The sequence below is a fragment of the bacterium genome, assembly GCA_016699995.1.
Taxonomy (GTDB): Bacteria; Patescibacteriota; Doudnabacteria; order UBA920; family UBA920; genus UBA920.
In genome coordinates, this window is the sequence record CP064996.1 from 861,914 (window position 1) to 943,189 (window position 81,276).

General features: G+C 42.1%; 79 protein-coding genes, 9 tRNA genes and 3 pseudogenes (1 of these 91 running past the window's edge). 49 read left to right on the forward strand and 42 right to left on the reverse strand.

The features are described from left to right. The 4 genes in view from IPM19_04575 to IPM19_04590 are tightly spaced (at most 10 nt apart) and all read right to left on the reverse strand, a layout consistent with a single transcriptional unit that may run on beyond the window. Positions 1-1,458 carry the 5' portion of an AAA family ATPase gene (locus IPM19_04575; protein QQS22870.1) on the reverse strand. Its footprint begins 1,239 nt before the window's first position, so 1,458 of the gene's 2,697 nt are visible here — the first part of the coding sequence; its start codon is at positions 1,456-1,458; its stop codon lies beyond the left edge, outside the window. Between the two features lie 2 nt (positions 1,459-1,460). Further along, entirely contained in the window at positions 1,461-3,296 is a 1,836-nt protein-coding gene (locus IPM19_04580; protein ID QQS22871.1) for an N-6 DNA methylase, read from the reverse strand. A gap of 10 nt (positions 3,297-3,306) precedes the next feature. After that, the gene (locus IPM19_04585; GenBank protein ID QQS22872.1) at positions 3,307-5,823 is read right to left on the reverse strand and encodes a DEAD/DEAH box helicase family protein; all 2,517 of its coding nucleotides are present in this window, start codon (positions 5,821-5,823) and stop codon (positions 3,307-3,309) included. 4 nt (positions 5,824-5,827) lie between these two features. Next, the gene (locus IPM19_04590) at positions 5,828-6,037 is read right to left on the reverse strand and encodes a helix-turn-helix transcriptional regulator (protein ID QQS22873.1); all 210 of its coding nucleotides are present in this window, start codon (positions 6,035-6,037) and stop codon (positions 5,828-5,830) included. 64 nt (positions 6,038-6,101) lie between these two features. Between IPM19_04590 and IPM19_04595 the strand changes: the two genes are divergently transcribed. The 3 genes and pseudogenes from IPM19_04595 to IPM19_04605 all read left to right on the forward strand — a co-directional run bounded on the left by IPM19_04595 (position 6,102) and on the right by IPM19_04605 (position 7,846). Beyond that, the gene (locus tag IPM19_04595; GenBank protein QQS22874.1) at positions 6,102-6,863 is read left to right on the forward strand and encodes a hypothetical protein; all 762 of its coding nucleotides are present in this window, start codon (positions 6,102-6,104) and stop codon (positions 6,861-6,863) included. Beyond that, positions 6,851-7,318 (forward strand): annotated as a pseudogene (locus IPM19_04600) (recombinase family protein). The gene IPM19_04595 and the pseudogene IPM19_04600 overlap by 13 nt, the downstream one beginning before the upstream one ends. A 210-nt stretch (positions 7,319-7,528) precedes the next feature. Then, positions 7,529-7,846, forward strand: a pseudogene (locus tag IPM19_04605) (recombinase zinc beta ribbon domain-containing protein). Here the strand turns inward: IPM19_04605 and IPM19_04610 are convergent. The 6 genes from IPM19_04610 to IPM19_04635 form a co-directional block, all read right to left on the reverse strand. After that, positions 7,825-8,139: a hypothetical protein gene (locus tag IPM19_04610; GenBank protein QQS22875.1), complete on the reverse strand. Its 315-nt coding sequence runs from the start codon at positions 8,137-8,139 to the stop codon at positions 7,825-7,827. The pseudogene IPM19_04605 and the gene IPM19_04610 overlap by 22 nt on opposite strands. A gap of 208 nt (positions 8,140-8,347) precedes the next feature. Continuing rightward, positions 8,348-8,437 (reverse strand) — tRNA-Ser (locus tag IPM19_04615). Positions 8,438-8,501: 64 nt separating this feature from the next. Then, positions 8,502-9,095, reverse strand: coding sequence for a ribonuclease HII (locus IPM19_04620; GenBank protein QQS23425.1), 594 nt, complete (start codon positions 9,093-9,095; stop codon positions 8,502-8,504). A 94-nt stretch (positions 9,096-9,189) separates the two neighbouring features. After that, positions 9,190-9,633, reverse strand: coding sequence for a hypothetical protein (locus IPM19_04625; protein ID QQS22876.1), 444 nt, complete (start codon positions 9,631-9,633; stop codon positions 9,190-9,192). Between the two features lie 340 nt (positions 9,634-9,973). Continuing rightward, positions 9,974-10,049, reverse strand: a tRNA-Ala gene (locus IPM19_04630). Between the two features lie 321 nt (positions 10,050-10,370). After that, positions 10,371-10,445: transfer RNA gene (locus IPM19_04635), tRNA-Arg, on the reverse strand. 74 nt (positions 10,446-10,519) lie between these two features. Here IPM19_04635 and IPM19_04640 point away from each other — a divergent pair. Continuing rightward, the gene (locus tag IPM19_04640; protein ID QQS22877.1) at positions 10,520-11,758 is read left to right on the forward strand and encodes an O-antigen ligase family protein; all 1,239 of its coding nucleotides are present in this window, start codon (positions 10,520-10,522) and stop codon (positions 11,756-11,758) included. Between the two features lie 187 nt (positions 11,759-11,945). Here the strand turns inward: IPM19_04640 and IPM19_04645 are convergent, their stop codons facing one another. Further along, a complete protein-coding gene (locus IPM19_04645) occupies positions 11,946-12,422 on the reverse strand; it encodes a 23S rRNA (pseudouridine(1915)-N(3))-methyltransferase RlmH (GenBank protein QQS22878.1) in 477 nt (158 codons plus the stop codon). A gap of 174 nt (positions 12,423-12,596) precedes the next feature. Between IPM19_04645 and IPM19_04650 the strand changes: the two genes are divergently transcribed. Beyond that, on the forward strand, positions 12,597-13,442 hold the full coding sequence (locus IPM19_04650; GenBank protein QQS22879.1) for a hypothetical protein: 846 nt from the start codon (positions 12,597-12,599) through the stop codon (positions 13,440-13,442). Positions 13,443-13,574: 132 nt separating this feature from the next. On the opposite strand, the gene IPM19_04655 is transcribed toward IPM19_04650, so the two are convergent. Together IPM19_04655 and IPM19_04660 are read right to left on the reverse strand one after the other, a co-directional pair. Continuing rightward, positions 13,575-13,835, reverse strand: coding sequence for an RNA-binding protein (locus IPM19_04655; GenBank protein QQS22880.1), 261 nt, complete (start codon positions 13,833-13,835; stop codon positions 13,575-13,577). Between the two features lie 156 nt (positions 13,836-13,991). Beyond that, positions 13,992-14,294: a hypothetical protein gene (locus IPM19_04660; GenBank protein ID QQS22881.1), complete on the reverse strand. Its 303-nt coding sequence runs from the start codon at positions 14,292-14,294 to the stop codon at positions 13,992-13,994. Between the two features lie 101 nt (positions 14,295-14,395). Between IPM19_04660 and IPM19_04665 the strand changes: the two genes are divergently transcribed. From IPM19_04665 to IPM19_04700, 8 genes and pseudogenes are all read left to right on the forward strand, one after another. Then, positions 14,396-14,608, forward strand: a complete 213-nt coding sequence (locus IPM19_04665; GenBank protein QQS22882.1) for a hypothetical protein — start codon at positions 14,396-14,398, stop codon at positions 14,606-14,608. Further along, positions 14,557-14,910 (forward strand): annotated as a pseudogene (locus IPM19_04670) (DUF4446 family protein). Before IPM19_04665 ends, IPM19_04670 begins: the two are co-directional and overlap by 52 nt. A 35-nt stretch (positions 14,911-14,945) precedes the next feature. Continuing rightward, positions 14,946-15,338 (forward strand): polymer-forming cytoskeletal protein, encoded by a 393-nt coding sequence (locus IPM19_04675; GenBank protein ID QQS22883.1) that lies wholly within the window; start codon positions 14,946-14,948, stop codon positions 15,336-15,338. Positions 15,339-15,398: 60 nt separating this feature from the next. Continuing rightward, positions 15,399-16,241: a hypothetical protein gene (locus IPM19_04680; GenBank protein QQS22884.1), complete on the forward strand. Its 843-nt coding sequence runs from the start codon at positions 15,399-15,401 to the stop codon at positions 16,239-16,241. Between the two features lie 87 nt (positions 16,242-16,328). Further along, positions 16,329-18,269, forward strand: a complete 1,941-nt coding sequence (gene infB / locus IPM19_04685) for a translation initiation factor IF-2 (protein QQS22885.1) — start codon at positions 16,329-16,331, stop codon at positions 18,267-18,269. A 59-nt stretch (positions 18,270-18,328) separates the two neighbouring features. Continuing rightward, positions 18,329-18,628: a hypothetical protein gene (locus IPM19_04690; protein ID QQS22886.1), complete on the forward strand. Its 300-nt coding sequence runs from the start codon at positions 18,329-18,331 to the stop codon at positions 18,626-18,628. A gap of 98 nt (positions 18,629-18,726) precedes the next feature. Continuing rightward, positions 18,727-19,086 (forward strand): 30S ribosome-binding factor RbfA, encoded by a 360-nt coding sequence (gene rbfA / locus IPM19_04695; GenBank protein ID QQS22887.1) that lies wholly within the window; start codon positions 18,727-18,729, stop codon positions 19,084-19,086. Next, positions 19,086-20,036 (forward strand): bifunctional oligoribonuclease/PAP phosphatase NrnA, encoded by a 951-nt coding sequence (locus tag IPM19_04700; GenBank protein ID QQS22888.1) that lies wholly within the window; start codon positions 19,086-19,088, stop codon positions 20,034-20,036. Before rbfA ends, IPM19_04700 begins: the two co-directional genes overlap by 1 nt. A gap of 25 nt (positions 20,037-20,061) precedes the next feature. On the opposite strand, the gene IPM19_04705 is transcribed toward IPM19_04700, so the two are convergent. Both IPM19_04705 and IPM19_04710 read right to left on the reverse strand, forming a co-directional pair. Then, positions 20,062-20,147 (reverse strand) — tRNA-Leu (locus tag IPM19_04705). A 3-nt stretch (positions 20,148-20,150) separates the two neighbouring features. Then, complete coding sequence (locus tag IPM19_04710) at positions 20,151-20,801, reverse strand: hypothetical protein (protein ID QQS22889.1); 651 nt, start codon at positions 20,799-20,801, stop codon at positions 20,151-20,153. Between the two features lie 101 nt (positions 20,802-20,902). On the opposite strand from IPM19_04710, the gene IPM19_04715 reads away from it, so the two are divergent. The 5 genes from IPM19_04715 to IPM19_04735 all read left to right on the forward strand — a co-directional run bounded on the left by IPM19_04715 (position 20,903) and on the right by IPM19_04735 (position 23,441). Continuing rightward, a tRNA-Val gene (locus IPM19_04715) sits at positions 20,903-20,979 on the forward strand. Between the two features lie 378 nt (positions 20,980-21,357). After that, positions 21,358-22,047: a helix-turn-helix domain-containing protein gene (locus IPM19_04720; protein QQS22890.1), complete on the forward strand. Its 690-nt coding sequence runs from the start codon at positions 21,358-21,360 to the stop codon at positions 22,045-22,047. A gap of 6 nt (positions 22,048-22,053) precedes the next feature. Beyond that, positions 22,054-22,127, forward strand: a tRNA-Gly gene (locus IPM19_04725). A gap of 67 nt (positions 22,128-22,194) precedes the next feature. Further along, the gene (locus IPM19_04730) at positions 22,195-22,734 is read left to right on the forward strand and encodes a hypothetical protein (protein QQS22891.1); all 540 of its coding nucleotides are present in this window, start codon (positions 22,195-22,197) and stop codon (positions 22,732-22,734) included. Between the two features lie 119 nt (positions 22,735-22,853). Beyond that, positions 22,854-23,441: a Gmad2 immunoglobulin-like domain-containing protein gene (locus IPM19_04735; protein QQS22892.1), complete on the forward strand. Its 588-nt coding sequence runs from the start codon at positions 22,854-22,856 to the stop codon at positions 23,439-23,441. 48 nt (positions 23,442-23,489) lie between these two features. Here IPM19_04735 and IPM19_04740 read toward each other — a convergent pair whose 3' ends face one another. After that, positions 23,490-23,726: a hypothetical protein gene (locus tag IPM19_04740; protein ID QQS22893.1), complete on the reverse strand. Its 237-nt coding sequence runs from the start codon at positions 23,724-23,726 to the stop codon at positions 23,490-23,492. Continuing rightward, entirely contained in the window at positions 23,710-24,480 is a 771-nt protein-coding gene (locus IPM19_04745; protein QQS22894.1) for a site-2 protease family protein, read from the reverse strand. Before IPM19_04745 ends, IPM19_04740 begins: the two co-directional genes overlap by 17 nt. A gap of 450 nt (positions 24,481-24,930) precedes the next feature. Between IPM19_04745 and IPM19_04750 the strand changes: the two genes are divergently transcribed. Beyond that, positions 24,931-25,605: a hypothetical protein gene (locus IPM19_04750; protein ID QQS22895.1), complete on the forward strand. Its 675-nt coding sequence runs from the start codon at positions 24,931-24,933 to the stop codon at positions 25,603-25,605. Between the two features lie 68 nt (positions 25,606-25,673). On the opposite strand, the gene IPM19_04755 is transcribed toward IPM19_04750, so the two are convergent. Further along, entirely contained in the window at positions 25,674-25,955 is a 282-nt protein-coding gene (locus tag IPM19_04755; GenBank protein ID QQS22896.1) for a hypothetical protein, read from the reverse strand. 210 nt (positions 25,956-26,165) lie between these two features. Here IPM19_04755 and IPM19_04760 point away from each other — a divergent pair. From IPM19_04760 to IPM19_04770, 3 genes are all read left to right on the forward strand, one after another. Further along, a tRNA-Cys gene (locus IPM19_04760) sits at positions 26,166-26,240 on the forward strand. A 6-nt stretch (positions 26,241-26,246) separates the two neighbouring features. After that, positions 26,247-26,333: transfer RNA gene (locus IPM19_04765), tRNA-Leu, on the forward strand. A 102-nt stretch (positions 26,334-26,435) separates the two neighbouring features. After that, positions 26,436-27,698 (forward strand): trypsin-like peptidase domain-containing protein, encoded by a 1,263-nt coding sequence (locus IPM19_04770; GenBank protein ID QQS22897.1) that lies wholly within the window; start codon positions 26,436-26,438, stop codon positions 27,696-27,698. A 254-nt stretch (positions 27,699-27,952) separates the two neighbouring features. Here the strand turns inward: IPM19_04770 and IPM19_04775 are convergent, their stop codons facing one another. The 3 genes from IPM19_04775 to IPM19_04785 all read right to left on the reverse strand — a co-directional run bounded on the left by IPM19_04775 (position 27,953) and on the right by IPM19_04785 (position 30,654). Next, complete coding sequence (locus IPM19_04775; GenBank protein QQS22898.1) at positions 27,953-29,233, reverse strand: S1 RNA-binding domain-containing protein; 1,281 nt, start codon at positions 29,231-29,233, stop codon at positions 27,953-27,955. A gap of 310 nt (positions 29,234-29,543) precedes the next feature. After that, complete coding sequence (locus IPM19_04780; protein QQS22899.1) at positions 29,544-30,098, reverse strand: hypothetical protein; 555 nt, start codon at positions 30,096-30,098, stop codon at positions 29,544-29,546. Between the two features lie 31 nt (positions 30,099-30,129). Continuing rightward, positions 30,130-30,654 (reverse strand): hypothetical protein, encoded by a 525-nt coding sequence (locus tag IPM19_04785; GenBank protein QQS22900.1) that lies wholly within the window; start codon positions 30,652-30,654, stop codon positions 30,130-30,132. Between the two features lie 96 nt (positions 30,655-30,750). On the opposite strand from IPM19_04785, the gene IPM19_04790 reads away from it, so the two are divergent. The 3 genes from IPM19_04790 to gyrA are packed head-to-tail and all read left to right on the forward strand — an operon-like array spanning position 30,751 to position 34,130. Further along, positions 30,751-31,380, forward strand: a complete 630-nt coding sequence (locus tag IPM19_04790) for an MBL fold metallo-hydrolase (GenBank protein ID QQS22901.1) — start codon at positions 30,751-30,753, stop codon at positions 31,378-31,380. A gap of 45 nt (positions 31,381-31,425) precedes the next feature. Beyond that, positions 31,426-31,647: a hypothetical protein gene (locus IPM19_04795; GenBank protein ID QQS22902.1), complete on the forward strand. Its 222-nt coding sequence runs from the start codon at positions 31,426-31,428 to the stop codon at positions 31,645-31,647. Beyond that, positions 31,647-34,130, forward strand: a complete 2,484-nt coding sequence (gyrA, locus tag IPM19_04800) for a DNA gyrase subunit A (protein ID QQS22903.1) — start codon at positions 31,647-31,649, stop codon at positions 34,128-34,130. Before IPM19_04795 ends, gyrA begins: the two co-directional genes overlap by 1 nt. A 45-nt stretch (positions 34,131-34,175) precedes the next feature. On the opposite strand, the gene IPM19_04805 is transcribed toward gyrA, so the two are convergent. Further along, entirely contained in the window at positions 34,176-35,453 is a 1,278-nt protein-coding gene (locus IPM19_04805; protein QQS22904.1) for a hypothetical protein, read from the reverse strand. Positions 35,454-35,608: 155 nt separating this feature from the next. Here IPM19_04805 and IPM19_04810 point away from each other — a divergent pair. The 6 genes from IPM19_04810 (at position 35,609) to IPM19_04835 (ending at position 38,039) form a co-directional block, all read left to right on the forward strand. Further along, positions 35,609-35,685: transfer RNA gene (locus IPM19_04810), tRNA-Ile, on the forward strand. Positions 35,686-35,707: 22 nt separating this feature from the next. Beyond that, positions 35,708-35,980 (forward strand): hypothetical protein, encoded by a 273-nt coding sequence (locus tag IPM19_04815; protein QQS22905.1) that lies wholly within the window; start codon positions 35,708-35,710, stop codon positions 35,978-35,980. A 46-nt stretch (positions 35,981-36,026) separates the two neighbouring features. After that, complete coding sequence (rsmI, locus tag IPM19_04820) at positions 36,027-36,692, forward strand: 16S rRNA (cytidine(1402)-2'-O)-methyltransferase (protein QQS22906.1); 666 nt, start codon at positions 36,027-36,029, stop codon at positions 36,690-36,692. 8 nt (positions 36,693-36,700) lie between these two features. Continuing rightward, entirely contained in the window at positions 36,701-37,243 is a 543-nt protein-coding gene (locus IPM19_04825; protein QQS22907.1) for a YebC/PmpR family DNA-binding transcriptional regulator, read from the forward strand. A 25-nt stretch (positions 37,244-37,268) separates the two neighbouring features. Continuing rightward, entirely contained in the window at positions 37,269-37,751 is a 483-nt protein-coding gene (gene ruvC, locus IPM19_04830; GenBank protein ID QQS22908.1) for a crossover junction endodeoxyribonuclease RuvC, read from the forward strand. A gap of 141 nt (positions 37,752-37,892) precedes the next feature. Continuing rightward, positions 37,893-38,039 carry a hypothetical protein gene (locus tag IPM19_04835; GenBank protein QQS22909.1) on the forward strand — a complete coding sequence of 49 codons (147 nt, stop codon included), beginning with the start codon at positions 37,893-37,895 and terminating at the stop codon, positions 38,037-38,039. A 41-nt stretch (positions 38,040-38,080) separates the two neighbouring features. On the opposite strand, the gene IPM19_04840 is transcribed toward IPM19_04835, so the two are convergent. Beyond that, positions 38,081-39,295: a tyrosine--tRNA ligase gene (locus IPM19_04840; protein QQS22910.1), complete on the reverse strand. Its 1,215-nt coding sequence runs from the start codon at positions 39,293-39,295 to the stop codon at positions 38,081-38,083. 152 nt (positions 39,296-39,447) lie between these two features. Between IPM19_04840 and IPM19_04845 the strand changes: the two genes are divergently transcribed. Further along, positions 39,448-42,270 (forward strand): penicillin-binding protein, encoded by a 2,823-nt coding sequence (locus IPM19_04845; GenBank protein ID QQS22911.1) that lies wholly within the window; start codon positions 39,448-39,450, stop codon positions 42,268-42,270. A gap of 26 nt (positions 42,271-42,296) precedes the next feature. Here the strand turns inward: IPM19_04845 and IPM19_04850 are convergent, their stop codons facing one another. The 5 genes from IPM19_04850 to rpmH are packed head-to-tail and all read right to left on the reverse strand — an operon-like array spanning position 42,297 to position 44,204. Further along, positions 42,297-42,767 (reverse strand): KH domain-containing protein, encoded by a 471-nt coding sequence (locus IPM19_04850; GenBank protein QQS22912.1) that lies wholly within the window; start codon positions 42,765-42,767, stop codon positions 42,297-42,299. An 11-nt stretch (positions 42,768-42,778) separates the two neighbouring features. Then, the gene (locus tag IPM19_04855; protein ID QQS22913.1) at positions 42,779-43,489 is read right to left on the reverse strand and encodes a YidC/Oxa1 family membrane protein insertase; all 711 of its coding nucleotides are present in this window, start codon (positions 43,487-43,489) and stop codon (positions 42,779-42,781) included. Between the two features lie 6 nt (positions 43,490-43,495). Then, entirely contained in the window at positions 43,496-43,729 is a 234-nt protein-coding gene (gene yidD, locus IPM19_04860; protein QQS22914.1) for a membrane protein insertion efficiency factor YidD, read from the reverse strand. After that, the gene (gene rnpA / locus IPM19_04865; protein ID QQS22915.1) at positions 43,730-44,068 is read right to left on the reverse strand and encodes a ribonuclease P protein component; all 339 of its coding nucleotides are present in this window, start codon (positions 44,066-44,068) and stop codon (positions 43,730-43,732) included. Between the two features lies 1 nt (position 44,069). Continuing rightward, the gene (gene rpmH / locus IPM19_04870; GenBank protein QQS22916.1) at positions 44,070-44,204 is read right to left on the reverse strand and encodes a 50S ribosomal protein L34; all 135 of its coding nucleotides are present in this window, start codon (positions 44,202-44,204) and stop codon (positions 44,070-44,072) included. A 205-nt stretch (positions 44,205-44,409) separates the two neighbouring features. Here rpmH and dnaA point away from each other — a divergent pair, with 205 nt between their 5' ends. The 3 genes from dnaA to recF all read left to right on the forward strand — a co-directional run bounded on the left by dnaA (position 44,410) and on the right by recF (position 48,193). Then, a complete protein-coding gene (gene dnaA / locus IPM19_04875; GenBank protein ID QQS22917.1) occupies positions 44,410-45,768 on the forward strand; it encodes a chromosomal replication initiator protein DnaA in 1,359 nt (452 codons plus the stop codon). Positions 45,769-45,988: 220 nt separating this feature from the next. Next, positions 45,989-47,086, forward strand: a complete 1,098-nt coding sequence (gene dnaN, locus IPM19_04880) for a DNA polymerase III subunit beta (protein QQS22918.1) — start codon at positions 45,989-45,991, stop codon at positions 47,084-47,086. A 6-nt stretch (positions 47,087-47,092) separates the two neighbouring features. Then, a complete protein-coding gene (gene recF / locus IPM19_04885; protein ID QQS22919.1) occupies positions 47,093-48,193 on the forward strand; it encodes a DNA replication and repair protein RecF in 1,101 nt (366 codons plus the stop codon). A gap of 334 nt (positions 48,194-48,527) precedes the next feature. On the opposite strand, the gene IPM19_04890 is transcribed toward recF, so the two are convergent. The 7 genes from IPM19_04890 to tsaE form a co-directional block, all read right to left on the reverse strand. After that, positions 48,528-48,845, reverse strand: coding sequence for a hypothetical protein (locus IPM19_04890; GenBank protein QQS23426.1), 318 nt, complete (start codon positions 48,843-48,845; stop codon positions 48,528-48,530). Positions 48,846-49,078: 233 nt separating this feature from the next. Continuing rightward, a complete protein-coding gene (locus IPM19_04895) occupies positions 49,079-49,417 on the reverse strand; it encodes an NTP transferase domain-containing protein (protein QQS22920.1) in 339 nt (112 codons plus the stop codon). A gap of 4 nt (positions 49,418-49,421) precedes the next feature. Continuing rightward, positions 49,422-49,970, reverse strand: a complete 549-nt coding sequence (locus IPM19_04900) for a PH domain-containing protein (GenBank protein ID QQS22921.1) — start codon at positions 49,968-49,970, stop codon at positions 49,422-49,424. A 1-nt stretch (position 49,971) separates the two neighbouring features. After that, complete coding sequence (locus tag IPM19_04905) at positions 49,972-50,178, reverse strand: hypothetical protein (protein QQS22922.1); 207 nt, start codon at positions 50,176-50,178, stop codon at positions 49,972-49,974. A gap of 3 nt (positions 50,179-50,181) precedes the next feature. Further along, positions 50,182-51,243 (reverse strand): Holliday junction branch migration DNA helicase RuvB, encoded by a 1,062-nt coding sequence (gene ruvB / locus IPM19_04910; protein ID QQS22923.1) that lies wholly within the window; start codon positions 51,241-51,243, stop codon positions 50,182-50,184. Between the two features lie 14 nt (positions 51,244-51,257). Continuing rightward, positions 51,258-52,538, reverse strand: coding sequence for a VanW family protein (locus IPM19_04915; protein ID QQS22924.1), 1,281 nt, complete (start codon positions 52,536-52,538; stop codon positions 51,258-51,260). A 4-nt stretch (positions 52,539-52,542) separates the two neighbouring features. Continuing rightward, positions 52,543-52,953 (reverse strand): tRNA (adenosine(37)-N6)-threonylcarbamoyltransferase complex ATPase subunit type 1 TsaE, encoded by a 411-nt coding sequence (gene tsaE / locus IPM19_04920; protein ID QQS22925.1) that lies wholly within the window; start codon positions 52,951-52,953, stop codon positions 52,543-52,545. A 61-nt stretch (positions 52,954-53,014) separates the two neighbouring features. Between tsaE and IPM19_04925 the strand changes: the two genes are divergently transcribed. The 4 genes from IPM19_04925 (at position 53,015) to IPM19_04940 (ending at position 56,503) form a co-directional block, all read left to right on the forward strand. Further along, positions 53,015-54,199 carry a hypothetical protein gene (locus IPM19_04925; protein ID QQS22926.1) on the forward strand — a complete coding sequence of 395 codons (1,185 nt, stop codon included), beginning with the start codon at positions 53,015-53,017 and terminating at the stop codon, positions 54,197-54,199. A 57-nt stretch (positions 54,200-54,256) separates the two neighbouring features. Further along, a complete protein-coding gene (gene tadA / locus IPM19_04930) occupies positions 54,257-55,333 on the forward strand; it encodes a Flp pilus assembly complex ATPase component TadA (GenBank protein QQS22927.1) in 1,077 nt (358 codons plus the stop codon). After that, complete coding sequence (gene tadA / locus IPM19_04935) at positions 55,264-55,887, forward strand: Flp pilus assembly complex ATPase component TadA (protein ID QQS23427.1); 624 nt, start codon at positions 55,264-55,266, stop codon at positions 55,885-55,887. The genes tadA (IPM19_04930) and tadA (IPM19_04935) overlap by 70 nt, the downstream gene beginning before the upstream one ends. A gap of 70 nt (positions 55,888-55,957) precedes the next feature. Then, on the forward strand, positions 55,958-56,503 hold the full coding sequence (locus IPM19_04940) for a hypothetical protein (protein QQS22928.1): 546 nt from the start codon (positions 55,958-55,960) through the stop codon (positions 56,501-56,503). Positions 56,504-56,654: 151 nt separating this feature from the next. On the opposite strand, the gene IPM19_04945 is transcribed toward IPM19_04940, so the two are convergent. Continuing rightward, positions 56,655-57,851, reverse strand: coding sequence for a hypothetical protein (locus IPM19_04945; GenBank protein QQS22929.1), 1,197 nt, complete (start codon positions 57,849-57,851; stop codon positions 56,655-56,657). A 191-nt stretch (positions 57,852-58,042) separates the two neighbouring features. On the opposite strand from IPM19_04945, the gene IPM19_04950 reads away from it, so the two are divergent. Then, complete coding sequence (locus tag IPM19_04950; protein ID QQS22930.1) at positions 58,043-58,939, forward strand: hypothetical protein; 897 nt, start codon at positions 58,043-58,045, stop codon at positions 58,937-58,939. 83 nt (positions 58,940-59,022) lie between these two features. Then, entirely contained in the window at positions 59,023-61,782 is a 2,760-nt protein-coding gene (gene polA / locus IPM19_04955; protein QQS22931.1) for a DNA polymerase I, read from the forward strand. A 26-nt stretch (positions 61,783-61,808) separates the two neighbouring features. Here the strand turns inward: polA and IPM19_04960 are convergent, their stop codons facing one another. Together IPM19_04960 and uvrB are read right to left on the reverse strand one after the other, a co-directional pair. Continuing rightward, positions 61,809-62,075 (reverse strand): 30S ribosomal protein S20, encoded by a 267-nt coding sequence (locus tag IPM19_04960; GenBank protein QQS22932.1) that lies wholly within the window; start codon positions 62,073-62,075, stop codon positions 61,809-61,811. Positions 62,076-62,239: 164 nt separating this feature from the next. Then, entirely contained in the window at positions 62,240-64,309 is a 2,070-nt protein-coding gene (gene uvrB, locus IPM19_04965) for an excinuclease ABC subunit UvrB (GenBank protein QQS22933.1), read from the reverse strand. 111 nt (positions 64,310-64,420) lie between these two features. On the opposite strand from uvrB, the gene IPM19_04970 reads away from it, so the two are divergent. The 5 genes from IPM19_04970 to IPM19_04990 all read left to right on the forward strand — a co-directional run bounded on the left by IPM19_04970 (position 64,421) and on the right by IPM19_04990 (position 67,721). Beyond that, positions 64,421-65,005 carry a hypothetical protein gene (locus IPM19_04970; GenBank protein QQS22934.1) on the forward strand — a complete coding sequence of 195 codons (585 nt, stop codon included), beginning with the start codon at positions 64,421-64,423 and terminating at the stop codon, positions 65,003-65,005. Between the two features lie 17 nt (positions 65,006-65,022). Then, a complete protein-coding gene (locus tag IPM19_04975) occupies positions 65,023-65,415 on the forward strand; it encodes a hypothetical protein (protein ID QQS22935.1) in 393 nt (130 codons plus the stop codon). A 119-nt stretch (positions 65,416-65,534) separates the two neighbouring features. Continuing rightward, positions 65,535-66,482, forward strand: a complete 948-nt coding sequence (locus IPM19_04980) for an ABC transporter ATP-binding protein (protein QQS22936.1) — start codon at positions 65,535-65,537, stop codon at positions 66,480-66,482. A gap of 1 nt (position 66,483) precedes the next feature. Continuing rightward, positions 66,484-67,245 (forward strand): ABC transporter permease, encoded by a 762-nt coding sequence (locus IPM19_04985; protein ID QQS22937.1) that lies wholly within the window; start codon positions 66,484-66,486, stop codon positions 67,243-67,245. Between the two features lie 89 nt (positions 67,246-67,334). Next, a complete protein-coding gene (locus IPM19_04990; GenBank protein ID QQS22938.1) occupies positions 67,335-67,721 on the forward strand; it encodes a hypothetical protein in 387 nt (128 codons plus the stop codon). 73 nt (positions 67,722-67,794) lie between these two features. On the opposite strand, the gene IPM19_04995 is transcribed toward IPM19_04990, so the two are convergent. Continuing rightward, the gene (locus IPM19_04995) at positions 67,795-68,181 is read right to left on the reverse strand and encodes a hypothetical protein (protein QQS22939.1); all 387 of its coding nucleotides are present in this window, start codon (positions 68,179-68,181) and stop codon (positions 67,795-67,797) included. Next, entirely contained in the window at positions 68,181-69,488 is a 1,308-nt protein-coding gene (locus tag IPM19_05000) for a UDP-N-acetylmuramoyl-L-alanyl-D-glutamate--2,6-diaminopimelate ligase (protein ID QQS22940.1), read from the reverse strand. Before IPM19_05000 ends, IPM19_04995 begins: the two co-directional genes overlap by 1 nt. Positions 69,489-69,566: 78 nt before the next feature. On the opposite strand from IPM19_05000, the gene IPM19_05005 reads away from it, so the two are divergent. Then, positions 69,567-71,315, forward strand: a complete 1,749-nt coding sequence (locus tag IPM19_05005) for an ABC transporter ATP-binding protein (GenBank protein QQS22941.1) — start codon at positions 69,567-69,569, stop codon at positions 71,313-71,315. Positions 71,316-71,373: 58 nt separating this feature from the next. On the opposite strand, the gene IPM19_05010 is transcribed toward IPM19_05005, so the two are convergent. Both IPM19_05010 and ruvA read right to left on the reverse strand, forming a co-directional pair. After that, positions 71,374-72,408: a peptidoglycan bridge formation glycyltransferase FemA/FemB family protein gene (locus IPM19_05010; GenBank protein ID QQS22942.1), complete on the reverse strand. Its 1,035-nt coding sequence runs from the start codon at positions 72,406-72,408 to the stop codon at positions 71,374-71,376. Positions 72,409-72,468: 60 nt separating this feature from the next. Continuing rightward, the gene (gene ruvA / locus IPM19_05015) at positions 72,469-73,032 is read right to left on the reverse strand and encodes a Holliday junction branch migration protein RuvA (protein ID QQS22943.1); all 564 of its coding nucleotides are present in this window, start codon (positions 73,030-73,032) and stop codon (positions 72,469-72,471) included. 532 nt (positions 73,033-73,564) lie between these two features. Between ruvA and IPM19_05020 the strand changes: the two genes are divergently transcribed. Continuing rightward, positions 73,565-76,975: a DNA-directed RNA polymerase subunit beta gene (locus IPM19_05020; GenBank protein QQS23428.1), complete on the forward strand. Its 3,411-nt coding sequence runs from the start codon at positions 73,565-73,567 to the stop codon at positions 76,973-76,975. A 3-nt stretch (positions 76,976-76,978) separates the two neighbouring features. Next, positions 76,979-80,851 (forward strand): DNA-directed RNA polymerase subunit beta', encoded by a 3,873-nt coding sequence (rpoC, locus tag IPM19_05025; GenBank protein ID QQS22944.1) that lies wholly within the window; start codon positions 76,979-76,981, stop codon positions 80,849-80,851. The last annotated feature ends 425 nt before the right edge of the window (positions 80,852-81,276 follow it).

The following is an 81,276-nucleotide window of genomic DNA, read 5'->3' on the forward strand; positions in this document are numbered from 1 at the left end:
AATTCCAGTAATAACCTCGTTATATTCTTTGCTCGATAATACTTTAACGCTACTTTCAAGCGTCCTTTTTTCTTTTTCTTTTGCAATTTTTTGATCCTCAAGAGTTTTCAAATCAGAAACGGCTTGAATAATTTGACCAAGTTTGCCTTTCAAGGATTCAATTTCTTCCTCGTATTCCTCTAAAATATTACCTGCGTGCGAATTAGCTCTGTCATAAATTGCTTGCGTAAATTTAGATTTATCCCGCGCAAAAGTTTCTATTTCGCTTTGAGCTAAAAATTCAAAAATTTCAGTTCCGCCAAAGGAAAAAATATTGTTGTCATTCGGATCAAAAGAGGGGCTTAAATTATTCCAAAACTTTTTTGGAGAATCGGGGTTGTTTGAATGCAATCCCAGAAAATTCAAAATAGTGCTTTTTCCTGATCCTCTACCACCGATAAAACAATTAAAATATGGGCTTAAGTTATATGAGCCGTTATTCCCAGCAAAACAAAACTTATCTTCGCCAACTTTTGCGTCGGTAGGAATTTTTAGAGTAATTGTGTCAATCGTGTTTATCGGCTTTTTTGGTTTTTCCTCACCAATAAAAATTCTTGTTTCTGGCTCATAAACAATTTGCTTCAATCCCTCAAATGTTGGCTCGGCTTTAATCCAGCAATATTTTTCAATCGGTTTTGAATCTTTATCCTTTAGCTTTCCAATTGGATAATCTTGAGCGTGTGAATCGCTTCCTTTTATACAAGCCTTTTTTCGTAAAAACCAACCGCGAAACTGATCTTGTGTAAATTTTACAGTTCCGTCAGTTTTCAAATCAGATTTCCAAAGGAAAAAATCAATTTGTTTTTGTCGTGAAGAACCTAAAACATCAGCAGTTCTTATGTAATTACTCTTTATCCACTCATCTGAATTCGGATCAATTTCATCAATACCGCCGTATTCATCATACGGAAGCCACAATAAAAATTTATCCTTAAATTTTTCGTCCTGGTTTAATTCAGTTAGCAAAGAACCGAGGGAGATTTTCTTATCTTTCAGTTTGGCTTTGTCATCATAATCGCCACTGATTTTTGTTCCGTTGCTTTTCAACCCCTTAATTAAATTTTCAATGTCAGCAATTTGTATTTGGTCATCAAAAATAATATGAAAATTGAAATGAGTTGCCCCGTTTGTTGTGGTGTTTTTGTTTTGTACGCTTTCAGTCATTCGAAATTCAACAACGGGCAGGATTTTCTTACCGCCAACATCTAAATCGCCCTTGTCGATTTTTTCTTTGATTTGTTTGTATCCTGCTACTGAAAAATAATCATTTATCCCAATAACATCACAATCAGCGTTTTTCAGTTGAGTTTCAAATTGATCCCAAGTACCAGAAAAGCCGTCAGAAGCAGGGCTATGCACATGCAAATCCCATTTTCTCCATTCGGAGCCGATATTTGGTTTTGGAATCTTACTGCTCATATTTATTCTGAAAAAATTTTCACTTTTATATCTTCCTTGAGTTTATGTATTGAATTTTCATATTCCTTTATTTGATTTTCTCTTTCTTCAATCTTTTTCATTATCTTTTTTTGTACTTCCATTGGAGGTAACGGAAAACTAAAATTTTGGATTGCACCTAATTTGATATACGCCATAGTATTTCCCAGTTTTTGTTGTAGAACAGAATCTTTCAAAGTGTTCTTTAACACGAAATATAAGTATTTAGGTTCAATATTAACAAAATCAGTTAGAACATATGTTCTTTGGTATGCTTCAAATTTACCCTTAAAATAAGTTACTGTGCCAACATCTCCGTTGCCTGCTATAAGTATCGCTTCTGCATCAAATGAAAAAACATCACTATAAGTATGATTTTGGGCGCAAGTAAAAAAAGGGTACTTTCCATTTGGATTGCCTTCATTAACATTTTTCTTTCCCGTTCTTATTTTGCAAATGTCGCCAAGTTTAACGCTTTCCCACTTACTTTTTCCTCGGTGGTCAGTTTGAAAATATGTTTTGTAATTTAGACTAACTTCACTGTGGTTTAATATCTCGTCTTTACTTACCCAAAAAACTTTTTTGCTTGGATTCTTTTTGCCATTTTTCCAATCAGTGATTACTTGGAGGGCTTCAGGCAAATCATTTTTTTCTATTTTTTGTCGTTTTGCACCGAGATCATAGCCGTCTGCTTCAACATTAATAAACAAAATATCTTTAACTTTTTTTGAAATTGAATTGTCAAAAAAAAGTACACTTGTTTTAATCGTTGCGGAATATGGATTAAAAATTCCTACTGGCAAAGAAACGATCGCATATAACCCATCTTCTACCATTTTTTTTCTTAACGATTGATTAGCATTGCTTGTTTGAAACATTATTCCCTCAGGGACTACAATTCCACCTCGACCACTGATATTTAAATGTTCTATGATGTAATCAACAAACAAAACTTCTGCACGATTTGCCTGTATAGAAAATCGCTTGTGTGGCACTACTCCTCCACGAGGTGTCATAAAAGGAGGATTTGCCATTATCACATCAAAAGTTTCGTCCCAACGCTTTTCACTGGTCAGCGAATCATACTCGTGAATTTTTGGCTCTGGGAATCCGTGCAGATACATATTCACAAGCGCCAATTTCACCATATCAGGCGAAATATCATAGCCTGCCAAATTATTCATCAATTTTAATTTTTCGTCTGGCGTGAGCGGTTTTTCTTTGTTGGTTTTCAAAATGTGCTTGTAGGCAGAAATCAAAAATCCAGCCGTTCCGCAAGCGGGATCAAGAATTGTTTCGTTCTTTTTTGGATCAACAACTTCAACAATAAAATCAATAATGTGGCGAGGCGTGCGGAATTGTCCCGCGTCGCCTTGGCTTCCGAGAATAGAAAGCAAATATTCAAAAGCATTGCCTAAATTTTCGCTGTGTTCGTAATTAAATTCGTTGATCTCTTTGAGGAATAGCGAAAGCGTGCGAGGGTCGTTGTATGGCAAAAACGCGCCTTTGAAAATATCACGGAACAATTGCGGAATATGCGGATTTTTCGACATATTCGTAATTGCTTGAACATACAAATCAAGGCGTTCTTGCCCCGAAAGTTTATTGTCCAAAAGTTTCGTCCAAGCGTATTGCGAAAATCCGTTGGCGAAAAATTTTGCCTCTCCGCCGAGTTCTTCAGATTCCTTGTCCATATCGTCCATAAACTTATAGACAAGAGCGGTCGTGATTTGTTCAACTTGAGCTTTTGGGTCTGGCACTTTACCGACAAGAATTTGTCGGGCAGAGTCTAGTTTTCGTTTTGTAGTTTGATCAAGCATAATTTTTTGGTTACCTCATATAAACATTAACGGGAACATAGTCTTTCACATATTCAGGGACAGTTTCCCGCCAGCCGTTTAATTCCTTAAATTCCGACATTGTAAATCCAGCGTACACATTCAATTCCGCAAATTGTTTTTTGTTGATAATCTCGCGAAATTTTTCGTCTGTAACATACGCTTTCAGATAATTTTTGATATGCGGAACATATTTGCTTTCGGGCTTGTAGATTGAGATAAACTTTTCGCATTCTTCTTCCAGTTTTTCGTCTTTGGATTTGAAAACATCAATCAAGCCGAAAGCTCTTTCCAAAAATTCACGCCAAGAAATACGGCGATCAAGATTTTCGCTCTTGCGGATTTTTTCAAGATTCAGGAATAATTGCGGTTTGTCTTCGTATTTGTCGCGCATAATCTGCACGGCTTTGTCCCATTGCTCATTTTCCACGGCAGATTTTACTTCCGTGTCTTTTTGCAATTCTTCACGGGCTTTTTCAAAAAGTTTGCGATCAACTTTCATTCCCTCGATTCCGACAGGCGTTTCGGTAAGGGATTTTACTTTGTCGGGATTAAAAACTTCTATTTCATCAATATCAACGCCGACAGGTCCCTCTCCGCCAGTTCCTTTTTGTTTGATTGGTAATTGCAAAATCTCGTCATAATCAAACTTTTCTTCAAAGTATTCGCAGTTTGCGAAGAAATCGAAAAATTTGAAATGATCTTTTGGCTTTTTGTGTTTCTCGCCATATTCGTCGGTATATTCAAAAGTGAATTTTCTTGTGCCTCGTCCTTTGATCTGAATAAAATCAGTCGGCGAAAAGATTGGGCGCATAAGCGCAAGATTCAAAATATCTTGGCAATCATAACCAGTCGTCATCATTCCGACAGTTACGCAAATTCTCGTTTTGCTGGATTTGTAGTTTTCCAAAAACTTGGTGTGTCCGTTTAGGTTGTTGTTGGCAAAATTGATTGTGAATTGCTGGCTGTCCGCAATATTTGAGGTGATTTGCACGGCAAAATCGGAATTGTATTTGTCGGGCCAAAGTTGGCTCGCCATTTGGTTGAGCGTTTGCGTTATTTTGGAAGCGTGCTTTTGACTGACGCAAAAGACAATAGTTTTGCCGATTTCACCGCTTATCGGGTCTTTAAGAGAATTTTCAATGAGTGTCTGGCAAAAGACGCGATTTGTTTTTTCGGAAAAGAATTTCTTTTCAAAATCCTTTTGGAAAAATGTTTCTTCACTTTCTGTGCCATTCTCATCTTCAACCATAACCGCATAGCCCTTTTCCGATAGCAATTCGGTAGTGATGTCGGTTCGCGCGTCTGAAACGATAGGGTTGATCAAAAATCCTTCCTTTACGCCGTCAAGCAAACTGAAACGGAAAGTCGGCTCGCCATTTTTACAGCCAAAAGTCGTATAAGTGTCCAAGAGTTGCCGTCTTTCCCAAGCTCGTGGGTCTTTTTGTGATAATTTTTGCGGATCAACATTTTTCAAATAATCTTTCGGTGTTGCGGTTAAGCCCAATTTGTAGCCGATAAAATATTCAAAAACTGCTCGCGAGTTTCCGCCTATTGCTCGGTGTGATTCATCGGCGATAATCAAATCAAAATCAGTCGGCGAGAAAAGTTTTTTATATTTATCTTGCGCCGAAAGACTTTGAACTGTTGAAATGACAATTTCCGCTTTTTTCCAGTCGTCGCGGTTTTGCTTGTAAATAACAGAAGAAAAGTCATTGCTCAAATAGCGGACAAAGTTTTTATGGGCTTGGTCTTCCAATTCTAAACGATCAACCAAAAACAGAATTCTTTTAGCGTTGCCTGTTCGTAAAAACAGTTTGATAACGGCGGCGGAAATTAGAGTTTTTCCTGTGCCTGTCGCCATTTCAAAAAGAAAGCGATCATTTCCAGCTTCGGCGGACTTTTGCAAGGCGTGAATTGCTTTGAGTTGATACGGGCGCAAAATTCGCAAATTTTCGTCCCAAAGATATTGTTCACGAGTATCTTCTTTCTGATAACGAGGATCGTCTTTGAAATTTGGATTTTGCGTGAGGGCGATATAATCATCATTGACTTCCTCGTCTGCTAAACGCTGATTGTTGGGCTTAAAATCCTGCCTGTGCTTCAAAGATTCTTGCGTTGGAAATTCTGTGATAATTTCAGGATCGCCTCGTTCCAAATCCCAAAAATAATGAAGGTTGCCGTTTGAGAGAATTACAAAACGGGCGTTTTCAGTGTGAGCGTATTTTCTGGCTTGTTCTTTTCCGTCCAGTGGGTTTTTGTCTTCTTTTTTGGCTTCCAGAATAACGAGCGGGAAACCTTTTTCATCGAGCAATAAAAAATCAATAAAGCCGTTTTTTGTGGATTCAAAATCTTCACCAAAAGCGTCAATGTCTTTTTGGGTAAGTTTTACATTCGGTTCAAGCGAAATGTTTGCTTGTCCTTTTTCATTATCAAAAAATCGCCAGCCTGCTTGTTCAAGCAGTTTGTTTATTTTTATTCGCGCTTTTGCTTCTTTAGTATTTGCCATAGTTTTATTTCATTAAATCATCAAGGGAAACGCCGAGGGCGTCCGCGATTTTTTTGACTGTATCAATGGTGGGGTTGGGAGTAGAGCCAGCTTCAATCTTGGCGATTGTATGAAAAGCCAAATCCGCCTTTTTTGAAAGCTGATCTTGCGAAATGCCGAGCTTGTTTCGGTATTTCTTTATATTGTCGCCAATTGTGGATTTTTCGTTTGACATAATCGTATAGTTTTACTATTATAGTTGTATAGTATTAAAAACATCACTGATTTATAGTTAGTATATGGAATTTTTATCAATTAGTCAAACAAAATTAGGGAGTTCCTTTGATATAACGCGCGCACGGGTGGGTGGGGCAAGCGTTATTCCTCTTTTATCCTCTCTTTTGTTTTCTGTCCCGCCGTCCCGCCGAAAAGTTTTGGGGGCGAAGCCCAAGCAGGCGGGCAAAAAGGAAGGGGGTTGGGGGGAAGGAATTTTTGCCCGCCTGCTTCCGATCCCGTTCCGTTTGAGAAAAGAAAAAGCGGAAGGGGGGTTTGGGGGGAATTCCGCTTTTCCTTTTCGAAATCAAATTGTGGACAGCCCCGCCACCTGCCTGAATACTTGGAAGGCAGAACACCGCAGAAAAATACTCTTTTCATTAGAAGAAAAAGAAATCGGGCGCGCGCAAAATGAAAAGAGCAAAGAGTATTTTTCTGTGGTGTGGCGAGGTTTCCGAGCAGTGGCGGGGCTGGCTTCCTTATTGGGGGTTTTGCTCAAAAAATGTTCGAACTTCGTCCAGAAAACACCGCCAATTTTCACTTTTTGTGAAATCGTAAGGAATTGCCTCGGCGCAAAGCGCCTCGGCATGGTATTTTTCCGCAATTTTGAAGGCATTTTTGAAATCCAAAAACAAAGTGCGGTCGGCAATGCGGAAGTTCGCAGAGCGAAGCTCTGGCAAAATGAAATTTTGCAAACCAATCTTTTTTCTTTTGCTTTCAGCGAAAGGTTGAGCGCATTTTTCTTTGATTGCCCAAAAGCTAATCTAAAAACAATATGGACAACATAAATTTACAAACCAAAAAGTTTTTCCTCTATGCGAGAAAATCCACGGACGAACCAGAGCGTCAAATTCTTTCCATTGAGGCGCAACTTTTTGAATTGCGGGAATATGCCAGAAAAGAGGGTTTGAATATCGTCCGTGAATTTTTGGAAAGCAAAACCGCCAAAGAGCCAGGCAGAGAAATTTTTAACGAAATGATCTCGCGCATAGAGGAAAATGAAGCCGAGGGAATTTTAGCGTGGCACCCCGACCGCCTTGCTCGCAATTCCATAGACGGCGGACGGATAATTTACTTGGTAGATACTGGTAAAATATCCGCGCTAAAATTTCCGACTTTTTGGTTTGATCCGACACCGCAGGGAAAATTTATGTTGTCCATCGCTTTTGGGCAATCAAAATATTATGTGGATAATCTTTCGGAAAATATAAAGAGGGGTATTCGCCAGAAACTTAGAAATGGAATATGGCCCGCTTGGGCTCCACTTGGCTATATAAACGACAAGAATGCTCGTTGTATTGCGGTTGATAAAGAAAAGGCGAAATATATCAAGCGGGCTTTTGAAATGTATGCAACTGGCGAATATCCCCTTGCTCAAATCCGAAAGATTATCAATTCCTTGGGCTTGGTTGGCAAGAAAGGCAAGATGCTTTCCGTCTCAAATTATCAGTATATGCTCAAAAATCCGATTTACTACGGAATTATCGAATACAACGGCGAAATGTATGACGGAAAGCACGAACCGATTATCACAAAGAAACTTTTTGATTCCGTTCAAGAAGTGATGATGAGAAAGAGTAAACCGAAAACGCCAAAATTGAAACCCTATGTGTATAGAGGATTTTTCCGTTGCGGAGAGTGCGGTTGTTTCATCACGACCGAAACACAGAAAGGACATAATTATTTGCGTTGCACCAAACGGAAAAATCCTTGTACTCAAAAATATGTTCGCGAGGAAATCATCACTTCTCAAATAAAAGAGGAAATCAAAAAAGTTTCTTTATCTTCCGCTTGGGCGAACGCTTCAATAGAATTTTTTGAAAACGAGAAATTAAAAACCGCCCAAGCGGAAAGCTCTTTCGCCCAAGAATTGCGAGATGAGCTTGTAGAAATTGAAACAAAACTTGATCGCTTGCTTGATTTACAGTTGGCAGGCAGTTTGTCGCAAACGGAGTATGCCACCAAGAAGCACAAGCTCATTCTCGCAAAAAAGGATTTAGAAGAAAAAATCTCGTCTTTTGGGCGAAAGAGCAATAATCGGTTCGAACTTGCCATTAACTTCATAAAAGAAGCCAACCAAGCCGAAAAATGCGCTCAACAAGAAAATCCCGAAAGGATTCGGGATTTTCTAAAAAAGATTGGTTCGAACTTCCGCATTGCCGACCGCACTTTGTTTTTGGATTTCAAAAATGCCTTCAAAATTGCGGAAAAATACCATGCCGAGGCGCTTTGCGCCGAGGCAATTCCTTACGATTTCACAAAAAGTGAAAATTGGCGGAGAGGCAGGGATTCGAACCCTGGGTACCCTTGCGAGCACATCGCATTTCGAGTGCGACCCATTCGACCACTCTGGCACCTCTCCAAATTTTTTAACGATCCGCCTCCATAAAATCTTCTTCTTAAACGCATCCGCGACTTACATATGATTAAACAATATTACCACAAAACGAAGCGCGGTGTATAGGCGAGAGGCCATGGGCCTTTATCGCTTCGATATGAAATTTAGTTCCATAACCCTTATGCCTGTCTAAGCCGTAAACAGGAAATTGCTGGCCCAGCTCCTTCATTAAATTATCGCGGTGCACTTTTGCAATAATAGAAGCGGCGGCGATAGAGTGGATGATACTATCCCCTCTTACAATCGCCTCCTGAGTAATCTCCAAATCCGGAATAGTGTTTCTGCCGTCAACCAACAAGACTGAACTCCCCCGCACCAGTCCCCTACCCTGCTTTTGCAATTCCTCGACCGCGCGACGCATAGCTAATAAACTACCTTGCAAAATATTTATGGTTTCAATTTCCATTACCGAACTAACTGCAATGGAGTAGAGAGAATTATTTTTTATATGTTCGCTTAGCTCTTCCCTCTTCTTCTCCGACAATCTCTTGCTATCGGTAATTTCGTTCCACCAAGATCGCCCTTCAAGTTCCTTAAAATTATCTGCAACAAAACTCACCGCTGCAGCAACTACCGGCCCTGCTAACGGTCCGCGGCCAACTTCATCAACGCCAACAACTATGCCTGCGCCGCCATTGTATAAACTTAGTTCTTTTTAAATCGGTCCAACATAACATTTTTTATAAACCATCTACAAACTAATATATACGGATAACTTACAAATTAGTTTCTGTTTCTACTTGCATGCGCATGCGAGGATAAAATTTAAATCCGATAAATTCAAATCCGTCGTCAGTTTTTATAAGCGACATCTTGATTGTGCCTGCTGCTGCCAAAATTTCTTCCAAGTATTCCTCGTAGTCGCCATTGATGTGGAATAGATTGTGAGTAGAAGACAATTTTAATTCCGGGAAACGAATAAAACTTTTACGCCGGCCATAAAACTTTTTATAAAACATGTCTAGCAACTGAGGCTTCTGCATGGCAAATTCGGTAAAACCTTCTGCAATAGCGGCTCCGGAAATCATTGCTTTCAGTTCGTCATGCGGCTGATTGTTGATTACATCTACGAAGTCCTCTAACAAGTGCTTAATCACAAAACGGTCTTCCGTACCTACGGTGTGGTCAAAATCCAAAGTAATTTCTGTACTCGGTATCATATCCTTAATTATAGCAATATAAAAAGGACAAGCTCAGCTTGTCCTTGTTCGTGAATTTGGAGCTTGGGAATTTTCTATTGTTTTTGCTTGGACTTGGTCCAATCAATCACACCATGGTGATCCCTTACTACCTGAAAACCAGTTGCAGCCATTTCAAGGCTGACTGCATTATCCTTCCTGAAAAGTCGCTTAAATGCGACCAACGAAAGCAGTTTTCTCACACTCCTCCTGTTTGTCCCTTGCAAAATAAAAAGCGATTAACGCTAATGAATAATAGCATTTTCCCAGCTTTTGGTCAATGCAAAAACACACCCTCACGGGGTGTTTAAATTTTCTTTATTGGTGGACCCTACCGGACTTGAACCGGTCGCCTCATCCATGCCATGGATGCGCTCTACCAGATGAGCTAAGGGCCCTCGAAAACCGAAGACCTGTTTTACTGAGGTTCAGTCTGGTGCCATCTGGTGAAACATATGTTCCACTGTTTTGATTTTGGATGAATACTTCGCGCCACTGCTCTGCCTGTCTCTGGAATGCTGGAATAACACCTATTATTGTCAAAAACCATCCGATTAAAATAATTGCCAACCCAGCTCCTAACACCGAACCAAACCCGGTTAGGATACCTTTTCCAAAGCTTAACCAAAAACTGCTCATGCTCTTATTAAGTCTCTGTAAATTTTCATTAAATTGCCTAAGTTCGTTGTCGTTCATGTTGTTCATAAATTAGATCTTTCTGGTCCCCTCGGAGGGAATCGAACCCCCATCGTCTCCTTAGGACGGAGCCGCTCTATCCATTGAGCTACAAAGGGTCGAGTTTTTTCATTTGATGTTAGAATTATATCATAACAAAGCGATCGTGCAATTAAGCCACACACGCATTCAAATGTCAAAAATTATAGATAGAATGAATAGTTATTTTGTTTCCCGTGAAATACCCAAACTCGAGGCCGTGGAACTACTTAGTCTGGCAGGGATCTTGGTCTCTATATTCTTCCCGATAAGGTATGTACTAGAAAACAGCTACGCAACTATTCTTGGGTATTACTCAGACTTTACTTCAATCTCCATATACATTGGGTTTGCCTTTGTGTTAATTTTCATCGGCATCAATATATATAGAGAAATAAAATTGAAAAAGAACTTCAAATTTTGGCTCATTATCAGTTTAGTTTTCACAGGCCTTCTGATAGTTTATCAAGTCAAACTCGAAAGCGAAGCTGCAATATCCTTTTATCACCACTTGAGGATAACATGTGTATTACTCCTAGGTTATTCGGTATACAAATCCCCTACTGCGCTTAAGTATAAGAAATTATTCCTGTGGATTTGTGTATTACTTGGGGGTATCCAAGGGGTTATCGCAGTTCTACAGTTCTCGCTGCAGCATTCATTGGGACTAAACCTACTGGGAGAATCTCCCCTATCCGTGACAATGTATGGAGTGGCCAAAGCTGTTTCACATGGAACAACTTATATCCGAGGATATGGAACACTTCCTCATCCGAATATACTTGCCGGTGTACTCGTTATTGTTTCACTCTTTAACATATATTTACTTAACAATACTTTACAACTGAGGGAAAGAGTCATTTTATCCGTGACATATATTCTTATGGTAATGGGAATATTTGCAAGTTTGTCACGTGGTGGAATGCTGGCTCTAGTTTTAGGTTTCACCACGTGGTTAATTCTGAATAGCTATAGAAAGAAATCTGTCTTATTTGTAAGGAAGTTATGGGTGGTACCAATCGGAATAGCTATATCAATAACGGTTTTCTATCCTTGGATTGTTTCCCGTGGAACAATCGAAAGCGCAGCAAAGAATCTTAGGAATACTTATAATGCTACGGGTGTAGATATCATTCGAGATAATTGGCTAGTGGGAACAGGTCCGGGCACCAACATGTTCCACATGAAACAGAGGTTGAGTAGCCAATTAGAACAATGGGACATTCAGCCAATTCATAACTTCTGGCTCATTACCTGGTCAGAATTAGGCATAACTGGCTTAATTGTAAGCTTTTTTATGATAAAAGTTATGATTTTATCAATCTGGAGAGCTGTTTCACGTGGAAATACTGAAAAAAAAATTTCAACAGGAATTGCTGGAATGTCACATTAGGGGCAATAGCCTTAGCATTGCTTCCCGCTCTCTGATCGACCACTATTTGTATACAATTTGGCCAACCCAGATTCTTTTAGCGGTAGTCATTGGTTTCATGTGGAAGGAGATTGTTCCACGTGAAAACACCTACAAAACGATAAGCACTTAACAAATCAGAGTCAAAAAAACGCTTAATCAAGCGCTTTTATTTGTGATACTCTCTACCGGCAATTATCGTGTAAGCTCGATATATTTGCTCTAATAGCAAAATTCTCGCTAGATTATGCGGAAAAGTCAATGGACTGAGGGAAAGTGTATAATTAGAAACCTCTTTTAGTGACTCGTGAAGCCCAACACCGCTGCCAATAACAAAGATTAACTCCTGGCCTAAAGATGTGAGTCTATCTAAATTAGCAGCAAAATCTTCGGAATTTCTTAAAGTTCCTTTTTCTTCCAAAAGAATGACAATAGCCCCTGTTTTTAGGTGCTTTTTTATATCCTCAGCCTCGGTTAATTTGATGCGGTCTATATCTGCATTTTTGCGGTAGGGTTGTTCCGGAATTTCTATAATATTAACCTTTGAAAAAGGGGAGAGGCGCTTCTTATACTCCTTCTCCAGCTCAAAATAGGCTTTTTCTTTGAATTTTCCTAAACAGATTATTGTAATTTTTGAATTAGACATAGTTTTCATGTGAAACATGCAAATGACATTGGTTATTGACTTTTGTCATAGAATATGTTATAGTTACAGGTCTTTTTGAGCGTTACAGAAAGACTGGGCCAACTCGGTGAAGGCCGAATGCACCATTATTATAGCGCTAAAAATCTAAAAGAAAATTCCTAGGAGGAACTATTAATGCTTACAAAAATTGGCGGTAATCACGGAAAAGGTTCTGTGGATCTTGTAGCGGTCTGGAAACGGGCCGATGCATCGGATGATAAAGGAGTTAATCTGACGCCATTGTCCAACGGCTGGCTCGACAACCCCTTAGAAAGAGGTTCGTTCCTGCTGCGCATATATGTGCGACCGACAGAAGGAGTGATCTTTTCTGCACCGTTCTTTGTTCACCAAAACAAGGATGGCAAGTCCATCGTGGCCTTAGACGGCACTCTTTTCCCCGAGAGCGGGATAATGCATTACGCAAAAAGCATCCCGGTGCTCAAAGCGAACAAAGGACGAAAGTCATTTTACTATACTCATAAGACCACGAACAACGCTTACGTTGCCGCGATCGAGGGTAATAAATTGGCGCTCATCTTGGTCGGGATAGCATCCCAGAACAACGACTACTTCCTCCATCAGGAGACGAAGTACGAAGCCGAACTGTTCCAGCAGGACGGCGAGCTCGTAATACCGAGGCTCAGCGAATGGACGGAACTCCCTGGATTTATCGCGTCGCTCGTCGACGTAGACAGCTTACCGGATGCGAGCGAGTACATAGCGCCTTCGGCAAATACAGAAATAAAGCTTGGAACAAACCAGGCCGAGGTTCTGTGGTGCAATCCGTTTGCGCAGCAGATCGCGCTTCGCACCCAAAAAGGCAATGCGCTGTTACCGTTCAAATATATCCGCAATTTGGCCGAGAAAGAAAAGGTTGTTAACCCTAAGCCGGGGACGGTCGTAACCTTCCAGCAGCTGGCGGACCCCGACGCAAATTCGCAAACCCAATTCCCGTACATCGCGAAGGGGGTTACACTGTAAACTCTGTAGCATAATGCTATTTAGCCGACACGAAGTATGTGTCGGCTTTTTTTCATCTTTTATTATTCGTGGATTTGGCAAGCAAAAAACACCTACCCACGAGGGATAGGTGTTTTCAATTTTAGAAACAAGTTAGTTTCTTGGTGTCATTGGGCGAGCTTCGCTAACGCTGATATTGCGTCCACCGAAGTCCTGACCATTGAACATGCTGATAGCAGCAGCAGCTTCGTCTTCAGTAGACATTTCTACGAAACCGAAACCTTTGCTACGACAGGACATTTTGTCCATGATGACTGTTGCGGATACAACGTTACCAGCTTTAGAAAAAGCTGCTTCTAACTCTTCATTAGTAGTAGAGTAGGGAAGTCCGCCAACATACAATTTTGATGCCATAGTATTCCTTATGATTAATACACGTAAGACGACCTCTTTTACTTCAGGCCTTAAAACATAAGGAACGAAATACAAGAAACTTACAAACCAATTCTAGCATATCCAAGCCAAAAAGTAAAGCCCGCTTTCGCGGGCCTTCTGAACGGGAAATATGTATTAAAATAGTTTTTCGTACCAGCTGGTTAGGAAAGGATTGCTCTTATTAGCATAATATAGAGCAAGTACGGCTGCTAAAAATACGCCGTTTACCAAAGCCACTCTGATTAAATCATGTCGGACAGTGCGGTATTCTTCTGCATGCGCACCATAAGCTGCAGCAGATTTTTCCAAAGGCGCAGGCTTAGCCGAAACAGTAGACGCCGAAGAAGTAGGAGATGGCTGGGAAGCCGAAAGGGGTGCAGACGAAGCAGAATTTACCGCTTGTTGATAATACTTTTTCTTCTTATTTTTCTTGCCCATACTAATATAGAAAGTTAGTTATTTAATATGCTAATCATAATAAAAACGGCAATTTTTATCAAGTTGAACACACTCGCGCGGGGTGCTAAAATAGCCATACTATGTCTGAACAAAATTTGGCTATAATCGCATTAACCGCTTCTATCATTGCACTCATCGCCGGCATTGCCGGAGTTATTGCCGGCCTAAAAGTCCGAAAATGGAGAGCAATGTTTGACCAAGACAGCCAGCCGGATAATTTAGAGGAAGTTCTTACTTCTATTACCGAGAAGCTGCAGATGCTCAACAACAACCAAACAAGTTTAGAAAAATAGTGAGACAAAATGGTGAAACTTTAGAAACCGCGTTCCAATATTCCAGCGTTGTTCGTTTCAACTCCGGAAGCAATGACGGCGGCAATCTAAGCTTTGCCCTGGCAATGCTCGATGGCCAACAAACTGGTTTGGTCATCACAAGCCTGCATGGACGCGAACACAACCGCATCTACTGCAAAGCCATAACCCACGGTCAGCCGCTTCAGCCGCTTAACGACGAAGAACAGCAAGCTTTAATTGAAGCAGTCACCGGCCCAAGTCAGCAAGAGCAGAAAACCAAAAAGACCTCCAAACAAAAATAATTTAAGACGAATCAGTAATTAATTTTTATACTACAATGGCACAAGAAAACAATGCAGCCGAAACAATTGTCGGCCCTTCCGTAAAAATCCAAGGTGATTTGGTTTCCGAAGGCAATATCCGCATCGAAGGCGGAGTAACCGGTAAAGTCCACACATCCCAAAGCGTTCACATTGGTGAAGCTGCTGTCATTTCTGCAGATGTCCAGGCCGGCAACGCAATTGTTGCTGGGCAAGTTTCGGGCAATATCAAAGTTTCGGGCAACCTAATTTTACAATCGACTGCCCGCATCAACGGCGACATCGCTTGCGGAGTTCTTCGCGTAGAAGACGGCGCACTATTTTCCGGCAAATGCAACATGAAAGGCGCTAGCGCCGAAAAATCCAAAGCATCTTCCGGCAGCACTAACGAGCCAGAACTAGAAAAGTAGGCAGAGCACCTGTTAACTTTTCTGGCGCATAGCCAGCTTAATCTTTAAGCGAACGGCTCCATGTATTTTTATATTCTCGACAGCACTAATATAACTCCTAGCGAGTTCGAAAAGGCCCAAGTTACTTTACAGGGTCTTTTAACGCAGTTTAGAATTTCCGGCGAGATGGTTCGCGTGACCTCGATTCGGGGCATACCGGAACTAGTCGAGCTCGCGGCAGAGCGCGGGGTAAAAACCTTAATAGCGTGCGGTACCGACGACACTTTTAACATCATGCTGGCTTATTTGGCAGGCCGTGACTTTGCCCTGGGCTTTATTCCATTAGTGCCAGACACCTCTCTCGGAAAAATTTTAGGAATCGACAGCTTGGAAACAGCGGTTAAAACAGTTGCGGCACGCCGTTTGGAAAAAATGGACCTGGCTTTACTAGGGGACAACTATTTTATTAGCCAGGTGGAATTCGGAGTAGCTTCGACTAAAGTAAAAAACATGAGCTGGTTCAGCAGCATGTCTTCTTTAACCAAGGATGAAATTAAAGTGAAGCTGCGCATTGATAATTCTTATATAATGGACATTACTTGCTTAGGGGGAACCATTACCAATAGTCGAACAACTTCCAGCTCCAACAGCACCATTGCCAATCCAACCGACGGATTTTTAGATTTAATGATTCTGGAGCGATTAAGCCGCGTAGACATTTTAAAATATAAGCCAGATATTGCTGCAGGCGTCTTAGAAAATATCCCAGGAACTTCCGTGATCAAATGCAGGCAAGTAGAATTTTTAGAGCCGCGCGGCTTTCCTTTAAATATAGCCGGACGGACTTTTGCTAAAGTTCCGGCAGTGGTAAGCATTATCCCAAAGCACCTGCGCATGATCGTAGGAAAGGGACGAACTTTTTAGATCTGCTAAACTTAAACCGGGCAACCGGTTTTTTTATTTCGTGCTTCGCTTGATTTTTTCGACAATTTACAGTATAGTTAATCAGTTATGAACTTATCTTCGCTATCTCACGAATTGAATATGTCGATCCAGGAGCTGCGCGCTAAAGCAAACGCAGCCGGTTTTCATATTTCCCCGCGAGCCAATAAGATAGACAATCACTTGGCGAAGAAGATTGCGCAGGCCTTGAGCGCTAAACCTAAAGAAACAGCGCCGAAAGATACCACTCCCAAGAAAGTGTCTTTGCCGGCATTTATCAAAGTTCGCGACTTTGCCGAGCTGCTAAAACTGCCGGTAACGGATGTAATTCGCACGCTCATTACCAATGGCGTAATGGCCACCATAAACGAAGAGGTGGACTTCGAAACTGCCAGCATTATTGCGCAAGATCTAGGTTACGAGGTTGCTAGCGAAAAGACTGATGATGTAAAAGAATTCGGAAGCGGTTTTTTGCAGGAGCAATTAGCAGCAGAAACCGAATCAGAAAAAGTTGCCCGCGCTCCAATTGTGGCTGTAATGGGCCATGTCGACCATGGCAAGACTACTTTGCTTGACGCGATCCGAGAAACAGATGTTGTGGCCGGAGAAAGCGGGGGAATCACCCAGCACATTGGTGCGTACCAAGTTAAAAAAGATGGTCAGGCTATAACCTTTTTAGATACTCCCGGCCACGAAGCTTTCGTAGAAATGCGCGCCCGTGGTGCTAACGTAACCGACATGATTATTCTGGTAGTAGCTGCAGACGACAGTGTTCGTCCGCAAACTATCGAGGTTATTAATCGCGCTAAGTTCACCAATACCCCCATAATCGTTGCTATCAATAAGATCGATAAAGAGGGCGCAAATATTCCTAAAGTAAAACAGGAGCTAGCCGAACACGGCATTCTTACCGAAGAATGGGGTGGAAAAACTATTACGGTAGAAATCTCTGCGAAGAACAAAATTGGGATCGACAACTTGCTAGAAATGGTTTTGCTGCAAGCCGAAGTAGAAAACTATACCGCTAATCCAAAAGGCAAACTGCTTGGTACAGTTATCGAATCCCATGTCTCTCAGGGGCAGGGTCCGGTAGCGACAGTTATTATTCAAAACGGCAGCTTAAAAGTAGGGGATATCATGGTAGCCGGAATCGGTTTTGGAAAAGTTAAATCTATGGAAGACGAGCATGGCAAGAAAGTTAAAGTTGCCGGACCATCGACGCCGGTAGTAATCTCCGGATTTTCAGATCTTCCCGAAGCAGGTGATATTTTGCAAACCACCGAGACTTTAGACCAAGCTCGAGAAATCGGCACAACTGCGCAAAAGCTTAAGCACAGCCGCCGCTTAACTGTCCGCTCCAAACTTCAACTTGATGATGACTCTAAAGCATTGAATTTAATTTTAAAGTCAGACGTTGCCGGATCGCTGGAAGCAATCAAGCAGTCATTCAGCAAACTAAAGAATGACGAGGTTCAGATCAATATACTGAGCGAGGGAATTGGCGAAGTAAACGAAAACGATATTCTGCTGGCAGAAAGCTCTAAGGCTAACATCATTGCTTTCCGGGTAAAGACTAATCCAAAGGCAGTTAACCTGGCCAAGCAAAAAAAAGTCAACGTCGATAACTACGACGTAATTTACGAACTGTTAGAAAATGTAACCAGTGCCGTAGTAGAAATGTTTACTCCGGAAATGGAAAAGAAAACATTTGGGCGTGGCAAGATTTTAGCCATCTTCCGAACCGAAAAGGGCCAGATGATTGTTGGCGGAATGGTATTGGAGGGAGAGATCCGCAAGAATAAACAAATTGCCATTGTCAAAAAGAATGATGAAGGCGAATATCAAGAAGTGGCACGAGGAGAAATCCTGGAGCTTCAGCAAGGCAAAGTAGAAACCAAAGAAGTGGCTCGCAATAATGAGTTTGGCATGAAAATCAAAACCAATTATAAGCTGCAAGTAGATGACCTTATAGAAAGTTTTGAAGAGAGCCTTAAGCAGAAAAGCCTATAAAACCGCCCCGATATGGCGGTTTTATTTATGGTATCATTTAATTAATTAAGCATAATCATATGAATGAATATGGTCATACCCCGGAGGAGGCGGAGGATTTTAAATTCGAAGAGAATAATGATGATTTTGAAGCTGGGAGAGCTGAACATTTGGCTCAAATAGAAGAAAAGCAAATCCAGCGCGATAAAGAAATTAAGGAATGGGAAGCAAAACGCCACCAAAACCATCTAATGAAGGAAGAAGAGTCCCGATTAAGACAACAAGGTGCAGAAAAGGCCTCTAAGCATTTCAAAAAGAAAGATATGTTTGGCCGTCCCTGGAAAACCAAAGGCACACCCGAGGTACCCATTAGTAAGTAAACCAAAACCCGCCAAAGCCAGGCGGGTTTATTATTTTCAATATTTCTGCGGCGGCGGCTTGATATAATATAGACAGTTTGGTATATTAATTCTTCGCTATGAAGCAAAAAGAACCCAAAAATCCTAATCGAATCCCAAAACTAAACTCTCTTTTACAACAATTAGTAGGAGAGGCAATTTTACCGTACTTAAAAGGGGTAAACGGTTTAACCACAGTGAGCAGGGTGGAAGTGAGCGGGGATTCTCGCTGGGCCAAAGTCTGGGTTTCCATTGTTGGAGGCGATGACGATGAGATTATGAAGATTATAAAAGATAATATTTACGACATTCAAGGGGAGATCAACAAGCAGCTGCAAATGAAGATGGTCCCGCGGCTGCAATTCTTTTTGGACACTTCTCCCCGCTACGCGCAGCATATTAACGAACTGATCGATAAACTTCACAAGGAAGAAGACTAATGCAGGAAAATTTCTTACAAGCTAAACAACTAATGGAATCCTCAAATCGGATTCTATTTACTACGCACGAACGCACTGACGGTGACGATCTGGGTTCAGTTTTGGCTTTGGCTATAGCGGCCCAAGAAATGGGGAAGCATGTTACCATAGCTGTAACCGAAGGCGTACCAAGCCGCTTGAGCTATATGCCGATGTCGGATGAAGTATTGAGCGACATCAACCACACAAACTTCGACCTGCTGATTATTTCCGGCTGCTCTCATTTGGGACGGGTTAATAATCCTAATATTCAAAATCTGAAAATTCCAAAAATCAACTTTGACCATCATCCAGATAACCAATTTTATGCAGAAGTAAATGTTGTTGATCACACCAAGTCTTCCGTGGCGGAATTGGTGTTTGATTTCTTCAAGTTTTGCGGATGGGAGATCAGCCACGACATTGCAACCAACTTGTTAACAGGAATTGTCACAGACACAGGATTGCTAATGCATTCCAACACCCAAGCCAGCACTTTAGAGGCGGCTTCGGAATTAATGAAAAGCGGCGCGCGCATCAGCCAGGTCAGCAAGCATACATTTAACAACGCTGACCCAATTCAGCTCAAAGCATGGGGACAGGCTTTAACAAATTCTTACTACAATCCCGACAACCAGGTAATCTATTCTGTAATTACTCAGGACCAACTGCAAAGCTTGGGTAACCCAGAACAAGCCAGTTTCGAAGGTTTGGTGGAAACTCTCAATAAAGTTCCAGAAGCCAAATACGCAATGTTTCTCAAGGAAGACGGGGATCGTATTAAAGGCAGCCTGCGCAGCGAAGAGTACAAAGGGGTAAACGTGCAGCAAATCGCCCAAAAACTGGGCGGCGGCGGGCACAAATTGGCAGCCGGATTCTCTATGGTAGGGAAGCTGGCTAAAACACCGGACGGAAAATGGGAGATTATATAAAAAACTTTGCTTATGCAAAGTTTTTTGGTGCGCGGGAGAGGACTCGAACCTCCACGCCCTAGGGGCACTGCCACCTCAAGGCAGCCTGGCTACCAGTTACAGCACCCGCGCTAGTTATAAAGACTCAGAAATTATATCTAATGCTTGTTTAATTTTCAATAGCTTACGAGTCAAACATAAACTACTATTTGAATACATTTTTCTTAAAATAACCAAGCTCTCTTTTTTGCCATACCTTAATTGATAAACAGAAGAGTTCTTATTTTTACTAATGTGACCAGAGACTCTATATTTTAAACTGTTTTGTACCCGTAACCAGTTAATATGATTTTCGCTAGCCGACATAAAAACTAAATAAAACAGAAAACTGGAAGGCCATCTTTTATCTTTGTAAGAATAAAAGGTTCCGTCTCCATCAAAATGACCCCTCAAAAAGTCATCATAATATCGTTTTGGAATTTTGACTTCTGCTATAACTTTTGACTTACTAGGCATCAAGCCGATAGATAGTAAAAACTTATAAAGATTTATACTACCAAACTGTAAAAAGTAGCAGGTGGTTTTAGGTTCTGCACCTCGGATTTTGAGAGATATTTTATTGGTTAAGTTAAGAGTATTTTTAACTATATTGACTAACTCTATATCCTTAGACGTAAAATTAATATGCCTACCATCCTTGGAAAGATTTCCATCAGTAACGATTAACCCAATAACATAAGCAAAATCAGGGGACCATACAATTTTTTCAAAATGATTAGTGCTCATATCGATATCATACCTCAAGGCGTTAGCGTATACCAATATATATCAATAACCTCTTGCAAAAATATACCTAATTCTATATAATCATTAAGTTAGCAAATTTAGGGCGATTAGCTCAGTTGGTTAGAGCGTCTCGTTTACACCGAGAAGGCCAAAGGTTCGAATCCTTTATCGCCCACCATGCGAAAATTTAATATGCCCTGGTAGCTCAGTGGTAGAGCAGACGCCTGAATCTTCGGGCCATGCGAGAGTAATTTTGCAATGCAAATCGGGTGAACTCGGGGAACATCTAAATACATTTAGACAATCCCGAGCCAAGCCAAGAACGGGTTAATACTTCTTGGAAGGTGTAGAGACTAGTAGGTGAGCCCAACAATAATCCTACGGATAGCGCCCGACTTCCTTTCCAAAGGAAGATGATATAGTCCAAAATGACGCAGGAAGAGCGTCGTGTCGTCAGTTCAATTCTGACCCGGGGCACCATTAAAAAACAGTGAAATTTTCACTGTTTTTTAATACATAAGTTTTCGTACCGCTGTGCTATACTTTAAGCATACCCATGAGAAACGATAAAGAAAAGGCACTGAAACTAAGGTTAACAGGAAAAAGCTACACAGAAATAGCTCAAGTTTTAAAAATTCCCAAAAGCACCCTTTCTACTTGGTTTAAAAACTTGCAATTGTCTAAAATTGCCTCCGATAGGCTAAATGACAAAACCAAGAAGGGGGCCTTAAAAGGATTGCTCAAAAGAAATGCATTACAAACTAAGCTAGCGCATGCAAAAGCAAAAAAAATCAGATCAGCAGCCATGCTAGAAATAGGAAGACTATCTAACAGAGAACTGTTATTGATTGGCGCAGCCTTATATTGGGGTGAGGGTCATAAACGAGCCATTATGAAGAATGGAGTTGCCCGCTCTTACCATCCTGTTAGCCTATCTAATTCCGATCCGAAACTCGTTGCTATTTTTCTCGAATTTTTAAGAAAAGTTTGCAAGATAGAAGAAAATAGACTAAAAGCTGGCCTAAGAATTTATCAACATCAAAATCCTGAGCAGCTCTTGCAATTTTGGTCAAAATTGACTAAAATTCCTAAAGAACGTTTCGAAAAGTTCTACTATGGCGTGAGTAAATCCACTCTAAATAAAAGGCCTTACAATGTGCTGCCTTACGGGACAATTCAGGTCAGGATAGGCGACACAGCAACTTTCCATAAGATTATGGGTTGGATAGAGGGGATTGCAAATTAAATACGTGCGGCTATGGTTCAATGGTAGAACTCTTCCTTGCCAAGGAAGGGATACGGGTTCGATTCCCGTTAGCCGCTCCACCAAAAAACTCTCCCTAAAGGGGAGTTTTTTGTTATATAATATAGATAACATTATTAACTTAATAAAATGTTAAGAAAAATTGTCTACACCCTAGTAGGGGCGTTGGTCTTTGGCACTATTGCTTGGTCCTTGGTCGTTGCTCAAAGCACCGATATCGACTCTGCAAACATGATCGCTATTATTGCCCTCATCGTAGGAGCCATTGCTGGCTATTGGCTGAGCAACAAAATCAAGGGAGGGGAAAGCCCTAAAACCTTTGCGGCGTTTTTTATCTTCCTAGGGGTTGTTCATTTAACTTTCCTGTTCATAAACTCGGACGGAGAAGCGTCATTGACCCCATCGCTTACTTTGGAAGGTTCTATCTCTGCCTTAATCGGTATCATACTGATAATAATTGGTCTTAACATTCGAACAATAATCAATAAATACTCGTCATGGATCCTAACCCTCAGTTATGTATCTATTGCCGGGTTGGTAATCTCTGCAATATACTTCTTTGCTACCCAAAATGACATGCTCTTAGGGATTCTGCTATGGTATGCCCTTGATGTTTATATCTTAGTCCATTTGATAAAGAGCTTAAAAAAACTTGGCAATCAAAGTTAACAGAGAAAAAACTCCCGAGAGGGGGTTTTTGTTAATTTTCGATGTGTTACTATCTATATACAAAAACGTATACAAACTATAATACTGATAATTAACATTTGAACCTTATTTATATAATTATGAAATCATTTAAATCATACTTATTACCAGCAGTCATAACTGCTATTGTCTTGGTGGGAGTAGTCTATTTTATGACGCCCCAGCAGAAAGATACCCAAGAAAGCCCTGCCCAGCAAACAAATAATCAAATCCCAGAAGAACCGACAAAAATCACTAATTATGATGAGTGTGTAGCTGCAGGCAATCCGAGCCTGGAAAGTTATCCGGCAAGATGTACTGCAAACGGCCAAACCTTTACTCAAGATATTGGCAATGAATTGGAAATGAATGATTTGATTCGTTCAGAAAGTCCTCGGCCTAATCAAATAGTTAGCTCGCCTTTGCAGATTAACGGAAAAGCTCGGGGCAATTGGTTCTTCGAAGCCTCGTTCCCTGCCCGACTTCTAGACGCAAACGGTAAGGAGCTAGCACTAAAGCCTATTATGACCACTGAGGAATGGATGACTACCAACTTTGTTTCTTACAAGGGCACACTCACTTTCTCTAAACCAGCTACAGCTACCGGTACTCTAATTTTAAAAAAGGACAACCCGTCCGGATTGCCGGAGAATGACCAAGAACTCCGCATCCCAGTACGGTTTGAATAATGAAATAAAAGCAAAATAAAAAATCCTGTCGAAAAACAGGATTTATATTTATTCAGTCTTGATCATCTCGGTCTGTTCCGCTTCTGGCTGCGGATGCAGCTGCTTAGGCAAATACGGTATTTGCGTAAACATCAAAGCCAGCAGAGCGGCAATCAAAACCAAATAGTAACCTAACCATTTAACCTGGACGGACTTTGGAACAACTTCCTCGTCTTCGGGTTCTTGGTCGCGGGTTATGAGCCTCTTGTATTCAAACCATACACCTAGATTAATAAAGGACGCCAAAACCGATGTCGAGCATGTTAAGCCAGAAAGGCTGAGTGCTAAACCCAGTGAGCATTAGAATCATCATCAATCCCTGACAGACAAAGGCAGTAATCATCTTGAAAGTTGGATTAACTTTAAGATCAGCAATAATAATCAGCCAAATGAGCAGAATGTGAGGCTGGTGAACAACTATAGTCAGAGCTAATAGCAAAACAAATCCTACCCATTTAAACCAGTCTCCAATAACCTGGGTAACTCTTCCACCATCCAAAGGACGAATCGGAATAAGATTAAACAGGTTAATGAATGCCGCTAAGTAACTTAGTATCAGCAATAATTCGTACTGAGTTGGCAGAACTGCCCAGATACCAAACAGTACCAAAGCAGAGATACCGCCTAGTAAGGGACCACCAATCCCGACAAAAGCTTCATTCTGCTTGCCTTTGAACTCTGGGGCAAAGATTGCCGCGCCCAACATTGGTATAAATACCGGAGCAGAGGTGGGCAACTTCTTAATTTTTAACGCAATCACATGCCCCATCTCATGGATGAACAGCATAATCACAAATCCAATAGCAAACCAGATTCCCCAAATAAAAGAATAAACAAAGGCGGACAGGGCCATAGTAATCAAGGTCACAAATGGCTTCAAGAACTTCACGGCTTTAACGGCTTTCAGGGCCGTCAAAATTATTTTTGACTTAGACAAAAGGATCAGGGGTAACAACAGCCATTTCCAGAATGGCTTCTTTTCTTCTAATTGATTCTCCAAAACATTTTCCCTCCTTAAATTATTTTCGCACTTCTTCTAAACACGACAAGCTATCACATCTAAAACTGAACCAGTAGTCAAACCCCTGTTAAATAAGCGCAAAAGGGTTCCGATTCGCCCCTTGGGCAAGCCAAAAAAAAGGTCTTTTGGCTTAAATAAGGCGTAAATGAACTAAAAAGACTTGTAATTAAGCCAGATTTAAGGTATAATAGGTATGTAAGGTACTGCTATTGGCAGTCTTTTTTAATAGCAAAGACCCCTCAATATATATGGCAATTAGCCGAATATATTAGGAAATTTGCGAAACTAGTCTAAAAAAGCGCCAAAGTTGCAGTAACCCCAAAGGTCACTAATTTATCATTCAATCCTCTTTTTTCGAATACAAAGGCTTTCCCTTTCTATAAGACCCTTTTGCCGAGAAATAGAGGTTAAGGAGTTGCCACTGAATAAATGACAGCTCGCTTATCCTTAAGTTCTGCAGTTGAGAAAGTAATCTTAATGGTCGCTTTCTTACCAGTAGTCACTATGGTTTATCCAGAGACTGCTGCCGCAGCTCTTGCTGTACAGAACTCAGGTGAAAAAGCTCTAGTTTTTCAAGTCAACTCAAAACAAAAAACAGAAATCATTCCTGCTACTACTGGTCTATCTTATGATGAGTTAGTTCAGAACGATATCTTAGTTAAGAAAGTAAAGGCGTATTTGGAATCGAAAGGTTCCCCTTTGGCTATCTACTCTGATGAAATCGTAAAGCAACCTCAGTGGCAACGCGCCTTAGCTATCAGTTTCGTCGAAAGCAACTTCGGTAAACGTTGTGCCAACAACAACTGTAGTGGTATAGGTGTAAGCCCTAGTCATCCATCTTGGCGTCGTTATGCAACGAAGCTGGATTGGTTTAAGGACATGAGCGCTTTATTAGAAAAGCCTACTTATAAGCAAAAGTATACTACTTGTGCCAAAATGAAAGGCGTATACGTAGTACCTGGTTCCGCTCGATGGGTAAATGGTTGTAATAAGGTAAGCGAAGAATTGCTTGCTATTACAGCTCAAGCTGAACAAGAACGTTTAGCTTTAGCCAACCAACCAAATGTATCCGTTGCAGTTCACGAACTAGCCTTGGTAAAATAAGCTAGGAATTGAATTGAAATTAAAAGCCCTCGCCGAAAGGCGAGGGTTTTAAAATAACTGGTTAGTCATTAATGAACGGTTTCGGAGCCATACTTATCTTTCCATTCACTTTGAAGCTTATCAAGTTCGGATGTAAGATTATCCAACAATTCATCAGCAGCTTGTTTATCAATCATTTCATCAGATTCGGCAGCTGCAAGCCTATCATTGGCTTTATCAATTTCGGCCTGTAATGATTCAATTTTTTGCCGCAGCTGCACCTTGTGAAGTTCAGCTGATTCCTGTTCCTGGTCGAGATACTGAGGATTTCCTCTAACTTCAGAACCAATGCTCATATGTTCTCTTTCCATATAATAAAGGTTAATAATTACCTGCATTATAGCAGAAAAAATTAAGATCAGCTTTCTTGAATAAATGCACAGGTTCAGTTAAAATTATATAGTTATCTTAAGAAGCGGGGCGGTTTACCGCATCCGCGACCAATACTTTAGTAAGTGAGTGACGGCTTTGCCGATACGAACGAGGAGTGGACTGGCTTGCCAGATCCACTACCAAGATATGGTGCGGTGGCGAAGTGGTAACGCTGGGGTCTGCAAAACCTCGATGCGCGGGTTCGATTCCCGCCCGCACCTCCACTAAATGCCTGGGTGGCGGAACTGGTATACGCACAGGACTTAAAATCCTGGGCCCGAAAGGGATTGAGGGTTCGATTCCCTCCTCAGGCACCATAGAAAACACAGTGATCGCTGTGTTTTTTTATTTTTGCCTTATATACAGCAAAGTATTTTTAGGAACTTGATTGCCTCGAGCGTTAGGAATAAAATAAACATATGGAAAATAATACAAACACAACCAACCCAAATAACGTCGAGCCGGTATTAAATTCAGTATCTAGTACAATAGAATCATCTGCACGAGAGCCAGCAACCCCAGAACCAGCCGCGAGTGATACAAAAAAAATTGTTATCACCAGTTTAATTACGGCGCTGATCACAACCCTAGTAGTAGGCTATGTTTTTAATCCATCTCAAAATAACAGGACCAGCGTTAGAACAGTTTCGGAATCAGAAAACGCCGTTGTCGACGCCGTAGAAGCTGCCAACCCTGCCGTGGTAGCTATAACTATTTCTAAAAACGTGCCAACTTACGAAAGATTTTATCAGAATATACCTGGTCCATTTGGTGGTTTTCAAATCCCACAACTTCGCCAGAACGGAACTGAGTTGCAAGAGATTGGCGGGGGTTCTGGTTTCTTAGTTTCGAGCGACGGTTACATCGTTACCAACAAACATGTTGTTGCAGATACAACTGCACAGTACACAGTCTTTACCAATGACGGTAAAAAATATGAAGCTAAAGTTATCGATCGCGACCCGGTGCAAGATTTAGCGGTAATGAAAATTGACGGCAATAACTTCCCGTCATTAAACTTTGCAGATTCCGACCAGGTTAAATTAGGACAAACCGTAATAGCGATTGGGAATGCGCTAGCGGAATTCCGCAATACCGTCTCTTTAGGCATCGTATCCGGTTTATCCCGTTCCATAACAGCTTCTGACGGAAGAGGTAATTCCGAATCATTGGATCAGCTAATCCAAACCGATGCCGGTATTAACTCGGGCAACTCCGGAGGGCCTTTGCTTAATTTATCTGGTGAAGTAATTGGAGTTAACGTAGCAGTTGCTAACGGAGCCAACAGCATTGGGTTTGCACTAAGCAGTAACAGCGTAAAAAACATTGTTGAATCCGTAAAAACGAACGGCAAAATTATTCGCCCGTACTTAGGGGTACGTTACACTGAGATCAACAAGGAACTACAGGAACAAAATAATCTATCTGTCGATTACGGCGTACTGGTAACAGGCGGCAGAACAGAATCGGAACTTGCAGTGTTGCCAGGCTCGCCAGCAGATAAAGCCGGGATTGTCGCCAATGATATCATTCTCGAGATAGATGGACAGAAGATAGACGAAGGCAATAGACTCCCTAGCATCATGAGCAAGAAAAAAGTAGGGGATAGAGTAACGCTCAAACTGCTCAGCAAAGGCAGCGAAAAAATGATTACCGTGATACTAGAAGAAATGAAGTTATAGTTAACAACAAGTTTATCTAAACTTGGTAACTCCTTAAATTGGATTTGACCTGCTGTATGCAATAGTTATGTTGCGTGGGGCGGGTCCCTGGTTGGGCAGGATAGACTCGTCACCCTATCCCAGCGGGTTCGATTCCCGTCCGCTCCACCACTCTTGAAAAAGAGTTCATATGCATGGTATGATGTGCATGACGAGTCTATCCTAAACAGGACCCAATAAAACCGCCGAAAGGCGGTTTTATCATTGCATACGGATTATTCAGCTTTTTCTTCGGTAGCTTCTGGAGAAGCTTCTTCTGTTTTAGGCTCTGCCTCAGCGACGGGAGCTTCTTCCTTAGCTTCTTTCTTTGGAGCTTCTGTTAACTGCTTAATAGACAGGCCCAAGCGGTGTTCTGCCGGCTCGATAGAGATGACCTTGAACTCGCGCTCTTCACCTTCTTTAACAACTTCGGACGGATCTTTTACTTCATCGTGAGATAGCTCTACTAAATGAGCCAAGCCCTGAATATCCTGGTCCAATTCTACGAAGACGCCGAAAGGCATAATCTTAGAAACTTTACCTTTAACAATTTGGCCGAGCTGATACTTCTTTACAGATTCCTGCCATGGATCGTTTTGCAATTGCTTGATAGACAAAGACACGCGGCCTTTTTCGATAGCGATTACTTTAGCTTGTACAGTATCGCCGACCTTAAATAGATCTTTAGGATTTTCGATACGCTGCCATGCCAACTCGGAGATGTGAACCAAACCTTCTAGTTCATCAAACTTCACAAATACGCCGAAGTCCACAATACCGGTAATCTGTCCTTTAACAATATCGCCGATTTTAAGCACAGACAGGTTCTTTTGCAGTTCTTCTTCGAAGACTGCTTTTTCGGATACGATCAACTTTTCTTCTTCTGGGTCTGCAGTGATCACCTGAACATTGAAGTTGGAACCGACATAGCTGTTCAAGATTCCCAAAATACGGTTCTTATCTCCTTCTTCTACGCGAGGATAGTGTTCGATAGACAACTGAGATACCGGCAAGAAACCAGTCACATTGTTGATTTCGATCATCAAACCGCCTTTGTTTGCAGCCAAGATCTTAGTGCTAACAACTTCGCGGCTTTCCATAAGGTCTTGTAACTTCTGCCATACGCGTTCGTGTCCGGCTTGGCGCAAAGACAATTCTACGTTGCCGTCGCGGTTTTCTGTTTCTACCACAGCTGCTTCGATTGTGTCGCCCGGCTTAAGGGAATTTAGAGTCGCTTGATCATCATATAATTCGCGGCCGCGAACTACGCCTACGCCGTAGCCAGCTAAATCTAAGTAAACTTCATTCTTGGTTACAGAAATGATCTTACCTTCGATCATATCGCCGGGCTTTAGCACGCGAATCTCTGCACCGCTTTGCAGCAAGTCGCTCATGGTTTGCGCATTGCTGTCGCCAGTGACAGCACTAGGCACAACCTGCTGGGCCGGAGCTTCTGCTACTGTATTGTTGTCGCCCAAATTTCCTGTTGTGTTTTCTGCTAAGTTTTCTTCTGACATTTATTAATTCTTTCCTAATATATGAAAATAAATTGATTAAGCCTTTAAACAATATTGCCAGCGGAACAGGTGTCGGCAAAATAAAAACAACGTCTAGACGTTGGTTAAAATCTAAAAACTATTCATCATATATTAATTATTAAACACGCCTATTACTTGGACTCACCGGGGGTTAAGATTAAAATTTGCTTAGTTAGCAGGCTCAAGTTTAGAGCCGGCAGACAAGCTAGGCGCGTGCGCCGGTAAGTAGAGAAATTATAGCGGTTTTGTGGTGATTTGTAAAGGGCGGGGAAATAAAAAAACCAGCTTTTTAACAAGTCTGGTTTGAGTCAGTATAATCCGACAACTTACCGAAGTTTAAACCAAAGGCTGACGCCTCCAGCAAGGGCGGGTATACATCACGAAAAATAATATAAGCAATTTCCTCGCGAAGCTTAGGTATTTTCTTAAGCAGAACTGCATCTCCCGGATTCTTCTCTGCTTTAGCAATCGCGAAAGTAAGTTCCAGAGCTTTTTCATCGTAGGCCTTGCAGCACCTCACAATCATTCTGCGAAAATCTTCCCCATACTTAACCATCCAAAGATCACGATGCTTTTGACTATGGCTTAACGGCGGAGGAAAACCAGTACATTTTTTGAAACTATAAGCATCAAGACTTCTGCCAACAGCCATCACAAGAGGTAAGCCAATGATCGCAACCAAGACCAAGCGAAATGCAAGGCTGAGAAGAGTAGGTTCTGCTTTCATTAAGCTTAAACCAAAGTCAGTAAGAGCAAGTAAAAAGCTTAGGCCAATAATTACAACAAGAGTTGCTAAAGTAATCAACCACAATGCCATGACAGTAAGATTGTTTATCAATTTCATACTACCTCCTATATTGACTATTCTTTAATCCTCATCTCCCCCAGTCGTTTGGGTCATAAATATAATACCTTTCTTTTTGTTCAGGACTACAATTAGAGTGGTAATCGATCCTTTGGGGGATATCTGTCCACTTGATAATCTCTTCGTTAACGGGAATTGACCTGTCCCCATTCCAACACCACACACCCTGTTCGTATAGGAGTATGCCAAAGTCAGGCTCATTAATACCTCGATCACGATAGACTAAATACCATCCTGTAGTCTTTGGTTGTTTCTTATAGTGCCAACCCAATTTTGGTATTTCACACCAAAAAGCCACTGATGAGGTTATGTCGTTATCGGCCGTTGGTTTCCAAACATTGTACCAGCGTGAATATGGCATTCGTGCCAAATCATGACCAGACCCGTCTGACCTAAAAAAATTAGCGACACTTAATTCAAGAGTATCGATCTTAGTGCCACACTGACAATCGTCTGTCCTAACACCAAACATAACCAAGTATGGTCCGTTTTTTCGAGGGGGATCAGCTGCACCTATCCATTTCGAGTTTTGCATATAACTCCTCCTAAGGAAATTTCTAACATTAAATAGTGCCATAAATATGCCGATAAGTCAAGTGCGTACCATACTAAAAAATGGTATAATTCCCTTATGCAAATCCAATATTTCGGCCTTTCTAGCTTCAAAATTACGACTAAGGAAGCCACTATAATTACCGACCCATTCGATAAAGAATCCGGTCTGACTCCGCCCCGCGGTGCAGCCGATATCCTGATTCTGGCCGAAAAAGCCAACAAGCTCTATAACGCCGTATCCGGAGTTTCGGGGGAGCCTTTTTTAATTAACGATCCTGGCGAATACGATATAAAAGGAGTGACCGTAACCGGAATTCCATTGGAGCAAGACCCTGGCCGCTACGTAACAGTTTACCTCATTGAAAGCGAAGATATCGCCATTCTCAACTTAACCCACATCCGCGAGTGGAATATCAAAGAGAATGATTTAGAAGACTTGGGAGAAATCGACATCCTCATTTTGCCGGTTGGCAGCAACAGCGTTCTAACTCCTAAAATTGCTTCGCAAATTGTTCATGACATCCAGCCAAAAATTGTCATTCCGTCTCATTACGAAATTCCTGGGCTCAAACTGCCAAACGAAAAAATTGACGTGTTCTTAAAGCAATACGGCGCTAAGTCTGAGCCGATCGAAAAACTTAACATCAAGAAAAAAGATTTAACGGAAGAAAAAACTCAGATGATATTATTAGACCCGCTTCGCTAAATACAAAGACAAGAAAGTGTTCACACATTTTTATTCACCACGAATATGAAAAAGATTATCGAAAACATCCGTCAAAAACCTGACCATCACAAAAACCGAATAATATTGATTATTACCGGCTCTGTTGCGTTTGTACTAGTGATCATATGGATCATAATCGGCATCCCCGATAGGGAAGGCAGGAGCACAGACGTAATAGACGACTTTACAACGAATGTAGAAGAAAGCAAAGATACTTTACCGAAATTATTTGAAAGCAATAACTAATGGCCAAAAAGAATCCTAGTGACAGCGAAATTGCTGTTGCAGACAACAATTTAGGAGTGATTAAGCAGCGCTTCCTCGAACAGGAAATGCAGGAATCATATTTGGATTACGCGATGAGCGTAATCGTTTCCCGCGCTTTACCAGACGTGCGCGATGGACTTAAGCCGGTTCACCGCCGCATTTTATACGCAATGCATTCCATGGGTCTGCGCTCCGGTGGAAAAACCACTAAGTCAGCAAAAGTAGTTGGTGAAGTATTGGGTAAATACCACCCTCACAGCGATACCGCAGTATACGACACCATGGTTGGTTTGGCGCAAGTGTTTAGTATGCGCTACCCATTGGTTATCGGCCAGGGTAACTTTGGCTCTATGGATGGAGACAATGCCGCGGCCATGCGTTACACAGAAGCCAAAATGAGCCCGTTTGCCGAAGCTATTTTAGAAGATATCGAAAAAGATACTGTTGATTTCCGCCCTAACTACGACGCTACCGAAAAGGAACCAACAGTGCTTCCTGGCAAGCTGCCAAACTTGTTACTAAACGGTACCTTAGGCATTGCCGTAGGTATGGCCACCGACATCCCTCCTCATAACCTCGTAGAAGTAGCGGATGCTATCACTGCTGTTATAGACAACCCGGAAGTCTCTATCGATGAGCTTACCGATATTGTAAAGGGTCCAGACTACCCAACCGGCGGCATTATTTATGACCGCAAAGCCATTAAAGAAGCTTATACCACCGGCAAAGGCGGTATTGTCACGCGCGGCAAGACCGAGATCGAAGAAATGGCCAATGGCCAAATGCGGATCCTGATTACCGAAATCCCTTATCGCGTAAATAAAGCGACCATGCTCGAAAAGATCGCATTGTTAGTTCAAGAAAAGAAACTTGAAGGCATTAAAGACGTGCGTGACGAAAGCGACAAAGATGGCGTGCGCGTAGTTGTCGAACTTAAAAAAGGCGCGCTGGCCAATAAAATCTTAAACCAGTTGTTTAAGTTCACCCAGCTGCAAGACACTTTCCACATGAATACCCTGGCCTTGGTAGATGGAATCGAACCGCACGTACTGAATTTAAAAACTATTTTAGAAAAATACATCGAACATCGTCAGGTTGTTGTTCGCCGCCGTACAGCTTACGAGCTTCGCAAGGCAGAAGAACGCGCACATGTATTAGAAGGCTTAAAAATCGCTCTCGACAACATCGATGCAGTCATTAAAACCATTCGCGCAAGCAAAGACCGTGTTGAGGCGCATGCCAATTTAGTAAAGAAATTTAAGTTATCAGATATTCAGGCCAGCGCCATCCTCGACATGCGCTTGCAAACCTTAGCCGGACTAGAACGCAAGAAAATTGAAGACGAGCTGAATGAAAAGCTAAAACTAATCAAAGAGCTAAAAGGGATTTTAGCTTCCGAAAAGAAAATTCTGGGAATCATCAAAGACGAAGTTACCGAACTAAAGGACAAATTTGGCGACGAACGCCGCACCCAAATTGTTGCTCAGGGCACTGGCGACTTTAGTGCCGAGGATTTGATCCCGGAAGATAATGTAATCATCTCTACTACCAAGTCAGGCTACATCAAACGCCAGTCCCCAGACACTTATCGCCAGCAAAGCCGTGGAGGCAAAGGTGTTATTGGCCAGACTCTTAAAGAAGAAGATGTGGTGGATTCCGTACTCTCTGCTTCTACCCACGATGACATCATGTTCTTCACCAACAAAGGGCGTTTGCTTGTAACCAAAGCTTACGAGCTGCCAGAGAGCAGCCGCACTAGCAAAGGCCAAGCTCTAGTTAATTTCCTGCAGTTGGCACCAGAGGAATTTGCAACAGCCGTTCTGGCTTTGTCTAAAAAGAGTGAAGCCCAGTTCCTAGTTATGGCCACCCGCAATGGCTTAATTAAGAAGGTAAAGCGCGATGAATTCGTTAAAGTCCGCAAATCCGGCATTATCGCCATTAACCTCAAGCCAGATGATGAACTGCGATGGGTTAAAACCACTTCTGGAGAAGATGAAATCATGCTTTCGACCGAAGACGGCCAGGCAATCCGCTTTAAAGAATCTGATGTCCGCCCAATGGGCAGAACCGCCAGCGGCGTAACCGGCGTAAAGCTGCGCAAAGGCGACCATGTAATTTCTATGGATATCATTACCAAAGACATGGAAGGACAAGGTAGGGAAGTATTGGTTATTACTCAACATGGCTTAGGAAAGAAAACTCCGATCAAAGACTATAAAATTCAAAAGCGTTCGGGCAGCGGCATCAAGACTGTAAAGATTACTGATAAGACCGGCAAGATCGTCTCGATGTGCATCTTGAGCAAAACTGATGAAGACAAAGACTTGCTGCTTATCTCTAAACAAGGCCAAACTATTCGCACCCCGCTAAAGACAATTTCTACACTCGGACGCGCCACTCAGGGCGTAAGAGTCATGAAGTTGAACGGTGATGATACGGTAGCCTCTGCTGCAGTCGTATAATAGGAAAAATAAAGACCGCGTTGCTAAACACAACGCGGTTTTGATTTACCAAATTTCTTGAATAATAAAGTCATGAGCCTGCTCTCTCAAGCCATCTGCTACAGACCTATCAAGATTGATATGGACCCTATAATTACGAGGCTGGGTAACAGCTTCGGGATCGTCCGGAAACTTCTGGACCAAAAGCTCTTCAACAGTTGAGACGCCTTCATAACCAAATACCGGCACATTAATGGCACGTTCCATGCCGTCAATGCCGACATAAACCGTAACTTGGTTAATGTCGATACCATAACGGATAGCAAACCTGTCCGCTAATTCCATTCTCATCATGGAGTCGCCAGCAATCTGCTTCATCTTTTCGCTAGGTTCGGTTGTTTTACTTCGAGCCACTTGCTCGAACCAATTCATGCGAACGATCTTGTCCATCATTACTGGACTCGCTTCAGAAAGCAGCCTGATCATGCTAGTGTCTGTACCAAAGTAGTCTTCCATTCCGATACAACCCTTTGCGTGAGCTTGCCAGAGTGCAGAGAACAACATGGTGCCTACAATTATATGCGGACCTTCCGAAATATCTCTATAAACCATACGGCGGGTTTTCTTCCAATCGAGCAAAACCTCTGGTACCGAGTCTTTAGTTTTTCTTATATCAATACCTAGGTTTTTCTTAAAAGCAGCCTGTAGATCAGATTTTTCAATGCCCCAGCATTGTTGTTCCTCGCTCCACTTAAAGTTAGTGGCTACCAGGGAAGGGCAACCAACCTTGCCCTTTAAGTTTGCACACATTGCATAACGATAAACGTTATCGAGATTATCGACATCGAGATCGCCATGAACAAGCTTAGAATACGGTTCGAGATTTCCAGAAATCAATTTTACCAATGTTTCCGAATCAACACCCATATTATTTAAGGCCGATTTAGCAGACTTGCCAATCTCGCTATCGAGTAATACTTGTAGAAAAGTTTCGCCGTTGTAGCCAATATCAATTTTCATTAACCGCTCAGTCAGGTGTGCAAAAGGGCCATTACCCCAATCGTGCATCATCGCTGCTGCTCGATACAGGTTTCCCAACTCTGTCGAAAAAAGCTCTTGGTTATTCGCCCTTACACAACGATCTGTAAGCAAGTAAGAACCGATATTATGGTGGAAACGGCTTGGCAAAGCGCCATTCATACGAAACGCATTTGGCACTGTACCCATGGTAATGTCTCGGGCTCTCACTGCGAGATCAGAATTTACCAATCTCTGAAAATTGCCATCAAGCACGATCCAATTTAAATGCAATGGATCTTGATATTCAACAAGTTTTTCTTCCATATTTCCTCCTAAAATTACTAATTAAAATAGCAAAACCCTGAGCTTAAGTCAATGGAGGGGTATTGCTGGGAGGGCCTTTCTTCTCTATAATATATAAGACTTTAGCGCCAGATCTGAGCAGATTTACTAAATTGCCGGCGCTTTGTCTACAACAAGGGCGTGTAGCTCAGTTGGTTAGAGCGCCAAGCTTATACCTTGGTGGTCCATGGTTCAAGTCCATGCACGCCCACCACAGAAATTTAATTTATTTTCTTATGGATCCAGAACGACAAAAAGATATATTTGAAGACAAGTACGAACACAAGCTCGGCATGTCTTACGAGGAATGGCTGGCTATGGCGCCAGAAACAGAAGACCAAGCTTACGAAAAACTAGCAGAAATAGACGGCGAACTCAAAGATATTCGCGATAAGTACGACGACGCTGCGCCGGAAGCCAAAGAAATAATGGAAGATGAACGGGATCGCTTGAAATTAGAATACGATATTATAGAAGAGATGTTTGGCCTAGAATTAGATGACCGCTAAACTAAGTAATTTTTATCAAATCGTTTTATAAACCAATCATGGCCACATGTTGTATATAGTTCCGACACCACTAGGAAATTTAGATGATATAACCAATCGCGCTCGTACTGCATTAGAAGAGTGCGATTTTGTTATTGCCGAAAACCCAAGCCAAACCCATAAACTTTTTCAGTTGTTAAAGCTTCCCAAAAAAGAAGTTATACAACTAGCAGATCACAATGAAAAAATTGTTGCCACTAAAATTACTGTAAGATTAAAAACCGAAACTGCGTGCCTAGTAAGCGATGCCGGTACTCCTACAATTTCGGACCCAGGCTTCCGCTTAGTAAGAGAATGTCGCGAACAAGGCATAGAAATAGTATCTTTACCTGGACCAAATGCAGCCATCACAGCATTGGCTGGTTCAGGACTGCCAACAGACAAATTTATTTTCGTGGGATTTTTCCCAAAGACAGAGCCAAAGCTGATTAATATAATAGAGGAGAGTAAAGACATAGAGGCGACCTTGATAGGCTATGAGTCCCCCCAAAGAATAGTTAAAACTGTAACAGCTATCGATAAGACTTTTCCGGATGCTAAAATATGCATGGCCAGAGAGCTAACCAAGATGCATGAAGAGTATTTAAATGGTAGTCCTAAAGCAGTACTAGAAATACTAAACTCTCGTCAGGCAATAAAAGGGGAAATAACGTTATTAATATCTTTTAAATAATATTATTTATGAGTGGACACAGTAAGTGGTCGACAATTAAACGCGCCAAAGGGGCAGCCGATGCTAAAAGAGCAGTTATATTCGGTAAATTATCTAAAAAAATTAGTGTCGCCGCCCGGGAAGGCAACAGCGGGGATCCGACCCATAACTTCCGATTGCGGGTAGAGGTGGACAAAGCCAAGGCTGCAGGAATGCCCAATGATAATATAGACAGAGCTATCAAAAAAGGCCTGGGGCTAGATGGCAGTGCCCGTTTAGAAGAAGCTGTATACGAAGGCTATGGCCCAGGCGGATCTGCCTTTTATATAGAGGCAGTAACGGACAATAAAAACCGCACCGTTCAGAGCATTAAAACGATCTTCACCAGGAACAACGGGAATATGGGAGGTCAAGGCAGTGTAGCCTGGCAATTTAGCAAAAATAGCGAGGGAGAATTCGAAAGCAATCAGCCGCTTGAGCTGAGTGAAGAAGACTTAGCAAAGGCAGAAAAATTATACGACGCGCTGGAAAACGATGACGATGTTACTGCTGTCTATACAAACATCGCCTAACCCGCCGCCCGAAAACAAATATCTTATGACCATCTTAGGAATCGATCCCGGTACTGCTACTACGGGATTTGGGATCATCAACCAAAATCAATCCAAGAAATCTCAATACGACATTTTAGAATTTGGCGTGATCTCTACATCGAAAAAGGAATCCGACCAGGAGCGCTTAAAAACTCTTTACGAAGATTTAAATTTCTTGATAAAGAAATACAAGCCGAAAAAGTTGGGGGTAGAAAAATTATTTTTTACCACCAATCAAAAAACTGCAATGGCGGTAAGTCAAGCCAGGGGAGTAGTACTACTGGCTGCAGTTAATAATGGACTGGAAATATCTGAGTTCACCCCTCTTCAGGTAAAAAACATTTTATGCGGTTATGGCAAGGCAGACAAAAAGCAAGTGCAGTTTATGATCAAGCAAACCTTCGGTTTAAAAAATACCCCAAAACCGGACGATGCAGCCGATGCCTTAGCCATTGCCCTGTGTACAGCCTGGGCTCGGAGCAAATAATCATAAAATTCTTTTCAAAAGGACTGGACAAAATAATTTATAAGTGTTATTATTCTCTTACAGTTCTGTTATTTGGGACTGCGTATTTTTTATAACTAATCGCTTTGGGTAACTTGTTACTTTAAAGCAGGGAGAACAAACATGTTCTTTGACGACGAAATGATGCAAGATGGCGCTATGCCAGCTGCTTCTGACGACACCGCTACCGAAGGTACTGAAGAAACTTCTAACGAGGAAACTCAAGAAGAAGTAGCTCCAGCTGCTGAAGGCGAAGGTTCTGAAGAATAAAATAAAACCCTCAGTTTCTGGGGGTTTTATTTTTGTATCTACTATTTTATTTTTACGAATTTCCGCTTACCAACCTGGATTATCAGGTTATTTTTTTTGCCTATGTCCATGACGGAATCCGTAAAAGTTTTTTGATTTACCTTAACGCCATTCTGCTCCAGCAAGCGGCGGGCTTCGCTTTTGCTAGCCGCTAAACTCAGCTTAACCAACAGATCAGTAGTAGCGTACTTGCCGGCGGCCAAAGAAACTTCCCTTATTTCATCCGGCAATTCTTTATTGCTAAACTGCTTCACAAACTTTTCCTGTGCGGCAATTGCGGCCTTCTGTCCATGGTACATAGTTACAATTTCCGCAGCCAGCTGCATCTTGATAGTGCGCGGATTTTCGCCTCGCTTCAACGCTTTTTGCTTCGCATCAATTTCCTCCATACTTACTCGAGTGCAGTCTGTAAAAGTTTGAATGATTCCCTCGTCCGGCAACGCCATGACCTTGCCAAACATATTCTCGCTAGACTCATTTAACCCAATACCAGTTCCCAAACTCTTGCTCATCATCTTTTCCCCGGTAACAGGGTTTGTAAGCAAAGTTGTAGTCACCACAAATTTTTCTTTGTTTTTATAACGCTTAAGCAGTGTTCGCCCGGCAAGCATGTTAAACGTCTGGTCTGTGCCGCCAATTTCCATATCCACGTCCATTGCCACAGAATCATAACCTTGCATTAATGGGTAGAAGAATTCATGCACATACAAAGGCTTGTTATCCTTAATGCGCTTTTCGAACATATCTCTCTCTAACATTTGTTGTACGCTAAAGTTAGATGCCAAATCGGTAAGATCCTCAAAGTTAAGCTTGGCTAGCCACTGGCTGTTAAATTTAAATTGTATCGGGTTCTTTTTGTCTTTGAAATTCAAAATCTTGCCGATCTGATCTTTAAAAGTTTTTAGATTATGAAGAACTTGTTTTTTAGTTAACCGAACACGGGCTGCGGACTTGTCTGTGGGATCGCCGATCATTGCAGTAAAATCACCAACTAATACAATAATCTGATGTCCTAGTTGATGCAATCTTCCTAGTAACAAGTAATTAGTAGAATGCCCCAAGTGAACATAATCAGCGGTTGCATCAATTCCTACATAGATAGTAAGACGCTTACCGGAGAGAAGCGCATCCCGAACGCTTTTTCTGCTTGGATATAAAGAATCTATCGAGCGGGTTAGGATTTGATCTACTGTTTTTAGATCCGATTTTATTTTCATATAAGAGGTTACTAAAGGCCGATTAAGCCGTAAAATATACTTGAATTATAGCATTAATTAATACTTTCGAAACTCTTCGCTTATTTGAGCGTTATATTAATTACACTCTTCTTATTTAGCTTAAAAATCAGTATAATAACAGTATTAATCTTATGAAATTATATAACTTTTCTACATCGCCTAGAGAACCATCAAAACCAAAGAAAGACTGGAAGTTCAAAGATCTGTTTTCCAGAAAGGGTTGGAAAAAGCTTCCATGGTCCACTATCGGCACCTGGACGTTCCGAATTGGGGCGGCCGGGGTTTTGTTCATTGCTTTTCTATTTATTTACTACAGCCGCCAGCTGCCGGATCCAAACCGCTTGCTTGGTCGCAATGTACCTGAAAGCACTAAGATTTACGCTAAAGATGAGAGTTTGATTTACGAAGTCCATGGAGAAATCAAGCGTACCTTAGTTAACCTGGACCAAATTTCCCCTGACCTAAAAAATGCTACCATCGCAGCCGAAGATAAAAACTTCTACAAGCACTCTGGAATTTCTATTACTGGGTTAGCTCGCTCTGTAATCGTGGATATTATATATAGAGAGAAGAGGCAGGGAGGAAGTACAATTACCCAGCAGTTTGTAAAAAACGCTATCTTGACCCGCGACAAGTCGTTTATCCGCAAAGGTAAAGAAATCATCATTGCTATAGAAATGGAAGCTCGTTTTAGCAAAGATGAGATCCTTAAAATGTATCTAAATGAAATTCCTTACGGTCGCAACGCATACGGAATCGAAGCAGCTAGCTTAACTTACTTTAACAAACATGCGAACGAATTGACCCTGGCTCAAAGCGCTTATTTGGCGGCATTGCCTCAGGCACCAAGCTACTACAACCCAAGCGGTCCCAACTTTGACGATTTACAGGCCCGCCAAAGATATATTCTCGCTCAGATGGAAGAGTTAAAATATATAACTGCGGAACAAAAAGAAGCTGCTCTAAACGAAGAGGTTAAGTTCGAAACTATCAAGACTGCGATCGTTGCTCCTCATTTTGTACAATATGTAGAAAACTATCTGGCAGAAAAGTACGGTGAAACTTCTTTGCAGGAGGGCGGTATGAAAGTCTACACCACTCTCGATCCAAAACTCCAAGAGATTGCCGAAAAAGCCGTAGCAGAAGGTGCGAAAAAGAATTTGGCCTCTAATGGCCACAACGCCGCACTGGTAGCAATTGACCCCAAAACAGGGCAAATTTTGGCCATGGTCGGCAGTAAAGATTACTTTGGGGAATCCGAACCAGCTGGCTGTATTCAGGGTAAGACCTGTTTATTCGAACCGAACGTAAACGTTGCAACATCCTTGCAGCAGCCGGGTAGCAGCTTTAAACCTTACGCCTATGTCACTGCTTTCGGTCGCGACTTCAAGTACAGTCCGGCAAGCATGCTATTGGATGTCAAAACCAACTTCGGCGACTATTCTCCCAACAACTTTAACTTCTCTCAAAACGGACCAGTCTCTATGCGAAAGGCACTAGCTGGGAGTTTAAACATTCCTGCTGTAAAAACCATCGCTTTGGTTGGTGCCGACAACGTTGTTAAGACTGCGAAAGATTTAGGTATTGATGCGCCGTTTAAAGACTGTGGCTTGTCGTTAGTATTAGGTGGCTGCGATGTAAAGCTGTTAGATCACACCGCGGCATACGGAGTATTAGCTAACAGCGGTAAAAAAGTTGAGAAGACTGCAATCCTCAAAGTCTTGAGCCAAGAAGGTGAAATTCTAGAAGAGTACAAAGAAAAGAGCTCACAGGTATTAGACCCACAAGCTGTTTACGAAGTGGTTAACATCATGAGCGACAACAACGCGCGCAGTTATGTATTTGGCGCCAGCTCTGCGTTAACACTTGGGGCATCTCGACCAGTAGCTGCTAAAACTGGAACCACTCAGGAAATTCGCGACGGCTGGACAGTAGGATTCACTCCTTCATTAGTGGCTGGCGTGTGGACTGGAAATAACAACAACGCGCCTATGAAGCGTGATGCAGTATTAACAGCTGGTCCGATTTGGAATCAGTTTATGCGCGAAGCTTTAGCGGGAACTCCAGTCGAACAATTCAACAAGCCAGAACAAATTAAAACGATTACCGTAGATAGCGTCTCGGGCCTGCTTCCTACGCAGCACACTCCGGAAACAAAATCAGAAATATTTGCCGACTACGCAGTTCCTACGAAATACGACAACGTTCATGTTCCAGTAGAAATCGACTCGCTCACCGGCCTGCCGGCAACCGACGATACTCCGGCTGACCGCAGAATCACAGAAATATACACCGTACTCCATAGTGAAAAACCTAATAACGCGGCCTGGGAGCAGCCAGTAATTGCGTGGGCACTGGCCAATGGCTACAAATACCCGCCGGGAAGCGGTATTGAGAACACCAACGAAGGCAACAGTGATAAAGTTGCATTTCTAACCCCTCAGGGTGGCTCCACAATTACCAAACTGCCATTTACAGTAAGCCTTGGTGTTGAGGGCGAATTCACAAAAATTGACATTTTAATAGATGGGGAAAATGCGGCCACCTTTGGCAAAGGCACCACCCAGGGCCCGATCAATAAAAAGGTAAGTGACGGCAACCATACTTTAACGGCCAGGGTTACGTTCAGCAACGGCAGCACTGCCAGCTCGAGCATTCAAATTAAATATGCCATTGATGGCGGATTAACCCTCACTAATCCATCGGAAGGAGATTCTGTTTCTTTCCCCTTAGAGCTAGAAGCACAGAGCTCTAGCAACCTAAGCGGTGTTAATTTCTACTACCAAACAGGTAACAGCACAAAAAATATTGGAGCTGCAGATGTCATTAACAGCCAAGGGGATTATTACTACACTCTTACCTGGAGCAGCCAGCCGAAAAGCGGAACTTACATTGTGTACGCCAGAAGCAGCAACGGCACTACAAGCAACAAAATCACAATTCAAATCGATTAGAATAAAACTCTCCGCAAGGAGAGTTTTTAAATATTCATTTTAATGCTGCGTTTTGGTTCTTCGCCAATGCTTTCTGTGCTCAAGTGAGGGTACTGCTCCTGAATGTAATTATGAACAAACTTTCTTTCGTGCCGCGGCATAGGCGGAAGAATAACTGGTTCTTTACTATACTTAAGTTTACTGACTGCATCTTTAACAGTTTGCTTCAGCTGCCACTGGCGGTGAGATCGGTATTCATCGACGTCCAAGGAAAACCTAACAGGCTCGCTAGAATCTTTTTGATGACGGTTTACGATAGCAAAAACTAAATGCTCTAAAGCTTGCAAAGTCATACCCTGACGTCCAATAAGAAGCTTAGACTGATTAGACTTTATGTGGAATATTAAGCCACTGACTAAGCTCTGTTCGTACTCAACCCGGACATTAAAACCACCTGACTGCAGCAAGTCCGTAATGGTTTTTTTAATGTATTCGATTGTCTCGTAATCAGTGTTCATTAATATATTAGTTAAACTACTTCAATTGTCTTATGGGTGCGCTGCACATAGTACTGCTGGGCAACCGCAAACAGGGTGGTAACTATCCAATATAAAGGCAAGCCGGCAGGCAACGTCCAAGCAATAACCACCGAAATAACCGGTAACACATAGGTCATCTGAATATTTAAGGCTTTAGTGGTCATATCCTGGCTATTGCTATTTCCCTGCCATTTAGTAATCATTCTGGATTGCCAGAGCTGTGCCGCGCCTGCCAAAAGGGCAAAAGCGATGTTTGGGTGGGCCAAATCTACTAAGCCTAAAAACTTAGGGTCTAATGTGCCAGGGTTAGTAACAAACCCATAGAGACCATCTAGGTTGCCGCGCAGAGCCTTGCTAAATACCTGATACAGAGCGATTAAAATTGGGAGCTGAATCAACACTGGTAAACAAGAGGAGAAAGGGTTTACTTTATGTTCCTTATATAAATCCATCATCGCCTTGGCTTGTTCTTCGCGATTGTCTTTGTGCTTTTCGCGCAACTCATTCATCTTAGGCTGCAAGGCGCTTAAGGCACGTTGTCCTTTTAAAGACTTGTGCATGAACGGAGCCAGAATGACCCGGATAGCAATGGTAACCAAAATTATTACAATACCAATATCCTGGATGGGAAAGACATTATACAAACCTACTAAAAGGTTTAAGATGGGACGATAAATTGCTTCGTGATAAATTCCTAACATAAGTGTTTATATTGGCTTGTTAATTTTTGGTGAAGAAAAAGGATTGCATTTTACTATCCTAACTATTGCAGATAGCGACCCTTTAATTAAACCGTGCAGTTTAATCGATTCCACTGCATATTCGCTGCAAGTCGGATAATATTTACAAAACCCATAAGGGTATTTGAATTTTATCCAGCCATGATCTGGAGACAAAGTCTTTTGATATACGCGTATTAAGCTGATTAGTAATAATTTCATTTAAATTATTTTACTTTTCTTTAGTGTTAGTAAAAGCTCTTTGCGAATATCTTCAGGTTCGGTAGCAGTAGCGGAGTGTTTTAGTACAAACACATAATAACCAGGTTTAATTTTATCTACGTGGTCATGCAAGCCTTGTCGAACTATTCTCTTTAAACGGTTTCGAACCACAGCGCTTTTCGAAACTTTTGTTGATGCTATAACGGTAATTTGAGGATTTTGAATTTCTGGCTTGTTTAAGAATTTTACCAAAAAAGATGGGCTAAAAAAAGTCCGCCCTTTAGCTGTGGTAAGGTTTACTTCAGCGGTTTTAGAGAGGCGGTTCTTTTTTGGCAACATATTAAACTGTTAATTTCTTGCGTCCTTTTTGGCGGCGGCGGGCAATTACTGCTTTTCCAGTGCGAGTCAGCATTCTCTTGCGAAAACCATGCACTCGGGCGCGTTTCTTAGTTTTTGGTTGGTAAGTTCGTTTCATAAAAATTGGTAAATTGCATCCCTATACCAAACAATTATATTGAAAAATCTGAGTTTGGTCAACACCTATTTTCGTTATTTATTAGGAAATAATCAAGACCCACAGCTTTTCCACAACTTTTACACACTCTACAAATAATAGTGCTTATTTAAGCCATTTTTGCTTGTGGTTTACATGTTGATAACTCCTCGGTAGAATGAAAAATATGAATAATCAACAGCTATGGCAAGCCATGCTTGGAAGCCTAGAAATCAGTTTAAGCAAGGGAAATTTTAACACTTGGTTCAAAAATACAGGAATTATTGAAAAAGGGGATGATTACCTAATAGTTGGGGTGCCGAGTAATTTTGCCTTGGATTGGATTAAAAATAAATTTCACGTTTTATTGCTTAAATCTCTAAAAACCCTTTCTCCAGAAATAAAAGAAATCCGCTACCATGTCGGAAGCTTAAAGACCGAAACGGAAAAACAAGGAACTTTACTGCAGCGCACAGAATCTACCAGCAAAAATACCGTAGCTTACAAAGAGACTCCTATCAACCAAACCAGCTCTCTAAACAAAGCTTATACATTCGAAACATTCATTGTTGGAAAAAACAACGAACTTGCTCACGCAGCCGGTGTTGGTGTTTCTAAAAATCCTGGGACGCAATACAACCCGCTATTTATTTATGGCGGTGTTGGTTTAGGTAAAACTCATTTAATGCATGCGGTTGGTAATAAATTGATTGCCAACAATCCTCGCATGCGTGTTTTATATACTACCAGCGAAAAGTTTACCAACGATTATGTTGAGGCTGTACGCCATAAAAAAATGGACGACTTCAAAAGGCGTTACAGAAATGTTGACATGCTTCTCATTGACGATATTCAGTTTATTGCCGGTAAAGAACAAACTCAGGAAGAATTCTTTCATACATTCAATGAATTAAGAGACAAAGGAAAGCAGATTATCATGACTGCCGACCGCTTGCCAAAAGATATCCCAGCGATCGAACAGAGGTTGGTTTCTAGATTCGAGTGGGGGATGGTTGCGGATATAAGCGCTCCCAGCTTAGAAACACGTATCGCTATTCTTAAAACCAAATTAGCAAAGTCTGGTATTAAGCTTAATGATGATATTATTGAATACATTTCCGAAAACATCGTAAACAATATCAGGGAACTAGAGGGAGCGATGAATAAAATTATCGTTTACCAGCAGATAGAGAATGGTCCAATCAGCCTGAATGAAGTAAAAGAGCTCCTTACTAATATCATCAATGCAAAGAAAAAATCGGTTTCCATAAGGAAAATTGCCGAATCTGTTGCCACCTTTTATAGCATCACTGTCGACGACCTTATAAAGCAGTCTAGGCGGAAAGAGTATGTAAAACCAAGGCAAGCGGCCATGTATTTAATCCGCAGAGAACTAGGTAGCTCCTTTCCGTTAATAGGTGAATTTTTTGGAGGAAGAGACCATACGACTGTAATGCATGGGGTAGAAAAAGTAGAAAAGGCAGTGGGTGCTCAGGACCAAATCAAGCAAGAACTAGATTTAATACTAGAAAAAATTTACGGATAACTTGTTAATAAAGTGTTGATTAGCATGTTGATAAAGTTATGTTAAATAATCAATCAAGTAAATATTAAAAAGTTATCAATAATAATTCACAGAAATATAAAGAAGTTATAAACATAAAATTTCACCGGGTAGGTAATAAACATCGGTCGATAAATTACTTATCCACGAATCCACAGGACTTATTACTACTACTAATTAAATATATAAAGAAGAAATAATAATGAAAGTAATTATCACTCAAGAAAATTTAAAGAATGGATTACAGACCGTAAGCCGGGTAGTAGGTAATAGTTCAACTTTACCAATCCTAAACAATGTAATGTTAGAAACCGATAATGGTTTACTAAAAATTTCCGGAACTAACTTAGAAACAGGTATCAGTACTTACGTTAGATGTAAGGTAGAATCAGAAGGTGGGATTTGCGTTGGTGTAAAAACTATTTCAGATTTAATAAATAGCTTGCCATCCGAAAATATTACTTTAGAAAGCGGAGAGCTAGAAACTGCAATCACAACCGATAACAGTAATGTAAAAATTAAACACTTACCAACAGAGGACTTCCCTTTGATTCCCAAAATTGAAGATTCTAATCTGGTTAAGATGAATGCGTTAGAGTTAAAATCAGCGTTGGATCAGGTAATATTTGCTTCTTCTACTTCCGAAACCCAACCAGAAATATCAGGTGTATTATTCTGGTTCGGTGGGGAGAATGTGTTAATAACCGCTACAGATAGATATCGTTTAGCAGAGAAGAAAATACCATACCAAGGCTCCGTTGATTTGAAGATTATAATTCCTCATCGAAGTGCCTCGGAAATCTCCCGTTTATTAACCGGATTAGATGGCGAAGTGGAAATCAGCGTCACAACCACTCAATTAGCCTTTAATTTGGAAAATACTTACATCGTAACCAGATTAGTGGATGGTAGCTACCCAGATTATCAGCAAATTATCCCCGATACCCACAACACAACAGTAATTTTCGACAGAAACGACCTAAATTCCGCATTAAAGACTAGTAGTGTGTTTTCTAAAGGTTCTGGAAGTATCACCATAAATTATGACTCCGAAAAGAATACTATGCAGTTAAACTCGGTTTCGCATGATTTAGGTGAAAGCAAGGTGGATGTAGTTTGCAGAATTACAGGACCATCTGGGACATTAGTGGTTAATTATCGATACCTGACTGATTTCTTAAACAACCTTAATACTGATACACTGGTTATGAAGATAATCGATGAGAATGAACCGATAACATTTGTACCGGAAAGTGATACCTCTTACTTATACCTGGTAATGCCAATTAAGCAGCAATAAAGTAATATGCAAATCAAACAAATAAATTTAAAAAACTTTCGAAACTACCCAGATTTAGATTTGGCTGTTACGAGTGAAATGGTTATTCTATCTGGCCCTAACGCTGTTGGTAAAACCAACTTACTAGAATCTATTTATTTTGGTTCATTATTTAAATCTTTCCGCAACGACGCAGACTTTATTTTCTTAAAGACGACTAATGATTCAAAAATAAAGATCGACTTCGAAACAAGTGAAGGTGAAACTAATACACTGGAAATATTTTTAGAAAAACGTGAGCGTATCTTTGCAAACTTTAAAATAAACGGCGTTAAGAAGAAACGCAAAGAAGCTCAAGGGTTCTTAAAGGTTGTAATCTTCGAACCTAGTGATGTGGATCTATTTACTAAAGCACCCGAAGCCCGCCGTAAGTATTTCAATATGGTCCTGTCTCAGAAGCACGCTGATTACTTAGACTTATTAGGAAGTTATAAAAAAGCGATGACCCAGAAAAATCGCTTCCTACAAGACTTAAAGCAGGGGATTGGCGATGTTGCCGAGCTAGATACTTGGAACGAGCAGGTTGCAAACTATGGATCTAAAATCATCTGGTACCGCAAGCAGTTCGTAAATTTCTTAAATCAGAACCTCTCCGAAGTTTATACTAACATTTCTAAATTTCAACGCACTGTAGAGTTAGTATATGAAACTATCTCCGGAGAAACCGAAGAAGAGATTTACAATGATTTCCTAGCTAAGCTTGATGACATGAAGAAGCGTGAGTTAGGAGCCGCTACATGCCTTGTAGGACCTCATAGAGATGATTTCTTCCTCCAGAGCGAAGGATTGTTCCTAGTATCATTCTCCTCTCGTGGGGAGCAGAGAAGTCAGATATTAGCCCTAAAAATATTGGAATTAGAGTATTTGACCAAAGACGGTGAGTCCCCGATATTGCTGCTGGACGACGTCCTTAGCGAGTTGGATGATACCCGCCGCACCTTCTTGCTTAAATACTTACAAGGTAAATTTCAGACATTTATTACCACTACACATCCATTAGAAATGGTTGGTCAGCACGTAACCCTAAGCCCGGCAGTTGTGGAAGAACAAGGTACTGAACAAGTTTAAATAAATAAAAAAGGCATTATTAGTTCGATCCAGAACTACTACGCCGGCAACGCCACAAGTCTGTGGCTGCCGACTGTGTAGTGAGGATCTCTCTAATTAATACCTTTTTTATTTTATATAAACTATATTACAAATACTTTTTGTATTTTGAATTAGATTTTAACTTTTCCATATCAGCTGTTTAAGCTCCGTACTGTTATCTTTGTCAGCAATGAGGATAGCATCTGGAGTGACTATTACAACTAAGTTATTTGTATGAAAGGTGGTTACTAATTGTTTTGGATTATAATTATAAATTAACGAATTGGTTGTACCATGCTCTACATGTAATCCTTTAACAAAATTCTCTCCATGCTTTAGCTTGGACATCTTTAATAACTTTCCAGCTTCCAACGTCAATCCAATCAAAATCTGCCTCGATGGTATAAATATCTTTTTTGATTTTTTCTAAGATACCGTTTTCTACTTCCACCTTCGGCATTTTTGGATACCATTTGTCGATGGCAGTTTGCTGTTTGCCGGTTCCTAAATATGGTTTAATCTTCTCTAGGATTTTATATACTCCCGGCAGATGCTGCTTATAAAGTTCTAGAATTGTTTCCGTCTTCCAAATAAAGTATCCGCTATTCCATAGGTAATCTTTAGTTTTTATAAACTTTTCAGCCTTTGCTTGAAATTTGGTTTTTCTTTAAAAGAATTAACCAGCTTTAACAAGGGAGCTTTGAATCTATTATTACTTTAGTTACCTTTTTCTATATAACCCAAAACCTGTGTGGGGAACGTAGGTTTAACGCCAATAGTTCAAATATGCTTCAGGATTCTCTTGTCAGACTTTTCTCGGCTTTTGACAATAGTGCCTTAAAGTATCCAGGCTCTTCTTCTATATTATGGTCGCTCCACATGGTCATAAAGCAGGAGTTTAGGCTTGTTATGGTGCATAATTAAAGCGGCCAAGGCAATTGCAGGACCCCGGTCCCGTAAGGCTGGTTCTAAAGAGTAATGTCTAGTTGGGATTTTAGGAAGCTGCTTTTGAATAGAGGATTTATACTCTTTTAGAGTCGCAATGTAAATCTGGCTCGGTTTGGTCCATTGCCGGCAGCGGTCATAAGTGTTTTGAAGAAGGGTTTTGTCGCCGATAAGCTTTAACAGTTGCTTAGGGGTGGATTTACGGCTAACCGGCCACAGACGAGTACCGCTGCCGCCGGCAAAGATTAAAATATTCATAAGATTAAGGTTTTGGGTTTTCTTTGCCTTTACTGTTGCTGTGTTCTTCGTATAACTTTAAAATCAAGCTGGCAATCTCCCCTGGGTTGGGAACATTATTAAACTCAAACCTTTGGGCTGCCCCTGCGGTTTGGATGAACACCGTGCCGTAATTGAGGAAGTTTCCAAAGATGCCAATGTTCTGGCTAGTTACATCTTCGATGGTTTCAATATTTAATTCTGATACTTCTCGGAATAATAATCCAACCTGGTCGATGTCTACGATTCGCTGATCGGTTACTACATGAACATTGAGATAGTAAAGAACCCAAATGATGAATAAAGCAACTAATAGACCGAGATAATATAATTGCACACCTACTGATAATAACGAATTGATTGTGTCTGAAGCTAGTTCAAACCCTAGTATAGCCATTAGTATTCGGATTACCACCGGTAACGACATTAATAGAGCTATCGCTAAGATTTTTAAACCGAATAAAAACCAGTGCTCTCGTACGACAAGCATGATTTTTTCATTTGGCTGCTGACTTGGAAAAATTTTATGTGACATATTAAAAAGCAAACTGAAGAGTAGTGAATGCTGCTATTACCTGAAGAATAAAAATAGCTCCGAATACCATGCTGCTGAAAACGGAGATCGAATATGTTCTGCCGTATTTGATAATTACGTAAACACTTAATAAAGCAGCTAAGGTCATAATAGCAACTATGATTAAGAAAACTATATTTGCAATGCTTTGTGCTCCGGTAAAGTCCATAATTTAGAAGATTGAAGATTGATTTGCAGGAGTGTTTTTTTCTGAAGGCATCTCCAGGTCGAATAAATCATATGCCTGCTTGGTAGCCTGTCTTCCCTTTGGGGTTCGAATTAAAAACCCGGAACGGATCAGGAATGGTTCGTGCATGTCGGAGATAGTATCTGATTCTTCACCAGTTGCTGCTGCAATAGAATTTACGCCTACCGGGCCGCCGTTAAATTGCTTGATAATAATCTCAAGGATTCGCCGGTCATGCTTGTCCAGTCCATATTCATCAATGTCGAGCATTTTTAAGCTATTCTCCGCATGTTCTGGGTTTATTTTATCATGGCCGGAAACTTGTGAAAAATCCCTAACCCTCTTTAATAAGCGGTTGGCAATACGGGGAGTGTAGCGGCTGCGCTGGGAGATAAGATCCACGGCGGCGCTATCGATAGGAGTTTTTAAGATATCAGCCGAACGGGACACGATTTGGGATAAATCCTCCGGCGAATAATAATCCAAGTGGTAAACGATGCCAAATCGGTCACGCATTGGTGCAGAGATTAAACCCACCCGGGTGGTAGCCCCGATTAATGTAAACCGTGGCAGTTCCATTCTTACGCTCCGTGCTCCAGGTCCTTTACCAATCATGATATCGAGCACGCGATCTTCCATGGCTGGGTAAAGAATTTCTTCGATAACTTTATTGAGGCGATGGATTTCGTCGATGAATAAAACATCGCCCTCATTGAGATTGGTTAGAAGGGAAGCCAAGTCGCCAGCTCGCTCAATGGCTGGACCAGAAGTGGTTTTGATATTACTTCCTAATTCCTTAGAGATAATATGAGCCAGTGTCGTCTTTCCTAATCCGGGCGGCCCGTACAGAAGCAAATGATCCAATGGTTCGTTTCGCAGTTTGGCCGCTCCTATTACAATATTTAAATTATCTTTAAGCTGCTGCTGGCCGATAAATTGCGATAAGCTTTGCGGTCGAAGCGACAATTCGAAATAACCATCATCACTATTTGCGGAATTGTTGAATAGGTTTTCTGGTGTTGTTTCGGTGTCGCTAGTGTTGATCATGGGGTTGGAAATTTTTACTGAGTGTTTGTTGTCGGAGGCGTACCGGTTGCTGGTCCTGTTGTGGTTGCTGGAACAGTAGTGGTAGCCGGAGTTATGTTCGAATTCGGGTTCGCTACAAACTCCTCTTTTTTGTGAAATAATGCAGGCGGCTGATAGGTAGAGGCAAACTTATCAGTTTTAGTCTCGCCATTCTTGGTTACAGATCGCGTCCATGTGGCCTTCATAGAGCCGTCACTCTTACGGTCGTAGGTAGTAGGTGTTCCTAATTTAACTTCGCGGCCATCGTATGTACCGTAAAAATCGAATACTAAATAATCACTGTTCTTAAAGTAAGGCCAGACCAAGATGCTGTGTCCGGTGTCGTTGGTAAATTTTAAGTCGACCACCCCGGGATAAATAGTTGCGTCTGTGCCCTGAGGTGCATAGTACTGAACTGCATAAGAGTGATTCCGGCGCTGGGTAATAGGGAGTCCGGCATGCATAGCTGCGCGAAAGGTTGTAGAAGATACTTGGCATAAGCCGCCACCTAATTCTGGCACTGTTCCTTTGTCGGCGCGAATTACTAATTCCGGTAAAAATCCTTGATCGGCTTCCACAGGTCCTAAATATTTATTAAAACTAAATTCCTCTCCAGGCTTGATGATTACCCCCTGCATTTTAGAGACCCCAACTTTAATGTTATGCCTGCGGTTGGCTGGGCTGCCGTTAAACTTAGATTCGCCGCGGCCGATAAGTTCTTTGATTCCTAAATCATTTGTGTCGGACAGAGATTTATTCGGCTGGGTGGTTTTGGTTGTAAGGTCAATTTTATTATTTCCTAATTCCAAATTAGAAAGAATCTGTAATGTAGATTGATAACGGTCTAATTGCTTGCCGATTGCTGGAGGGGTGAATTTGGTGGCCCGGCCGTTTTTAATAACTAGCTCTGGATCTTTAGTTTCGGAGTTTACCGTAACGGCAATAGTTTTAGTCCAGGAGTAAACTTTGCCTGGGTCGTACTTGTAAGTTCTGGTTTCCGGCTTAACTTTGCCCGGCTTTAAGTAGACATTTTGGATTAGTTCCTCGATAGGCCAGCTTTGGTATTTAATCATAGAGCCAACAGGTAGGGTAAAAGTTCCTTTCCATTCCGACTTTAGGCTTTCGGAAATTGTCGCCTGAGTGGTCGCATCAAAAGTAGTTACGCTTTCATAAGTTGGCACCGGAGCTTGGGTGAAAGGGGAGCCCTGGGCAGTTTCCGGAAAAAACAAAATTACCCCGGCAATAACTATTATTCCCAGGTATTGTTTGTTATGCAATTGATTAAGCTTGTTTAATATCACGTGTAAAATTTAGTCTTATGGCCTGCTTCGGCAGGTATTTTTCAATTTTCTCTGACCATTCAATGACTGTTATAACTTCTGGCCGCCCCCACAATTCCTTTAATCCCAAGTCTTCAACCTCCGCAAAACTATTGGCTCTATATAGATCCAAGTGGTAAAGCCAAACAGGCTGTTTGCTGGCAGTCTTGAGCTTGGTTTTATATTGCTGCATGATCACGAACGTCGGGCTGGTAACGGTTTTAGCTACCCCCAGGCCTTTCGCTAAAGCTTTGGTGAAGGTGGTTTTGCCGCTGCCTAGGTTCCCGGAAAGAGCTAAGACCTCTCCGCCGCGTAATTTTTTGGCAAGAATATCAGCCTTTTTTACTGCTTGAGAGAGCTTAATTCGTGTCATAATATAGCTATATTTTAGCGGGATTGACCGAATTAGTAAACTTTTAGTATAGTAATTAACTATGGTTTCTGATATTCAAGCAAAAGTAAATAAACTGATAACCGCCGCTAATCAAATAGCGGTCATTTTACCGGAACAGCTAAATGTGGATAGTACCACAGCGGCCATGGCTATTCATAAGTACTTAACAGCTATTGGAAAACAGGCTGCTGTTTTTTCATCTGGAATCAATATCCCCGGACTGGAGTTCATACCAAACCATCCTGTAATTTACTCAAACCTGGGAGCTCGCAATGAGCTTACTATTAAGGTTAATAGTCATAATGTAAAACCGAAGCAGCTTCGCTACGAGAAGCAGCAAGATGACCTGGTTATCTATATAACTCCCGAAGGAATAGAGAGTTCTTCTGATAATAATGAAAGCAAGCAGTTCACTGCCTCCGATGTGGAGATTATTCCTGCGGTGTCGTCTTTTGATCTGTTGCTGCTTGTCGGGGTAGATAATTTAGAATCAATTGGCAAGCTGTATGAAACCAACACCGAACTATTTTTCCATACGCCTAAGATTGCGATTAGTAACAAAATTGATCAGGAGTACTTTGCGACTGTAACTTGGGTGGAAAGCAATGTGCCGAGTTTGTCCGAGCAGGTTGCAGACTGGCTTGGAGCAGAGAATCCGGGAATATTAAAGGATGACTTTGTGTCCACTGCTTTGTTGGCTGGCATAATTAGCGCTACACAAAGCTTCAGTGATCCTCGTACTACGCCTGACACTCTGTCTGTTGCTGCAAAGCTGGTTAGTAACGGAGCGCGTCGCCAGGATATTATCAAACATTTGTTTAAAACCAAGCCGTTCAATTTGCTGCAGCTTTGGGGCCGGGCTTTGGCGCGGATTAAGACTTTTCAGGAAAACACCATCTTGTATACAGTGCTCACGGCGCAGGATTTTTCTAAGACTCAAACTGACTTAAGCTATTTACCACAAGTGCTTACGGAAATTATTAGCATGGCTAATAACTATAAGCTCATTATTGTGGCCGCAGAGACAGCCGCAGGGGTGGAATTGCTGTTTGCCGGGCCTCCACATGTTAAAATTAAGCAAATTGCCAGAAGTATTGACCCGACTTTTAGCGGTGCTACCCAGTTGTTACTGGGCAACTATCAGTATTTAGCTTTAGATTTGCCTAACTTTAAGCTAGAGGATTTGGAAGCTGTGGTTTCTACTCTGGGCTCAACTGGTATATAATAACTATAGTTATTTAGCCAGTAATTGTTGCATCGAAACAAAAAAGCAAAATAAAACATGGGCAGTTTTTTATCTAATACCCCCGCCGAATTGAACCGGTCCTTAACCGATCAGAAGCGGAAAATTGAAGAAGCGCAAACTCAGCGAGTGGCAGCTACTCACCATTTGCAATATTTAAACATGCAAAGTTTTCCTTTGGATCTTAACTCTTTAGCTCTAATCACCAAGGAGCAGGCTGTAGCAGCAGAATGTCTGCCGTTCTATAAAGAAGGTAAAGATTTAAAAATAGCCACGACTAATCCCGATAATCAATTATTCGGGGAGATAAAAAAACAGCTTTCCGAAAAATATAAGATCACCGTATTCTTTGTTTCGAAAACCAGTTTTAAGGACACTCTTCAGTTTTATGAAAAAGTGGTTACTCCGACTTCTAAGTTCCAAGAGGTTATACATGTTCAGACCGGGGCGGACTACTTAAAACAACTGCTGGAAATAGAAAAAGAAGTTTCCAATACTTCCAAAACCCTAGAAGTTATTTTCGGCGGAGCAGTACAGCAGGGCTCTTCTGATATCCATATTGAACCCGAAGACCATTTGCTAAAAGTGCGCTACCGAGTAGATGGAGTGTTACATGATGCTGTCCTCCTCCCTAAAGTATTTCAAAAGCCAATCATATCTAGAATTAAGCTCATGGCGAAGCTGAAGCTGAACGTAGAAAATGAGGCTCAAGACGGACGCATTACAATTATGAATGGGAAAGAGGAGATGGATGTGCGCGTATCTTCCTTGCCGTCCACTTTTGGTGAAGCTTTGGTGATGCGCTTATTGGGTGTTGGTGCTGTTGATTTGGAAATCGAACAGCTGGGTTTGCGGGGCAAGTCTCTTGAGGTTATAGAAACTCAGCTTAACAAGCCTAATGGTATGATCATTACCACTGGCCCAACTGGCAGCGGGAAAACTACGACTCTATATTCGTTCTTAAAGGAACTTAATGAGCCAGGCGTAAAAATTATTACCTTAGAAGACCCGGTTGAGTACAAAGTCCAGGGGTACAGCAGACTCCGATTGACCACCGTGTTGATTTCAGTTTTCCTAAAGCATTGCGAGCTGTATTGCGCCAGGACCCCGATGTAGTAATGGTTGGAGAAATCCGCGATCCGGAAACTGCGGAAACCGCTTTGCAGGCTGCGCTGACCGGGCATATTGTACTTTCTACTTTACACACTAATGATGCTACTGGTGCTGTACCGCGATTACTTACCATGGGGGTCAAGCCGTTTATTATCGCTCCAGCCGTCAATGCAATCATTGCTCAGCGCTTAGTAAGAAGATTGTGTGAGTTTTGCGCCAAGAAAACAGAATTGGATTCTGTGTTAAAAGAAAAAGTAGATAAGATCTTAGGCGATATTTCTTCTGCCAGCGGTTACCAAGTGCCAGTTAAAAGAGACTTTTATACTGCCAGCGGCTGCGATAAATGCGGCGGGATTGGCTATAAGGGCAGAATCGGAATCTATGAAGTCATCGAAATCGACGATAAAATGCGTGAATTGATTTTAACAGAACCGTCCGGTTTGGCTATTAAAGCTGCTGCCCACGAACAGGGAAGCATGACTATGGTTCAGGATGGACTAGTAAAAGCTTTAGACAAAATCACTGATGTTGAAGAGGTTTTCCGCGTTGCGGGGTAATAGTCTTTTTAGTCAAATTTTGATAATATAAAAATAACAATTAACGTGTTTTAGGAGGGTAAGGAAAAATATGGACAACGAAGAAAACCAAAATAACTCCGGCCAGCCGTCTGAGGAGCAGGGTAATGGCGTATTTCAAAACCACTCCGGACTCAAGACTTTGGCCGGAGTAGCCGGAATAGCTGTGTTCTTGCTCGCCGCCATCGCGTTGCGCAACAACTACCTCGACGGACGATTGCAGGGTACCGGCGCAGATGCATCATGCTATGGATACAACTGTCAGCCTTCGGTTATAATCGGCGGCCGTGGTTATACGGGAAATTATAATAGCAACCCGTTCTCTTATGGGACTTTGACCGTTTACCGTGGTCAACCTATAGAACTCACCTGGTATGGGACAAACGTAGATCGTTGTTCTGCCAAGTGGACAGGTTTCGAAGGAACCTATTATCCGCCAACAGTATATGAGGCAAGAATTACTACCCAGCAGAATTTTTCAGTAACTTGCAGCAATGGGCGCAATAAAGTTACTAGTAACTTAGTTGTTCAGGTGGGCAGGGGGTCACCTACAGATGTTGATCCATCTCCTGCGGCTGGTACTAGTTCATTGAGATAATCATAAAAACCCCGGAAGGGGTTTTTAATTTTGGCAGACATATTTATAAAAGTGATCCGATGTTTTTTGCAAGCACTCCCAGCTGGTTGGGTAAAAGACGGTTGATCTTTGATACAAATATAAAGGTTGTGGGTACTGATTAAGAAAAGATTTATTTTTGGGAGAGACCCAAAAATTTTCCCATTGTTCTCGGGTGTTCTTGTCTTCGTACAGCCCTGGAGCGGCCAGTCGGATGTTTGCCGCCAAGGTTTGCCAGCAGCCATGGCGCGTCCTGGGCGCTTAACGATAACACAAAAGCGCCTTGGTTTTTAGCGGTGAATTCCTTTATTTCTAAAATTTCTGGCTCGGTAATCAGGGGTTCTACGTTGTTGTTTGAGAATACTAGGAAGTTTCCTAAAGCTAATGCGATCGTTAGGATAGCGATAATTATCTTATATTTCGATTCGATCTTCAAGGAGGCGATGGTGAGGGATGTAAAAAATATCAGCCCTAAATCTGCATATAAAATAACCCTTTGATAAAAAGTAATTTTAAATATCATGAATCCTACAGAAACAATAAGCATTCCTAGCCACGGTATATGTGACCTGTTCTTTATGCTTTGGTAAACAGAAACTGCGGCTAGAGGTATTAAGTACCAGCTGTATCTCAGGTAATCAATCACTGTTAAAAACTGCCCGTCTTGTACATGCGAGTCCAGTAATCGTAAAAAGTAATTATAGCCGTTCAACCCGAATAGAAATATTAAAATGACAGCAACCAGAGATGCTACGAATATATTTTTGTTTTTGACTGGCGCAAAAACATAATACGGTAACAGTGATGCAGCTGCCATAATGGCTGTGGTTTTATGAGTTATGATAATCAACAACAAGGGAATAAGTTCCCAAAAATATTTTTTTTGCTGAATTAAGAAAAAAATGATTAGCAGCAACAATTGTCCATAAGCGGCTTTCCAGAGGAACATCGTGTAGCTTTGCGTTTGGGCGATAGAGAATGCAAAAAGTATAATCCCGGTTATTGCCGCAACCCGGCCATATTTTTTTAAGATTGCATACAAGACCATTCCGCTAAACGCGTAGAAGGCAACAAATAAAACATGCAATGCCGGAAGCTGAGGCAGGCGCAGCCAATTAAGGAACACAAACAGATGGTTTCCATAATCATTAACTTGCCCGGCCATGTAATGGAGAGAGTTAAGCGGGGTATGTTGAACGGCGTAAGAGTAAAACCCATAATCGTACCCATAGTTATTGAAACCCAATGGGTGGGAGATTAGGTGGATTGTTACTATAAACCCGCCAAGCAGTATAAGTAGTAGTAAATTGAAAAATTTCGACTTTTTCATTTCATCCTAATTATACTTGAAATAACCAAAAACACCCATATATTCAACAATAATAGGAATTTTGGTATTGACATATTTAGTAGAATATGGTAGAATATCGTTTTGCAAGTGAGGTGTTGGAAGTCCTGCTTCCAGAGCCTTGCTTGTAAAATAGGCAAGTATGTTAGTGGACAAAACATAGGAGAGAAAAAATGAAAACTTTTAATTTCGGATTGTTGAGATTGATTTTTGTCGGTGCCGCTTTGTTCTTAGGTGCTTCGCAGGCTGCATTCGCTCAATCGAATATTTCGTCTGCGCCGTCGGCTTCGAGGAGTTTTCGGATGAACGCGGAGATGGCTCCTGAGGTTGCGAGCAAGTTGCGTGCACCGAACGCTGATCAGGTTCAGTTGGCTCAGGCTGCGGCTGTGCGTGTCATCGAACAGTATAATCGGACAGAGATCGAAAAGCGGGTATCATCTGCCCAAGCGCCGATGTTTGCTGTGTTTACCGAAGGCAATAGCTTTTCGGGGATCACAGCCTATGCCTGTAACAGTCGAGACATACCAGCAAATTCTTTGGTGATGGGGGTAAGTTTTTTACGCGGCGGTCCTGCACAATTTAAGAACGTGCTGTATGCCGTTGAGCCAATTTTGGCTGGCTGGCTTTGCTACCCTCTGGACCGCGGTCGGACATTCGTCTGGACAGAAGAAGGTGATCAGTTGGTTACTTATCAGATATACACAATTGACGCCTCTTCGACCGAACTCCTAGATATGACCCAATCGGTTAAAGACATTAATCGGTTTACTTCTGAGTTACCTGCGGCAACAAAGATCCTAAGCAGGACAACCTTCGAACGTGCAGGCCCTCTCTCGTATATTCAGCTACATGGTCCGATAAACGATTCTCAATCGATCTCGGTAATGCTTAGGGATGCAGAGACCGACTTCTATCCGAGATTGGTACCAGCTAGTGCCATAAAGAGGCTGGCTGGGAAATGGGTTGTGAATCTATCCATGTTGCCTTATAGTTTCGGTGTTAATACCGAAGTCTTGGTCCTCGCTGCCGGGGATGGTAGGACGGGTCAGCAAACTGTCACAATGCAGTAGAAATTAAGAGTTTTACGGGGCCGCGACATTGCTACTGTCGCGGCTTTTTTTATATCCCAAAACAGGCTAAAATTATAGTAATTATGCCTAAAACTTCTAATAAAAATCGATACTTATTAATAGATGGCAACGCCTTGATCCATCGGGGGTACCACGCTATCCCGGCACTTTCTACTAAGGACGGTGAACCCACTAACGCAGTATACGGTTTCACTATGATTTTACTGCGGGCTATTAAAGACTTAAAACCAACCCATATTGCCTGTAGTTTTGATTTGTCTGGACCGACATTTAGACACATAGAACACGAACATTATAAAGCCACCCGCGTTAAGCAGTCACAGGATTTGTATGACCAATTTCCTCGTGTTAAAGAAGTTGTGCGCGCCTTAAATATTCCCATTTTTGAAATCGAAGGGTTCGAAGCGGACGATGTTCTTGGAACTTTAGCGGTCAATATTTGCGAACAGCATCCTAACGGCGATTGCGATGTGATGATAGCGACCGGCGATTTAGATACTTTGCAATTGGTTAACAATTGCGTAAAAGTTTATACGCTGCGCAAGGGCCTAACCGATACTGCAATCTATGATGAACAGGCAATCTTTGATCGCTATGGTTTAACGCCAAAACAGATGATCAGTTACAAGGCGCTGCGCGGCGATCCTTCGGATAATATTAAAGGCGTTAAAGGCATTGGCGAAAAGAGTGCAGGCGACTTAATCAAGGAATTTGGCGACATCGATGGTCTGTACAATGCAATTAAAAGCGGCAAGGGAATCGAGAATATAAAACCTCGCGTACTTAAATTGTTAGTTGATGGAGAGAAAGATGCGCGGGACAGTTTTTATTTATCAACTATCATTCTAGACGTGCCGCTTAAAATTCAGATCGATCCGTATCAATTTGGTTCTAAGGATTTGGCTGCTACGACCAAAATTTTTAGCGAACTAGAATTCCGCAGCTTGTTGGACAAGCTGCCCAAAAATTATGCAGCGGCTAAAAGTGACGACGCTGCTGTCGTAGAAGAAGGGACTGAGCCGGTAAACGTCGATATCGGCAAGCAGGATTATCAATTAATAGACGACACATCAAAATTAGTACCGCTTCTTAAGAAGCTCGATAAACAAACCGAAATAGTTATTGATACGGAAACCGATCAGTTAAATCAGATTGAGGCTAATATTATTGGCATCTCCTTAAGCTTTAAGTCTGGGGAAGCTTACTATATAACAGTGGAAGTATTAAATCAAAGCAAAGAACTGCGAGATTTAATTTCTAGCTCTAAACTTAAAAAAAGCGGCCAGAATATTAAGTACGATTATCACACTTTTAGCAACCTGGGATTGGAGTTATCTCCTTTGCATTTTGATACCATGCTTGCTGCTTATTTGATAAATTCCGGTACCCGTCAGTATGGATTAGATGCCATGGCTTTTAACTTGCTTGGCTATCAGATGCAATCGATTACCGAATTGATCGGCAAAGGCAAGAATCAGATTTCCATGAAGGATGTGCCAGTAGAAAAAGTTTCCTGGTATGCGGCCGAAGACGCCGATATGACTTTGCGTATTAAGGAGATTCTTGAAAAAGAATTAAAGAAAGAAAAACTAGAAAAAGTATTTTTTGATATCGAAATGCCTCTGATTCCTGTATTGGCTCGCATGGAGAGGGCGGGGATAAAAGTTAATGCCGAGTTTCTTAAGGAGCTTTCCGAAGAGGCAGGCAAAGAGCTGGCAAAACTTGAAAAAAATATTTATAAACAAGCAGGAGAAGAGTTTAACATTAACTCTCCAAAGCAGCTGCAAGAAATTTTGTATAAAAAGCTTGGTTTAACTAGCGGCAAGAAGAATAAAACCGGGTTGTCTACCGCAGCTGGTCAATTAGATAAAATGCGCGACGAACACCCAATTGTAAATGAGATTCTAAATTATCGCGAATTGGCGAAATTGAAGTCAACTTATTTAGACTCACTACCGGAATTGATTAATTCGCGGACTGACCGCATTCATACTAATTACAACCAGACTATTGCTGCCACTGGCCGTTTGTCCAGCACGGACCCTAATTTGCAAAATATCCCTATCAAAGGCGATGGCATGGGTTCGAAAGTACGCCAAGCTTTTGTGGCTGAAAAGGGTTATAAGCTAGTTTCATTGGATTACTCTCAAATTGAGTTGCGCATTGCCGCGCATTTGTCTGGTGATAAGAATATGAAAAAGATTTTCGCCAACAACGAAGATATTCATACTCAGACGGCAATGGCCTTGTTTGATGTGAAGGAAGACAAAGTTGTGCCGGATATGCGCCGTTATGCAAAGACTGTTAACTTTGGGATTCTGTACGGTTTGTCCAGCTTTGGTTTTTCCGACCGTGTTAGCGGCGTCTCAGTAGGGGAAGCGAAAGATTTTATTGATAAATATTTTAAAGCTTTTCCTAAGATTCAGGATTATATGGAAGCTACCAAAATGCAGGTGCGCGAAGACGCAATGGTCTGCAGCGAAACTGGGCGCGTACGAAAGTTCCCAGAGATTAAATCCCCTCAATACTTTATTCGGCAGGCTGCCGAGCGGGCCGCGATTAATTTCCCGATTCAGAGCTTAAGCGCGGACATTATCAAGGTGGCGATGATAGAAATAGATAAGTTACTCAGAGGTAAAGATGATGAAGTTCGAATGCTATTGCAGGTGCATGACGAATTAGTGTTCGAAATAGCGGAAGATAAAGTAGAGCCGTGGATTGAAAAAATTAAACCTCTCATGGAAAATGCCATTAAGCTTTCTGTTCCTGTTATAGTAGAAGCCAAAGTAGGCGACAATTGGGGAGAGATGGAGAAGAAATAAAAAAACCGCCGAATGGCGGTTTTAATTTACTTAGAAAGTTTTGCGATGGCTTTAGCCAAACGGGACTTTTTGCGGGAAGCTGTGTTTTTGTGAAGCACATTCTTCTTTACTGCCTTGTCGATTGCAGACATTGCTTTCTTCAAGCTTTCTGCTGCATCTTTGGCAGAGCCGCTAGCTACTAAGCTCTTGGTTGCTTTGACAGCGCTTTTGAATTTGCTCTTAGTTCGCAAATTAATAGTGTTGCGGCGGCGAGATTGGCGCATGGCCTTTTTCGCGGAACTAGTATTAGGCATTGTAAATGTTTAGATTTAATAGTGCGCCATGTTTAGATAATCCATGTAGCGCGTGTGCTTTGTAACCCTTACCTAAAGTGGACACGGAAGATAGGGAATAAATTAAGCCTTACTATTATATAGAAAACCCGCACTTTTGGCAAGAGCGGGCTTGTATTTACTTGTTAACGCTTCTTTTTTAGCTTGTGGAGTTGCTTAAGCTCGGCAATTTGATCGCGCAATTTCGCTGCTAACTCGAATTCCAAGTTTTGAGATGCCAGTTCCATCTGGTCGTTAAGCTCCTCTATATATAACTTCACTTCATCGCCGCTAAGCTTACTGGCGTCGATTTGGCCTTCTTGAATGCCCGGCAAGCTCTCTTTGGTGCCAGCTAAGCGAGAATCAGCAATGGCTTTTTGAATGCTTTCTGGAGTAATTCCATGCTTTGCGTTGTAGTCTTCCTGCACTTTGCGACGTCGGGTGGTCTCGTCGATAGCAGCTTTCATGGATTTGGTTATTCGATCGGCATACATGATGACATGGCCATTTAAGTGGCGGGCTGCACGTCCCATGATCTGCATAAAAGAAGTTTCGCTGCGCAAGAAGCCCTCTTTGTCTGCGTCTAAGATTGCCACCAAAGAAACTTCCGGCAGGTCTAATCCTTCGCGAAGCAGGTTAATGCCTATAATGACATCGTAAACTCCCAACCGCAGATCGCGTAAAATTTCTAAACGGTCAAACGTATCAACTTCGCTATGCAGGTATTGAGCCTTAATGCCGGCCTCTGCTATGTAGGCAGCCAGTTCTTCGGCCATGCGCTTGGAAAGAGTAGTTACTAATACGCGCTGGTTTTGCGAAACACGCAGACGGATTTGCTCCAGCAAGTGGTCTACCTGATTTTTAATCGGCTGGATTTCTATAGTTGGGTCGAGTAATCCGGTGGGGCGGTTAATCTGCTCTACTATTACGGTTTTTTGCAATTCTTCTATGGGCGGCAGCTTAGCCTTGGATTTAGCTATTTTAGAAGAACCGATAAATTCATTTTCTTCTAAGCTCTTTCTTATTTCATATGGTCCCGGAGTAGCAGAAACATAGACTGCCTGATGGACTTTGCCTTCAAACTCTTCAAACTTTAACGGACGATTGTCCATCGCGCTGGGTAGGCGAAAGCCATAATCTACTAAAGTGGTTTTGCGGGAGCGGTCGCCGTTGTACATGGCGCCGATTTGCGGAATAGTCTGGTGAGATTCATCTATAAATAGTAGGAAGTCATCCGGGAAGTAATCGATCAAGGTTGCAGGGGGGTCTCCTGGCCCGCGCCCGTCCAAATGGCGCGAGTAGTTTTCTATACCGCCCACGAATCCCGTATTGCTAAGCATTTCCAGGTCAAAATTAGTACGTTGTTCCAAGCGGGCAGCTTCTAAAATTTTTCCTTCTTTGCGTAATTCTGCCAGGCGCTGTCGCAGTTCGACGCGGATTTTATCCATAGCGGTATGGACTTTTTCGTCAGTAGTGGCAAAGTGCTTGGCTGGGAACACTTTTATGTATGACAATTCCTCTAAAACTTCGCCACTAATCATATGACGGCGTTCGATCTGCTCTAATTCGTCCCCAAAGAACCGTAAAGTAATCACTGTATCTTCTGAAGCTAAAACTATTTCTAAAGTATCACCCTGCGCGCGATATGTGCCTCGGCGAAGATCGTAATCGTTGCGTCCGTATTGCATGTCTGTTAAGCGCGCCAGCAGGCGATCGCGTTTATAGTTTTGCCCCTTCTTGAGTTCTAATGACAAGTCTAAGTAGTCGGCTGGGTTGCCTAAACCATAGATACAAGATACTGACGCCACTATTAATACATCGCTGCGAGACATTAAAGAAGTTGTCGCGGCGTTTCGCAGGCGGTCGATCTCTTCGTTGATCTGAGTTTCTTTTTCGATGAATGTGTCAGAGCGGGGGATGTAGGCTTCTGGTTGGTAGTAGTCGTAGTAAGAAACAAAGTAGTGTACCGCATTGTCTGGAAAAAATTCCTGAAACTCGCTGGCTAATTGCGCTGCTAAAGTTTTGTTATGGCAAATTACCAACGTTGGCCTTTGGATTTTATTGACGATGTTGGCCATCGTAAAAGTTTTACCCGAACCTGTTACTCCAAGCAATGTCTGGTGTTTAAAACCGCGTTCTAAAGAAGAAACTAAACCCTCAATTGCTTGAGGTTGGTCTCCCGAAGGCTTGTATTTTGTTTCCAATTTGAACTTCATACATATAATTTACCTTAAATGGCTAGCATTGACAAAACTCTTCTAAATTGGTATTATTCGGTGTTCTACGAAAGTGTTTTAGAACGAATCGAATACACTTAGGAGGTATAGATGAAAAGAGTAACAATAGCATTGCTTCTGTTGGTTGTTTGTTTTGTTAGCATGGGTTCTGAATGTGATGGACCAAATACCGAGGAAAGGAAGCAGTTCGAGAAAAAAAAGGAAAACACCCAAAGCTTGATGTCAAAGCAGGAGACGCCGGTTATCGGCTATTCCATGGACAGGTATCTGTTATCGGAAAGAATCACCAGGTTTAACAGTCCCAATAAGATGAGTTATTTGTATGTGGTGCTGGCAGACGGTACTTGGCTGCAAATAACAATTCTGGGGAAGCTCACCAGTACAAGCAAAAGGCTGACCAAGCCCGAGGAGGAATACTGGATTATGGGGTCTAATAATACTCTGGGTCCGGCTGCCGATGAGATGGGCGTGTATGGCAGCAGTGATCCTGCAAAAGTGGGTATGACAACTTTGGGGAGCCTTATCGAGTTTGGTGGTTTTGCTTCTTATATATATAGTGAGACCCCGCTTAATTTTAAAGGCAAAAATGTGATCGAGCTGACTGTTGAAGCAACTCCGGAAGAAAAGGAGCAGCTTACGAAGAAGCTCGAGCAGATGAAGAACGCAATGAGGTAGATATTAAGGGAGGAAATATGGGAAAAGTAATTGTAGGAATTATTGTCGTGGTGTTGTTATTTGTTGCATTATTTCTGCTAGGCATAATCGGCCGAGGGGTGGATACTGCTTCGAAAGTTGCAGACAAGACTGTCTTCAATGAGGACAAGATTGTTTATAGCTACGAAGAGTTTCACCGCAAGTACGAAGCTTATCAGCAGTACAAGTCTCAGCAGGAAGCCGCGGAAGGCAAACTTAAAGAGCTTGAAGCGAAAGGCGTTAAATCCGGTCAGAGGTACGACAATCTGGCAATGGAAGCCGACGGCGCAAGGCAAATGCGGAATCGCATTGCAAGCGAGTACAACGCGATGAGCAAGATCGCTTACCAGGGAATCTGGAAGGATAAAGGTCTTCCGGAAAAGCTGGAGTGATCTACGCATGAATCATTGGATTAGAAGTTATACTTTATAGACGAGATTAATTCTCGTCTTTTATTTTTGGACATAGGCAGTGTTTTGACCATAGCTTGAACTTATGGCAAAATTATCTCATGTCTAAAGTAATAGAGGTCGTAAATTTAAAGAAATCTTACCCACTCCCAAAGCAGGATCGCAAGAACGGCGAGACTATTTTTGAAGCAGTAAAGGGAACATCTTTCGAAGTTCATGAAGGTGAGATTTTTGGCATACTTGGCCCTAACGGAGCTGGCAAGACTACAACTTTAGAAATCATTGAAGGATTAAAGGAACAGACTGCAGGCACTGTAAAAGTGTTGGGCTTGGATAATGTTAAGGACAATGCTGCTATAAAAAAGCAGATTGGCGTGCAATTGCAATCTAGCGAATATATTGCCCAAATGACATTAGCCGAACTTTTGACCTTATTTGCCGGTTTATACGGCAAGCCGGCCGATGTAGACAGATTGCTTGGTTTTGTAAATTTGGAGTCAAAAAAGCACTCTTTAGTTAAAGATTTATCAGGAGGGCAAAAGCAGCGCTTTACTTTAGCTTCCGCTTTGGTTAATGATCCGAAGGTTTTGTTTTTAGATGAGCCTACCACTGGCTTGGATCCGCGCGCTCGCCGCGACGTATGGGATCTTGTTAAAAAGATCAACGAATCTGGCATAACTATCGTGTTAACCACTCATTATATGGAAGAGGCTGAGTATCTGTGCGACCGTGTGGCCATTATGGATTCCGGAACAATCTTAGCTATTAATAATCCCAAGCAGCTCATCGAGGACTTGTCACACACCACTCAAATTTCATTTTTAACCGAAGACGAGATTAATGAATCTATCTGGAAGGAGATTCCGGAAATAGAAAAAGTTTACAGTAACTATCCGAAGGTTGTTTTAGAAATCAAGCGCTTGGATGTGGTGGGCGATGTGGTAAACTTGCTGCGCCAGAAGAATATTGCTTTTAGCAGTTTCACCTTGCGCACAGCTAGTTTGGAAGATGTGTATTTGGATCTAACAGGTAAAGTTTTTGAAGACTAATATGAGCAATTCTATTACTAACTCATCTTTGTACCAATTATTTTTAATGAACTCCAGGATGCTTTATCGCAACTGGACTGGTTTATTTTTTACTTTAGTGATGCCGGTCGTTATTTATGTAGCGCTGTCGGTTCTGCCGATTGGCGATTTAGTCGGTGCGCGCGTGAGTTACTCGCAGTTTGTGCTTCCAGGAATTATTGCCATGACTATTATGCAGGGTGGTATCTACTCTTTGGCATACTGGATGATCGATCTGAAATCGCGAAATGTAATTAAAAGATTTTTGGTTACCCCTTTAAAAACTTTTGAATTAATAGCTAGCGTACTATTGAGTAGGGTTTTGGTGGCTATGGCTCAGGTATTATTCTTAAGCGTGATCGGTTGGATATTTTTTGGCGCCACAGTCGGTTCTAGCTTATGGTTTGCTTTGGGTTTCGCAGCGCTGGGTGCACCAATCTTTTTGCTAATCGGTTTGCTGATTTCAACTTTTGCAGATTCTTACGAAGCCGCCGCACCAGTCACTGCTGCTATCGGCATGCCATTACTATTTTTGGGAAATATTTTTTATCCAATCGAGGTCTTGCCGAGGGTTTTTCAACTGATTGCCAAGTTGCTGCCGACTACATATTTAGCGGATGGAATTCGCAGCGTATACTTGAACACGGGTACATGGGGCGATTGGGGTCATAATGCTCTTATTCTTATAATTTGGCTGGTAGTTATGGTTGTCTTGTGTGGTTGGTTTTTCCGTTTAAAAGAGTAATTACAGATCAAGCCTTAATGAATATTGACTATTTGCCGCTTTTGTGGTATTCTTAGTTTAATTTTGAAATAAGACACGGAGGAATCAATATGACTACTTTGACATGGATAAGCTTATTGTTCATATGCCTTGGCGAAGTTATTGGCCGTATCCCTGCGGCGCTTTCTCAAATGTTCTTGGGTTTTGTGGCAGCTCTTTTAATGGCGCATTCGCTTCAAAGATCGGTTTGCGCATTACTGTCGGAAGATTTTAAGCAATTCTTCACCACCCCCCTTATCTGGTTAATGATGATTCCCAGCTGTGTTGGGTTGGCATGGTACGTAGAGACTGTGTATTGGTATTGCATGGCACTTGGTTTTATAATCGGCGCGATTTATTCTGGCGTTAAAGCTGTAGTTTCCTTTGGGGATTTGTGCAATAAAGGGTCGGATGCCCTTATCGAAAAGCATAGTGAGATCGGCGCTATAGGTGGGTGAGTTCGCTTCCGTAAAAAGCAAGCAAAGTAGTTAACGTAAAACCTCGTTCTATCGAACGAGGTTTTTATGTTGTCTATTGGCTTTTAGGTTTGGTGATATTTGGCTTTCTACCATAATTGATGATGAGTTTTTTCGGCAACTTTACATTGGGCAAGTTTTCCATTTCCTCAGGCAGTTTATCCTTAGGAATGGCAGTTAAGGGAACCTGCAGAGCAAAACTTAAGGCTTTGGCCATGGCCACACCCACGCGAATCCCAGTGAACGATCCTGGTCCGGAACACACGATTATTTTTTCTATCTTTTTCAAACCCACTTTATGATTTTTTAAAAACTTTTCCAATAATTCCAGAGTTCGGAAGTTTTCATTAAAAGCCAAAGTTTTTTTAAAAGACTTTACTTGTTTCCCGATTAGTATAAATTCTACAGAATCAAAATCACTCGTATTAATATATAGTGTCATTAATTTAACAGCTCCTTTACTATTTGCCGATCGTCCCAGCTAATTCTTTTATCCCCAGGGAGGACCAAGAACTGCTCACTGCCTTTGCCGGTGATTAGAATAAGATCACCTGGCTTAGCAACCGCAACCGCTTTTTCTATCGCTGCTTTTCTGTCTAATTCAACCATGACTTTCTGCACTTTTTTATTTGGGCCGGCTTCTTTTATACCTTCTTGAATATTCTGGGCAATTTCATGCGGATCGCTGTCGTACACGTCGTCGTTGGTGATAATAATCGTATCGGCAAATTGCGCGCTGATCTTGCCAAACTCAAAACGCTTATCTACGTCCCGATGCCCTCCAGTCGCGCCAAATACATGAATCAGCTTATTATGCTCTATTAATTGAGCTGCCCGCAACGATTCTTCGAGTGGTTTTGGTTCTGGCGCGTAATCAACTATGACCGTAAACTGTTTATTGTTAGGGATGGTCTCCATTCTGCCCGGGACAGTGCCAAAAGATTCTAATGCGCGGCTGGATTCTGCCAGGCTTACGCCAAAGAACTGCGCCATGCCAATAGCTAACAAGGCATTAGAGATATTAAAAGAACCTTTAAGGTTTAAATGAAATTTATTCATCTCAACTTCAAATCCTAAGCCTGTCTCCGATACTATGATATTTTCCGCTCGCAGTACAGGCACAGATGTTTGCGCAATTTTATCTTCGCGGGTAGAAGTGCCGAATTTCTTAGAGCTACTAAAGTTTAAGAAGTACTGATAGTTAGGATCGTCAGTGTTTGCGCCAATGACTCCGCTTTTGTTTACAGAAGCAAATAATTTTCCTTTAGCCGCCCGGTATTTTTCGAAGCTGCCATGGCTATCTATATGAGCAGGGGACAGGTTGGTAAACAAAGCTCCGGTAAAGTTTATGCCGTGATGGCGATTTTGCGCCAGTCCTTCGCTTGTCGCTTCTATAACTGCAAACTTACAGCCTTTGTCTAAATAGTCGCGCAAATTTTTCTGGATCAAAGACCCGGCCGGCATAGATAGTCCCTGCTTATTTACTATAGGTGTCGAACCGTCAAAATTTCCGACCGTAGTGATGTAACCGGTCTTGTGGCCTGTCTTGTTCAGGATATGAGCCAGCATCATGACCGTGGTGGACTTTCCTGCGGTTCCAGTAACACCGATCACCTTTAGTTCAGAACTTGGGTTGCCGTAATACCATCCTGCAGTTGTAGCTGCCAAACCATGATATACAGGCTGCAAGGCTTTAAACAGTGATTTGGGAATTAACGGGCGAATAAAGTTTTTAACATTTTTTAGCATATCTTTCCTAATTATAACTTGCTTAAAACAAGAATACAAAAGCGAATTTTTTTGAAAATTTCGTTATAATTATAGGAGATGAAACAGCTCACGAAACAAACACTATCAATATATTGGAAAGCCACTAAGCCATATTTTTGGCCAGGTGTTGGTTTGATATTGTTTTTGCTTGTTGCAATTGCTGTAGATTTATTACAGCCCTTGGCTTACCGGGGCTTATTTAACTCGTTAGCTGACTCTAATGCTCCGATATCAGAGGCTACGAGGTATGTTTATTATATCTTCGGTTTGGGGCTCGGTACTTTTATTGCTTGGCGGGTAATTACCACAATAGTTGACGTGTATTTTGATGAGATTCGCATTGTTTTGCTGAATCACGCATATAAATACACCACCAATCATTCGATAGCATTTTTTGCAAATAGCTTTGTCGGGTCTCTGGTTTCCAAAATAACCCGTTTCGAAAGAGCTTATGTCCGCATGGTGGACGAGATAGTTTATGGCATAGGCAAAACCTTCGTGGTTTTAATAGCAACGCTGGTAATCTTAGCTTATAAGATCCCTGTGGCTTCTATTATCATGGCGATTTGGATCGTGGTTTACCTTGTAATTATGTATAAAGTCAGTCGTTATAAAGTAAAGTTCGACTTAGAAGCTTCGAAGCAGGAAAGCGCCACCACGGCGCACATCGCAGATACCGTTACCAACAACATGAATTTGAAGCTGTTCACTGCGGAAAATTATGAATACAGGAAATTCACGGAGATCACTAAAAAACTTTATTACGACAGGCTTAAACCGAGGATTATTAGCAATGTGATAGAAGGCGCTCAGGGTTTGTTGATGAGTATTTTGGAATTTGTGATTTTGCTTATTGCTCTAAGGCTTTGGCAGCAAGGCCAGTTAACTATCGGCGATTTTGCCCTACTTCAGGGTTATCTGTTAACAATCTTCCACCACATGTGGGGCATCGGCAGGAACATTCGAAATCTGTATGAATCAACCGCAGATGCCAATGAGATGACAGATGTATTACTCACCGAACATGAAGTGATTGATAATTCTGACGCCAAGAAACTAAAGGTAAAATCCGGAGCCATCCAATTCAAAAACGTCGGATTTGAATACAAGGAAGGGGTTAAAGTCTTAAACAATTTTGAACTGTCTATCCTGGCCGGAGAGAAGGTGGCTCTGGTGGGCCCATCTGGGGGAGGGAAAACAACTATAGTAAAATTATTGATGCGTTTTTATGATGTAACTAAGGGTCAAATACTGATTGACGGTCAAGATTCTGCTTTGGTTACCCAGGAATCTTTACGAAAACAAATATCATTGGTGCCACAAGACCCAATTTTATTTCACAGGTCCTTACTAGAAAATATCCGCTATGGTAATTCCCGTGCCACAGAAAAGGAAGTCATTGCAGCCGCTAAAGCGGCTCATTGCCACGAATTCATATCAAAACTGGCCGATGGCTACGAGACTTTAGTCGGAGAACGGGGGGTCAAGCTGTCCGGGGGAGAACGCCAGCGCGTCGCTATTGCTCGGGCAATTTTAAAAAATGCCCCTATCCTGGTTTTGGATGAAGCCACCAGTTCGCTGGATTCCGAATCAGAAATCTTAATCCAAGATGCATTAAAAGTGTTGATGAAGGGCAAGACTACAATTGTCATAGCTCACAGGCTTTCTACAATTATGTCCATGGATAGAATAGTTGTAATAGAGAAAGGCAGGGTCAGCGAAGAAGGCAAGCATGAGGAGTTGCTTAAAGCTAAGCAGGGCAAGTACCAAAAACTGTGGAATATTCAAGCAGGAGGCTTTAATTAGTTGCAATCAAAATAAAACAGCGCACTATGCGCTGTTTTATTGTCGGCTTATAGAAATTTTAGAATAAGCGATTTATTTTTCTAAGCAGCTTGTATACTAGGTACCAGGCTTTATTTAGCACTACATCTATAACCGGGGGATAGCTGACTTCGGATCCGCCCCATCGTAATTTAAACTTCACGAAACCAGGAGTTTTGCCGCTGGATGTTTCGATGCCCCACCAGTCATACCGCTTTAAGCCATTGTTTTTAGCATCCATCATAGCTTGCCAGTGAATTGCATATGGTGCCATTAGGTTTTTGTCGGAGTCACTGCTCCCACCAAATAAATAAGTGCGGGTATTGCCGTGGTCGATCATAATCGCTGCTGCCACTAAACGTTTTTCGTACAGGGCTTTGTATAAAGATACCTTGCAGCCCCATTTATTGTCATGGCCTTTATAATGCAACACAAAGAAATCGATCAGGGTTTTATAGTACTCTTCCTCATGTCCTTTAAATTTTTGACGTCCGCTAGTGTTGGTAAGTAATTCTATGAACTCTGCGATATGAAAGCCGTGCTGAGGCGAAACGCTCACTTCCGGTTCAACTCGGATATTATGTTTGGCCGCAACTTTAATGTTATAGCGAGTCTTGTTGTGCATGCCTTCTTGTAAATCGTCTGGCGACTGTGTTAAGTCGGTAACTAAAGTTTTGCCAGGCTGAATGCGAATAGTTTTTGCAGCATGCTTTTCGTAATTTAAATCTGTCTTAGACTCTAATCTTATGAACCAGCAATCAGGAAAATCTATTTTAATTTGATTAATCAACTGTTCAATAATTTCTTCGGAGTATTTTACCTCTGCGTCCGCGATAACCGGACCGTAGGCCGAATACAAATAGTATCCGGGCAAGTGAGGGACTTTATTTTTTAGTAACTGTGCTGTTGCAATTATCTTTTTATTTTCATACACGGCGTATCGCACTGCAGTTTTTTGAGAGAGAGTTTGGAAGTTGCCCCAGTCCCAGCTCTGCAAAAAAGAACCGTCGCTGGAGACGGCTACAAATTGATCGTACGCTTGTTTTTCTTGGTCTGACAATCGAACTACATTCATATATAGAACTTAGATGAGCTACTTACTAATTTAAACGCTAACGCATCAGTTTTGTAACGATTACGTTTTGGAGATTAATTTCAAAGCTTCCTTAATTTGAGTTGCCGTGTCCAAAGTGCTATCCACCTTTGTTACTGCCTCTCGGACTTCGCGCGGATTATAGCCTAAAGAAATTAAAGCGTCGAACAGGTCGCTGCTGCCTCCGGAACTACTTTCCAAAATACCGCCTGTTATTTTAGTCTTAAGCTCTAAAATAATTCTCTCGGCGGTTTTTTTACCTACCCCGGACATGCGCGTAAAAATATCGCTATCTCCATTAATAATAGCCTGCTGTAAAATATCTATTTTCGAACTGGAAATAATAGTCAAAGCCATTTTGGGACCGACGCCGGTTACAGTGATAAGCAATTCAAAGAACAGTAACCCCTCAAAATCGGGCATTCCAAACAAAGTTTGGCCATCATCACTGCTTTTATGGTGCACGTATAGCTCGACTTGGCTCCCAAGGGGTCGTTCTAAAACCTCAGGCGTGACAAATAGCTTATACCCAACACCACCCTCTAGTTGGAGGATGATATATTGGGTGGTTTTTTGGAGGATTTTCCCAGAAAGGTAGGCGATCATACTATATAAAGTATATCACGGGCGGAAAATTCTATAATTTTGAGAAAATCTCTATAAAAACCTTAAAAAAACTTGACAAGATTTTCTTGACAGTTATAATCAATATGTGAACAAAATCATAGGAAATTAAGGCAAATTTGAAAGCCCTTTTTTGCGTTCGGCAAGAATGGGGGTCTTTTTTTTCTCAAAAACTATATTTTACCTTTTTCAAGACTATTGGCGGAACCTGTTTCTTTTATATATCTTCACGTTTTAAAACAAAAACCCGCTTATTTTAGTCTTTTTTTGTTGGCTGCGCATTTGTAGTCCAAATAGGCTAAGATCTTTTTTAAAACCTCATTATTAAAATAGCCTGTTTTCTTCCTATATTTACTATATAGAGACAGGTAAGGAAGACACACTCTAGATGCCTACCGCAAGCAAGCCAAAAGGCGCTGTAAAAACAGCTCCAAAGCCTATTGGTAGCGTAGTTGTGCCTGGTCAAACTGCGAATCCTCGCAAGTTCTTCAGCAAGCGCCACGACGCTGTCAAAATGCCGAACCTCATTGAGGTTCAGTTGAATTCCTACAAATGGTTCTTTGAACACGGCCTCAAAGAATTATTGGCGGAGATCAACCCGATTCACGATTTTACCGGCAAGAATCTTGAATTGTACTTCGGCGATTACTACTTTGATAAGCCAAAGTACGACGAAATCACTGCACGTGAAAGAAATACAACTTACGAAGCGCCTTTGTATGTAAGCGCTAAGCTGGTTAACAAGGTTACCGGCAAGACCAAAACCCAAGATGTTTATTTTGGTGATTTTCCATTGATGACTCCTCGCGGAACTTTAGTTATCAATGGCGTAGAACGCGTTGTAGTTTCTCAGTTGATCAAATCTCCTGGCGTATTCTTCACAACCGAATACTTAAAAGGCAAAGATTTATACGGCGCAAAGATCGTCCCTAACCGCGGCGCGTGGTTGGAGCTCGATACCGACGCTGCCGGAGTGATCGGCGTAAAGATCGATCGCAAGCGACGCATTCCGGTAACTGCATTGCTTCGTATTTTTGGTCTGAAGACTAACGAACAAATTATCGAAGCCTTTAAAGATGTAGATACCAATCCGGAAATTAAATATATTCAGAACACTTTGGATAAAGACGCTTCTTCTAATGCCGACGAAGGTTATAAAGAAGTGTACAAGCGTATTCGTCCGGGCGATCTGGCAACCGTAGATAACGCGCGTTCGTTAATTGACGCGATGTTCTTTAACTTTGACCGATATGACTTATCTGAAGTCGGTCGTTATAAATTCAATCAGCGTTTAGAATTCCCAGAAGATCATGACGGCCGCATTTTGGATTTGGAAGATATGGTTGCAGTAGTGAAAGAGATTATCAAACTCAATAATACAGGTGCTCCTGCAGATGATATCGATCACTTGGCAAACCGCCGCATTCGCGCGGTTGGTGAGCTTATTCAGACCCGCTATCGCGTCGGCTTGGCGCGCATGGCCCGCATTAGCAAGGACCGTATGTCTTTAGCTGACTTGGAAACAGTTACTCCTGCGCAATTAATTCACGTTCGTCCTATTGTGGCTAGTACTCAAGAGTTTTTCTCTTCATCTCAGCTATCTCAGTTTATGGACCAGACCAATCCTTTGGCAGAACTCGAACACAAGCGCCGCTTGTCTGCGATGGGTCCTGGTGGCCTATCACGCGAACGCGCAGGCTTCGAAGTTCGCGACGTACACCGTTCTCACTATGGTCGTTTGTGTCCGATCACAACTCCCGAAGGTCCAAACATCGGTTTGGTAGCTCACTTGGCAACTTACGCCCGCATTAATGATTTTGGGTTTATAGAAACCCCTTATCAATTGGTCAAACGTTTTGCAAAGAATGACGGCAAAGACGCAGTAGGCGAAATTGCTCTTTATGATGTCAAAGACGCAAGCGGCTCTGTAGTTGTTAGCGCAGGCACTAAGATGACCGACGCAGACGCGAAGAAATTGCAAAAGATTGAAGACTTGGACCGTGTTCAGGTGAAGAGCCGCCTTACCAAAGACACCGCCTTTATGGATGCATACGAAGAAGAGAAGCTTACTATCGGTACGGCTAACTTAGCTACGGACGAAGAAGGGTTCTTTACCGAAGAGCGCGCGTCAGTACGTGTACGCGGCGTGCCGACCATTGCTGACGTCGAACAGGTTGACTGTATTGATATTTCTCCAAAACAAATTATTTCTGTAACTACTTCTCTAATTCCTTTCTTGGAACATGACGATGCTAACCGTGCCCTTATGGGTTCGAACATGCAACGTCAGGCTGTGTCTTGTATCGTACCTCGTTCTCCGATTGTGGGGACTGGTATGGAAGCAAAAGCAGCCCGCGATTCTGGTCAGGTAATTTTGGCCGAAGAAGCTGGAACTGTTACTAGCGTTGGCGGCGGGAAAATTGCCATGAAAGGCGATTCCGGCAAAAACTACGAATATACTTTATTAAAATACGTTCGCACTAACAGCGGTACTTCCTTAAACCAAATTGCGCGTGTAGACAAAGGCCAAAAAGTAAAAGCCGGCGATGTACTGGCAGACGGTACTTCTACTCAGCACGGCGAATTGGCCCTTGGGCAAAACGTACTGGTTGCGTTTATGTCCTGGGAAGGCGGCAACTATGAAGACGCTATTCTATTGTCCAGCCGATTAGTTCAGGATGATTACTACACCTCAGTTCACATCGAAGACTTTAAGATCGATGTACGCGATACCAAGCTGGGGCCGGAGTTAGTTACCCGCGACATTCCAAATGTTGGAGATGAAAAGCTAAAGAACTTAGACGACGAAGGCGTTATTCGCGTCGGTGCTCAGGTAAAAGCTGGCGATATCTTAGTTGGTAAGATCACTCCAAAAGGCGAAACAGACTTAACAGCTGAAGAAAAATTACTACGCGTAATCTTCGGTGAAAAGTCCCGCGATGTAAAAGATACTTCTCTTACCCTTCCTCATGGCGAATACGGTAAAGTGGTAAACATTCGAGAATTCTCCCGCGATAACGGCGACAAACTGCAAAGCGGTGTGATCCGCTCCATTCAAGTTTCTATCGCAGTGCTTCGCAAGATTCAGGTAGGGGATAAGATGGCTGGACGTCACGGTAACAAAGGTGTTATTTCCCGCATCATCCCGGTAGAGGATATGCCTTACATGGCAGACGGTACTTCTGTAGATATCATTTTGAATCCGCTTGGTATTGTATCCCGTATGAACCTGGGTCAGGTGCTCGAAACTCACTTAGGTTTCGCAGCTCACAAGCTCGGTTATAAAGTGGCTACTCCAGTATTGGACGGTTTAACAGAAGAGCAGATTAAAGATGAATTAGAAAAAGCCGGCGTGTCTCGAACCGGTAAAGTAACTTTGTTCGACGGTAAGACCGGTGATCAGTTTGATGAGCCTGTGACCGTTGGTATGAAGTACATGTTAAAGCTTCATCACTTGGTTGACGACAAGATGCACGCGCGCTCTACCGGACCATACTCCTTAATTACCCAGCAGCCGCTTGGTGGTAAGGCTCAGATGGGTGGACAGCGTTTCGGTGAAATGGAAGTGTGGGCGCTCGAAGGTTACGGCGCTGCCCATACCTTGCAGGAAATGTTGACCATCAAATCAGATGACGTTGTCGGACGCAGCAAGACTTACGAATCGATTGTAAAAGGTGAACCGATTAAAAAGCCAAATGTACCGGAATCGTTCCGCGTATTAGTTAAAGAATTACAAAGCTTAGGCTTAGACGTAGAGCTTCTCGGCGAAAGCGGCGACATGATGAGCGCTACTGCCGAACCGGATGTAGAAGGCGGAGAAGCTGCAGAAGCCAATGGCGAAACCCCTGTGACGGTCGCACAGAGCGGTCCTTCATTATTTGACGAGCCGGCGAAGCCTGCCAAGTCGAAGAAGAAAAAGGAATAATCTATGTTTACACAGACAGAAGAATTTAAAGGCGTCAAAATTAAACTGGCCAGTCCAGAGACAATTTTGCAATGGTCTCACGGCGAAGTAACCAAGCCGGAAACCATTAACTACCGCACTCAGCGTCCGGAAAAAGAAGGTTTGTTCGACGAAAAAATCTTCGGACCGATCCGCGACTGGGAGTGTTATTGTGGGAAGTATAAGCGCATCCGCTACAAAAATATTGTTTGCGACAAGTGCGGCGTGGAGGTTACCAAATCCAGCGTTCGCCGCGAACGCATGGGCCATATTTCTTTGGCAGTACCGGTAGCTCATATCTGGTTTTTGCGCAGCGTGCCATCCCGCTTGGGGTTGGTGCTTGATTTAGGTGTTCAGGAACTTGAGCGCCTGGTTTACTTTGCCGCTTACATTATTACCAGCGTGGACGAAGAAGCCCGCGCAGCTACTTTAGAGCAGATTGAAAATGAATTTAAAGGCAAGAAGAAGGAAATTGAAACCCGCTACGAAACTTTGCTCGCTAAAACCAAGACCGAATTAGGCAAAGACATTAAAGGCGATGATGATGTTAAGGCTGCAAAGATTGATGCCGAAACTACTGCCATTAAGGATATGTGGGAAAAGGAAATCCAGAACTTGGAAGCAATCCGCGATCAGGCTCGCAGCGAACTTAAAGGCATTAAGAAGATGCAGATTATTTCTGAGCTTGCATACCGCGACCTTTCGTTAAAGTATGGTCAGGTATTTACGGCCGGCATTGGTGCCGAAGCTTTACAGGGCTTATTGGAAGAAGTTAACCTAGAAGAATTGTCTGTCGAATTAGAAGGCCAACTAAAGACTGCCGAAGGGCAGAACGCTAAGAAGCTGACCCGCCGCTTAAAGCTGATTAAATCTTTAGTTCGCTCCGGCGTTCGCCCAGAGTGGATGCTTATTCAGCATCTTCCAGTTATTCCGCCAGATTTGCGCCCAATGGTTCAGTTGGATGGCGGCCGTTTTGCGACTTCCGATTTAAACGATTTGTATCGCCGCGTAATCAACCGTAATAACCGTTTGAAGAAGCTTTTGGAAATCAAGTCTCCGGAAGTAATCACCCGTAACGAAAAGCGCATGTTGCAAGAAGCGGTTGATGCTCTTATCGACAACTCTGTCCGCCATGGTAAAGAAGTTACTGCTTCTACCGGTCAAAAGCGCAAGTTGCGTTCTTTGGCAGACATGCTTAAGGGTAAGCAGGGACGTTTCCGTCAGAACTTGCTTGGTAAGCGCGTAGACTACTCTGGTCGTTCTGTAATCGTAGTTGGTCCAACTCTTAAGCTGCATCAGTGTGGTTTGCCAAAAGCTATGGCTTTGGAACTATTTAAACCATTCGTTATTTCTAAATTGATTTCCCGCGAATATGCTCATAACGTTCGTAGCGCTAACCGTTTAATCGAACAAGGCCGTACCGAAGTATGGGATATTCTCGAAGAGGTGAGCAAGGATCACTATGTCTTGCTTAACCGCGCTCCGACCCTTCACAGGCTTGGTTTCCAGGCGTTTCAGCCTGTACTTATCGAAGGTAAGGCTATCCAGCTTCACCCAATGGTATGTGCTGCGTTTAACGCCGACTTCGACGGTGACCAGATGGCTGTTCACGTTCCGTTAACAGAAGCTGCCCAGCAGGAAGCCCGCGAAATCATGGTATCCAGTCACAACTTGCTTAAGCCTGCATCCGGAGATGCTGTAATGACTCCGGCACAGGACGTAGTAGTAGGCTGTTTCTATATCACCACTATCCGCGAAGGGTTAAAAGGCGAGGGCAAAGTGTTTGCCAACCGCGATGAAGCGATTATGGCTTACAACAACAAGCATATTCACATTCAGGCCAAGATCAAGCTTCGCTTGGAAGATGGTGAAATTGTAGAAACTTGCGTGGGCCGCATTATCTTTAACAAGATCATGCCAAAAGAATTCGGTTATCGAAATGAAGCCTTCGACAAAAAGGGTTTGCAGGCTTTGGTCCGCGAATCCTACCGTGCTTTCGGTTTGGATCAAACAGCTGAACTGATCGACGAAATTAAGCGTACCGGTTTTACTTACATGAAGCAGTCCGGCATTTCTTGGGGCATGGATGACCTTACGGTGCCTGGTACTAAGTACGACTTGCTGGCTTTGGCAGACAAAGAAGTACAGTCTACTCAGGAACAGTATTTAGAAGGTTTGTTAACCGAAGACGAACGCTATGGCCGCGTAGTAGAAATTTGGGGCGATGCATCGTCTAAGATTGCTAAAGACGTGGTCGGTACGGTACAACCTCATTCCAGCGTGAACTACTTTGTATCCTCCGGTGCCCGTGGTTCGTTCTCACAGATTACCCAGATGTCCGGTCTAAAGGGATTGGTGGTAAACCCTGGCGGCCGTACTATCGAGCTTCCGATTCGCGGTTCATTTAAAGAAGGTATCGACATTTTGGAATACTTCATCTCTACTCACGGTTCACGTAAGGGTATGAGTGACACCGCGCTACGTACTGCGGACGCTGGTTACTTGACTCGCCGTTTAGTTGACGTGGCTCAGGATGTTGTTATTAACGCCGAAGATTGCGGTACTAAGGACTTCGAACTTATTACCCGCGCGGAAAGCGAAGCCATGAATCAAAGCTTGGAAAAGCGTCTGTTCGGGCGCGTAGTTGCAGAAGATGTAAAGGATGCCGAAGGTAACGTTATAGTGAAGAAGAATCAGGGCGTAGACGAACAGCAGGCGGTTGCAATCGGCGCTACCGATATCCAAGAAGTAAAGTGCCGCGGTGTATTAAAATGTAAGCTGGTTCGCGGCGTTTGCCGACAATGCTATGGTTTCGACCTCGGATTTAACCGAATGGTGGAATTGGGTGCTGCTGCAGGTATTGTGGCTGCCCAGGCGATTGGCGAACCAGGCACACAGCTGACAATGCGTACCTTCCACACCGGTGGATCCGCGTCTGTAAGCGATATTACCCAAGGTTTGCCTCGTGTAGAAGAATTATTCGAAGCTCGCGAACCAAAAGGTATGGCTACTATTGCCGAAATTGCAGGCAAAGTTTCTATTACCCAAACTTCCAGCCGTGAAAATGTTATCCGTGTAGAAGGCAAAGACGCTCAGAGCGATACTATTATCATTCCAGCCGGAGCAGAAGTTCATATTAAAGACGGCAGCAGCGTGACGGCTGGAGACAGCTTGTTTACTACCGATAAAGGCGAGCTTACTAAAGCGCCTGTTAACGGCATGATCAAGATTTCCGACGGCTCTATTCGATTGATTCACGAAAGTGATGATGTAGTCGAATATGTTGTCCCTTCCGGGTTCACTTTGACTGTTAAAGATGGAGATTTGGTATATGCCGGCCAGCCTATGACCGAAGGTAACTTGAGTCCAAACAAGATTTTGGAACTTCAGGGCACTGAAGCCGCTCAGAAATATATAGTAAAGGAAGTACAGGATATTTACGGCTCCCAGGGTCAGCAAATTCACGATAAGCACATCGAAGTAATTGTTCGCCAGATGTTCAGTAAGATGCGGGTGACTAATAACAGCGATACCGATCTTGTAATGGGGGATGTAATCGACAAATCCCGCTTGCAGGAAATTAATGAGCAGCTAGAAAAAGATGGCCGTTCCTTAGTAGAAGCTGAACAGTTGTTGATGGGTATTACCAAGATTTCGTTATCCACAGAAAGCTTCTTAGCTGCCGCTTCTTTCCAAGAAACAACCCGTGTTCTTATCGAAGCCGCTGTTACAGGTAAAACTGACTACTTAAAGGGTCTTAAGGAAAATGTTATCATTGGTAAACTGATTCCAGCCGGTACCGGATTTAACCCGGATATTGCCAAAGAAAATCAGAAAACCGCAGAATTGCCTATATAATTAGGTAATCTGAATAAATAAAAGAAAAGAAGTATTATTAGTTCGATCAGAAAAGTACTACGCCGCCCACGCCCGAAGCCTCGGGCTGGCGGCTAGTACTGATGGTCTCGCAAATTAATACTCTTTTCTTTTTTACTAAGTTTACAAACGTTACTGAAATATCTGCTTACAAAATTCGATATCTGCTATAATAATTTAGTTCGTTTTGCAAATTCCAGCAAAATTCATGAAACAAAAACCAATCAAATACGGTGTTATACTCCAGTCTAACCGCTGCAAAATTATTTTGGTGGCTTTATTAGTTGTTGTTTGCAGTCTGTAATGCCAGGAAAGGCTCAGGCCGCGTCTCTAACAAGTATGCAGGCAATTGCTAGCCGTCTTGCGGAAAATACTAACTCCGACTATACAATTTTCTTTGTTAGCCC

Bases quoted from the DNA above. Each gene is read 5' to 3' on its own strand.
- IPM19_04835 (QQS22909.1), top strand. From the start codon at position 37,893: ATGTTCTTTGACGACGAAATGATGCAAGATGGCGCTATGCCAGCTGCT.
- IPM19_04815 (QQS22905.1), top strand. From the start codon at position 35,708: ATGGATCCAGAACGACAAAAAGATATATTTGAAGACAAGTACGAACAC.
- IPM19_04840 (QQS22910.1), bottom strand. From the start codon at position 39,295: ATGAAAATAAAATCGGATCTAAAAACAGTAGATCAAATCCTAACCCGC.
- IPM19_04700 (QQS22888.1), top strand. From the start codon at position 19,086: ATGCAGGAAAATTTCTTACAAGCTAAACAACTAATGGAATCCTCAAAT.
- IPM19_04990 (QQS22938.1), top strand. From the start codon at position 67,335: ATGACTACTTTGACATGGATAAGCTTATTGTTCATATGCCTTGGCGAA.
- IPM19_05000 (QQS22940.1), bottom strand. From the start codon at position 69,488: ATGCTAAAAAATGTTAAAAACTTTATTCGCCCGTTAATTCCCAAATCA.
- ruvC (QQS22908.1), top strand. From the start codon at position 37,269: ATGACCATCTTAGGAATCGATCCCGGTACTGCTACTACGGGATTTGGG.
- IPM19_04975 (QQS22935.1), top strand. From the start codon at position 65,023: ATGGGAAAAGTAATTGTAGGAATTATTGTCGTGGTGTTGTTATTTGTT.
- IPM19_04730 (QQS22891.1), top strand. From the start codon at position 22,195: ATGTTAAGAAAAATTGTCTACACCCTAGTAGGGGCGTTGGTCTTTGGC.
- IPM19_04675 (QQS22883.1), top strand. From the start codon at position 14,946: ATGGCACAAGAAAACAATGCAGCCGAAACAATTGTCGGCCCTTCCGTA.
- IPM19_04980 (QQS22936.1), top strand. From the start codon at position 65,535: ATGTCTAAAGTAATAGAGGTCGTAAATTTAAAGAAATCTTACCCACTC.
- IPM19_04970 (QQS22934.1), top strand. From the start codon at position 64,421: ATGAAAAGAGTAACAATAGCATTGCTTCTGTTGGTTGTTTGTTTTGTT.
- rpoC (QQS22944.1), top strand. From the start codon at position 76,979: ATGTTTACACAGACAGAAGAATTTAAAGGCGTCAAAATTAAACTGGCC.
- dnaN (QQS22918.1), top strand. From the start codon at position 45,989: ATGAAAGTAATTATCACTCAAGAAAATTTAAAGAATGGATTACAGACC.
- IPM19_04690 (QQS22886.1), top strand. From the start codon at position 18,329: ATGAATGAATATGGTCATACCCCGGAGGAGGCGGAGGATTTTAAATTC.
- rsmI (QQS22906.1), top strand. From the start codon at position 36,027: ATGTTGTATATAGTTCCGACACCACTAGGAAATTTAGATGATATAACC.
- IPM19_04985 (QQS22937.1), top strand. From the start codon at position 66,484: ATGAGCAATTCTATTACTAACTCATCTTTGTACCAATTATTTTTAATG.
- IPM19_04940 (QQS22928.1), top strand. From the start codon at position 55,958: ATGGACAACGAAGAAAACCAAAATAACTCCGGCCAGCCGTCTGAGGAG.
- IPM19_04655 (QQS22880.1), bottom strand. From the start codon at position 13,835: ATGGCATCAAAATTGTATGTTGGCGGACTTCCCTACTCTACTACTAAT.
- IPM19_04945 (QQS22929.1), bottom strand. From the start codon at position 57,851: ATGAAAAAGTCGAAATTTTTCAATTTACTACTACTTATACTGCTTGGC.
- IPM19_04650 (QQS22879.1), top strand. From the start codon at position 12,597: ATGCTTACAAAAATTGGCGGTAATCACGGAAAAGGTTCTGTGGATCTT.
- IPM19_04640 (QQS22877.1), top strand. From the start codon at position 10,520: ATGTCAAAAATTATAGATAGAATGAATAGTTATTTTGTTTCCCGTGAA.
- IPM19_04780 (QQS22899.1), bottom strand. From the start codon at position 30,098: ATGAAATTGATAAACAATCTTACTGTCATGGCATTGTGGTTGATTACT.
- IPM19_04795 (QQS22902.1), top strand. From the start codon at position 31,426: ATGAAAAAGATTATCGAAAACATCCGTCAAAAACCTGACCATCACAAA.
- IPM19_04950 (QQS22930.1), top strand. From the start codon at position 58,043: ATGAAAACTTTTAATTTCGGATTGTTGAGATTGATTTTTGTCGGTGCC.
- IPM19_04590 (QQS22873.1), bottom strand. From the start codon at position 6,037: ATGTCAAACGAAAAATCCACAATTGGCGACAATATAAAGAAATACCGA.
- IPM19_04995 (QQS22939.1), bottom strand. From the start codon at position 68,181: ATGACACTATATATTAATACGAGTGATTTTGATTCTGTAGAATTTATA.
- IPM19_04960 (QQS22932.1), bottom strand. From the start codon at position 62,075: ATGCCTAATACTAGTTCCGCGAAAAAGGCCATGCGCCAATCTCGCCGC.
- IPM19_04805 (QQS22904.1), bottom strand. From the start codon at position 35,453: ATGGAAGAAAAACTTGTTGAATATCAAGATCCATTGCATTTAAATTGG.
- IPM19_04855 (QQS22913.1), bottom strand. From the start codon at position 43,489: ATGTTAGGAATTTATCACGAAGCAATTTATCGTCCCATCTTAAACCTT.
- IPM19_04825 (QQS22907.1), top strand. From the start codon at position 36,701: ATGAGTGGACACAGTAAGTGGTCGACAATTAAACGCGCCAAAGGGGCA.
- IPM19_05010 (QQS22942.1), bottom strand. From the start codon at position 72,408: ATGAATGTAGTTCGATTGTCAGACCAAGAAAAACAAGCGTACGATCAA.
- IPM19_04790 (QQS22901.1), top strand. From the start codon at position 30,751: ATGCAAATCCAATATTTCGGCCTTTCTAGCTTCAAAATTACGACTAAG.
- dnaA (QQS22917.1), top strand. From the start codon at position 44,410: ATGAATAATCAACAGCTATGGCAAGCCATGCTTGGAAGCCTAGAAATC.
- IPM19_04680 (QQS22884.1), top strand. From the start codon at position 15,399: ATGTATTTTTATATTCTCGACAGCACTAATATAACTCCTAGCGAGTTC.
- recF (QQS22919.1), top strand. From the start codon at position 47,093: ATGCAAATCAAACAAATAAATTTAAAAAACTTTCGAAACTACCCAGAT.
- IPM19_04845 (QQS22911.1), top strand. From the start codon at position 39,448: ATGAAATTATATAACTTTTCTACATCGCCTAGAGAACCATCAAAACCA.
- IPM19_04775 (QQS22898.1), bottom strand. From the start codon at position 29,233: ATGTCAGAAGAAAACTTAGCAGAAAACACAACAGGAAATTTGGGCGAC.
- tsaE (QQS22925.1), bottom strand. From the start codon at position 52,953: ATGACACGAATTAAGCTCTCTCAAGCAGTAAAAAAGGCTGATATTCTT.
- infB (QQS22885.1), top strand. From the start codon at position 16,329: ATGAACTTATCTTCGCTATCTCACGAATTGAATATGTCGATCCAGGAG.
- IPM19_05005 (QQS22941.1), top strand. From the start codon at position 69,567: ATGAAACAGCTCACGAAACAAACACTATCAATATATTGGAAAGCCACT.
- IPM19_04710 (QQS22889.1), bottom strand. From the start codon at position 20,801: ATGAGCACTAATCATTTTGAAAAAATTGTATGGTCCCCTGATTTTGCT.
- IPM19_05020 (QQS23428.1), top strand. From the start codon at position 73,565: ATGCCGAACCTCATTGAGGTTCAGTTGAATTCCTACAAATGGTTCTTT.
- IPM19_04750 (QQS22895.1), top strand. From the start codon at position 24,931: ATGACAGCTCGCTTATCCTTAAGTTCTGCAGTTGAGAAAGTAATCTTA.
- IPM19_04720 (QQS22890.1), top strand. From the start codon at position 21,358: ATGAGAAACGATAAAGAAAAGGCACTGAAACTAAGGTTAACAGGAAAA.
- polA (QQS22931.1), top strand. From the start codon at position 59,023: ATGCCTAAAACTTCTAATAAAAATCGATACTTATTAATAGATGGCAAC.
- IPM19_04735 (QQS22892.1), top strand. From the start codon at position 22,854: ATGAAATCATTTAAATCATACTTATTACCAGCAGTCATAACTGCTATT.
- IPM19_04925 (QQS22926.1), top strand. From the start codon at position 53,015: ATGGTTTCTGATATTCAAGCAAAAGTAAATAAACTGATAACCGCCGCT.
- IPM19_04610 (QQS22875.1), bottom strand. From the start codon at position 8,139: ATGAAGTTAATGGCAAGTTCGAACCGATTATTGCTCTTTCGCCCAAAA.
- IPM19_04755 (QQS22896.1), bottom strand. From the start codon at position 25,955: ATGGAAAGAGAACATATGAGCATTGGTTCTGAAGTTAGAGGAAATCCT.
- IPM19_04585 (QQS22872.1), bottom strand. From the start codon at position 5,823: ATGGCAAATACTAAAGAAGCAAAAGCGCGAATAAAAATAAACAAACTG.
- rbfA (QQS22887.1), top strand. From the start codon at position 18,727: ATGAAGCAAAAAGAACCCAAAAATCCTAATCGAATCCCAAAACTAAAC.
- gyrA (QQS22903.1), top strand. From the start codon at position 31,647: ATGGCCAAAAAGAATCCTAGTGACAGCGAAATTGCTGTTGCAGACAAC.
- rnpA (QQS22915.1), bottom strand. From the start codon at position 44,068: ATGTTGCCAAAAAAGAACCGCCTCTCTAAAACCGCTGAAGTAAACCTT.
- IPM19_04905 (QQS22922.1), bottom strand. From the start codon at position 50,178: ATGGACTTTACCGGAGCACAAAGCATTGCAAATATAGTTTTCTTAATC.
- IPM19_04770 (QQS22897.1), top strand. From the start codon at position 26,436: ATGGAAAATAATACAAACACAACCAACCCAAATAACGTCGAGCCGGTA.
- IPM19_04660 (QQS22881.1), bottom strand. From the start codon at position 14,294: ATGGGCAAGAAAAATAAGAAGAAAAAGTATTATCAACAAGCGGTAAAT.
- IPM19_04580 (QQS22871.1), bottom strand. From the start codon at position 3,296: ATGCTTGATCAAACTACAAAACGAAAACTAGACTCTGCCCGACAAATT.
- rpmH (QQS22916.1), bottom strand. From the start codon at position 44,204: ATGAAACGAACTTACCAACCAAAAACTAAGAAACGCGCCCGAGTGCAT.
- IPM19_04850 (QQS22912.1), bottom strand. From the start codon at position 42,767: ATGAACACTGATTACGAGACAATCGAATACATTAAAAAAACCATTACG.
- IPM19_04625 (QQS22876.1), bottom strand. From the start codon at position 9,633: ATGATACCGAGTACAGAAATTACTTTGGATTTTGACCACACCGTAGGT.
- IPM19_04785 (QQS22900.1), bottom strand. From the start codon at position 30,654: ATGCAAAACTCGAAATGGATAGGTGCAGCTGATCCCCCTCGAAAAAAC.
- IPM19_04665 (QQS22882.1), top strand. From the start codon at position 14,396: ATGTCTGAACAAAATTTGGCTATAATCGCATTAACCGCTTCTATCATT.
- IPM19_04900 (QQS22921.1), bottom strand. From the start codon at position 49,970: ATGTCACATAAAATTTTTCCAAGTCAGCAGCCAAATGAAAAAATCATG.
- IPM19_04645 (QQS22878.1), bottom strand. From the start codon at position 12,422: ATGTCTAATTCAAAAATTACAATAATCTGTTTAGGAAAATTCAAAGAA.
- yidD (QQS22914.1), bottom strand. From the start codon at position 43,729: ATGAAATTATTACTAATCAGCTTAATACGCGTATATCAAAAGACTTTG.
- tadA (QQS22927.1), top strand. From the start codon at position 54,257: ATGGGCAGTTTTTTATCTAATACCCCCGCCGAATTGAACCGGTCCTTA.
- ruvB (QQS22923.1), bottom strand. From the start codon at position 51,243: ATGATCAACACTAGCGACACCGAAACAACACCAGAAAACCTATTCAAC.
- uvrB (QQS22933.1), bottom strand. From the start codon at position 64,309: ATGAAGTTCAAATTGGAAACAAAATACAAGCCTTCGGGAGACCAACCT.
- ruvA (QQS22943.1), bottom strand. From the start codon at position 73,032: ATGATCGCCTACCTTTCTGGGAAAATCCTCCAAAAAACCACCCAATAT.
- IPM19_04595 (QQS22874.1), top strand. From the start codon at position 6,102: ATGGAATTTTTATCAATTAGTCAAACAAAATTAGGGAGTTCCTTTGAT.
- IPM19_04895 (QQS22920.1), bottom strand. From the start codon at position 49,417: ATGAATATTTTAATCTTTGCCGGCGGCAGCGGTACTCGTCTGTGGCCG.